Raw genomic sequence first — 80,893 nt, forward strand, 5'->3', positions numbered from 1 at the left:
GACCGGTGGCCGTCTGCGTCGGGTTGCGGACTATGTGCGCAACGATGAGGCTTTTTGCTTCACCTACGGCGATGGCGTTGGAAGCATGGACATCAGCGCTGCTGTCGCTTTCCACAAGAGCCACGGCAAAGCGGCCACGCTCACCGCTACCTTCCCGCCAGGCCGCTTTGGCGCACTGGACATCGCCGAAGGCCGGGTCCTGAACTTCAAGGAAAAGCCTAAAGGCGACGGCGCCATGATCAATGGCGGCTTCTTCGTGCTTTCTCCGCAAGTGCTGGATTACCTGGAAGACGACAGTACGGTCTGGGAACAGGGCCCGTTGATGAGCCTCGCCGAGGAGGGCCAGCTGATGGCCTTCGAACATCCGGGCTTCTGGCAGCCGATGGATACCCTGCACGATAAAAATCTGCTTGAGAAGTTGTGGCAGAGCGGCGACGCGCCTTGGAAATTCTGGGACTGAGAACAACTATGAAAGCTTCTGTCTCCGCTAACTTCTGGAAAGGCAAAAAGGTCTTCCTCACGGGCCACACCGGCTTCAAGGGTAGCTGGCTTGCACTTTGGTTGCAGGGCATGGGCGCCCAAGTGAAAGGCCTTGCCTTGGCGCCACCCACTACGCCTTCACTGTTCGACCAAGCGCAGGTTGAGCGGGGCATGGAGTCGCAGATCGGCGACATCCGCGACCTGCAGACTGTGACTGAGAGCATGGTTGCCTTCAATCCGGACATCCTGATTCACATGGCGGCGCAACCGCTGGTCAGGCTGTCGTACCGGGAACCGGTCGAAACCTACGCCACCAACGTGATGGGCACCGTTCATGTGTTGGAGGCCGCGCGCAAGTGCCCCGGCCTGCGTGCCATCGTCAATGTCACCACCGACAAATGTTACGAGAACCAGGAATGGGAATGGGGCTATCGCGAGAACGAGCCCATGGGTGGCCACGATCCGTACAGCAACAGTAAAGGCTGTGTGGAACTGGTAACCAGCGCTTACCGCAACTCGTTCTTTAACACTGAACACTCCGCTGCACTGGCCTCGGCGCGCGCCGGCAATGTCATTGGCGGTGGCGATTGGGCTGACGACCGGTTGATTCCGGACATTTTGCGCGCTGTCGAACAGGGCAAGCCTGTGATAGTCCGCAATCCCAAGGCCACCCGCCCTTGGCAGCACGTACTTGAACCGCTCAGCGGTTACCTTGTTCTGGCCCAGCACCTATGGGAGCATGGCCAGTCATTCGCTCAGGGCTGGAACTTCGGTCCTCGCGACGAGGACGCCCAACCTGTCGAATGGATACTCGATCACATGGTGCAGGCGTGGGGAGCTGGCGCTAGCTGGCAGCTTGACAGTGACCCGCAGCCGCATGAAGCACGCTATTTGAAGCTGGACATATCCAAGGCCCGCGCTCACCTGAAGTGGGAACCAACCTGGGGCCTGGAGACAACGCTGACTCGCATCGTCAACTGGCACAGAGCCTGGATGGAGAGTGCCGACATGCATGTCCGTTGCGTAGAAGAAATCAATAGCTACATGGCAGCCATGCCACTGGCGCCTAACCGATAATTAGCTTGAGCAGGAAATACTATGACCCCCGATATGCTCCGTCAGGAAATCAGCCAGCTCGTTGAGCGCTACGCCCAGACTGCCTTGGCGGCCAAACCTTTTGTCGGGGGCGAAACCGTCATCCCTCCGTCGGGCAAGGTAATCGGCGCGCGTGAACTGCAGCTGATGGTTGAGGCTTCGCTGGACGGCTGGCTGACCACTGGTCGCTTCAACGCTGAATTCGAGAAGAAACTCGCTGCGTTCCTGGGCGTGAACTACCTGCTGACCGTGAACTCCGGTTCTTCGGCCAACCTGGTTGCGTTCAGCACCCTCACTTCACCGAAACTGGGTGATCGTGCAATCAAGAAGGGCGACGAAGTCATCGGCGTTGCGGCGGGTTTCCCGACTACCGTGAACCCGATTGTTCAGTTCGGCGCGATCCCTGTGTTCGTCGACGTGGAAATGAACACCCACAACATCAATGCAGACTTGATCGAAGCGGCCATCACGCCTAAGACCAAGGCCATCATGCTCGCTCACACCTTGGGCAACCCGTTCAATCTGGGCAAGGTGAAGGCGCTGTGCGAAAAGTACAACCTGTGGTTGGTCGAAGATTGCTGTGACGCGCTGGGCGCGACTTACGACGGCAAGATGGTCGGCACCTTTGGCGACATCGCAACGCTCAGCTTCTACCCGGCTCACCACATCACCATGGGTGAAGGCGGCGCGGTATTCACCAACGACGCCCAACTGCGAATGATCGCTGAATCGTTCCGTGACTGGGGCCGCGATTGCTACTGCGCGCCAGGCTGCGACGACACGTGCGGCAACCGTTTCGGGCAGCAATTCGGCAGCCTGCCTCAAGGTTACGATCACAAGTACGTGTATGCCCACTTGGGCTACAACCTGAAGATCACCGACATGCAAGCTGCCTGCGGCCTGGCCCAGCTCGACCGCGCCCCGGAGTTCATCGCGACCCGCAAGCGCAACTTCCAGCTGTTGAAAGAGCGTTTGTCCAGCCTGAGCGACTTCCTGGAAATCGCCGAGCCTACGCCTAACAGCGATCCTTCCTGGTTCGGCTTCCCGGTAACGCTGAAAGAGACTGCCGGCGTCAAGCGTGTGGACCTGTTGAAGTTCCTCGATCAGAACAAGATCGGCACTCGTTTGCTGTTCGCAGGCAACTTGACCCGTCAGCCGTACTTCCATGGCGTTGAGCACCGCGTCGTGGGCGAACTGACCAACACCGACCGCACCATGAACCAGACCTTCTGGCTGGGCGTGCAACCGTCGCTGGGTCAGGAGCAGTTCGACTACGTTGGTGAAAAACTGGAAGAGTTCTTCGGGATCGGTTTCTAACTTATGAAAGCATCGGATGCAGTAGCCAAGGTTATGGCGGACACTCAAGTCCTCTACGGTTTCGAGCTCATCGGTGGAATGATTGCCCACTTGGTGGACAGTATTAACTTGCTCGGCAAGACCAAGTTGGTCTCCATGCACCATGAGCAAGGCGCCGCCTTCGCTGCATCTGCCGTCGCACGCGCGACGAATCACAAAGTGATGGGCGTGGCACTGGGCACAAGCGGCCCGGGTGCCACTAACCTGATCACAGGAATTGCAGACTGCTGGTTGGACAGCCATCCGTGCCTGTTCCTGACCGGCCAGGTCAATACCCATGAGCTGAAGGGCGAACGGGCTATCCGCCAACAGGGTTTTCAGGAACTCGACAGCGTTGCCTTGGTGAGCAGCATCACCAAGTACGCTCATCAGGTTACCCATGTCGACGAACTGATTCCTTGCCTGCTCAAGGCGATCACCATCGCCCGCGAAGGCCGGCCAGGGCCCGTGCTTCTGGACATCCCTATGGACGTTCAGCGGGCCGAAGTCGACGACGCCGTGCTTGATGAATTGCTGAGCGCATGGGCCCGCGAGTCGGACCGGGCGCCTGCGCAGAACGACTCGCATGCGGACGTCTGGGCGTTGTTGGAAAAAGCTCGGAAGCCGCTATTCCTGATTGGTGGCGGTGCCGTGAATTCGCCTGAGTTCAGCCAATGGTTGAACGAGGTCCGTAGACTGGGCATCCCTCACGTTGCGAGCCTGAAGGGCGCCGAGAAGGTGCCCGCCAGCGAGCACTACATCGGGATGCTCGGTGCCTACGGGACGAGGGCCGCCAACTACGCCGTGCAGAATTGCGACCTCCTGATTGTCTTCGGGAGTCGCATGGACGTCCGTCAAACCGGCGCCAAGCCCGAAACCTTCGCGCAAAACGCCCACATCGTTCAGTTCGACCTGGACGCCGCTCAACTGGACAACAGGGTGAAAGCGCAGCAGTCGATCCACGCCGACCTGGAAGGGGTTTTCGCCTCTTTCATTGCACGCGCTCCGATGCTGCCGTCCGCGCCCCCGTCTTGGCATGCAAGTTTGGCGCAGGTGTTCGAGCAATCGTTCAAGGACGAGTACACCGACTTGGGTTTCAGCCCTTTCGCTCTGTTCGGTGCCCTCAACGAATTGACCGAAGGCCGGGCGCTCGATTACGTGGCCGATGTAGGCAATAACCAGATGTGGGCCGCGCACACGTTGCGCCTGAACGCCGATCAAGCCATGCACCACTCCGGCGGTCTGGGCACGATGGGCTTTGCCATTCCGGCGGCCGTGGGTGCCTGCATCGCTGGGCAAAAGCCAGTTGTGGTGATTACCGGTGACGGCGGGGCCCAGCTGAATATTCAGGAGCTGGACATCATCGCCCGGGAGCGTCTGCCTATTCTGACGGTGGTACTGAACAACCACTCATTGGGCATGGTGCGCGGCTTTCAGGAAATGTATTTCGAGGGTCGTAACTCCTCGACGTACTGGGATGGTTATACCTCGCAATTCAAAGCCCTGGGCGAAGCGTACGGCATTGATTCGCGAAGCGTGATCGACTTGGACACGTTCAAATCTGCGGTCGTGGAGTTCCTGGCAAACGGCAAGCCGATGCTTATCGAAGTATTAATGCCAGACGCCCGCGAATGCCGACCGCGCCTTGAGTTCGGCCGTCCGATCCACGAGCAGTCGCCGTTGCTGGACTTGGGTCAATGAAGGTTGCCATCCTTGGAGCCAGCAGCCATATCGCCAAGGACCTGATAGCCAGTCTCGCTCAAGCCACAGCGTACAAATGCAGCCTGTTTGTGCGTACGCCGGCGACACTGAACGCAGAACTTCAAGCGATCGCGGCACGTGAGGGCTTTCCGGTTCTCGACTACGCCGCTTTCGGTGACCGCTGCGAATTTGATGCGATCATCAACTTCGTTGGCGTAGGCGATCCGGCCCGTGCCGTAGAGATGGGCCAGGCGATTTTCAGCATCACGGAGCAGTACGACCATCTGGCCTTGTCCTACTTGCGTAGCCACCCTGCATGCAAATACATCTACTTGAGCAGCGGCGCCGCCTATGGCACCAACTTCTCAGCGCCAATCACTGACGAATCGGCGGCCGTTTTCCCCATCAACGCGCTGCAACCACAGCACTGGTATGGCGCGGCCAAGTTTCAGGCTGAATGTCGCCACCGAGCGCTGCCAGAAGCGGCCATCACCGATGTGCGAGTCTTCAGCTATTTCAGCCATCGCCAGTCGTGCGAGGCGCGGTTCTTCCTGAGTGACATCCTGAGGTCCTTGCATACGGGCACCGTGCTGGAAGTTGCTCCCGATGACATGCTTCGCGATTACCTCACACCTGCCGACTTCATGCAGTTGATCGACCGGGTATTGCAGGCGCCTCCCGGTAACGCTGCAGTGGACTGTTACAGCCTTGCTCCCGTGGGGAAATTTGAATTGCTGGCAGCGGTCAGCGATGAGTTTGGCCTCAAGTTCACGGTTGCCGGTGAACAGGCTCGGGTGAATGCTACCGGGCCCAAGGCCCATTACTATTCGCACAATCGCAGGGCTGAGCAATTGTTCGGCTATGTGCCCGGCGACTCATCGCTAAGCGGTGTATTGCGTGAGATCAGGCAGGCGTTGCATGCAAGAGACTGAAAAAACGTGGCCACGGGTTCGCGCCCTTCTTCAAATTAAACTGGTCCGGTTTGCGTTGGTAGGGATGTTGAACGCGGCGTTCGGCTATGGCTGTTTTGCCGGCTTTCTCTATCTTGGCCTTCATTACAGCCTAGCGCTGCTGCTCGCCACCATTCTGGGCGTATTGTTCAACTTCAAGAGCACTGGCGCCCTGGTGTTTGGTTCGAACAACAACAAACTCATCTTTCGTTTCGTGGCCGGCTATGCCGTTGTCTACGCTGCCAACGTGGCCGGGATTGCAGGGCTGAAGTTGCTGGGCGTAAACCCCTATTTAGCCGGCATCGCGCTAATCGTGCCCATGGCTTTACTCTCATTCGTCATTAATAACAGGTATGTTTTCAATTATGCGTAAGCTCATCAGCATAGTGACCCCTTGCTACAACGAAGAAGCCAATATTGATGAGCTGTACCAGCGCATCGTTGAGGTGATGTCCCGCCTTGACTACGATTACGAACATATCTTCATTGATAACTGCTCGACCGACAGCAGCATCGTCAAGTTGCGCGCACTGGCTGCGCAGGACAACCGGGTCAAGTTGATCCTTAACGCCCGAAACTTCGGTCATATCCGCTCGCCCTACTACGCCCTGCTACAGGCTCGGGGCGACGCGGCCGTGCTGATCGCCTCCGACCTGCAAGACCCGCCAGAGATGATCGAAGAGTTCGTCAAGAAGTGGGAGGAGGGCTTCAAGACCGTGATGGCGGTGAAGCCAGAAAGCGAAGAGTCGCGATTGATGTTCATCGCACGCCGCGCCTATTACCGCTTCGTGACCCGCATCTCCGAAGTCCCGCTGGTGCAGAACGCAACAGGCGCAGGCCTGTTTGATCGTGCGGTCCTGGACATTCTCAAGAAGATCGACGATCCGTATCCGTACTTCCGTGGGCTGCTGTGCGAAATCGGCTTTCCGATTGCAACCGTGCCGTTCAAGCAACCACGGCGCCTGCGCGGCATCACCAGCAACAACTTCTATACCTTGTATGACATTGCCATGCTGGGTATCACCAACCATTCCAAAGTGCCTTTGCGTCTGATGGTGATGGGGGGCGCGTTGCTGGCTGGACTTAGCCTGCTAGCCGCATTCGGATTCCTGATCGCCAAGCTCGTGTTCTGGAACTCCTTTCAGGTGGGTATCGCTCCACTGCTTATTTCACTGTTCTTTTTCAGCTCGGTTCAGATTTTGTTCCTGGGGATGCTTGGTGAGTATCTGGGTTCGGTTCATACCAAAATTCGCAATATGCCGCTCGTGGTTGAAAGCGAACGCGTAAATTTTGACTAAATAACCCGAGCGAAAGACTTTGAATTCAGAAATCAGTACACGTCCGCACCGCCTTGGCGACTTAGGCGGTTTCCCTACGTGGCGGACAACGCTTGCTTGCGAGTGGAAGCTTCTGCTCGTTGGTGCCATTGCAACATTCTTCCTCGCCAGCTTCTTCATGAGCGGCTTGCACGGGCTGATCCCGGACCTGTCCCGGCCATATGGGTACGAAGCGGATGGGATGTTTCATGCCTGGATGGCTCAGCGGGTTACGGAAGGCTGGCTGTTTGATAATGCGCGCAGTGGCTATCCGTTCGGTTCGAGCTTCCTTGATTTTCCGGGCTCGGATTCTGCTGACCACTTATTGATCAAAGTGCTCGCGCTTATCGCGGGTGGTTGGCCAGCAGGCGTAAAGTTGTTTTATCTGTTCAGCTTTTCCTCCTGCTTTGTCGGTACCTACATAACCGCACGGGCGTTCGGCCTGAACCGAAAGTTTGCGGTCACCATGAGCGTGCTTTACACGTTTATCCCGTTCCATTTCTTTCGATTGAATCACCTTTTTTATACCTGGTACTTCGTCGCCCCGGTTTTTTTCTATCTGGCGCTCGATATCTACCACACGCACGCGGCCCCGGCCAAAGCTCCCACCAAGTCGACGTTACGCAAACTCTCTCTTACGGCATTGTGCATGGTGGTGCTGGCCTCCTTTGGCGTGTACTACGCACTGTTCGGCATGATCATTCTGGCATCGGCTGGGGTATTGAGTGCCGTCAGATGGAAGAACGTTCACGGCGCAAAAAAAGCAGTGCTGCTGAGTATTGCCATTGTGTTCGGTGTGTTTATCAATATCGCACCCAATATGCTTGGAACGTATAGAAACGGGCCTAACCTGGAAGTCGCTCAGCGCTCGTTCGGCCAGTCCGAGGTTCTAGGTCTGAAGATGATGCAACTCCTCATGCCGCGCCCGGACCATCGCGTTGGTCGCTTGGGGCAGGTGGGTTTGCAATATAACCAAGGGTCGCCGCTAATTAACGAAAACTCGTTCGCGCCCCTGGGTATCATCGGTGCAGCGGGCTTCATGCTGGCCTTGTTGTATTTGATATTTGCCCCCGCTCGATCGGAGGCTGACGGTAGGCTGCGCCTGCTGGCTGCCGTTACCCTGGTGTTGTTTCTATTCGCGACGATTGGCGGGTTAGGCTCGCTGTTCGCGATGCTAGTTTCCCCGTCAATCAGGGGATGGAACAGGATCAGTATTTTTATAGCGTGCGGCGCGTTGCTGTTCTTTTTCATCTCGCTGCAACTCATATTGGAGAAGAAAGCTCCTCAGTTCGCTAAGTATTCAATGGCTATCTCGGCAGTGCTGCTGTTTGTGGGTCTATACGACCAGACCGCACCGGTCTGTAAGCATTGCAATGCAGCCGTTGAGGAGTCATTCGACAGCGATAAACGCTTTGTTGCGGCAATCGAAAATACGCTTCCTGCGGGCGGTGCCGTGTACCAACTGCCCTATATTGGCTTTCCCGAAGAGCCAATCATGAACCGCCTTTCCAACTATCAGCTTCTGGCAGGCGTGCTGCAATCGAAGGCATTGCACTGGAGCTTTGGCGGTATGAAAGGCAGGCCGGGTGATCTGTTCTATCGCGGACTTGCGCAAGAACCGATGACGCGTCAGCTTGAAGTCATTCGCAAGCTAGGCTTCGACGGCATTTATATCGACCGCCGAGGTTATGCAGATAACGGCCAGGCATTGGTGCAGGAGCTTTCTGGCCTGCTGCAGCAACAGCCACTGCTTCAGAGTGACAACAAAGAACTGGTGTTCTTCAGGCTCGATGGCAGCGAGCACCCCGATTTAAGCGGTCTCTCCACAAAACAGATTCAGCGGCAGGCAGGCTTTTTGGTCGACGCTATGGGGGGGCGTTACAGCGGTAACCTGGCGACCGGGATTGACTTCACCCGCAGCGGGATGCCTGAGTTTATAAGCGCCGCTGAGGGCTTTTACGATGTAGAGCCGTGGGGGCGTTGGTCTTCTGCAAAAGCGGTGTTCGATTTTACCGATCCACTTCCTCAAAAATTTACTCTTGTGCTGAAGGCTATGCCCTATGGGCCAAACGCGACCGACCCGACTCGCGTCGAAATAGGCAGTCGTGTCTATAGCGTTCAGATTCCTCAAGGGACATCGGAAGTGCGGGTGCAGGTGGACCTGGAGGGCTCAAGCGCTGACCGCATAACTTTCATCCCGCCTAAGCCGATCTCGCCCAAGAAGCTGACCGGGAGTACGGACGATCGGATCCTTGGCATCGGGTTTGTATCAATGCGGATCCTGAGTGACAAGTGATCTTGCCCTTTAGCTCTTGGCGCTGCCTTCAGCGCCAAGGGCTACTGCAGTTTTTCCATCTATAAGCCGGGTTGCGGCTTTTGCACAGGTCCAAGAACAGAATCCTCCCCCTGCCTGTAATCAAGCCAGGGGGAGGGTATTCCGGTGCTTACTCAGCGAGCGCCTGCGATGATTGAAACAGCTGTTCAGCGCTCTGCTCCCACGTCATCCACGGCATTCCATCAGACTTCGGCTGCGCTGCACTGCGATGCAGTTCGATCCACGCCTTAACGCTCTTCGCGAGTGACTGCGCATCCTGTCCCTCGAAGTAGAATGCATGCTCACCGGCCACTTCCCGAAACACAGGGATGTCTCGTGCTATCAACGGCAACCCATATTGCGCAGCCTCGATAAGCGGCAGGCCAAAACCCTCACCAAGTGATGCCGCAATCAACGCATCGGACTGTGCATAAAGGCTGCACAGATAATCATCGTCGATGCCCTCAAACCAGAACAGTCGCTTCCCGGATTCCGGGTGGTCTCTTAGCCTCTCGACAAGCGCCTCAACCATCCAGCCTTGCTTCCCGACGATCAGCAAATTGGCGTCCTGCTGGCTTGCCCAAAGCAGCTCGAAAGCATCCAGCACCTGCGCATGTCCCTTTCTTGGCTCCACAGTGCCCACCATCAGAAATGACGGACGGGCCTGAAGGCTGGAGAGGACATTCTTGGGAATGGCCGTCGTACCTTCAGCGCTGGTCGGCTTGGTGATATCTGCCCCCAAGTGGAACCACGAGATATTAAAAGGCCGTTTGGACGGTTTGCGATGTTCTGCAACCCACTCAGCCATTTCATCCGCAACCGCTTGGGAGATGCAAATCACACCATCCGACTCGACAACGACTTTCAACCATTCATCCAGGATGTCAGCCGCGCCGGCAGGGAAACATTGCGCCAGCTTTTTAAGCAGCAAGTCATAAACCACGAACTGCACGGTGACGCCACGGCGCCTCATGTCTGCAAGTGCCTGCCGCTGTCTTGGAACAACGACGGGCTGCAGGTCCAGACCGACGAAATGATCGCCGGAGTGGAAAACCACCGGCTCGTCCTGAAGAAGATGAGTCGGGCAGTTCAGGAAACCCAGGGTGAACTGTCGTGCGTACCGGTAGCCGTCCTCGTCCTCGGTGGCATAAACAGGCTCGACACGATAATTACCCGGAGGCGTCGTCAGCCATGTTTCGAGGATGCTCCGAACAACGCGCTGGATTCCGCTCTTGGCATCGCGATTAACCAGTTCGGAAATGTCCACGAGCAGCTGAGGTTTGAAGATCGTAGGCTTCAGGCTTTGGTCAATGGACTCTGCAACAGCCATCGAGCTTTCGTAGCTGAAGCCTTGTTTTTCGAGGCCTGCAATCGAGGTCACAACCTCCGACACGGAGTGGTAGGAATCTTCGTGAAACCTCTCAATGGCTTGCCTGTAGAGGAATGCGCAGGCCCGAGGAGAGTGTCGAGTGTGAATCAATTGCTGGCCTTGCGCGCCGATACGTTCACGCGCGGCAGTGTCATGGCGCAGAAGATTCAGCGAGTCAGACAGTTCGGCGTCGTCGAAATCATCAGGCAGTTTGACCAGGCTGGAGGTCGGTATGTCCGACATGCTGCCGTTGGCATTCACGATCGTGGCAATGCCGTAATTCAGGCAGTCGAGTACGGCGGCAGAGGTTTCGCCGCGCGATAGCGTCCGCAACTGGACCGCCGCATCGGCGACTTCCAGATAGGCCTTGAACATGTCAGCGTCTGCCCAGCCCGTGATCTTGATACGGTCGCGGCAGGGGCTGGCGTTGATCTTCTTCAGCAGGTTTTCGCCAAACTCACCTTCGCTGTTCTGGCCAACGTAGACCAGATGACAGTGCTCGTCCTGCGCGAGTTCGGATTCCAGCCAGGCGTCCAGCAGGCGATTGTTGAGCTTGGACGGGCCCAGCAAACCAAAACTGCAGACCACGAAGTCGCTTTCAGAGAAACCCAGTTTCGCTTTCGTCTCTGCGTGGGTGCGCGCGTTGGGGAAGCGAGGTGTGCGCAGCAAGGGGATCTCGGCCCACTTCAGGCCGGAGTTTTCTCCATACCACTGTTGTGCCAGTCGGATCGAGTAATGGGAATGAACAATGATCCCCTCGGCTTGCTGAAGGACTCGCAGGTTGCACGAGTATTTCCACACCGCATCGGCCGTGTCAGCACCATTGACACGCTGGCTGACTGCCTTGTAGCCGTGTCCAAGGTAAAGCGCACGCGTCCAGAAACCCTGATGCCCTAAATGAACCTCCATGTGTGCCGCAATGCCCGACAGAAAAAAATCGTGTAGGACGACGGTCCCCGGGATCTTTTCGATCAGGTGGAACATGTGTTCATGAAAGCTGGAGTTGCCGAAGTGATAGATAACGCGATCAAACACGTGTGCGTTTTCTTCAAACCACGCGACCGAGCGCAGCTTGTAATTGATTCCTGCGTCTGCGGGCGAGACCGACTCCTGAGCCACGATCACATCAATCTGGTAGTGGGCGGCGAGTTCAGGCAGCAGTTCGGCGCTGTAGTCGCTGATCCCGCTACGGGCAGGCGGGAGCGGGGACACATAAGCCAGGCGAGGTCGCTTCGGCGCACGCACCGGATTCGGGATCGAACAGCGGCTTGCGATCAGTTCCTTGATCGCCTGCACGGCGCGAATGGCAGTCTCGTCCCAACTGAATCTGCGCGCCTGCTCGATGGCCAACTCTGCCAGCCCAGCCCTGAGCGCATCATCGACCAGTACCTGTTCCATCTTCGCCGTGATGGAGTCGATCTGGTACGGGTCGAACAGCGCCTCCGGGTTGCCGAGCACTTCCGGCAGGCTGGATGTATTGGACGCAATGACGGGTTTGCCGCAGGACATGGCTTCCAGCGCAGGCAACCCAAACCCTTCGTGCAGCGACGGGAAGATAAACAACTTGCACGCGTTGTAGAGCGCAATCAGGTCGTCTTCGCTGACGTACCCGGTGAAACATACATCCGCTTTCTTCAGGCCACTGCTGACAACCAGGTCCTGAAGACGGGTGCGTTCATCGGGCTGAATGTTGCAGACGATGACCAACTGATGAGCACGACGCACCGGTTTCGACAGTTTGCCGAATGCGCTGATCAGGCCCTCGATATTTTTGCGCGGGTCGATGCCGCCCGTGTACATGACGAATGGCCGGTCAATTCCCAGCCGCGTCTTGAGAACGGCATCCCGTTGATCGTCAGGGAGGGGGCGGTAATGATCTGTGTCGATGGCGGTGGAAATATTGACGACTTCCTCGGGTGCGAACCCAAGGTGGTCAATGACTTCCGATCGTGACGAGCTTGAAATCGCCAGCACCAGATCGGCACGGCGCAAGTGCTGAAGCTTGGTCTCGTACCAGCTGCGAACCGGCGGTGAGCCCAGGTAGGCGTCAGGATTGATGTAAGGGATAAGGTCGTAGACGATCGTGGCTGTAGGAATCGAAGAATTCAGCATCTTGATGCTGGTCACGGCGTCGTCTACCAAGCCTTCAAACAGGCTTGAAACCAAGACAAGATCCGGGTCCAGGTTGGCGATGAACGCCTCCCGCACCAATTCGGAGGCATGCCGATTCCATGTGTTATCCGGGTTGAGTGCGCTGACCTTGCTGTTCGGCACCCACGTCTGGATATGACTGGCAGGCAGAAGGCCGTAAAGCTCGTCCCTGATGTGATCGACAGCATCGCCGAACAGCCCATTCAGGACGACGAAGACTTCAACGTCGCTACGGTTTTTGATGAAGGCCTTGGTGAACGACAGCGCGTACCGCCCGATGCCCCGATTCCTGTTTTCCGCTTGGGCGCCCTGAAGGTCAATAACGACGCGCATCAATTCGAATCCTTACGTTGTTCGTTGCTGTTGAGGCGGGTGTAGATAGCTTTCGCATTTTCCGTGAGGTGAGCCGGAGCAATAGGGACATCACTCGGATCAGGCGTAAAGGTCGGCGTAGGCTCTGGGTACTGGACCGTCTGCGGCGTCACCACTGTTTCCGCCCGGAGACGAGCGGCGAGGGCTTGCAATCTGGTTTGCAGGCCGGGGATGCGAAACAGCACGCGCTTGACGTTCTTGCGCAGGCCGGGTCGGTTCAGGACGCCTTTCAGGACTTTCTTGATTGCCCGCTTGAGTGTCCGCGACGGCGATGAAGTCACCGATCTGCCGAGCATTGCGCCACCACGCAACGGCCCGGTGACGCGCCACGATGTGCTGTTTTTCAGCTGGCTGACGTACTCGTTTAGCTGGTGATGCTCGGCGGTCAACGCTCTGATTCTTTCATCCTTGTGAGCGACATCGTCTCTCAACGCATTGATCTGGCTGAGGCGGTTTTCCGCCTCGGTGTACCACATGTGCGCGTTTCGGGAGGACTCATCGAGCATTTTCACCATTGAGGCGTTCGCGAACTCGAGCGAAGTATTAGCACTTTCCAAGGAGGCATTGGCAGCCTTAAGCTTGTCCACCTTGAAATCGAGGACCGCAGCTTTGACGTCTTGCACCTGGTTAGTCATCGCCGAGTACTCTAGCTCAACGTGATCGACACGATGATTCAGCAGCGCGGCTGTACTGCTGACGATCTCCCGCTGCTCCTCCAGCTTCGCTACCTGATTGGCTTCGAGGCGGGATTGCAGCTCACCAAGCGTCACCGTTTGGTTTGTTGCCAGCCGCTGTTCCATTTCACCGAGCTTTGCCGCTTGGCCTTCTTCAAAACGACGTGCCAGCTCATCAAGGCTCAATCCGTAAGCCGCGTCAAACGCTGGATCGAATGTCGAAATATCCAGGGTCCCTGCCGCTTTTTGAGCAATGATCGCGTAATCCGGACTCGTCCCGCCGATCACGTCCATCAGCCCGACGGCAGGACTGTCCACCAGCGCTGGGTTTTCCTGCAGGCGCAGCAGCTTCGAACGAGTAAAGCCACTGAAGGACACGAGGAATTCCAGCAGCATGTGTGGAATCGGCTTTTCGTGAGTGGGGTCGAGATAGAAATTCTGCGTCCCCACAATCAGGTTTTCTGCGTTGGGCGTTTCGAGAATCAGCAGGCCACCAGGCTTAAGGACTCGGTTCGCTTCGGCGACCAGTTGTTTCAGGTCGTCGAAGGGGATGTGCTCGACGATGTGAAAACCGGTTAACACACAGAGTGAGTCGCTTGGCATCGCCTTCAGATAGAGCAGGGCGTCGGCTTTCTCAGCAGGCAAGTGGCGGGCCTGGCAGGCTTCCAGCATGCCTTCGTCCAGATCCACACCCGTGGCGTTAAAGCCGTTTTCTACCAACGTTTCCAGCCACTCGCCGCGCCCGCAGCCTACGTCGAGCGCGCGGCAGTCGTCATACAGACCTTGCAGCGGAAGGATGAACGGAAGGTAAACCTGCAATCGCTGCTTGATGGTTTCGTGAGAACCGCGATGCTTGTCTTCAAAGGCGCGATAGAACTGCTGGGTCACTGAATGCACTCCACAGTGGGTTGTATCCAGGCTGAGCCCACGAAAGGAATTTTGTCCGCGTTGATCACGTTAAACACCAGTGCCAGATCTCGCCATTCGTAATTTGCGTTGAGGTGAGTGTCCGCCGTATGCAGGGCGACAGCGATGGAGTATGAGCCAACGCCAATATTGGCGTCGAACCTGAAGACATACTCCAACTGGGTACCCCCTTCGAGCGCGCCCATCTTCTTGTCCAGATGATGGGTGTTGGTGCCGTAAATAGGCTGGCCCAGGCGGTCCTTGATCATGTAGCCCACGACCAGCTCGGGAATGGGGCTGTTGACGCTGACTTTTATCTTCAGGCTGAGCGATTGCCCGACGGATACGAATTCGATTGGGGCGTCCTGCTCGTTGTAGAGCGCAAGACTCTCAATGGTCGCTTCGCCGGAGCCTGAACGCGTTTGCACGCTCCCGTCGGCAAGCTTGTGCACTTGAACGGTGGCGTTCTCTTTCTCGGAAATAATGGCGTTGTAAAAATCCATCACTTCTTCCGGTGCACCGTCCTTGATAACCGTGCCCCCTTCAATCAGGAGCACACGGTCGCACAGCGCCTGGATCGAGCTTCGATCATGGGAAACGATCAGCAACGTGGTGCCTTGATCCTGAAACTCACGGATCCTGTCGAAACTTTTGTGCTGGAAGTAACTGTCCCCCACCGACAGCGCCTCATCCACGATCAGGATTTCCGGGCGCTTGGCAGTCGCGACAGCGAACGCGACCCTCATCTGCATGCCGCTGGAATAGGTGCGAACTGCCTGATCAAAGTATTCGCCAACTTCGGCGAACGCCTCGATCTCATCCATCACTTCATCAATCTGCTGAGTGGTAAAACCCATCAGGCCTGCCGCGTGATAAACATTCTGGCGACCCGTCAGCTCCGGGTTGAAGCCCATACCGAGTTCCAGAATCGCCGCAATACGGCCGTGCACCTCAACGGAACCCGTTGTCGGCTGCAGGGTGCCGGTGAGCATCTTCAGCAGCGTCGACTTGCCGGCACCATTCTGGCCGACGATGCCAATGGCTTCGCCTGCATTAATCTCGAAATTGATGTGCTGAAGCACCCAATGCTCTTCGCGGGGAGCGCTCTTGATGCCCAGCCAGCGGCCAATACGTTGCCACTCGCTGCGGTAGGTCCGGTAGGCTTTGCCGAGGTCTTTCGCGCGCAACAGGCTCATAGGGCGTCCACCATTTCAGGCGCTGCTCGGCGGAAGATGTAAAGGCCGAAGCCCAGCAGCACGCATGTGATCAGAACAGTGATACCTATCTGCGAGAAGTCAGGCGCCACGTTGTAAACGAAGACATCGTGGTAAGCCGTCACGATCGGGTACATCGGGTTCCAGGCGATCAGCGACTTGAGGTCTTCGGGGATGATGTTGATCGGGTAGACGATCGGCGTGAACCAGAAAAGGATCTGCAGCACGATAGGGATGACCTGACCGATATCACGCACAAATACGTTGAGTACACCGAGGATCAAGCCCAGCCCGACAGCCAGCGCCGCGACGATGAGAATCAAGGGGATGGCCCACAGCATCTCCCAGGTCGGCCACTGGCCGAGGCAAATGAAGACAGCAAGCACGGAGAGCAGCAGCAGCAGATTATTCAGCAACGCCGAGCCCAAAACGATGAAGGGCAGGGTGATCCGCGGGAATCTCATCTTCTTCATGAGATTGCCGTTCTCGATGAAGAGCGTCAGGCATCGGTTGATGATCTCCGAGAAGAGGCTCCACGCAAGCGTCCCTGCCATCAAGTACAGCGCGTAGGCGTATTTGTTTTCGATGCCGGGCAGTTTCGCGGCAAGAACGTTGGACAAGATCAGCGCGTAGATCAGCACGTTCGCCAGCGGGTTGATGATCATCCACAACCCACCCAGGCTGCTGCGGGAGAACCGAGATACGAATTCGTTGCGGATAGAGGTGCCGATAAAGCTCCTGTAGCTGTACAGGCCTCTCAACAATCCAAACATGTGTTCACCTTTAAATCCTGAAGCTTCAAATGGGGCTCTCTCTTCTGGCCATGGCTTCCCTGCGGCGGGCGTCGAATGCTAACGCTCCTGACCAATCAGAGGGAAGGCAGTGGCCGGGCAATGTGGGAATACTAGTAATCCCGTCTTGAGGGATCGCCCCTGGCAGAAGGGCAGGTGTCGCGGAGGTCGAGCGCATGCCAGAGCGCCCGGCAATCGCCAGGCGCCTTGTTCATCACGTTCGCGGAGGGTGATGATTTACTGACCAGCGCGGCCGTAGACATCCTCGAAACGCACGATATCGTCTTCGCCCAGATAATCCCCGCTCTGCACTTCGATCAGCACGAGGTCAATCACGCCCGGGTTGGTTAGGCGATGCTGATGCCCTGCACGAATAAATGTCGATTCATTGGTATTCAGCATCAACTCCTGATCGTCATTCACGACAATCGCCATGCCGCTGACCACGATCCAGTGCTCGCTGCGGTGGTGGTGCATCTGCAGGGACAGCGACGCTTTAGGCTTGACCACGATGCGCTTGATCTTGAAGCGCTCGCCGTTTTCCAGGGTCGTGTAAGTGCCCCATGGGCGATGCACCGTCTGATGCAGCTGATGCAGGGTGTGGCCGGACTTCTTCAGCTGGGTGACGATGTGTTTGACGTCCTGGGCATGATCCTTGTGCGCGATCATCAGGGCATCGGCGGTGTCGATGACCAGCAGGTCTTCCACGCCGACCAGTGCGGTCAGGCGTTCTTCGCTGTTGACGTAGTTGTTGCGCGCGCCGTGGGACAGCACTTCGCCTTCAAAGCGGTTGCCATTGGCATCGGCATTGGTGAGTTCGCTCACTGCGTTCCACGAGCCGATGTCGCTCCAGCCAATGTCGCAAGGGACGGTGGCGACCTTGTCAGAGCGCTCCATCAATGCGTAATCAACCGAGATGTCCGGGACTTTGGCGAAGGACTCTGCGTGCAGGTTCAGGCAGCGGTAGGCGTCGCCTTTGGTTTCACGAGAGAGGCTGATGGATTCGGCAGCAGCAGACAGAACGTCAGGCGCATGCTTTGCGAGTTCTTCGAGAACAGCGCCCACCTGGAAGCAGAACATGCCCGAGTTCCAGAAGTAGTTACCCGCTGCCACGTAGGACTGGGCGGTCGCCAGGTCTGGTTTCTCGACAAAACGTGCGACTTTCAGGCCGCTTTCGCTCGGGATAGGCTCACCGGCTTCGATGTAGCCGAAGCCTGTCTCCGGGTACTGCGGCTTGATACCGAACGTGACGAGCCAACCGTTTGCGGCGAGTCGTACAGCTTTGGCAACAGCCTCGGAAAAGGCGACTTCATTTTGGATGAGGTGATCGGCTGCAAGCACAAGCATGAACGCTTCCGGGCCGTGCGCTTCCTTGAGTTGCAACGCGGCCATGGCCACTGCAGCAGCAGTGTTGCGACCAAAGGGCTCCAGGATGAACGCCTGCGCCGGGCCGGATTTAGCGACATGCCGGTATTCGTCTTCGGTCTTGAACAGCAGCTCTTTATTGGTGACCGTCAGAATCTCCGTCACCCCTTCAAGCGCAGCGGCGCGCAGGAAGGTTTTTTGAATGAGGTTCTGTCCGTCGGGCAGCGTCATGAACGGCTTTGGGTGGGCCTCGCGCGAGACGGGCCACAACCGGCTACCTACACCGCCGGACAAAATTACCGGTATCAATTCCATATTTCTAAATCCTTGCGCGTAGCCAGGCAGTGATGTTTGAAGTGAGGTCGGACCAGGCGCGAGGCCTCATCCGACAAATGCGGTTAGCAGGGGGCGGTTGTCGTTTTCGTGTAGCGTCCCGTGCGAAGGGCGCAAGAATATCAGAGTGGCGTCGACATGCGTGTGCCCCGAGTAGGTTTGCATGCTGTAGGACATATCAGTCGTCGGCAGGCGCCGCTGTGGCGATCCGACAGGATCCAACTTCTTGGCCTGTTATCCGGACAACACAGCCGCTGAGCCAGCAGCGCCGGAGCGCCGATAACATGAGGCCACTCAGGGGAGCAGGTCGTTTTAAGCGAGCAACGGTAGTGGCACGCCATCCCCAATCGCTGCAATATCGAGCCGGCATCAGTACTTGATCAGGTCAGATCTCGGGGTCAGCAGCTCGTCGGATGGAACGCTGGCCAACGAATAAGACTGTCAGTCCAGTGTCGAGATAGCAGGAAAAGAATCTGAACGCGGAACGCTACGTCGGATGACGGCTCTTATGCTGCCGGCCTTAGTCGTTGCCGCACTTTCCTCGGCTTCGCAGCCCTCTATCCTCAATCATGGATTCTATGAATCGCTCACACGAAAACAACCTGCAAGCGGCGCTCAAGGCTTGTCGCGGGAGCTTCCTCTCGGTCGGGTTCTTCAGTCTTTTCGTCAACACGCTGATGCTGGTTCCGACCTTCTACATGATTCAGGTCTCGGGGAGAGTTGTGCCCAGCAGCAGCACGTCCACGCTGATCATGCTCACTCTCATTCTCACCATCCTGATGCTGACCCTCGGGTCGCTGGAATGGGTGCGGTCGCGCATCATGGTGCGCATCAGCAATCGGCTGGATGTGTTGCTGAGTCGCGACGTGTACCGCGCCAGTTTCCGGAAAGCGCTGAACAGCGGCGGTATGGACGCGTCGGCGCAATCCCTCAATGACCTGACCTCCCTGCGGCAATTTCTCACTGGCAACGGGCTGTTTGCGTTCTTCGATGCGCCGTGGCTTCCGGTGTACACCGCCGTGATGTTTCTGTTTCACCCCTGGTTTGGCTGGATGACGGTTATCTCGGCGGTGGTGCTGGTGGCACTCGCTTACGTCAATCATCGCTACACCGGCGGCGCGCTGGCCGAGGCCAACAAGCAAAGCCTTACCGCCAATCTGCACACCACCAAAAGCCTGCGCAACGCGGAAGTCATCGAGTCGATGGGCATGCTCGACACCCTGATGGGCCGCTGGGCGGTTCGGCAGCGGCGCGTGCTGGTGTTGCAGTCCGGGGCCAGTGACAAGAGCGGCGTGATCACTTCCATTTCAAAGACGTTCCGGGCCTGGGCGCAGTCCATGATGCTGGCGGCGGGGGCGTACCTGGTGATCACCCACGAGATCAATCCCGGCTTGATGATGGCGGGTTCTATCCTGCTGGGACGTGCACTCGCGCCTATCGATCAGATGATTGGCAGCTGGAAAGGCTTCGTCGCTGCGCGCGTGCAGTATCAGCGCTTGAATGAAACACTGGACAAGCTCAACGCCGAGCCCGAGCGCATGTCATTGCCCGACCCGGAAGGGCACGTGCAGGTCGAAAGCCTGTTCGTGGCGCCACCGGGTGCGAAAGCGGCGGTGATCAAAAACATCAGTTTTGTCACGCCCGCCGGCAGCATCGTCGGCATTGTCGGGCCAAGCGCGGCAGGCAAGTCGACGCTGGCCCGTGCGTTGCTCGGCATCTGGCCGCCACAACATGGCGTGGTGAGGCTCGACGGCGCCGACATCAGCGCGTGGGACAAGCAGAAGCTCGGTCCGCACCTGGGTTACCTCCCTCAGGACATCGAGCTGTTCGAAGGCAGCATCAGCGATAACATCGCCCGCTTCGGCAAGGTCGAACCTGAGAAAGTCGTGCTGGCGGCGCGCATTGCCGGCGTTCACGAAATGATCCTGCAACTGCCCGACGGCTACGACACGGTGATCGGCAGCGAAGGCGTCAACTTGTCGGGCGGTCAGCGCCAGCGGATCGGTCTGGCGCGTGCGGTGTACGGCAGCCCGCGATTGATCGTGCTGGATGAGCCGAACTCCAATCTCGATGAGGTCGGCGAGCGCGCGCTCGGTGTGGCGCTGCAAAAGATGAAAGAAACCGGCGCGACCGTGTTCATCATTTCCCACCGTCCTAACGTGCTGTCACGCCTCGACCGGATCATGGTCTTGACCAGCGGCACCCTGACGATGTACGGCCCGCGTGACCAAGTGATCGCCGAACTGGCTCAGCAACAGGCCAAAGCCCAAGCCCAAGCCCAAGCCCAAGCCCAAGCTCAGGCCCAGGCACAAGGTCAGACCCCGCCCCGGGTCGCTCCGGCATCGACCGGCGCCATTCAGCCCAGCGCCTGACAGGAATTCTTGAATGACCAGTAACGCGATAACCGTGCTCGACGAGCATTCTGAAGACATGCCGACGTCCGACCGTGGCATCCGCCGGGTCGGCATGACGATTGTCCTGGTGACCTTCGGCTTGTTCGGCACGTGGGCAGCGTTCGCCCCGCTGGGCAACGCCGTTTACGGTTCCGGTGTCGTCACCGTGCAGAGCTACCGCAAAACCGTCCAGCACCTTGAGGGCGGCATCGTAAAAGAACTGCTCGCCCGCGACGGCGACACGGTGCACAAGGGCGATCCGTTGATCATTCTTGACGATGGCCAGCTCAGCTCCGAGTACGAATCCACCCGCAACCAGCTCATCACCGCCCGCGCCAAGGAGGCGCGTCTGCGTGCCGAACGTGACGATCAGCCGGCCATTCCGGCGTTGAAGATCGACGGCGTCGAAAGTGATCGTGCCCGCGAGGCCATTGACGGTGAGGCCCAGGTGTTCCGGTCTCGGCATGACGCGCGGCTGGGCGAAATCTCGGTGCAGAAAGAGCGCATCGGCCAGTTGAAGCAGCAAATCATTGGCCTCAACGACATGATCGCCACCAAGGTCAGCCTCGAAAAATCCTACACCGGTGAAATCACCGAGCTGAAGGACCTGCTGCGTCAGGGCTTCGTCGACAAGCAGCGCCTGCTGGAACAGGAACGCAAGCTGGACATGCTCAAGTCTGAGGTCGCCGACCACCAGTCGACGATCACCAAAACGCGTCTGCAGATCAACGAAACCGAGATGCAGATTGTTCAGACGAATCAGAAATTCAGCTCCGATGTGGCCAAGGACCTGAGCGACGTGCAGGCGCAGGTCTTCGACTTGCAGGAGAAGGCCAGTGCGCTCAAGGACAGGCTGTCGCGCATCGTCATCCGCGCCCCGGAAGACGGCATGGTGCTGGACATGAAAGTGCATACCGTCGGCGGGGTGGTCAGCGCCGGCACGCCGCTGCTGGATATCGTGCCGGAGTCTTCCGAACTGGTGGTCGAGGCGCATGTGTCGACGAACGACATCGACCGCATCACCCTCGGCAAACTCACCGATATCCGCTTCAGCGCGTTCAACGCTGCGACCACGCCGGTGATTCAGGGGCAGGTCACGCGCATTTCGGCTGACCGTCTAACCGACGAGAAAACCGGTGAGGGTTATTACCTGGTGCGCGTGAAGGTCACCGACGAGGGCATGCAGCGGTTGGGCAACCGCAAACTGCAACCGGGCATGCCGGCGGAGGTGCTGATCAACGCGGGCGAACGCACCATGCTGCAGTACCTGCTCAAGCCTGCGCGCAACATGTTCGCCAAATCGATGATCGAGGAATGACTGTGGTTCGTATCCTTCCCGGTCTGCTTTTTGGTTTGTTTGCGCTCAACGCCAATGCAGCGCAGCCCGCCGCCCCGCAACAGGTCAGCGCTTCGACCTATTCGCTGGACCTGATGACGCTGTACAAGGAATCGCGCCTGGAAGATCCGCGCATTCTTTCGGCCTATGCCCATGCACGGTCGGCCAAGCAGCAGGAGCGTGAAGCGTTTGGCGGATTGCTGCCTCAGGTCTCGGCGAGCAGCAACATCAACCGGATTCTGCGCAAGGACGAGCAATCGCGGGATATTTATGACAACAAAAGCTATTCGCTGAACCTGAGTCAGTTCATCTACAACAAGGAGGCGTGGGAGCGGTATCAGAAGGCCAAAAGCGTCACGCTGCAGAAGAGCTCGCAATCCGAGGACTCCCAGGCGGAAGCGACGGTTGATCTGGCCAAGCGTTATTTTGCTGCCCTGGCCGCCGACGATGCGCTGGAGCTGGTATCGGCCGAGCGGCGCGCCACTCAGGGCAGCCTCGATCGCGTCAACGCTTTGTACGCCAGGCAGATGGCCAAGATCACCGACATGCTGGACCTCAAAGCCCGGGTCGACTTGCTGATTGCCCAGGAAATCGAAGCGCGCAATCAGGTGCGGCTGTCACGGGAAGGGCTGTCGGAGATTGTCGGTCGCCCGATCAATGATCGCTTGAGCCGGATACGTAACGACATCGCGCTTGAAGCGCCAACGCTGCCGCTGGATGCCTGGATCGCGCAAGCGCTCGACAGCAACCCCCGACTCAAAGCCTATGAAAGCAATCTGGCGGCGGCCGATGCGGCGGTACGTGAAGGAAAGGGCGGGCATTACCCCTCATTGAGTTTTAACCTCGGCGCCTCGCAGAGTGACGTCGGTTACGACAACACCCTGACCCCGCGTAGTGACAGCTATGTCGCAACCATCGGTTTGAAAGTGCCGATCTACAGCGGTGGCTCGACCTCGGCGCGGGTCAGTGGGCTGTACGACGAGCAGTACGCGGCCGAGCAGGACCTTGAAGGCGTTCGCCGGCAAGTGGTGAAGGAAACCACCAACGCGTATCTCACTGCTCAGTCTGCCGTGGACAAGATCCGCGCGGGGCAGAATGCGTTGTCATCAGCCAAGCAATCGAGCATCGCCGCGCAGAAGGCGTTCACCTATGGCGTGGTTAACGCCGTCGATGTGCTGACCGCCGTGCAAAATGAATTCAAGGCCCGTGGGGATTTGCTGAAATCGCAGTACGACTTCATCACCAACCTGTTCATCCTGAATCGATGGGCCGGCAAGCTTTCGCAAGAGAGCGTTGCCAGCGTGAACGTGTGGCTTGGTGGTGATGACTCTGAAGCGCTGAAGGACTTGAATAATTCAGCCCCCAGTAGCACCAAAGTTACCCCTAAGTAGCCTGCAGCGACTTACGCCTTGGGGTGTGCCGCCAACACTTTGCGGTACACCGCCAGGGTCTGCCGCGCGCATTCCTCCCAAGTAAACTGACGGGCGCGTTCCAGCCCTATTTCAACTCGCTCGGTTCTGAGCGCATCGTTGCTCAAGACGTCGAGCATGGCCGCCGAAATGCTTGCAGCATCCAGCGGGTCGACCGCCCAGGCGGCATTGCCGGTGACTTCCGGCAGGGACGTGGTGTTCGACGCAATGACCGGGCACTGCGCCGCGAATGCTTCGATCACCGGCAAGCCAAACCCTTCGTACAAAGACGCAAACACCAATGCGCTGGCGCTCTGGAGCAGTGCGAACACGTCGGATTGCGGCAGGTAACTGAGCCAGCGCCCTTCGCCCTTTGCTTCCAGCGCCTTGAGCTGCGGAATCAGATCTTCGTTGGCCCAGCCGTCACGTCCCACCACGATGAGCGGATGCTGTTTGCGCACCGATTCCGGAAGGGCGTTGAACGCCTCCAGCACCTTCGGCAGATTCTTGCGCGGCTGCAGCGTGCCGATGAACAGGAAGAAGCCGGGTTTGATCTGATGCTTGTCCAGCACAGCGTCACGGGTTTCGAGGGGAATGCGCTCGAAGTAGACCGGGTCCACGCCAAGGGGCGTCACGCTGATTTTCTCGGGGGCAATCCCCATGTGCGCGACCAGATCCTGCTTGCTGTGTTCGGAGATGGTGATCAGGTGATCGGCGCTGTGCACGCTTCGCGCGAACAGCCAACCCTTGAGGGTTTTGAGGTTCTGTCTGATCCACTCGGGATGGATCAGCGGAATAGCGTCCATGACCGTGGCAATGACGGGCACGCCGCTGATGCGCGGGATCTGGTGATCGGAGGCGTGGACGATGTCGACATCGCGAGCGATGGCGGAGGAGTTGGGCAGCGGCAGGCTGAGCAAGCCGCTCGCCAGCACCTGAATCCGGAAGTCTGCCGAGAGCGTCTTGGGTACGCCGCACGCGAGTTGGGGCAGATTGCGGCCAAACGCATAAGGCTTGATGGCGATGCCTGACTCTTCGCTTTGTTTGAGCGCTTCCATCGCCTGCCACAGAGAGCGGGTGTACACGCCAATCCCATCCAGATGACCGGCACGTTCACACATCGCCCAGACGGTGCAGCTCAAACCAATATCCATACGCGCTTCCAAACCATCCCAGCCAGTCATGAAATCAAGGGGCGCGAGCCTACCATGAGTCGCGTTTGCGGGCATTTGCTTCTGCGCATGATCTCACCGCGCCATTGCGTTTCCTCCCTCAACCCCTCACCATCGCTTTCCGTTATCCATGGCCTGATGGACTAGACAAATTGGCAACACGCCCGGCTCAAAAGCGCCCTGGATTATGGATGCTTCTGGCGCTTGCACTGACGTGCACGGCGTGTGTCGGCTATCTGAGCGCGGATTGGGATTTTTCCCTGATCAGCCGCCGTGCCGAAGCACTGTACGGACCGTTGGGAGCGGGTAAGCAGCGCATTGATGCCTGGCAGAACTTGCTGGCGACCGAGAAGCAGGTCAGCGAAATGGACAAGCTCAAGGTCGTGAACCTGTTCTTCAACAAGCAGATGCGCTACGCCGAAGACATTGACCTGTGGCATGAGGTCGATTACTGGGCGACGCCGATCGAGTCGCTGATCAAGGGCGCGGGGGATTGTGAGGATTATGCGATCGCCAAGTATTTCAGCCTGCGCCGCCTGGGCGTGCCCAGCGAGAAGCTGCTGATCACGTACGTCAAGGCACTGCGCCTGAACCGCGCGCACATGGTGCTGACCTATTACTCGAGCCCGAACGCCATGCCGCTGGTGCTCGACAGCCTGATCGACGACATCAAACCCGCCAGCGAACGCACGGACCTGTTGCCGGTGTATGCCTTCAACGCTGAAGGACTGTGGCTGCCGGGTGCGCAGGGCAACAAGAAAGTGAGCGACACCAAACGTCTGTCCCGGTGGCAGGACGTGCTGAAAAAAATGACCGCAGAAGGCTTCCCCACCGAGCCCGAGAATTAGGAGTACTGATGTCTCTGTTCAAACAGCTGTTGATCGCGATCTGTCTGTTCATGGTGGTTGCCTTTGCGGGAAGTTTTGTCGTCAGCCTGGAAAGCTCCCGGGCGCAGTACGTCAATCAGTTGCGCTCCCACGCCCAGGACGCCGCGACCTCGCTGGCGCTGTCGCTGACGTCCAACATCGACGACCCGGCGATGGTCGAGCTGATGGTGGCGTCGATCTTCGACAGCGGTTACTACGCGAGCATCCGGGTGGTGGATCTGGCGAGTGGCGCCGCGATCGTCGAGCGCAGTGCGACGCCGGACAACCAGGGCGTGCCGCAGTGGTTCATCAACGCCATCGGGCTTGAACCGGCGGGCGGCGAGGCGATTGTCAGCCGTGGCTGGCAGCAGACGGCGCGGGTCGAGGTGGTCAGCCATCCGATGTTCGCGCTGGCCAAATTGTGGCAGAGCGCGCTGGGTAGCCTCGGCTGGTTGCTGGTGTGCGGTGTGGTCAGTGCGATTCTGGGCGCGATGTTGTTGCGCCGGCAGCTGAAACCGCTGGATTACATGGTCGCGCAGTCCCAGGCGATTGGTCGTCGCGAGTTCCTCGTCCTCCCCGAACTGCCGCGCACGCCTGAGTTGCGCCGGGTGGTGCAGGCGATGAACCAGATGGTCGAGAAGCTCAAGGCGCTGTTTCAGGAAAGCACCGAACGCAGCGAGAAACTGCGCATCGAGTCGTATCAAGACAGCCTGACCGGGCTGTCCAACCGCCGTTATTTCGACATGCAGCTCAACGCCCACGTCAGCCATCTGGAAGACGGCCGCGCGGGGTATCTGATGATGTTGCGCGTCAACGACCTGGCCGGCTTGAACCAGCGTCTGGGCGGTAAGCGGACCGATGCCTTGCTGGTGGCGGTGGCGGAGCAGTTGGTGCGTCACTGTGAGAAGTACCCTGAAACCCGCAACCTCATCTGCCGCAGCCGTGGAGGGGAGTTCGCCGTGCTGGCGCCGGGCATGGTTCACGATGAAGCCGTGCAGTGGGTACAGAATCTTGAGGCGGCGCTGCAAAGTCTGGAAGCCACCGGCGCCTCCGATGTCTCGCCTGTCGCGTACATGGGGCTCGCGCCGTACAGCCCGGGCGATGCGTCGCTGACCTTGCTGGCGCTGGCGGATCAGGCGCTGTCCCAGGCCGAAAGCGGCGGCGAGCAGTCGTGGTATTGCATCGAGCGTGGGGCGATTGGCGATCTGGGTGAAGATCAACACGCGTGGCACAGGACGCTGGACCATGCACTTGAGCACGGGCGTTTTCAGCTGTTCTTTCAGCCGGTGGTCGAGTCTCGTGATGGGGCGAAAGTGCTGCATTACAAAGTGCTGTCACGGCTGGTCGATGCTGACGGCGAGACGATTCCGGCGGGGCGCTTTCTGCCGTGGCTGGAGCGCTTCGGCTGGTCGAGCCGGCTGGATTTGCTGATGTTGCAGCAGGTGCTGGCGCATCTGGGCACGCACAATGAGCGACTGGCGCTGAACTTGTCGGCGGCCACGCTTAACGATCCGTCAGCGCTGAATGAGGTGTTTAGCGCGCTGCGCCAGCACCCGAAACTCGGCGCACGCCTGACCTTCGAGATCGGCGAGGAGCAGGTGCCCGAGCAGGCGGTGCTGGAGAAGTTGACCCGCCGTCTGCAGGAAGCCGGCTATTCCCTGGCGCTGCAGCGGTTTGGTGGGCGTTTCAGCATGATCGGCAACCTGGCGCATCTGGGGCTGGCCTATTTGAAGATCGATGGCAGCTACATCCGCACCATTGACCAGGAAAGCCACAAGCGCTTGTTCATCGAAGCGGTCCAGCGCGCGGCACACAGTATCGACCTGCCGCTGATTGCCGAGCGCGTTGAGACCGAAGGCGAACACCGGGTGATCCTGGAAATGGGCATCGAAGGGGTGCAAGGGCGGCTGTTCGGCGACCCTGCGCCGTGGAAGTAACGAACGAAGGAACGCGCCCGCTGTTTTAACTCGTTATCGATGGCTGACGCGCTAGTATGGGAGCGCGCTTGCCCGCGAAATCGGTGTGCCAGATGGCATTGATGTCACCGACCCGCCGCTTCGCGACCGTCGTAACCTCCGATTGGTCCTACAGGGGATTTGCGTTCGACGTTGATGTTGAATGCGGGCGTGCAAGTGTAGGACTGAGCTTGCTCGCGAATGCGTCGGTTCATCCGCTCATTTTTCTGGGACTGAAAGGCCTACCGGGCTGTTATTCACATCAAACAATGGAAGCACTTTTATGAAGCTATGGACTGCAGTAGTAATGATGGCAACCCTCTCAGGGTGCGGCACCATCAAGACCCTCAACGACGAAAAAGGGGCCGCGGATACACTGGCGCGCCACAGCTCCAATTGCCAGTCCATCCCCCGTGCCTACAGCGGTGCGGTTTACCAGTTCTGCACCTTGAACGCCCCGCCGGTTTCCGGCCCACACTGGTCTGCGCCCACCATTGCACTGGACATGGCCCTTTCTGCGGTCGCCGATACCGTGCTGCTGCCCTACACCGGGTACCAGCAATACCAGCAGGGCGATATCAAGGTCCGACGGAAACAGTACTGATCAGTCGGCGCCCACAGGCAGATGCGCGCCTGCCCGCGAAAGCGGCGTGCCAGACGGCATTGATGTCACAGACCCGCCGCTTCGCGACCGTCGTAACCTCCGATTGCTCCTACAGGGGATTTGCGTTCGACGTTGATGTTGAATGCGGGCGTGAACGTGTAGGAGCGAGCTTGCTCGCGAAGAGGTCAATACATCCGCCACATCTTCAGCGACTGACACACCGTCTTCGTGAGCAAGGTGGAGCGCCACCCCGGTCACTCCCACAAGTGCATCGTTTGCCGAGCGAAAGCGCTGTGTCAGAACGAGGGGGCTGTGACCAATCATGACCACACCGAAGATGCCTCTGCCGACGCAGATCCTGTGGGAGCGAGCTTGCTCGCGAAGAGGTCGGTACATCCGCCACATCTTCAGCGGCTGAAATGCCGTCATCGTGAGCAAGCTCACTCCCACAAGTGCACCGTCTGCTGGGGGATACCACTGTCTCAGAACGAGTGCTCTCACCAAGCATGACGACGCCGCAGATTTATCGGCCGATGCAGATTCTGTGGGAGCGAGCTTGCTCGCGAAGAGGTCAATACATCCGCCAAATCTTCAGCGGCTGAAATGCCGTCTTCGTGAGCAAGGTGGAGCGCCACCCCGGTCACTCCCACACGTGCACCATTTGCTGGGGGATAGCAGGCTGTCAGAAACAAGCATCGGGGTTTGCCGCGCGACAGCGCGCCGTTGCCAAACGGTGCGTGCGAGAAAGAGAGGCCTTTAGATCAGCCGTTGTTCATCATCATTGATCAGGTCGCTCAGGCCGCCCAGTGTTTCCCGGGCCTGGGTTCGATCCATCAGTTTCGCCTGTGCGGCGGCGGGGAGGTCGGTGATGTTGAGGATGCCTTTGCTGGTCAGGACCTGAATCAAGTCGTCCAGTACCCGGATCATGTCCATGTCGCTGGACTTGAGCTGGATCAGGCTTTTCTCGACCACTTCGTTGGCAAACCAGGCTTGCACCTGATGGTCATCGGGCGGCAGTTGCTCGCTCGCTTCGGCGAACGCCGTTGCTTCCACGCGAACTAGCGTTCCATCGGCATCGCGCTGAACGTAAAACATGGCTCATTCCTCAGGGAGTAACGGTGCTGGCAACCGTCAGGGACGGCCGCCAGCACAGTACAACAGCTCTCGCGACTCAGCTATCAGTGGTGATCGACTTTGATGGTCGGATCCGCACCGCTCACCAGCGAGTTGACCATGGCATTGCTCCAGGTCACGCCTTCCACCTTGATGTGCACATCGGCCGTGGTCGCCGCGGCAGCCGCAGTGACATTCGACGCGAACTGCCCGGTGGTGCTGACTTGCAGAATGGTGTCATGACCATCGTTGGTGATTTGCAGGTACTTGCTGAGGGTGTCGGTGTCTTCACCTTGCAGCAGGTCACGCAAGTCGATCCGGTCGCCTTCGCCCTTGTTGAAGTCCTTGATCACGTCAAAGCCACCGCTGTTGGTGTCGCCTGCTTTCCAGGCGAATGTATCGGCACCTGCGCCACCGGTAAGGATGTCGTTGCCTTTACCACCGATCAGAATGTCGTTGCCGTTGCCACCGTTGAGAATGTCGTCGCCACCCTGGCCGAACAGAATGTCGTTGCCATTGCCGCCCAGCAGGGTGTCGTTGCCGTCCTGGGACGTCGACGACGAATTGGTCAGGTGAGCCACCGCGTCAAGGTTGTTGGTCACGAACGAGTGCAGCGTCTTGTCATCGATGGTCGACACATTCACGTGCAAGGTATCTGCCGCGAACGCCTTCAGCGCCGTAATGCCGCCCTGCGTGTTGTAGGTGATCAGATCGCCGAACAGGATGTCATTGCCGTCGCCACCGTTGAGGGTGTCGCTGCCCGGAGCGATATCTTTCTGGTCGCCCAGTACCGCTTTCGCCAGGTCATCGGCGTTGACGTTGGTCTGCGCGTGACCGTCGCTGTCGTAGTGGTTGAGCGTGCTGGTCTTGACCGCCGAGTTCAGGCCGATCGCTTCGATGGTCGGCGACTGCTTCAGCAACAGCGCGTAACCGGTGTCCGCTTCAGCCAGCACAACGCTGCTGCCGTTGGTTTCAGGTGAGTTCAGGCTGTATTCCTGACCGCCCTTGCCGTCGGCGTGGCTGGCGAGGGTGCCCACCAGTTTGCCGGTCGTGCTGCTGGCGTAGCTGTAGACATGGCCCACGGTGTCGATGGCGACTTTGCCGTTCACCGAATACGTGCTGCCCAGATGCCAGCTTTCCAGGCCCATCGCCAGTGTGACAGCCGTGCCGTTCACCGTACCGAGCACCGTGCTGGTGTTCTGGTAAACGTTAGGCTCGCCGTCGGTGATGAAGTACGTGCGGTTCTCGCCCGTCGGGTTGGTGCTGTTCAAGCCGGCAAACCAGTTCGCCGTGGTCTTGAAGGCATCTTCGTAGTTGGTGGTACCGCCCGATGTCATGGTCGCCAGAGCAGCGGCCAAGGTTTTCAGCGCAGCGGCCTTGTCAGACATGTCCACCGAAACGGTCGACCGCACGTTGGTGTCGAAATCCACCAGCAGCACGTTGATCTTGCCGGCGTTGGCCGTCTGAGCACCGTTCGCCAGTTTCTCGAAGACCGACTGCAGCTGCGTCTTCGCCGTATCGAGGGATTTGCCCATGCTGCCCGAGCTGTCGACGATGAAGGCGATGTTGTAGCTCTTGCCCTGCACGATGGTCGTGCCGCTGACGTCGCCAACGATGATGTCGCCGCCGGTGGTGCCGTTGATTGGCGTCGGGTCGGTGCCGGCCAGGCCTTCACTCGAAGTGTAGGTCTGAGGCTCAACGGTAACAGTGATCGCCTTGCTGTCGCTGGCGCTGGCCACGGCGCTTGGGACGCCTGGCACAGTCGCTTCGGTCGCCGTCGCCGTGACGTTCAGCGTGAACTTGCCGCTGAAGTAGTCAGGCGTGGTGATGCTCAGCGTCGACAGGTCGAATTGGCTGACGTCGATCGTGTCCATCACGGTTTTGCCGTTTTCGACGTGGGTCGTCACGGTGGCCGTGTGGCCTGCGGCGTCGGTCAGGATCGAGCCGGCCGGTGCACCGCCGCTCAGGGTGGTGACATGAGTCTCCGAACCGTCGAGGCTGTCGCCGAATACCGCCTGGACCGGGCTCAGCTTGATCGCGGCGCCTTCGGTGCCGTGGTTCAGCTCGTAGCCGGTGTAATAACCCTCACCGCTGCCAACCGTGCCTTCGTGCAACGGCGAGACGTTCAGGCCGGAAGCCTTGAGGTCATCGACCGTTGCGAACAGCAGCACGTTGCTGCCGTTCAGGGCCACGGTCTGAGTCGCGCCGGTGCTGATGGTCTTGTCGACCAGATTGATGCTGTAGCTGCCCGGGCCCGCCTGGTTGTAGTGGTAGATGTCCAGGGTGTAGTAGCCAGACTCCGTCGGCGTGAAGCCCGCGCTCTGGATCTTGCCGCCCGCACCCCATGTGGCGTTGGCCGCAGTCTGGTCCGCCACGGTGATCAACAGGCTGTCGTCTGCCGTACCGGAGAAGGTGTAGGTGTGGCCGGCTTCCATGTAGATCAGGCCGGACAGCTTGGTGCCGGTGCCGACTGCGACGGAAGAGTCCTGTGCAGCGGTGGCGACGGTGTGCGAGGTCGATGCAACGGTGGTGTTGAAGCCGGCCTTGATGGTCGCTTCGTTGGCGCCGTTGCCGTCGGTTCCCATGTTCTTCAGCGTGCCGACATAAACGTCTTTCACCAGGCCGGTCGACTGAACGACGCCGGAGCCCAGCGTCACCACTGGTTGGTCGGCGACAGGCGCCACATTGATGGTGCCGGTGGCTTTGACCGAACTCGCCAGACCCTGATCGTCGACGGCCTTGTAGGTGAACGACGTGCTGCCCGCCCAATCGGCGGCTGGCTTGAAGTACACCGTTGCAGCGTTGCCGACGGCGACGATGTTGCTCAGGCTGGTCAACGCGACCTTGCCCGCCGCATCGGCGTAGAACGTGCCGTGCGCAGCCATGTCGACCAGGTTGAAGTGGTCGATTTTGCTGTCCACGTCGGTCGCGCTCAGCGTCACGGCGATGGCCGGGCTGTCTTCGTTGCCGCTGCCGGTCGTGGCGTTGGCCACCGGAACATCGTTGACCGTCGTGATGTGAATCGTCGAGGTGGTGTTGGCGATGTTGTTGGTGGCACTGCCGTCGTTGACGCTGATGTTGATGATGCGATCGTCTTTGACAGGGTCGTGAGACGTGCTGTCGAAGGTAATCGACGAGATCGCCGTCTGATACTGAGCCGCCGTGCCGGCACCGAACGTGATGACCTTGCCGGTCACCACGTTGTTGGTGACGATGTCAGTGGTGGTGTAGCTCAGGCCTGCGGTGTTGCCGATCGCCAGCAGATCACCCGCCTTGTAGTTGGTCAGCGTGACAGTGGCGCTTTGCAGCGTCGGGCTGTCGGCGTCTTTCAGGGTGAAGTCTGCAGCAATCAGGCCTGGACCTTTGCCCGGCGCGGTGACATCGCCGCCGACCAGGGTTTCGTTCCAGGTGTTGCCGAAGTCCTTGCCATCGCCGGTGTGGCCGATGACGGGCGCGTCGTTCACGGCGGTGACCGAGATCTTGCTGCCGGCAACCAGCGAATCCTGCGTACCGGTACCGTCGCCTTTCGCGCCGGAGTCGGTCACTTGAACCGTCACGGCACGGTCACCCGCCTGAGGGTTGTCGCCCGGGCTGTTGAAGGTGATCGACTGGATCAGCGCCTTGTACTGGTCAATGGTCGCGATGCCGTTGATCTTGAAGCCGTTCACCAGGCCTGCATCGTTGTGGGTTTCCACCACGCTGACGCCTTTCGGCGCAGTGCCGGTGAAGGTCAGTACGTCGCCTGCCTTCACATCGACCGACACCGCGGCCTTGCTCAGGGTAGTGTTGTCGACATCGGCCAGGTTCAGGTTCTTGACGATCGAGACCGCCGCGTCGTTTTCAGTAAAGGCAACCGACGCAGTGCTCACGGTTGGTACATCGTTGACCGTGGTGATGTGGATCGTCGAGGTCGTGGACGCGATGTTGTTGACCGCGCTGCCGTCATCGACAGTGATGTTGATGATGCGGTTGTCTTTCGACGGATCATGGGACGTGCTGTCGAAGGTGATCGACTGAATCGCCGTCTGGTACTGGGCGGCTGTGCCTGCGCCGAACGTGATGGTTTTGCCGGTCACTGCGCCGGAAGCGTCTTTTACATCACTCAGGGTGTAGGTCAGGGCGCCCGGTTTGCCGACATTCAGGACGTCGCCGTCTTTGAAGTTGGTCAGCGTGACGGTCGCGCTTTTCAGCGTGGTGCTGTCGGCGTCGTTCAGGGTGAAATCGCGAGCGATCTGACCTGGGCCTTTGCCCGGCGCGGTGACATCGCCACCCACGGCGGTTTCGTTCCAGGTGTTGCCGAACTCTTTGCCCGTCCCGGTGTGGCCGATGACCGGCGCGTCGTTCACGGCGATCACGTTGATCTGACTGTTGTGGACCACCGTCAGGTTGTCAGTGCCGTTGGCATCGGCGTCAGTCACAGCGATGGTCACGCCGCGTGGCGCGGTGTTCGGGTTATCGCTGTTGTCGGCGTAGGTGATCGACTTGATCAGGGTTTCGTAGTTCGCAACCGAAGCCTTGCCGGTCAAATCGATGACGATGTTGCCGTTGGCGTCGTTGCTCAGCGTGTACTTGATGCCCAGGCCCGTATCGCCCGAGGTACCGTCTTTGTAGTACTTGGAAGCGATCAAGTCTTCAGCCTGAATACCGGTCAGCGTGATCTTCGCGCTGCTCAGCTGGGTGCTGTCGATGTCGGTGATGCTGAAGTCTTTGACGATCGCGGTCGGGGCGTCATTTTCGGTGTAGGTGATGCTGCCGAAATTCACGACCGGTGCGTCGTTCACTGGCGTCACGTTGACGGTCAGCGGCTGTTGGGTCGTCGCGGACGGGCCGTTCAGTTCGGTGGACGTCGCGTTGACGGTCAGGTTGATCTGGCCGTTGAAGTTTTCCGGTGGCGTGATGGTCACCTTGGTCAGGTCCCAGCCGTCGAGCGCCGCAGTGCCGTTGCCGCCGGCAGTCGACGTGTAGCTGTGAGTGCCATCGGTGACAACGGCACCGACCGGAACGCCGGAAACGGTCAGGTGGGTCAGGCTCTCGGAACCGTCGGTATCGACCAGCGTGGTGCCAATGTTCAGGTGGATGGCCGTGTCTTCCGGGCCGGTGACGGCAGGCGCGATCACGGTCGGGGCGTCTGCCACCGGTGCCACATGGACGTTGAACGTCAGGTCTTTGCTGACCGGAGCCGCTGCGCCGTCTTGGGCGGTAGCGGTGACGGTCAGAGCGATGTCGCCGCTGAAGTTGGCCGGCGGGGTCAGCTTGAGTTTGCTCAGGTCCCAATCGGTCACGTCAGTGGCGGTTGCACCGGCGGTGGCGTTGAAGGTGTGCGTGCCGTCGCTCAGGGAAGCGCCAACCGGAATGCCCTTCATGCTGACCGTCAGGGTTTCGGAACCGTCGACGTCGGTGGTCGCTGCCTTGATGGTCGACAGCAGAATCGCGTTGTCTTCCAGGCCGCTGTTCAGGTGCTCGGTGACGCTGATGTTGTTGATCACGCCGCCGAGGGAGTTCGCGTCGCCAGCCTTGAATTCCAGCTTCGCGCTGCCGTCGGTGGTGACCGGCACGTCGAAGGTGTAGGTCTTCAGACCGACCACGGTGTTGGTCAGCGTGCCGACCAGCTTGCCGCCCCAGAAGACGTTGATCAGCGAGTTGTCGACCGCGCCTGCACGGACCGAATAATCGAGCGAAACGGTGTAGGTCGCGCCGGCTTTGGCGTCGATGTTGGTGTACAGGTTGCTCGGGTCACCGCTGTTGCGCTCCAGCTCCAGCACTTGGCTGTTGTTGCTGTTGCCGGCAACGCCGTAGGTACCTGGGGTGTGGATCTCAACGGTGCCGCCGCTGTTGTCGGTGTGCCATGCGCCACTGCCGATGTTGCCGATCACAGTCGTGGTCGCGCCGTTCACGTTCAGCGAAGCCACGGTCTGGTCGTCCACGAGGGACAGGGCAGGGGCGTCGGTGACCGGATTGACCTTGATGGTGCCGGTTGCCGGAGTGGTGTCTACCTGACCCTGGTTGTCGACCGCGGTGTAGGTGAAGTTGGTGCTGCCGCTCCAGTCGCCGACCGGCTTGAAGTAGACGGTTGCGCTATTGCCGGTCGCCTTGATGACGCTGTTGCCGTCCAGTGCCTGAGTGCCTGCGGCATCGGCGTAGAAAGTACCGTGCTGACCCAGGTTGACCAGGTTGAAGTGGTCAATGGTGCCGTCGACGTCGGTGCCGGTCAGCTTGACCGCCACGGTGTTGTCTTCGTCGCCCGTCGCCGTCGCTGGCTTGGTCACCGGCGCATCGTTGACGGAAATCACGTTGATCTGGCTGTCGTGAACGACGGTCAGGTTGTTGGTGCCATTGGCATCCACGTCGGTCACAGCAATGGTCACGCCGCGCGGCGTGGTGCTCGGGTTGTTGCTGTTGTCGGCGTAGGTGATCGACTTGATCAGGGTTTCGTAGTTGGCGACCGAAGCGTTGCCAACCAGATCGATAACGATGTTGCCGTTGGCGTCGTTGCTCAGGGTGTACTTGATGCCCAGACCGGTATCGCCGCTGTTATCGCCTTTGTAGTACTGAGACACGATCAGGTCTTCGGCCTGAATACCGGTCAGCGTGATTTTCGCGCTGCTCAGCTGAGTGCTGTCGACGTCAGTGATGCTGAAGTCTTTGACGATCGGCGTCGCTGCACCGTTCTCGGTGTAGGTGATGCTGCCGAAGTTGACCACAGGCGCGTCGTTGACAGGCGTAACCGTGATGGTGCCGGTCGCCGGGGTGGTGGAAGCCAGACCCTGGTTGTCAACGGCGGTATAGGTGAACGGCGTGCTGCCGTTCCAGTTCGCATCTGGCTTGAAGTAGATCGTCGCGCCGTTGTTGGTGGCGGTGATGTCGTTCAGGTTGGTCAGCGGCTGGGTGCCAGCGGCGTCGGAGTAGAAAGTGCCATTGGCAGGCGTGTTGACCAGGTTGAAGTGGTCAATGGTGCCGTCGACGTCGGAGCCGGTCAGCTTGACCGCAACGAGGGTGTCTTCGCTGCCATTGCCTGTGGCGGTGTTGACTACCGGCGCATCGTTTACGGATGCGACGTTAACGGTCAGCGACTTAACCGTGGTGGCCGAGTCGTTGTTGGCGCTTTCGGTCGACGTCGAGCTCACTTGCAGGTTGAACGAGCCGTTGAAGTCTTTCGGCGGCGTGATGGTCAGGGTGCTCAGGTTCCAGCCGGTGAGGTACGCCTCGCCATCGCCGCCTTCAGAAACAGGGATGGAGGTGTAGCTGTGGCCGTTGCCATCGCTCAGCACCGCGCCCACTGGGATGCCGCCCACAATGACCGGTCCGAGGGACTCGGAACCATCGGTGTCCACCAGTGCAGCGCTCAGGTCCAGCTTGATGGCGGTGTCTTCATCGCCCTGAGCGTTGGTGACGGTAACGATCGGGGCATCCGCCACAGGCGTGACGTTGATCGTGCCAGTTGCCGTGTTGCCGGCTGGCAGGTTCTGGTTGTCGACCGCGGTGTAGGTGAAGGTGGTGTCGCCCGCCCAGTTCGCGTCTGGCTTGAAGTAGATCGTCGCGCCGTTGTTGCTGGCGGCGATGTTGGTCAAGTTGGTCAGCGGCTGGGTGCCGGCGGCGTCCGAGTAGAACGTACCGTGTGCAGGCGCAGTGACCAGGTTGAAGTGGCCGATGGTGCCATCAACATCTGAGCCAGACAGCTTGACGGCGATGGTGGTGTCTTCGTTGCCTGCACCCGAAGCGGCGTTGACTACCGGCGCATCGTTCACGGAAATGACATTGATCTGGCTATCGTGAACAACGGTCAGGTTGTTGGTGCCGTTGGCATCAGCGTCGGTCACAGCGATGGTCACACCGCGTGGGGCAGTGCTCGGGTTCTCGCTGTTGTCGGCGTAGGTGATCGACTTGATCAGGGTTTCGTAGTTGGCAACCGAAGCCTTGCCAGTCAAGTCGATGACGATGTTGCCGTTGGCGTCGTTGCTCAGGGTGTACTTGATGCCCAGACCGGTATCGCCGCTGTTATCGCCTTTGTAGTACTGAGACACGATCAGGTCTTCAGCCTGAATACCGGTCAGCGTGATTTTCGCGCTGCTCAGCTCTGTGCTGTCGACGTCGGTGATGCTGAAGTCTTTGACGATCGCAACCGGTGCACCGTTTTCGGTGTACGAGGTGCTGTCGAAGTTCACAACCGGCGCGTCATTGACGGCCGTGACGTTGATCGTGCCAGTGCCTGGAGTGGCGGCGGGCAAACCTTGATTGTCGACAGCGGTGTAGGTGAACGGCGTGCTGCCGTTCCAGTTCGCATCCGGCTTGAAGTAGATCGTCGCGCCGTTGTTGGTCGCGGTGATGTCGTTCAAGTTGGTCAGCGGCTGAGTGCCAGCGGCGTCGGAGTAGAACGTGCCGTTGGCAGGCGTGTTGACCAGATTGAAATGGTCGATCGCGCCATCTACGTCAGAGCCGGTCAGCTTGACCGCAACGATAGTGTCTTCGTTGCCATTGCCGGTGGCGGCGTTGACAACTGGAGCGTCGTTCACGGCAATAACGTTGATCTGGCTGTCGTGAACAACGGTCAGGTTGTTGGTGCCGTTGGCATCCACGTCGGTGACAGCGATGGTCACGCCACGTGGGGCAGTGCTCGGGTTCTCGCTGTTGTCGGCGTAAGTAATCGACTTGATCAGGGTTTCGTAGTTCGCAACCGAAGCCTTGCCGGTCAAGTCGATGACGATGTTGCCGTTGGCGTCGTTGCTCAGCTTGTAGCTGATACCCAGACTGGTGGTACCGGTGGTGCCATCGGTGCCGCCTTTGTAGTACTGGGAAACGATCAGGTCTTCAGTCTGAATACCGGTCAGCGTGATTTTCGCGCTGCTCAGTTCGGTGCTGTCGACATCAGCGATGCTGAAGTCTTTGACGATCGCGATCGGCGCACCGTTTTCGGTGTAGGTGATGCTGCCGAAGTTGACCACCGGCGCGTCGTTGACGGCCGTGACGTTGATCGTGCCAGTGCCTGGAGTGGCGGCGGGCAGACCTTGATTGTCGACAGCGGTGTAGGTGAACGGCGTGCTGCCGTTCCAGTTCGCATCTGGCTTGAAGTAGATCGTCGCGCCGTTGTTGGTCGCGGTGATGTCGTTCAGGTTGGTCAGCGGCTGGGTGCCCGCAGCGTCGGAGTAGAAGGTGCCGTTGGCAGGCGTGTTGACCAGGTTGAAGTGGTCAATGGTGCCGTCGACGTCCGAACCGGTCAGCTTGACCGCAACGATAGTGTCTTCGTTGCCATTGCCGGTGGCGGTGTTGACCACAGGCGCATCGTTTACCGACGCGACGTTCACAGTCAGGGACTGGGTCGTGGTTGCCGATTGGCCGGTGATCTCAGTCGACGTCGAGCTCACTTGCAGCGTGATCGAACCGTTGAAGTCAGCCGGCGGCGTCAGGGTCAGCTTGGTCAAATCCCAGCCATCGATGATGACTTTGCCGTCGCCGGTCGGGATCGAGGTGTAGCTGTTTTTGCCGTCGGTCAGCACGGCGCCAACCGGAATGCCGCCCACGGTCAGGCCGCTCAGGCTTTCCGAACCGTCGGTGTCGACCAGTGCAGTGCCGACGCTGATCTTGATTGCGGTGTCTTCATCGCCCTGGGCGGTGGTGACGGTAACGATCGGAGCATCAGCCACTGGCGTGACATTGATCGTGCCAGTTGCCGGGGTGCCGGCTGGCAGGTTCTGGTTGTCGACAGCGGTGTAAGTGAAGCTGGTATCACCTGCCCAGTTTGCGTCTGGCTTGAAGTAGATCGTCGCGCCATTGTTGCTGGCGGCGATGTTGGTCAAGTTGGTCAGCGGCTGAGTACCGGCGGCGTCCGAGTAGAACGTGCCGTGTGCAGGCGCACTGACCAGGTTGAAGTGGCCAATGGTGCCGTCGACATCGGAGCCAGACAGCTTGACCGCGATGGTGGTGTCTTCCTTGCCTGCACCCGAAGCGGCGTTGACTACCGGCGCATCGTTCATGGAAATGACATTGATCTGGCTGTCGTGAACGACGGTCAGGTTGTTGGTGCCGTTGGCATCAGCGTCAGTAACGGCGATGGTCACGCCGCGTGGGGCAGTGCTCGGGTTCTCGCTGTTGTCAGCGTAGGTGATCGACTTGATCAGGGTTTCGTAGTTGGCAACCGAAGCCTTGCCAGTCAAGTCGATGACGATGTTGCCGTTGGCGTCGTTGCTGAGCGTGTACTTGATGCCCAGGCTCGTGTCGCCAGAGGTACCACCTTTGTAGTACTGCGAAACGATCAGGTCTTCAGCCTGAATACCGGTCAGCGTGATCTTCGCGCTGCTCAGTTGAGTGCTGTCGACGTCGCTGATGCTGAGGTTATTGACTATCGCGATCGGTGCACCGTTTTCGGTGTACGAGGTGCTGTCGAAGTTGACCACTGGCGCATCGTTGACCGGCCCGACGGTGACAGTCAGGGGCACAGTCGTGGTTGCCGATTGACCGGTGATCTCAGTCGAGGTCGAGCTCACTTGCAGGTTGATCGAACCGTTGAAGTCTTTCGGCGGCGTGATCGTCAGGTTGGTCAGGTCCCAGCCATTGATGTAGACCGCGCCATCGCCTGTCGGAATCGAGGTGTAGCTGTGGGTGCCGTCCGTCAGCACGGCGCCGACCGGAATGCCGGACACCACGAATGGGCCCAGGGATTCGGAGCCATCGGTGTCGACCAGCGCGGTGCTTACGTTCAGCTTGATCGCCGAATCTTCGGCGCCTTGGGCGTTGCTGACGGTAACGATCGGCGCATCAGCCACCGGCGTGACATTGATCGTGCCCGTTGCCGTGTTGCCGGCTGGCAGGTTCTGGTTATCGACAGCGGTGTAAGTGAAGTTGGTATCACCGGCCCAGTTTGCGTCTGGCTTGAAGTAGATCGTCGCGCCGTTGTTGCTGGCGGCGATGTTGGTCAAGTTGGTGAGCGGCTGAGTACCTGCGGCGTCCGAGTAGAACGTGCCGTGTGCAGGCGCAGTGACCAGGTTGAAGTGGCCAATGGTGCCGTCGACGTCAGAGCCAGTCAGCTTGACGGCGATGGTGGTGTCTTCGTCGCCAGCACCCGACGCTGTGTTAACGGTCGGTGCATCGTTGACTGCGGTCACGTCAATTTGACCGGTGGCGCTGCCCGACAGGTTGTTGGTGCCATTGGCATCAACGTCGGTCACTTCAATGGTCACGCCACGTGGAGCAGTGCTTGGGTTATCGCTGCTGTTGGCGTAGGTGATCGAGTTGATCAGCGTGGTGTAGTCGGCGATCGACGCCTTGCCGGTCAGGTCGATGACGATGTTGCCGTTGGCGTCGTTGCTCAGGTTGTAGCTGATGCCCAGGTCGGTGGTGCCGCTGTTGCCGCCCTTGTAGTACTGGGAAACGATCAGGTCTTCAGCCTGAATGCCGGTCAGCGTGATCTTCGCGCTGCTCAATTGTGCGCTGTCGACGTCGCCGATCTGCAGATTGCTGACCAATGCCTGAGGTGCGCCGTTTTCGACGTAGTCAGGGTTGGTAAAGGTGACGGTCGGTGCGTCGTTGACCGGCCCGACGGTGACAGTCAGGGGCACAGTCGTGGTGGCCGATTGGCCGGTCAGCTCGGTGGAGGTCGAGCTCACTTGCAGGTTGATCGAGCCGTTGAAGTCTTTAGGCGGCGTGATCGTCAGGTTGGTCAGATCCCAACCGTTGATGTAGACCGCGCCGTCGCCTGTCGGAATCGAGGTGTAGCTGTGGGTGCCGTCAGTCAGCACGGCGCCCACCGGAATACCGGACACCACGAACGGGCCCAGGGATTCCGAACCATCGGTGTCGACCAGCGCGGTGCTCACGTTCAGCTTGATCGCGGAGTCTTCATTACCTTGTGCGTCAGCAACGGTGACGATCGGAGCATCGGCTACCGGCGTGACGTTGATGATGCCGTTCGTCGGCGCGCCCGCAGGCAGGTTTTGGTTGTCGACAGCGGTATAGGTGAAGCTGGTGTCACCGGCCCAGTTGGCATCCGGTTTGAAGTAGATGGTCGCGCTGTTGTTGCTGGCGGCGATGTTGCTGAGGTTGGTCAGCTCCTGGGTACCGGCTGCGTCGGCGTAGAACTTGCCATGCTCGGCCATGGTGACTAGGTTGAAGTGGTCGATGGTGCCGTCGACATCAGCGCCGGTTAGCTTGACCGCGATCGCAGTGTCTTCGTCGCCCTGGCCCCGTGCCGCGTTGACGGTCGGGGCGTCGTTGACGGCAATCACGTTGATCTGGCCGTCGTGCACGGCGGTCAGGTTAGTGGTGCCGTTGGCGTCCAGGTCAGTGACGGAAATGCTCACGCCGCGCGGGACGGTGCTCGGGTTTTCGCTGTTGTCGGCGTAAGTCAGCGACTTGATCAGGGTTTCATAGTTGGCGACCGAGGCATTGCCCGTCAGGTCGATGACGATGTTGCCGTTGGCGTCGTTGCTCAGGGTGTAGGTGATGCCCAGGTCTGTAACACCGGTGGTGCCACCTTTGTAGTACTGGGACACAACCAGGTCTTCAGCCTGGATACCGGTTAGCGTGATTTTCGCGCTGCTCAGCTGAGTGCTGTCGATGTCGGTGATGCTGAAGTTGTTGACCAGCGCGACCGGCGCACCGTTTTCGGTGTAGGTCGTGCTGTCGAAGTTGACCGCCGGGCCGTCGTTCACGGGCGTCACGTTGACGATCAGAGACTGCGTCGTGGTGGCCGCATCCTTGTTGGCGGCTTCGGTCGAGGTCGAGCTCACCTGCAAGGTGATCGGGCCGTTGAAGTCTTTCGGCGGCGTGATCGTCAGGTTGTTCAGGTCCCAGCCGTCGATGTAGACGGCGCCGTCGCCTGTCGGAATCGAGGTGTAGCTGTGGGTGCCGTCAGTCAGCACGGCGCCGACCGGAATGCCGGACACAACCAACGGGCCCAGGGATTCGGAGCCATCGGTGTCGACCAGTGCAGTGCTCAGGGTCAGCTTGATCGCCGTGTCTTCAGCGCCTTGGGCGTTGGCAACGGTGACGATCGGGGCATCGGCCACTGGCGTGACGTTGATGATGCCGTTGGCTGGCGTGCCGGCTGGCTGGCCCTGATTGTCGACAGCGGTGTAGGTGAAGCTGGTGTCGCCCGCCCAGTTGGCGTTCGGCTTGAAGTAGATGGTCGCGCCGTTGGCGGTGGCGGCGATGTTGCTGAGGTTGGTCAGCGCCTGGGTCCCGGCGGCATCGGCGTAGAACGTGCCGTTGGCTGCCAGGCTGACCAGGTTGAAGTGATCGATGGTGCCGTCGACGTCAGCGCCGGTCAGCTTGACCGCGATGGTGGTGTCTTCGTCGCCTTTGCCCGATGCGTCGGTGACGGTCGGTGCATCGTTGACCGGCGTGATATCGACTTCGCCGGTGGCAATGCCCGTCAGGTTGTTGGTGCCGTGGGTGTCCACGTCAGTCACTTCGATCGTCACGCCGCGCGGGGTGGTGATCGGGGCGTCACTCCTGTTGGCGTAAGTGATCGAGTTGATCAGCGTGGTGTAGTCGGCGATCGAGGCGTTGCCGCTCAACTGAATGACAACGTTGCCGTTGGCGTCGTTGCCCAGCGTGTAGCTGATGCCCGACGCCGTGGTGCCGGTGTTGCCGCCCTGGAAGGACGGCGAAGCGATCAGGTCTTCGGCCTGAACGCCAGTCACGGTGATCTTCGCGCCGCTCAACTGGCCGCCGTCGACGTCGCCGATCTGCAGGTTGTTGACCAGTGCCTGAGGCGCGCCGTTTTCGACGTAATCGGTGCTGGTGAATGAGACGGTCGGGGCGTCATTGACGGCGACGACGTGCACGATGCTGGTGGCCGGCACGGAATCGTTCTGGCCATCGTTGACGGTCACAGTAATGGTGCGGTCCGCGACGCTCGGGTCCTGGCTGCTGTTCTGGAAGGTGATCGACTTGATCACGGCTTCGTATTCGGCAGCGGTGGCGGCACCGGTCAGGGTCAGTACGATCTGGCCGTTGACGGTGGCGGTAGTGACCGCGATGTTCGCGTTCGGGCTGCCCACTACTAATGTGTCGGCGTCCTGAGCGTTGGTCAGGGTGACTTTCGCGCCTTGCAGGGTCGGGCTGTCGGCGTCAGTGACGGTCAACTGGTCGGCGATCGAAACGCCAGCCTGGCCTTCGGTGAACGTGGTTTCGCTGTTGGTGCCGTTACCGCCGCCATTCGGATCGACAACCGGCAGAGCGTCGTTGTCGATGATGGTGGTGGTGACGCTGCCATTGGTCGCGTTGGCAACGATGTTCTCGAAGTTGCCGCCGGTGATGGCGCCGATCGCCACGGTGACGTTTTCAACGCCTTCCGGGATCGTGTCATTAAGGGTGTTCAGGTCGAAGGTGACGCTGCTGCTGTTGGCAGGGATCTTCACGCTGACCACTTGCGTGTAGTCAGTGCCGTTGGATGCGGTGCCACTGTAGGTCAGATTGATCGTGACTTCGGTCTGCGCCGGGTTGCTCAACGTAATGGTGTACGTGGCGGCCTGGCCTTCAACCACAGACTGGGTGCCGGTGATGCTGGCAACGGTGGTGTCGATGCTGTCGACGATCTGCACCACAGCCGGCGCCGTGTTGGGCACCAGGTTCTCAAAGTTGCCGCCGGTTGCGCCGGTAATCGTGGTGCTGATAACGGTGTTGGTGTTGTAGACGTCATTCGCTGGGGCCGCGACGACAACCGTACCGGTGGACTCGCCCGCACGGATGGTGATGGTCGAACCGTCGGACAAGGTGACGTTGACCGGGGTCTGTGCCGGGTTGGTCAGCGTAGCGGTGTAGGTGATCGAGGTGCCTTCGACAGACGTCGGCGCAGCGCTGAGGCTGACCGTGGTGGTGTCGATGGTGTCGGTGATGGTGGTCACCGCCGGGGTCGGATCGGTTGTCACGACCAGACCGCCACCGCCCGTTGTGCCGGTGATGGTGGTGCTGATAACGGAAGGGTCGATGTACGGCGTGTTGTTGTCAGCCAGTTGAACAGTGGTTGAGCCGGACGTGTCGCCGCCACGAATGACAATGGTCGAACCGTTGGACAGGGTGACCGTCAGGTCCGACGTCGGTGCCTGGGTGATGTTCGCCGTGTAAACCAGCGCGCCGCCGGCTTCTGTCAGCGTCTGAGTGGCGGTCAGTGTCAGGGTGCCGGTCGGCTGCGGCGCGACGGGGGCACCGCCGTTGTCGTTGCCGTTGTCGATCGCCAGGCCGTTGCTCAGCGTAGGCGGCGGCGTGGTCGTCGTCCCCAGCCCGTTGGTCGGGAAGCCGATGGTCGGATTCACTTCGCCCGCTGTCTCGGTGAGCATCACCACGCTGTGGCCGCCGCCTGCGTTGCCGCCGTCGCCTGGCGCCGCTTGCGGACCTGCTGCAGTGGCTTCGAGGTCTTTGGTCGGGTCGGCGCCGGCCGCGATGGCCTGCTGCAGTTCGGCAACTGACGGTGCCGCTTGCGCGCTGGCTTCGGCAAGGTTGGTCGTGGACGCCGGTGCGTCGGCACTCCACTGGCTGTCACGGCCAATGTCCAGCTGACGGCCATCGGCAAGCTGCAGCGTGACTGCGCCTCCCGGGCCTGTCTCAAGCTGCTCGCCGGTGAACAACCGGTCACCCTCGATGAGCACACGACGAATCCCTTCCGGGGAAACTGCTACTACCTGGCCAACAATGCTTTTGACGATGGCAACAACACTGCTCATGGGGGTGACTCTCCGAAATTACCGTTCAGTTGGTATCCATCATGCCGACCGGCCTTAACTAACGCCGCTTCATTACTGGATGACGTAAAAATTCGCATTTGTTTCATTGCCAGATAACAAGTTAGGGAACTTATTAAGTTGCTCGTAATCTGGCGTCAATTTATTAACAGCAGGTCGGCACTGGAATTAACTTTCTGCCAAAGTATTGACCTATTCGGCGACATCCTAAACAATCGCTTCCGTAATGTCACATTGATATTTGATGAGATCGCGGATTTCTGCAGTGTGATCGCAAGCGCCCTTCAGAACACTCTCGAGACGATCACTTCAATGGCCATTTTTACGATGCGGCAGTGCGTATTGCTGCATTTTGAACAAGTACGTTCTCGGGAAATCACCAAAATGCGTAAGCACCTCTTCACTGCTGTACCCCTCATCCTTTGTGCCGGTTTCGTTCAGGCCCAGACGCTACAGTCCGCCATGCAGAAAGCCATGGACGAGCATCCCGAGGTGCAGGCCGGCATCAATGCCCGTATCGCCCAGGACTACGCACTCCGTGCTGCAAAGGGCGGCTACCTGCCGCGTGTCGATGTCACGGCGGGCTACGGCCGGGCCGGTTCCGATACGCCAAGCACCCGTGCCTCGACCGGTCGTCACGATTACCAGACGCTGGACCGTGGCGAGTCGCAAATCCGTCTTCAGCAAATGCTCTTTGATGGCTTCGCAACAAGTAACGAAGTTGCGCGTCAACAAGCCACCGCCAATTCCCGGGCATACTCGCTGTTAAATACAACCGAACGTACCGCGTTGACAGTTGCGCAGGTCTATCTCGATGTTCTTACTCAACGTGAAATGGTTCGGCTGGCCGAAGAAAACCTGAAGAGTCACGAACGTATTTACGACCAAATCAAACTGCGCACTTCCCGCGGTGTAGGTCGTATGGCCGATATGGACCAGGCCGATGCCCGTCTGGCACAGGCCCGTAACAACCTGATCACCGAACAAACCAACCTGGCCGACGCCCAGACCAACTACTTGAGTGCCGTTGGTCTGGAAGCTGACCAGCTGGAAGCGCCGTCGCCGTTCGCCATGATGCCTGCCGATCTGAACGAAGCCCGCCGCCAGATGCTCGAGAACAGCCCGGTGCTGCGCTCGGCCGAAGCCGACATCGTTGCCGCTGAAAAGCAGTACACCTCGGCGCAGTCCAATTACTACCCGCGTTTCGATGCAGAACTGGGCCGCAATGCCGATAACAACATTGGCGGCGACGAAGGCCACAACAATGGCTGGGAAGCCATGGTCCGCATGCGCTTCAACCTGTACGCCGGTGGCAGCAGCAAGGCTGACCTGCAATCCAAGTCGTACCTGTCGAGTCAGGCCCTGGATATCCGCAACAACGCGCTGCGTCAGTTGAACGAAGAACTGGGCCTGGCCTGGAACGCCTACAACAACGCCAACGCCCAGGTGCCGATCGCTCAGCAGTACGTCGAGCGGGCCAACAGCGTGCGTACTTCCTACCAGCAGCAATTCAGTCTGGGAGAGCGTACCCTGCTCGACCTTCTCGACAGCGAGAACGAGTTGTTCACCGCGCAACAGCGTCTGGTGCAGCTGAAAAACCTGCAGACGTACACCCAGTACCGCATCAAGGCGGACATGGGCACATTGCTGAAAAGCCAGGGTGTCGTGGCGCCGATGGCATCGGTTGTGCAGAACGATGTGAAACCGACAGTTCAGCTGCCGGGCATGAACTGATTCTTGACGGAGTCAGCTTCTTTTAACCGTTAAGAAAGAGAGTGTCAGCGTGGACTTGGAATTACCTTCGGCTCAATTAGGTCATGATCCACGCAGCCAGCACGACGATCCGCTACTCGACGGGCTGTTGACACTCTGTGCCCTGCATCACAAACCGGCGAGCCGGGCCATGCTGACCACCGGTCTGCCATTGCCCGACCAGCGCCTGAGCCCGGATTTGCTGCCCCGCGCCGCAGCCCGGGCGGGTTTGCAGGGGCGTTTGCTGCAACGCAAACTCATCCAGATTCCCGAGATCGCATTGCCCGCCTTGCTGCTCCTGAAAGACGGGCGTTCTGCCGTTTTGCTCGGTTGGGAGGGCCAATCGGCCCGCCTGCTGATCAGCGAAAGTAACGGCGGCGAAGTGCTGATCGAGACCGAAGCGCTGGCGCAGGATTACAGCGGTCGGGTGTTTTTCGCACAGCCGCAACATAAATTTGACGTGACCAAGGGCTCGCTCATCCCGCGCGCTCGTTCCTGGTTCAAGGACACCCTCAAGCTGTCTCGCTGGCTTTACGTCGACGCGATCGCTGCCAGCTTCGTGATCAACCTGATCGCGCTGGCTACCCCTCTTTTCGTGATGAACGTCTACGACCGAGTCGTGCCCAACCAGGCCACCGCCACACTGTGGGTGCTGGCGACCGGTATCTGTGGCGCGTTTCTGTTTGATCTTTTGCTCAAGGGCCTGCGCAGTCTGTGCCTGGACCTGGCCGGCAAGAAAACTGACCTGATCATTTCCGCCACGTTGTTCGAACGCATCGTCGGCATGGCGATGAAGTTTCGCCCGGCGCGGGTCGGCAGCTACGCCCAGAACATTCATGAGTTCCAGGGCATGCGTGACTTCTTGACGTCGCTGACCCTGACCAGCCTCATCGACCTGCCGTTCACGCTGATCATCCTGTTGGTGATTGCGCTGCTGGGCGGGCATCTGGTGTGGATTCCGATCATCGCCTTCCCGCTGGCGCTGGGCATCGGCCACTTTCTGCAAAAGCCGCTGACCTCCACCCTTGAGCGCACCATGGCGCTGGGGGCCGAGCGTCAGTCGAGTCTGATCGAAACCCTCGCCGGCCTCGATGCGGTGAAGGTCAACAACGCCGAAAGCGAGCGTCAATACCAGTGGGAACACACCATCGGTACGCTTAGCCGCCTGGAATTGCGCGTCAAAGTGCTTTCCGGTCTTGCCATGAACATCACCCTGCTGATCCAGCAACTGGCGGGCGTGGCGATGATCTGTTTCGGCGTTTACATGATCATGGACGGCGTCCTCAGCATGGGCGGCCTCGTGGCGTGCTACATGCTCAGCGGCCGCGCCCTTGGCCCACTGGCGCAACTGTCCGGCCTGCTGACCCGTTACCAGCAAGCCAAAGTGACCATGGTGTCGGTCGATCAAATGATGGAACTGCCTCAGGAACGCAACTTCGACGAGCGTCCCCTCAGCCGTCAGGTGCTGCAGGGCGCCATGGAATTCCGCAACCTTGAGTTCACTTACCCGAACCAGCAAAACTTGGCGCTGCGCAACATCAATCTGGTGATCCGCCCGGGCGAGAAGGTCGGCATCATCGGCCGTAGCGGGTCGGGGAAAAGCTCCCTGGCCAAACTGCTGGTCGGTTTGTATCGGCCGGACGAAGGCTCGCTGCTGGTGGATGGCGTCGACATTCGTCAGATCGACGTCAGCGAAGTGCGCCACAACATTGGTTACGTCGCCCAGGACATACAGCTGTTGTCGGGCACGCTGCGCGACAACCTGATTTCCGGCGCGCGTTACGTGGACGACGAAATGGTGCTGCAGGCCGCTGAACTGGCCGGCGTGCATGAATTCGCCAGCCTGCATCCCCAGGGCTACGAGCTGCAAGTGGGTGAGCGCGGGCAGAATCTGTCCGGTGGTCAGCGGCAGAACGTTGCCCTGGCGCGGGCTTTGTTGCTTGATCCACCGATCCTGTTGCTCGACGAACCCACCAGCGCCATGGACAACACCGGCGAAGAACGTTTGAAGCAGCGCCTGCATGGCGTCATCGAGAAAAAGACCGTGATTCTTGTGACACACCGAGCTTCGTTGCTCAGCCTGGTTGATCGCCTGGTGGTCATCGACCGCGGCCAGATCGTGGCCGACGGTCCGAAAGCCGCCGTTATGGAAGCGTTGAAGAAGGGGCAGATCAGTGTTGCTTAAGTCAGGTCAAAACTCCGGTGGCGGCATCTTCGGCTACTTCAAGGGCTCACCTTCGCTGGAAGGCCAGGCGCTGCCGGAAGTCAAAAAGGCATTGGTCGACGACGCCCCGCGCATCGTGCGGCTGACCATCTGGGCCGTGATTCTGTTCTTCGTCTTCTTGCTGGTCTGGGCCAACTACGCCGTGATCGATGAAGTGACGAAGGGCGAGGGCAAGGCCATTCCGTCGACCAAGATCCAGAAAATTCAGAACCTGGAAGGCGGCATCGTCGCGCAGATCTACGCCCACGACGGCCAGATCGTCGACGCCGGCGCCCCGCTGATTCGTCTCGACGACACGCGCTTTGCGTCCAACGTTGGCGAAACCGAGGCTGATCGGCTGGCCATGCAACTGCGCGTCGAGCGTCTGAGCGCCGAGGTCGATGACCGTCCGCTGAATATCAGCGCCGAAGCGCGCAAGCTGGTGCCGAATCAGGCAGCGAACGAAGAGTCGCTGTACAAAAGCCGCCGTCAGCAACTGGTGGATGAGATTGGTGGTTTGCAGCAGCAATTGATTCAGCGTCAGCAGGAATTGCGTGAGTTCGGCTCCAAGCAAGAGCAGTACCGCAGCAGCCTGGCCCTGTTGCGCCAGGAGATCGGCATGTCCGAGCCGTTGGTGTCCCAAGGCGCGGTGTCGCCGGTGGACATCCTGCGGCTGAAACGCTCCGAGGTGGAAACCCGTGGTCAGCTCGATGGCACCACGCTGGCGATCCCTCGCGCACAGGCGGCGATTGCCGAAGTGCAGCGCAAGATCGATGAAACCCGTGGCAAATTTCGCAGCGACGCGCTGACCCAACTGAACGAAGCGCGCACCAATCTTTCGAAAGCGCAGTCGACGGCCAAGGGCCTCGAAGACCGCGTTAACCGCACGATGGTGACATCGCCGGTGCGCGGCGTGGTCAAACAGATGCTGGTCAACACCGTCGGCGGCGTTATTCAGCCGGGCAGCGACATCGCCGAAGTGGTGCCGCTGGATGACACGCTGTTGGTAGAAGCGCGCATTCGCCCGCAAGACATCGCCTTCCTGCACCCGGGGCAGGAAGCGATGATCAAGTTCACGGCCTATGACTACACGATCTATGGCGGGCTGAAAGGCAAGCTGGAGCAGATCGGCGCCGACACCATTCAGGACGAAGAGAAGAAGAACACCTTCTACGTGATCAAACTGCGCACCGACCGCAGCCACCTCGGCACTGATGAGCACCCGCTGCTGATCATCCCCGGCATGGTCGCCTCGGTGGACATCATCACCGGCAAGAAAACCATCCTGAGCTACCTGCTCAAACCCGTCCTCAAAGCCCGCGCCGAGGCACTGCACGAGCGTTGATGGCCGCTGGTTGATGGCCGGTAGACTGGCCTCTTTCTTTGTAGGACCGGCCTCAGCCGGGAAAGCGTCGGGAATTACACCAAAAATGCATGGTGTTCACCCGGGCCTCTTCCCGGCTAAAGCCTGTCCCACAGACTGACCCCGTGCTTTTTGTGGGACCGGCTATAGCCGGGAAAGCCTCAGGGCAGGCGCCATCACCTCCCGCGTTTGCTATCAATCCTCACCAGCCGCCCGCCTTCGAACCTCAAATACTGGTACATCCCGTTGCTCGGGCCGTAGATCCATTCCTGGACCTGCACCTGATCCACCTGGCGGTAGTGATTGACGGTTTCCTTGTAGCCGATGATGTCCTGGCTGACCGGTTGGCCGCATTTCTGCTGCACTTCAAACATCCGGTCGCCCACGCTGATCAACTGGCTGCCGCAGCGCAAGGTATCCGCATGGGCAAGGCCAGCCAGCGCTGTCACACCGAGAACCAACGCCATCCTCGTTATCGCATTTCTCAAAATCATTACTCGCTGTCGAGGTGCAGGGGGCTGATGACGCGGCCGTCCTTTTCCGGTTTGCCGAGGGTGGTGTCGATGAAATACACCCGCTCGTCTGCCAGTTGGCCCTTGTCCACCAAGTAGTCCTTGATGCTTCCGGCCCGCGCCTGACCGAGCTGACGCAGCAGCAGCGCGCTCGAACTCCAGGATTTGAGCACCGCCTCGCGCAGCTTGTTCTGACGCTCTTCCTTGCCCAGATTCACCCACTCGGCCGGCGGCTGCTGTTTCAGGCGCGTGCGATAAATCCCCTCGAGCATCGGCGCCTTCTCGTCAGCAGGCACGGTCAGATCGCTCGCCTGCGCCGGCACCTTGTCGCCACGGCGCTGGAGAATCTTGTAGTACGTGCTCTGGTATTCGCGCTCCAGGCGCTGTTGGGCAATCAGTGGCCCATCGCTCGCTTCAGCGCTGGTGCCTTCAATCTCCAGGCGCAACGCCGGACGCGCTTTCAATCCCGCCGCCAGCTTGTCCAGCGATGCCATGGCTTCAGGGCTCAACTCATCAACCCCTGGCGCGAAGGACACCGTGCCTAAATCCTCTGATCCGCCACCGCCGCTGATCAATCCGCCGATGAATTTGAACGGCGCCGCCGCAGCCTTCACCACCAGATTGCGCAGGGTCTGCCAGACAATCGGCATCACGCTGAACTGCGGATTGTTGAGATCGCCCGTTACGGGCAGCTCGATGGAAATCTTGCCATCGGTATCCTTGAGCAGGGCGATCGCCAGTTTCAACGGCAGGTTCACCGCGTCCGGGCTGTCGACCTTTTCACCCAGCTGCAGTTGCTCGACCACCACCTTGTTTTCTGCCTTGAGCTGGCCTTTGGTGATCAGGTAATGCAGATCAAGATTCAAACGGCCTTTACGAATGCGATAACCGGCGAACTTGCCCGAGTAGGGCGTCAACGTGGTCAGTTCCACGCGCTTGAAGCTGGTCGCGATGTCCAGACTTGCCATCGGGTTGAACGGATTCAGCGCGCCCTTGATGGTCACCGGCGCATAGCGATCCACCTTGCCGTTGATATTCACCGTCGCCGGTTTGTCCTGGCGGTTATCCAGCGTGCCGATCTTACCGTTGAGCTGCTGCACGGCCGTGGCAAAGTTCGGCGTAAGGCTGAAGTCGGCAAAGTTGGCCGAGCCGTTGGTGATGTTGACCTCACCAATGCGAATGCCCATCGGCTTTTCGCTGCTGGCGGCAGCCTTGGCTTTCGGCGCGGCAGGGGGTTGATCAGCAGGCTGAGGAATCAGCAGGTCATCGATATTGGTCGAGCGATCGTCGGCAATCATGAATCGGGCATAGGGCTGATCAATGTTGATCGTGGCGATGGTCAGGCTGTCGCCGAGCTGGAAATTCAGGCCCTCGACATTCAGCCGTTGCCACTTCACGAAGTCCCGCGACTTGAGGGTGTCGAGGGTGTGCAACTGGTCGACCTGCGCCTTGCCGGTAATGCCCAGTGCCAAGGGCTCGGTGCTTTTCAGGTCGACCGCCAGGTCGCTGTTGAGCATGCCGCTCCGCACTTCCAGACGAATGAACGGCGTGACGTAGGACTGCGCGACACGCAGGTCGATATCGCGGGTGGTGACGTTGAGATTGGCGCGAACCGGCGCCAGATTCACCTCGCCCTCGGCGGTCAGCTTGCCTTGCTTGCCCACGTCGGTGTCGAGCTTGAGCTTGAAGGGTGATTTGTTGAGGCTGTCGAAGCCGGTCAGGTCGAGGTTCAGCGGACCGACATCAATCGCAACAGGCTCTTTCGGCACCTTGTCGGCGAGGTGAATGCGGTAGTCGCGCAGCTGCGTATCGCGCAGCAACACCTGCCACGGCTTGCTCGGCGCCGCTGGTTTTGCGCTGGCGGTGGTTTCAGCGTTGCTCGCGGTGGCGGGCTGCTGTTTTTCAGCCTCAACCTTTTTCGCCTGCGCCTTAGAAGGCTGGCTGGCGAACAGCTTCTGCCAGTCCAGCTCACCGTCTGACTCACGCGTTGCCCAGGTTTCCAGGCCTTCGCTGCGAATCTTGCCAACGGTCACCAACTGCTTGGCCAGATCAATCGACGTCTCGCTCACGCTCAGTTTTTTCAGGCGAGCCAGCGGTCTGCCGTCCGGGGCATCGATGGCGAAGGGCGCGACGCTCAAGGACGTGTTGTCCAGCAGCAGCTCGGTCTCCTTGGCCAGGCTGAGTGTGTAGTGGGTGTTGAAACTGAGTACGCCGTCTTTAAGCACCAGCGGCAGGGCATCGCGAACGTAGGGCCACCAGACTTTCATCTTGCCGTCGGTGACTTTGAGCGTGCCTTCCGACGCGATCGGCACCAGGCTGATGCGCCCGACCCAGTCGATCTGACCGCCTTCAGGCCCGGCGGCGACGAGGGTCATGTCGGCGTTGTCTTCCGGCAGCGTGCTGAGGTTTTTCAGCTCGAAATTCAGCGCGTCGTAGAGAAACTCGATGGGCTCGCTGGGGCGCATGTCCTGGAAATGCACGTAACCGTCGGCCAGCTTGATCTCGCCGATACGCAGCGGAAATGGCTTGCCTGGAGGTTCGTCTGGTGTTGCGGGTTCGCTGGCGGGCAGCTTGAACAGCCCGGCCAGGTTGAGCGTGCCGTCCTTGGCGAACAGCAGCTCGGTCTTGGGTTTGTCGAGTTCGACGGCCTTGAGGTGCAGGGCCTTGGTCCACAGGCTGTCGATTTGCAGGTTGGCGTAAAGCCGTGCGAAACCGATTTGCTCCTTGCCCGGGGCCCCGATGTTCAGGCCCCAGAGGGTGACTTCCAGGCTGTAGGGATTGAGTTCGAGGCGGTCGAGCCTGGCCGGCACCGTGCTGTAATTGGCCAGCTGTTGATTGATGATTCGCAATGCAACGCCTGGCAGGATCAGAAACCCCAGCACGCTGTAAATGGCGAAGACGGCCAGCAGGGCGCCGATGGCGCGTTTCAATCCTTTGGGCATGTAGGTCGCCGACTCTCTCGATGGGAGGTCCTTGGAGTATGGCACGCCAATCTGGTTCCGAATCCAGTCGCTTCAATCCGTGTGGGAAATTTCCTCAGGCTCGTTTGAGCATCACAGCTGCAAGATCAATGTCTTGAGCGGGGGCTGTTGATCCTGTGACGGAAAGTCGGCGCCCGGGGTCAGCACCTGGCAGTCGCGCACGGGTCGGCCGATCTTGCTCGCGCAACGCAACACTTGCTCGCGCCAGTCGTCCAGGCTGACCTTCGCCAGATTGTTGCAGCAGATCAGCACGCCGTCTTCGGCGGTGGTCAGCAGCGCGGGTTTCAGCAGGCTTTGGTAATCGCGCAGCAGATCCACCGTGCCGAACGCGCTCTTGGCCCAGGCAGGAGGGTCCAGAAGGATCAGATCGTATTGGCGTTGCTCAAGGCGTACGTAACTCGGCAGCTTGTGGCCGCGACGGGAAGCGATGGGCAGCCCGGCCAATTGGCGAATGGCCGGGAAGTAATCGGACTGGACGAACTGCATGGTCGGCAGCTGCGGATTGAGCAGGCCGTTCTCGCGCCCGACCGCCAGGTTGCCCTCGGCGAAATCCAGGTTGCACACCTCGCGCGCGCCACCCGCCGCTGCGCTCAGGCCGACGCCGCAGGTGTAGGCGAACAGATTGAGCACGCTCTTGCCGGCGGCATGTTGCTTGACCCAGCCGCGGGCGTTGCGCAGGTCGAGGAACAGCAATGGATCCTGCCCGGCATGACGACCGCGCACCCGGTAATTCAGGCCCCACTCGTGGCCGACCAGATCGGCCAGCGCAGCGTCGTCGGCTTTATAGATCGGGTCAGTCCGGTCAACCCGGGAATTGCCCTGGGAGCGGTCGTTGTAGACCAGCATCAATTCCAGGCCCAGCCGCCCATTGACGGTGGCATGCAGCGCCAGCAGCGAATCGAGATCCAGGCTGTTGTGGAAACTCTGCACCAGCAGTTGCGGGCCGTAGCGGTCGACCGTCAGCCCGCTCGCGCCTTCCTGGCTGCCGTGGAACAGGCGATAGCAGTCGGTGCCTTGGGCGTGCAGTTCCGCCAGCAGGGTTTGACGATTATCGAGGGCGACGCTGAGCGCCTGATTCAACGAAGACATGCTCGGCCTTGGGGCAGGAATGAGGCGCGGCAGTTTAGCAGTTCGATTTCATACGGTCTGCCGTGGCCGAACTTGACAGCACTGCAGACACAAATTGTGGGAGCGAGCTTGCTCGCGAAAAGGCCGGGACATCCGCCACCTCTTTAGCGCCTGAAATGCCGTCTTCGTGAGCAAGCTCACTCCCACAGGGGCTGTGTTTCCTATGCGACAGCGCGGCGGCTGGATGACGGTGGATTTCCCACCCAAGGCCGCGATCCATTTCCCCCGTTTAACCCTGCATCGACGCCTTCCTGAACCTCCCCTGAAGACATCCGCATTAACCCCCACACCCTTCGTGCTGGCGATTTACTCTCATAAAACCCGGGCGTATTCTTCGCCCGTTTTCAACCAATGCGGAGACCCACAGTGGGTACTTGTTCGAGTGACAGACGTCAGCCGGTGATGACGACCGGCCAATCCTCGGCACGATAACGCGCAGTCTTTTTCACTGCCGCTATCTCGCCGACAACGTGAGATGCGGCAGTGCCAGCGGTCTCTGATCAGAGCCCGCTTTCCTGTCCTTTCCCTGACGCCCAATCCTGCGTGATGACCGACGCGTCTGTCGTTCGTCTGCGCATCGGACGCGCGCGGCTTTTGCTGCGCGGGCCAGCCTGCGGCGCCTGCTCATGAACGAGCGCGGCGCCTGAGGTCGGCCGTACCCGCTCAAGGTTCCTGTGCTTTCAGCTCCAGCAGCCTTCAGTCCAGGGGACATAACCATGAAGTACACCCTCCTGAAAGAATTCCTCGCAGACTTCGTCCGCACCCGCAAACTCGGCCGGCACTTTCGTCGGCTGGCGACGCTCGACAGCGTGACCGACGCCACCGTCAGCCGCGAAGTGCCGCCCACCCTGGCGCAAACCCTGACCCGGGGCGCCAGCAGCGATGTGCCTGAATTGCTCGCACGCCTGAGCAGCCACGCCGACGGTCTCACCGAAACCGACGCGCAAAGCCTGCGCGAGCAACACGGTTTCAACGAAGTCGAGCACGAACAGCCCCTGCCATGGTGGGTGCACCTGTGGCACTGCTACAAAAACCCGTTCAACCTGCTGCTGACCCTGCTGGCGTTCATCTCGTGGCTGACCGAAGACATGAAAGCCGCCACGGTGATTTTCTCCATGGTCGTGCTCTCCACACTGCTGCGTTTCTGGCAGGAGGCGCGCTCCAATCAGGCCGCCGACGCGCTGAAAGCGATGGTCAGCAACACCGCGACTGTCATACGCCGCGCCGACAGCACGTTCGACGCTGCCGATAACGCAACGCAAAAACGAATCGAACTGCCGATCAAGCAACTGGTACCGGGCGACCTCATCGTGCTGTCTGCCGGCGACATGATCCCTGCGGACTGCCGCGTGCTGAGCGCCAAGGACCTGTTCGTCAGCCAGGCCGCGATGACCGGCGAATCCATGCCGGTGGAGAAATTCGCGCGGCGTCAGGACGTCGACACGGGTAACCCGCTGGACCTGGAAAACATTCTGTTCATGGGCACCAACGTGGTGTCCGGCGCGGCGACCGGCGTCATTCTTGCCACCGGCAACAACACTTATTTCGGCGCACTGGCGCAGCGGGTCAGCGCCACCGATCGTGCGCCGACCTCGTTTCAGGCCGGGGTCAACAAAGTCAGCTGGCTGCTGATCCGCTTCATGTTCGTGATGGCGCCGCTGGTGCTGTTCATCAACGGCTTCACCAAGGGCGACTGGATGGAAGCGCTGCTGTTCGCGCTGTCCATCGCCGTCGGGCTGACCCCGGAAATGCTGCCGATGATCGTCACCTCGACGCTGGCCAAGGGCGCGGTGTTCCTGTCGCGCAAGAAAGTCATCGTCAAGCGCCTCGACGCCATCCAGAATTTCGGCGCCATGGACGTGCTGTGCACCGACAAGACCGGCACGCTGACCCAGGACAAGATTTTTCTCGCGCGCCATGTCGACATATGGGGCGATGAGTCCGACGACGTTCTGGAAATGGCCTACCTCAACAGCTACTACCAGACCGGGCTGAAAAACCTGCTGGACGTCGCGGTGCTGGAGCACGTCGAGATTCACCGCGAGCTGCAAGTCGGCACCGCGTTCAGCAAGGTCGATGAGGTCCCGTTCGACTTCAATCGCCGGCGCATGTCGGTGGTGGTGCAACAGCAGCGCGAACCGCATCTGTTGATCTGCAAAGGCGCGCTGGAAGAGGTGCTGAGCGTGTGCAACCGCGTGCGCCATGGCAATGCCGAAGAAGCGCTGACGCCTGAATTGCTCGAGCGCATTCTGAGCGTCACCGCTGCGTTCAACGAAGAAGGTCTGCGCGTGGTGGCTGTGGCCGCGCGTCCTATGGAGGCGGGCCGCGACACCTACGGCCTGGCTGACGAAAGCGACCTGACCCTGATCGGCTATGTCGCGTTTCTCGATCCACCGAAGGAAAGCACGGCGCCGGCGCTTAAAGCGCTGGCCGAGCATGGCGTGGCGGTGAAAGTGCTGACCGGCGACAACGAGCGCGTCACCGCGAAGATCTGCCGCGAAGTCGGTCTGGAGCGTCAGGGCCTGCTGCTGGGTGGTGATATCGAGCGCATGAGCGACGCTGAGCTGGCGGTCGCGGTCGAAACGACCAATGTGTTCGCCAAGCTGACGCCTTCCCACAAGGAGCGCATCGTACGGCTGCTCAAGGCCAACGGGCACGTGGTGGGTTTCATGGGCGACGGCATCAACGACGCGCCTGCGCTGCGCACGGCCGACATCGGTATTTCCGTGGACACAGCGGTGGACATCGCCAAGGAAGCCGCCGACATTATTTTGCTGGAGAAGAGCCTGATGGTGCTGGAGGAGGGTGTGCTGGAAGGGCGCCGGACCTTCGCCAACATGCTCAAGTACATCAAGATGACGGCCAGTTCCAACTTCGGCAACGTGTTCTCGGTGCTGGTCGCCAGTGCGTTCATCCCGTTTCTGCCGATGCTGCCAATGCACCTGCTGGTGCAGAACCTGCTGTACGACATTTCCCAGATTGCCATTCCGTTCGATAACGTCGATGAGGAACTGCTGAAAAAACCTCAGCGCTGGCAGCCTGCGGATGTAGGACGCTTCATGCTGTTTTTCGGGCCGATCAGTTCGATCTTCGACATCACCACGTTTGCGGTGATGTGGTACGTGTTCGGCGCCAACACGCCTGAGCATCAGACCCTGTTCCAGTCCGGCTGGTTTGTCGTGGGCCTGCTGACGCAGACGCTGATCGTGCACATGATCCGCACGCCGAAAATCCCGTTCCTGCAAAGCCGCGCGGCGATGCCGTTGATGGTGATGACCGGGGTGATCATGGCCGTGGGCATCTTCCTCCCGATGGGCCCGTTGGCGCACTACTTCAAACTGCAGGCACTGCCCCCGCTGTACTTCGCCATCCTGCCGCTGATCCTGATCGGGTACGTGGTGCTGACCCAGGCGGTGAAGGGGTTTTATGTCCGCAGGTTTGGCTGGCAGTGATTTCCATGTGACGCAGGCCCCATTGACTGACCGCGTGCTTTTGTGGGACCGGCTTTAGCCGGGAATGCGTCAGGCGTCACACCGCGAAAGTGAGGGTGTTCGAACTGGCCTCTTCCCGGCTGAAGCCGGTCCTACACTTGCGTCTCGGCCAGGCTGTTATGGCCGGGCCAGCGCCAGCGCCACGCCTTGTCCGCCGCCAATGCACAGCGTCGCCAGGCCTTTCTTCGCGTCGCGCTTGATCATTTCGTGCAGCAGGGTCACCAGCACGCGGCAGCCCGATGCGCCGATCGGGTGGCCGATGGCGATGGCGCCGCCGTTGACGTTGACCTTGTCCATGTCCCAGCCCAGTTCCTTGCCAACCGACAATGACTGGGCGGCGAAGGCTTCGTTGGCTTCGATCAGATCGAGCTCCTCCAGCGACCAACCCGCCTTGTCCAGGCAGCGGCGGGTTGCGCTCACCGGGCCGATGCCCATGATCGCCGGGTCAACACCCGCGTTCGCGTAAGCCGCAATCCGCGCCAGCGCCGGCAAGCCCAGTTCTTCCGCTTTGCGGGCGCTCATCAGAATGACCGCCGCCGCACCGTCGTTCAGCGATGACGCATTGCCTGCCGTGACCGAGCCGTCCTTTTTGAACGCCGGCTTGAGCTTGCCCAGTGATTCAGGAGTGGTCCCCGCACGTGGCTGCTCGTCGATGCTGAAAGAGAGCGGATCGCCTTTGCGCTGGGGAATCAGGACCGGGGTGATTTCATCCACGAAGCGCCCGGCCTCGATGGCCGCCGCAGCTTTCTGTTGCGACGCAGCAGCAAACGCATCCTGCGCCTCACGGCTGATATCGTATTTCTCGGCCAGGTTCTCGGCAGTGATGCCCATGTGGTAATCGTTGAAAGCGTCCCACAGACCGTCGCTGATCATCGTGTCGACCATCGTCGCGTGGCCCATGCGCAGACCGGTCCGCGCGCCCGGCATCACATAGTTGGACAGGCTCATGTTTTCCTGGCCACCAGCGATGATCACCTCCGCGTCACCGCAACGAATCGCCTGGGCCCCCAGATGCAGCGCCTTGAGGCCCGAGCCACAGACCTTGTTCAGCGTCATGGCGGGCACTGTGAACGGCAAGCCCGCCTTGATCGCAGCCTGACGTGCAGGATTCTGCCCGGCACCCGCCGTCAGCACCTGGCCCATGATCACCTCATCGACTTGCGCACCGTCCAGACCGGTCTGCGCCAGCAGTTGACGGATAACGGTAGCGCCGAGATCCACTGCAGGAATATGCGCCAGCGAACCCTGGAAACTGCCCACCGCAGTGCGGGTAGCGGCAACGATTACAACGTCTTGCATGGTGCGAATCCTCAGTGGTGTGCGACGCGGCGCCGGCCCGGGCTTGAAAAGGTGAAGAAAACAGCGCGGGCAGCCGGATCAAGGGAGAGCATGGTTGCATGAATTACGATGATAATTTAAGCCCTTTGTCGCCCGGATGCTCCTGCGATGGCGATCAAACGCCCCCCATCCCTGGACCGGTCTGCGGATGGCTCCTACGGAAACATATGACAGAAAGTGTCTCAGGTTCCGACGCAAACCCGGGAAGCGGCTGATTTTTGTCGAGTGTGAAGGCAGGGACAATCGCCGGCCATTTCAGCGTCCATTTCCCAGGAGCCCCCCTTTTGCCAAACGACAATCATGGCACTCAAAGCGGCGACCACAGCCTGAACGTCGGCGTCGGCGACTTTCGTGGCGCCAACGTGAACATCAGTCACAACGAGCGCCCTACCTTCACACCCGAGCAATTGCACATTGAGCGCCATCCGGCGTTTGGCGGGCGCAGTCTCGACAGCCGCAACGTCTCTGTCTTTGGGTATATCACGGGAATCGCCAGCCTGATCGGGCTGTACTTCACCCTGTTCCAGCCGCCATTGGGCGGTCAGAGCTCGTGGTCAACGTTGTTCATGTTTTCATTCATCGTTGCGGTGATGGCCGTCGCACTGTCAGCCTTGCTCCGTCGACGCAAGTTCGAGCGTTTCTTCGGCTCCCGGCACTATCTTGAAATCAGCCAGACCGGACGGCTGCGGGTGAATCGTCTGACTGCGCAATGTCCTTGGTGCGGATCGTTGATGCACCTGCGCCGCGTCGGTCCCAAGGAAGGGCCGCGTGACGATCAGTTCCTCTGCGTGCGCAATCCGGCGCAGCACACCGTTCAACTCGACCCGACGGTGCTCCCCGACATAGAAGACTGAGAAACCCAGAAGCACGAAACCCGCTGCCTCTTGCGAGAGAGCGGGTTTCGAGGGTGTTACAGGACGGCAGATCAGCCGCGGTGACGACCGCGGAAGTAGTTGATCAGGCCCTGGGTCGAAGCGTCTTCAGCGACAGTTTCGTCGGTGCCGACAAGGCGGCTGTAAACGCCTTTGCCCAGCTCCTTGCCCAGTTCAACGCCCCATTGGTCGAAGGCATTCGTGCCCCAGACCACGCTTTGCACGAACACTTTATGCTCGTACATCGCGACCAGCGCGCCAAGGCGGCGAGGGCTGATGCGCTCGACGACAATGGTGTTGCTCGGGCGATTGCCCGGAATGACCTTATGCGGCGCGACGCGCTGCACTTCGTCTTCCGGTACGCCCTTGGCCCGCAGTTCTGCTTCGGCTTCGGGGCGGGTTTTACCCTGCATCAAGGCCTGGCTCTGGGACAGGCAGTTGGCGTACAGCCACTGATGGTGGTCGGACACCGGGTTGAAGCTGACGATCGGCACAATGAAGTCGGCCGGGATCATTTGCGTGCCCTGGTGCAGCAACTGGTGGTATGCATGCTGGCCGTTCGCGCCAACGCCGCCCCAGATGACCGGGCCCGTGTCAGTTTTGACCGGCACGCCGTCCTGGCGAACGCTCTTGCCGTTGGATTCCATGTCCAGCTGTTGCAGGTGCTTGGTGATGTTGCGCAGGTAATGGTCGTACGGCAGGATCGCGTGGCTTTGCGCGCCCCAGAAATTGCCATACCAGATACCCAGCAAGCCCAGCAGAACCGGCATGTTCTCTTCGAACTCGGCGTTCTGGAAATGCTGATCCATGGTGTAGGCGCCGGACAACAGCTCCTTGAAGTTGGACATGCCGATCGCCAGCGCAATAGGCAGGCCAATGGCCGACCACAGCGAGTAACGGCCGCCGACCCAGTCCCACATCGGGAAGATGTTTTCTTCACGAATCCCGAACGCAACCGCCGCGGCGTTGTTGCTCGACACCGCGATGAAGTGGCGATACAACTCGGCTTCGGACCCACCCTGGGCGAGGTACCAGGCGCGGGCAGCGGTGGCGTTCTTCAGGGTTTCGAGGGTAGTGAAGGTCTTGGACGAAACGATGAACAACGTGGTTTCGGCGCGCAGTTTCTGAGTCAGCTCGTGCAGCTCGGTGCCGTCGATGTTTGCCAGATAATGGCAGCGAACGCCTTTCTGCGCGTACGACAACAGCGCTTCGGACACCAGCTCAGGGCCCAGGAACGAACCGCCGATGCCGATATTGACCACGTCGGTGATCGGCTTTTCGGTGTAGCCGCGCCACAGGCCGTCGTGGATGCGCCCGACCAGATCCGTGATCTGGTTCAGCACCTTGTGCACTTCCGGCATCACGTTGACGCCGTTGACCAGCAGCTTGTCGCCCACCGGGCGACGCAGCGCGGTGTGCAGCGCAGGGCGACCTTCAGAAGCGTTGACCAGCTCGCCGTCGTACTGCGCCTTGATGGCGTCTTTCAGGCCGACTTCATTGGCCAGATTGACCAGCAACTGACGGGTCTCGGCAGTGATCAGGTTCTTCGAATAGTCGAGGAACAGACCGGCACTGCTGAGCGTGAATTCGTCGAAACGCTTGGGGTCTGCGTTGAATGCTTCGCGCATGCTGAAATTTTGCATCGCTTGGCGGTGATCTTTGAGCGCCTGCCAGGCGGGCAGGGTAGTGACGTCATGAGGAGTGCGGTAGTACGCCATCGCTGCGGGTTTCCTTGTACTTGAACTGCCTTTTGGACACTGAAAAGCAGGATTGGACATGAATTCGTGGACGCATCAGAGACTAGTCCCCGGCAACGCCGATGTCTGCGCCTTGCTTTACCTTTGCTCGGTACTTTTTCTCACGGAGTAGAGTTGCTGGTCTGACACGAACTGTATCGGTATGGCATTGCGGGTGTGGCTAAGTTCATCGCCAGGGCCCTGCAAAGGCCGAGGCCTGCGCTTCACACTCGGTTTCGCGCAGTGAGCATAGGCGTAGATGCTCATCCGATCACGTGACTTTTGCTTTACACGTGACCGGATGCGTTCTTCAGCCGGGCGGGCAGGTTATTCCCTGACCAGATGCAGGTTGTCGATCAGGCGCGTCTTGCCCATGAACGCCGCGCCCAGCACCACCAGATCATGATCATCCGGGGTCGCAGGACGCAGGCTGACTGCGTTGCGAATCTCCAGGTAATCAGGACGGAAGCCCGCGGCTTCCAGGGCTTTGACGCCATCGCCGATCAACTGCTGATGATCCTGTTCGCCATTCTGCAATGCCGTGCCGATCTGTTTGATCACGCGGTACAACGCAGGCGCTGCAGCGCGCTGGTCTTCAGTCAGGTAGCCATTGCGCGACGACAGGGCCAGGCCATCGGCGGCACGCACGGTGGGTTCGCCGATGATTTGAATGGGCATGTTCAGGTCACGCACCAGCGCATTGACGACAGCCAGTTGCTGGAAATCCTTCTGACCGAAAATCGCGATGTCCGGCTGCACCATGTTGAACAGCTTGCTGACCACCGTCGAAACGCCGTCGAAGTGACCGGGACGGCTGCCGCCACACAGTCCTTCGGACACCACCGGCACACGCACGATGGTCTGATCAGCCATGCCATGGGGGTACATTTCTTCGACCGTCGGCGTGAACAGCAGGTGGCAACCGGCCTGGAGCAACTGCTCCTGATCGGCGGCGAGAGTGCGCGGGTACGACGCAAGGTCTTCGGTGGGACCAAATTGAAGCGGGTTGACGAAGATGCTGGCGATCACGAAATCAGCCCGTTGAACGGCTTTAGTGACCAGGGCGATATGGCCGCTGTGCAGGTTGCCCATGGTGGGCACCAGGGCGATGCGCTTGCCTTCGCTGCGTGCGCGGGCAACGACGGCGCGCAACTCGCGAACGGTTTTAACTGTGTTCATGCCGAGAATCCGTGTTCTGGAGCGGGGAAGCTGACGTCCTTGACCGCGCTGACATACGCGCCAATCGCTGACTGAATGTCCGGCTGACCGGCCATGAAATTCTTCACGAACTTGGGCACGCGGCCGGTGATCGACAGCCCGAGCATGTCATGAAGCACCAGCACCTGACCGTCTGTGGCGCTGCCGGCGCCAATACCGATCACCGGAATCTTCACGGCGTGGGTGATTTCCTGAGCCAGTTCGCTCGGCACGCACTCCAGCAGAATCATCGCGGCGCCGGCCTGCTCAAGGGTAATCGCGTCGGCCCGCATTTGCCGCGCCTGCGACTCCAGGCGACCCTGCACTTTATAGCCGCCCAGCACGTTGACCGCCTGAGGCGTAAGGCCCATGTGCGCACACACCGGAACGCCGCGCTCGGCAAGCAGCCGGATCGAGTCGGCAAGCCACGCCGCGCCTTCGATCTTGACCATGTGCGCACCCGCTTGCATCAGCGTGGCGCTGTTGGCAAAGGTCTGCTCGGGGGTGGCGTAGGACATGAACGGCAGATCCACCAGAATCAGCGCGCCCTGGTTGCCGCGTTTGACGCCGGCCACGTGGTACGCCATTTCAGCGGTGGTGACGGGCAGCGTGCTGTCGTGGCCCTGAAGGACCATGCCCAGCGAGTCGCCGACCAGCAGCACTTCAACGCCGGCCTGGCTGGCGGTGTGGGCAAAAGTCGCGTCGTAGCAGGTGAGCATGGTGATTTTTTCACCTTTTTGCTTCAGAGCCAGCAGGGACGTAACGGTGATATCGGGCATGGAAAGTCCTCATTCAGGCGCTGTGAATACTGCGGCGAGCAACGCGTGATTCATCTTGGGAGGCAGGCACATCGTCGTTTCGCGATGTTTGCAACGGCCTGATCCGCGCCTTGTGGCCGGTCGCCCGGCTTTGGGACGCTTATCTTCGTGAGGAGGGGGCGGGAAGTCAATTCCGGGTGTTACCGGTTTGAACGTACCTGCAGAAAGGCGTTAGCTCGGCAATCGCTCCAGGCCTTCGAACGGGCACTGGGCAAGCAAATCATTCAGCGCGCGGCCATCGGCGAAGGTGATCCCCGGCGCCAGCTCGGCCAGTGGGTACAGCACAAACGCGCGCACCTGCATCTGATAGTGAGGCACCTTCAGGCGCGGCTCATCGATGAGGCGATCGCCGAACAGCAAGATGTCGAGGTCCAGCGTGCGCGGCCCCCAGCGTTCGAGGCGTTCGCGGCCCTGATCGTTTTCGATGCCCTGCAAGGCATCAAGCAGCGTGAGAGGGGGGAGCGACGTGTCGAGCGCCGCGACCGCATTGGTGTAACGCGGCTGACCCGGCAACAGCGAGTCGCTGACATAAAAGGAGGAAACGCCTGACAGACTGCTCTGCGGTAACAGGCCCATAGCCTTGATCGCTTCTCGCAACTGTTCGGCAGGGTCGGCCAGGTTGCTACCCAGGCCGATGTAAACGCGCTCGATCATCGGGTGTTATTCCGCCCCGTCGACGCCGGCGCGTTTGCGCTTGCCGCTGCTGCTGCGACGGCGTTTGCGCGGAGCCTGGCCGGTAGCGTCTGGCTTGCTGCCCAGGTCACGAATCATGTCGCGGCGTTCGGAGTCGTTGGCGTCTTGATAATCCGTCCACCATTCACCCAGCCCGTCGGTTTCTTCGCCGGCCAGTTCACGCAGCAACAGAAAATCGTAGCCGGCACGGAACCGCGGGTTTTCCAGCAGCAGGTCGGCGCGTTTGCCCGAGCGGCGCGGCAGACGTTCCTGCATGTCCCAGATCTCGCGGATCGGCATGGTGAAGCGTTTCGGAATCGCGATCCGCTGGCACTGTTCGGTGATCAGTTCGTGGGCCGCTTCCTGCATGGCCGGGATCGGCGGCATGCCGCGCTCTTGCAGACGCAGCACGCGGGCGGGCAGGGCAGGCCACAGTAATGCGGCAAACAGGAACGCTGGCGTAACCGGTTTGTTCTGCTTGATGCGCAGATCGGTGTTGGCCAGCGCTTCGCTGATCAGCGTGTGGGTATAGGTTGGATTGTATTCCAGCGCTTTGGAGCTGGCCGGAAACAGGGGCTCGAACAATTCGAGATCGACGAGCATCTCGAACGTCGCTTCGGCGTAACCCGAGAGGAACAGCTTCAGGACTTCTTCAAACAGACGCGCCGAAGGGATGTCGCGCAGCATGGGCGCCAGCGGGCGGATAGGCGTGGCGCTGTGCTTCTCGATACCGAAATCCAGCTTGGCGGCGAAACGCACGGCCCGCAGCATGCGCACCGGGTCTTCCTTGTAACGCTGCTGCGGATCACCGATCAGACGAATCAGGCGATTGCGGATGTCGTGCACACCATTGGCGTAATCGAGGACGCGCTCGGTGACCGGATCGTAATACAGGGCGTTGATCGTGAAGTCGCGACGCTGGGCGTCGTCTTCGAGGGTGCCGTAGACGTTGTCACGCAGAATGCGCCCGCTCTCGTTGCGTGAAGACTGGTTACTGTCTTCATCTTCGTCGTCGATCGGGTGATTGGCGCGGAACGTCGCGACTTCAATGATTTCACGGCCGAAATGGATATGAACCAATTTGAAGCGGCGGCCGATGATACGGGCGTTGCGAAACTCGGCGCGGATCTGCTCGGGCGTGGCACTGGTGGCGACGTCGAAATCCTTGGGAGTGATGCCGAGCATCATGTCGCGGACGCAGCCGCCCACCAGATAGGCCTGGTAGCCGGCGGTCTGCAGGCGCTCGACGATGTTCACCGCATAGCGGCTGAATTGATTGCGTTGCAACGAATGCTGGCTGCTGCTGAGCACTTCAGGCGTTGTGCGCACATGTTGCTGCGGCTTGCGCAGTGGGGAACGGAATGACTGGAACAGCTTCTTCAGCATGGGAGGCACTGTTTGAAGGAATATTCGGCCAATTTCGAAGAGTGACCGCACGATGGGCGGGGATTCTAGCATTTAGTCGGGGGATGGTGTAGGAGGCAGCGCGATGGGTGCGTGCGGGTACTGAATGCGCTGCGTGGCGCGGGGTGTCGAGCGGGGAGAGTGTTTAGTGCAGATGCTACTGGGGGAGCCGAAGCTCCCCCAAAGTGCGTGCTCTTATTTTTATTGTCTGATGGGCTTTTTATTTTTGTTGACCGCCCAATTCACGGCTTTCGCCTGTGAAACCTCCCAATCGGGAGTCAAGAGCAAACGGATTGCTTTGGTCGCTGTGCGGCAGTGATCTATCGATCCAACCAGTTCAGGCTCTACCTAAGGGTAGTTTTTGTTGTTCTCGGCCTGGTTGCGGGACAAGTCCCAAATGCAACGCCTCTCCAAAAGAATCAGTTAGCTGCGCCTCCGCCGTGTTGTTCTTGTTATGCGTGAGTCGATTCGTCTTGTTTTTATTATGTTGGTGTTTCAGGTGACTGATTTTTGTTGTTCTTGTACGAATACCTATAGCAGTACCTGTGCCAACTTTTGCAAATCGAGCTGCAGGCCTTTGAATCCAGGGGTGTGGCAAATTGACGCTATTTTGCTCAGGCGAAAAAAAACCGGGGGTTCGTTACCGTACGCCCCGGTTTTGTTACGCCACCGTTTTTGAGGTAACAGTTTTTTCACATTCCCCGTAACCCGCGTGCCAGAGCCCGCGCAGGGACGGACTCACGTTTCGCTGGCCACTCCGGTCTTGCGCCGCGGGATGCCCAGGCGTTGGCGACGCTCCCACAAGCATTTGCGGCTGACGCCCAGCTTGCGGGCCAGCTCGGTTTCAGTCATGTGGTCCTGATGCTCCAGAACGAAGTGCTGGAAATAGTCCTCCAGCGACAAGTCCTCGGTCGGCTCGCCAGCGGTGGAGCTTGACGAGCCTGACGTTTGCGGGGCAAGGCCGATGAACTCGTTGACGTCGAGATCGCTCAGCTCGATATCGATGCCCAACAGCTCCGCGGAGATGTCCGGGCTTTCGCACAGGATCACTGCGCGCTCGACCGCATTCTCCAGCTCCCGCACGTTGCCTGGCCACGAATAGTGCCGAATAGCCTGCTCGGCGTCCGGTGCAAAACGCAGGTCGTTGCGGCCGGCCTTGAGGCTTTGCCGCGCCAGAAACGCATTGGCGATCTCGTTGACGTCCGCACCGCGTTCACGCAATGCGGGCAGCTTCAGCGCGATCACGTGAAGGCGGTAGTACAAGTCCTCGCGGAACTGGCCGACTTTGGCCAGGCTCTTGAGGTCTCGGTGAGTCGCTGCAATCAGGCGCACGTCGACTTTCTGCGACTGCACCGAGCCCACGCGGCGAATTTCGCCTTCCTGCAGGACGCGCAGGAGTCTCGCCTGAGCCTCCAAGGGCAGCTCGCCGATCTCATCGAGGAAGAGAGTGCCGCCGTCCGCCGCTTCGACCAGACCGGCACGCCCGGCGCTGGCACCGGTGAAGGCGCCTTTTTCGTGGCCGAACAGTTCGGATTCGATAAGGGATTCAGGGATCGCCGCACAGTTGACCGAAATCATCGGGGCCTTGGCGCGACGGGAAAGGTTATGCAGCGCGCGGGCCACCAGTTCCTTGCCCGTACCGGACTCTCCCTGAATCAGCACGTTGGAGTCGGTTGGCGCGACTTTGCGGATCTTGCTGTACATGTCCTGCATCGGCGGGCAGGAGCCGATGATGCCGATCTCACCATTGCTGTTGTCCGGACCGGACTTGTCGCCCGTCGCCGTTTTTGCGGTGGCGGCGCGTTCGGCCTGCATGCTTTGCAGCGTCTGGCGATCACGAAGAATGCGTGAGACGGCCTGAAGCATTTCGTCGTGGTCGAAAGGTTTGGCGATGTAATCCACCGCGCCCATTTTCATCGAATCCACGGCCGAGCGCAGGCTGGCGTAACTGGTCATGATCAGCACCGGCTTGCCCTGGCCGAGCTTGATCAGCTCTGTGCCAGGCGCGCCGGGCAGGCGTAAGTCGCTGACGATCAGGTCAAACGAAGGGATGCTGAAACGTTCCTGAGCTTCCTGCACGGATCCGGCTTCGCTGACCTGGTACTGATTACGTTCCAACAGTCGACGCAGGGCGGAGCGGATGATGGTTTCGTCTTCCACGATCAAAATGTGAGGCATTGATTCGGTTCTCTCGACGGTCTCAGTTCACGGCGGACGTCGCTTCGACATGTCGCGGTAAGGTCACCCGAATTCGGGTTCCGCGTTGGTGCTCGGGGTCAGCCGGGCTGTCGATGGTGATTTGTCCATAATGCTCTTCAACGATGGAATAGACCAGCGCGAGCCCCAGTCCTGTTCCTTCGCCCGGATCCTTGGTGGTGAAGAAAGGTTCGAACAAGCGGTCCATGATGGCTTTCGGAATGCCGCTGCCTTCGTCTTCCACGATCAGGTCGACCGTGTGTTCGGAAGCCTCGCTTTTCACCCGTACCGCACTGCCGGCGGGCGATGCGTCGCGGGCGTTTGACAGCAGGTTGATCAACACCTGTGCGAGCCGCTGTGGATCACCGTCCACCCAGTGGTTCGGCTTGCACAGGTTATAGAACTGCACTTCGAAATTGCGCCGGTTCAACGCCAGCAGACCAATGGCATCCTGCGCCACCTCTGCCAGGCACACCGGTTCGTCAGCATGTTGATGCCCGCCGGCGTGGGCGAAGCTCATCAGCGACTGCACGATGCGGGAAACGCGTTTGGTCTGCTCGATGATCTGGCTGCTGATTTCCGTCAACTCGGCGTCTTCTTCGCGTTCTTCGCGCAGGTTCTGCGCCAGGCAGGCGATGCCGGTGATCGGGTTGCCGATTTCGTGGGCAACGCCGGCAGCCAGTCGACCAATGCTCGCAAGACGCTCGGAGTGCACCAGTTTGTCTTCCAGCATCTGCGTATCAGTCAGGTCTTCGACCAGAATCACCAGCCCGCTGTTACCCGGCGCAAGCGGCTCATCAATGGCCGCCTTGTGCAGGTTGAGCCAGCGAGTCTGACCGTCGAGGCCCAGGCGCTGCTTGTGCAAGTGCTCGTCCGGGACATTGATGAACCCCAGCAGCAGCTGCTTCCAGGGATCAACGATGGTTTCGAGCCGTGACCCGACAACGCGCTGAGCGCCGATACCGGTCAGCTCCTCCATAGCCTTGTTCCACATCAGGATCTCCTGATCCTTGGCCAGGGAGCACACGCCCATCGGCAACTCTTGCAGGGTCTGGCGGTGATAACGGCGCAGGGCGTCGAGCTCGGCAGCCAGGCCGGTGAGGCGGGAGTGGTAATCCTCAAGGCGGCTTTCGATGAAGTGAATATCCTCGGTGACATAGTTCTCACTGCCGGACTTGTAAGGCAGAAACGTCTCAACCATGTCCTGCGCCACACTTGGCCCCATCAGCCCTGAAAGGTTGGCTTCGATACGGTCGCGCAAACGCCGCAGGGCGTAAGGCCGGCGCTCGTCGAACGGCAGATAAAGGTCCCGCAGCGCTTGTTCGACTTCCTTCTGCGCAGCTTTCGCGCCCAGGGGTTTGGCCAGTTGAGTGGCGAACTCCTGGGGTGAAGCAGCGTGAAGTTCGCGACGCTGTGGGCGGCGAACGTTGTCCACTGCGCAGGCCTCGGCCGCACTTGCCTCTTCTGGACTGGGATTGCTGAACAGCGAAATCAGGGTGAACACCAGCACGTTGGCCGCCAACGAGGCAATTGCAGCCATGTGCCAGCTGGTGTCATCCAGCACGTAAATCATGTTCAGCAGCGGGATGTAGAACCCCTGGAAGTCGCCGATCAGCGGCAGCAACATGCTGATGGTCCAGACCGCAATGCCGGCAATGAGGCCAGCCATGAAGCCGCGTCGGTTGGCGGCCGGCCAGTACAGCACCGATAGCACGCCGGGAAGGAACTGCAATGTCGCAACGAACGCGACGATGCCCAGATTCGCCAGATTCTGCTTGGCGCCGAGCAACAGATAAAAGCCAAAGCCGGCCATGATGATCGCGACAATCAGCCCGCGCCGGGTCCATTTCAGCCAGCGATAGATATTGCCTTCGGCAGGCGGCTGGTAAAGCGGCAGCACCAGGTGGTTCAGCGCCATGCCGGACAGCGCCAGGGTGGTGACGATGATCAGCCCGCTCGCCGCAGAAAGCCCGCCGATATAGCCGAGCAAGGCCAGGGTCTTGCTGTGGGCGGCGATGCCAATACCCAAAGTGAAATATTCAGGGCTGGTGGTGGCGCCCAGCTTCAATCCGGCCCACAGCACCAAGGGTACCGCCAGACTCATCAGCAGCAGAAACAGCGGCAGGCCCCAGCTGGCGCTGACCAGCGAGCGCGGATTGAGGTTTTCGGTAAAGGTCATGTGATACATGTGCGGCATCACGATGGCCGAGGCGAAGAACACCAGCAGGAGCGTACGCCACGGGCCTTCCTGCAGTGGCGTGTGCAACGCCGCCAGTGCGCTCTGGTTTTGCAGCAGCCATTGCTCAAGGCTCTGCGGCCCATCGAACACGCCATACAGCGCGTACAGACCGATGCCGCCGATGGCGACCAGCTTGATGACCGACTCGAAGGCGATGGCGAATACCAGCCCTTCGTGTTTTTCCCGCGTGGCGATGTGGCGCGAGCCGAAGAAGATGGTGAACAGCGTGATCAGCACACAGAACGCAAAAGCCACGTAGTTGCGCACCGGCTCCCGGGTCAGAATGCCGATGGAGTCGGCAACGGCCTGGATCTGCAGTGCCAGCAACGGCAAGACGCCGATCAGCATGAAGATCGTGGTCAGTGCGCCCGCCCAGGTGCTGCGAAAGCGAAAGGCGAACAGATCGGCCAGTGACGAGAGCTGGTAGGTGCGGGTGATCTTGAGAATGGGGTAGAGCAGGACGGGGGCGAGCAGGAAAGCGCCGGACACGCCCAGGTAACTCGACAGAAAACCGTAGCCGTATTCGTAAGCCAGCCCCACCGTGCCGTAAAACGCCCACGCACTGGCGTAGACGCCAAGCGACAGCGTGTAGGTCAGGGGGTGACGAATGATCCAGCGCGGGATCAGGCCACGTTCGCTGATCCAGGCAACGCCGAACAGCACCGTCAGGTAGGCGGCACTGACCAGAATCATCTGGGTCAGGCTAAAGCTCATCGGCATCTCGTTGGCTCTGCAGAATGAAGGTCACTACGATCAGGATCAGCCACAGCATGTACGGCCTGTACCAGGCGCCCGTGGCATCGATCCACCAGTCCATGATGGCCGGGGAAAACAGGTAGATACCCACCACCAGCAGCAGGACCAATCGATAGATATACATTTGGCCTCCCAGGTTGACTGACCAGAAGATGACGGAGCGGCATGGTAACGGATGGCGATGGGGCTGCAAGCGACGTTTCCGCCAGCTTTGTGCTGCCTCCCTGTGAATCGGCTGCGCGAGCTCAGTCTATTCGAGCTTCTTCGATATAGCCCAGGCGGGGTATCGAATCGGCATTCCAGTGGGCAATGGCCCAATCCAGTACCTCTCGGGGCGTAGCGTGTTTCAGTTCATCCGGCGTCTTTTGCCCCAGTGCGCGCAGCCCTCGAAGCAGCAACGGCGTGGCCTGATCGGGTGGCAGGGGTGGCGAACGGTAGGATTTACCCAGTTTATGGCCGTCGGGTTGGGTGATCAGAGGCACATGAAGGTAGCGGGGTTGCGGCAGGCCCAGCAGTTCCTGCAGGTACAGCTGACGTGGCGTGGAGTCGAGCAGATCAGCGCCCCGTACGATGTCGGTTACGCCCTGCCAGCCGTCGTCGAGGACCACCGCCAGTTGGTAGGCGTAAAAGCCGTCGCGGCGACGAATGATGAAATCGCCCGCGTCGTGCCCCAGATGCTGCCGAAACTCGCCCTGCGCGCGGTCTTCGAAGCGGTATTCCAGCTCAGGCACCCGAATGCGGATGGCCGCGTCTTCGGGTGAGTGCCCGGCGTTCCGGCAAAAACCCGGGTAAATGCCGTTGTAGCCTTCCAGTTGCTTGCGCGAACAGGTGCAGGCGTAAGCGAGCCCATGGCTGAACCACTGATGGATGATCGCCTGATAAGCCTCATGCCGGTCGCTTTGCCTCACCAGTTCGCCGTCCCATTCGAACCCGTAGGCTTCGAGGGTCTGGAGTATCCCCGCCTGGGCACCCGGAACCTCGCGGGGAGGGTCGAGATCTTCCATGCGCATCAGCCATTTTCCGCCGACCGAACGGGCGTCGAGATAGGAGGCCAGCGCTGCGACCAGAGAGCCGAAGTGCAGATAACCGCTGGGGGTCGGCGCAAAGCGCCCTATATAAGAAGGGGTTTTCATGGGCGCTGATGGTACTGGAAATAAAACGTACGAAATACCGGACGACCTGTCGTGCAGTGTGGGAAAACGCGACGCTCCCGTAGGGCGCTTTCCAGCCCACACCGTCGGGTGCTCGTCCGGTCAATGCGGGGAAACAAAAAAGGACGCCGAGGCGTCCTTTTTACTGGATCAACAGGATCACTTACCGACCTGTTTTTCCTTGATTTCAGCGAGGCTTTTGCAGTCAACGCACATGTCGGCCGTTGGACGGGCCTCAAGGCGCTTGATACCGATCTCGACGCCGCACGATTCGCACCAGCCGTATTCCTTGTCCTGAATCAGCTGCAGCGTCTTGTCGATCTTCTTGATCAACTTGCGCTCACGATCGCGGGCGCGCAGTTCCAGCGCGAATTCTTCTTCCTGGCTTGCACGGTCTGCAGGGTCAGGGAAGTTAGCCGCCTCGTCCTTCATGTGAACAACCGTGCGGTCAACTTCTACCATCAACTCCTGTTTCCACTTGGACAGGATCTTGGTGAAGTGCTTGCGCATGGGGTCGCCCATGTATTCCTCACCCTTTGTCGCGACGTAGGGTTCGAAACCACTGATTGCCGGGGTGCTCTTTTGCTTTTCTTCGGTGGGCATGAACGGACCGCCTCTCACTCTTCTAAGCCATTACACAGGTTAAGATCCATCGCCGACACCTGCCGGCCCTGCGGCTGCAAGCGGGCGAACTTACCAGATCGAATCGGAGCGCGCTACTCCCGGTTGTCGAGGATGGCCCGCAGCACGCACGTGGACTATGACCACAGCCTGAGCGCCCGGTTTTATCTATTTTCCACTGCGCTGAGTTTAGTGCCTGCGGCGCGAGCGCCCGGTTTTCTGGACTGTCGGCGGCAAGTCGCTGCTGCTCCGGCCGATAAACGCTGTAGCCCGCCCGGGCGGATGAGTAGAATCGGCGACTTATCTCGCCACCCCTCACCAAAGGAAGGCCCATGCCACAGCCCTACAGTGCGCGCAGCCGCGCCATCGAACCCTTTCATGTCATGGCGCTGCTGGCGCGGGCCAATGAACTGCAAGCGGCGGGGCATGACGTTATCCACCTGGAGATCGGCGAGCCGGATTTCACCACGGCCGAGCCGATCATCAAGGCCGGTCAGGCGGCGTTGGCCGCTGGCAAGACCCGTTACACGGCGGCCCGTGGTCTGCCGGAACTGCGCGAGGCCATCTCGGGCTTTTACGCTCAGCGTTACGGCGTGAACGTCGATCCGGGCAGGATTTTGATTACGCCAGGCGGTTCGGGTGCACTGCTACTGGCGGCAAGTCTGCTGGTCGATCCCGGCAAACACTGGCTGCTGGCCGATCCGGGTTACCCGTGCAACCGGCATTTTCTGCGCCTTGTGGAGGGGGCTGCGCAGTTGGTGCCCGTGGGGCCGGACGTGCGTTATCAACTGACGGCCGATCTGGTCGCTCAATACTGGAACGAGGACAGCGCCGGTGCGCTGGTGGCTTCTCCAGCCAATCCGACCGGGACTTTGCTGCACCGCGACGAGCTTGCCGCGCTTTCGGCGTCGCTCAAGGCACGGGATGGGCACCTGGTGGTGGACGAGATTTATCACGGTCTGACCTACGGCACCGACGCGAGCAGCGTGCTGGAAGTCGATAACGACGCCTTCGTGCTGAATAGTTTTTCCAAGTATTTCGGCATGACCGGTTGGCGACTCGGTTGGCTGGTTGCCCCTGAGGCGGCGGTCGGTGATCTGGAAAAGCTGGCGCAGAATCTTTACATCAGCGCGCCGAGCATGGCGCAAAGTGCGGCACTCGCCTGTTTCGAGCCGCAGACCCTGGAGATCCTCGAACAACGTCGTGCCGAGTTTGCCCGCCGTCGCGACTTCTTGCTTCCGGCGCTGCGCGAACTGGGCTTTAACATTGCTGTGGAGCCAGAAGGCGCCTTCTATCTATACGCAGACATCAGCGCGTTCGGTGGTGACGCGTTCGCGTTCTGTCATCACTTTCTGGAAACCGAGCACGTCGCATTTACTCCCGGGCTGGATTTCGGTCGGTACCGCGCCGGCCATCATGTGCGCTTCGCCTACACCCAAAGCCTGCCTCGGCTTCAGGAGGCGGTCGAGCGAATAGGTCGGGGTCTGCGGAGCTGGCAAGGCTGATGCGTTTCTCACCTCCACTTGAAGAAGGCCGGCTGATTCAGCGCTACAAGCGCTTCCTTGCCGACATCGAGACCGCCAGCGGCGAGCGGCTGACGATTCACTGTCCCAACACGGGTTCGATGTTCAATTGCATGATGCCGGGTGGCCGGGTCTGGTTCAGCCGCTCCAATGACCCCAAGCGCAAGCTGCCGGGCACTTGGGAAATTACCGAAACACCACAGGGGCGGCTCGCCTGCGTCAACACCGCGCGCGCCAACAGGCTGGTGGAAGAAGCACTTCTGGCCGGCGTGATCACGGAATTGGAAGGGTTTACGGCGCTCAAGCGCGAGGTCGCCTATGGCCAGGAAAACAGCCGCATCGACTTCCGTCTGGATTACCCCGATGGCCCGCTGTACCTGGAAGTCAAAAGCGTGACCCTGGGTTTTAATGACAGCCGGGTCGCTGCGTTTCCCGATGCGGTCACTCAGCGCGGCGCGAAGCACCTGCGTGAATTGGCGGCCCTGGCCAGGGAGGGCGTGCGCGCCGTGTTGCTGTATTGCGTGAACCTCACAGACATCGATGCCGTGCGGCCCGCCGCCGAAATCGACGCGGCCTACGCCGCTGCCTTGCTTGAGGCGGCAGCAGCAGGGGTTGAAGTCCTGGCGTACGGCGTGGAGCTCACCCCTGACGAAGTGCGTATTGATCGGCGCCTTGAGATTCACCTCACGGAAACGCGCCCTCTCAGTCCAGTGCCACTGGATTGATCCAGATGCCCTGAGCGTCTTCGCCGCAGTCGATAGCCCTCAGGGATTTGCCCTCGCAAGGGCCGGCGACGCACTCGCCGTTCTCGATCAGGAACAGCGCACCGTGAGTGGTGCACTGGATCAGACTGGCGCTGGCATCGAGAAACTCATCGGGCTGCCATTCCAGCGCCACCCCACGATGGGGACACCGATTGGCGTACACATAAACCTGCCCCCCTCGCCGGACGGCCAAAATCTTGAGCTCATCAACCTCGAACCCGAGGCTTTTGCCTTCAATCAGCGCAGCGCTGTCGCACAGGTATTTCAGCGTGGTCTCCTTGGCGCTTGACGCTCAAATGCAAATAATTATCAAATGCCTGGCCGTAGCAGGCTGTGCATTCTGCCAGCAGTCAAACCCGTCAGTCGATGAACGAAATCCAGCCAGTCGCGCCTTGAGGTGATCGACTGCGCCTTCCTTTATAGAGGACGCACCTTTTATGCGCTTCACCGCCCAGCTGATCGCGATCGTGACAGGGCTGTTTATTGCCCATCTGGCAACGGCCGCGTCACCCGAGCCGCAACGCTGGGTCAGTGCCGGCGGCGCCTTGACGGAATGGATCGTCGCGCTGGGCGGGGAATCGCATCTGGTGGGCGTGGACAGCACGAGCCAGCACCCGCCATCGGTCAAATCGCTGCCGGGCATTGGCTACCAGCGGCAGTTGTCGGCGGAAGGCATTCTCACGTTGCGTCCGAAGATTCTGATAGGCACCGAAGAAATGGGGCCTCCGCCGGTCATCCAGCAATTGCGCACGGCCGGCGTGCAAGTGGAGGTGCTGTCGGCGAGTGCAGAGTTGCCTGCGCTGCGGGCCAATCTTGAAAGGCTAGGCGCGTTATTGGGCAAGGAAGGCGAGGCGCGGCAGTTGAGCGACCAATACATCCAGCGGCTCGCGGCGGAGCATGAGCGAGTGATGCAACTGAAGCGTTCCGCGCCCGGTGTTCTGTTGCTGGTCAGTCATGCAGGCAGCGCGCCGATGGTGGCTGGCGCAGGCACTGTCGGCGACTGGCTGATCGCCCAGGCGGGTGGCCGCAACCTGGCTACCCACACTGGCTATAAAGTGTTTTCCAATGAGGCACTGAGCGGGCTGAATCCTGAAGTGCTCGTTGTCAGCGATCGGGCTCAAAACGGTGTCCAGCCTCGCGAGGCATTGCTGCGTGAAAACCCACTCCTCGGGGCAACCAGGGCCGTCCGGGATAACCGCGTAATCGAGATTGACCCGACGTTACTGGTGGGCGGTCTTGGGCCTCGATTGCCGGACGCCGTGAAGTCGTTGGCAGACGCCTTCTATCCTCACGCCGCAGCGCTCAACGCCAGGGTCTCGAACGCTCAATGAAGCTTGATCTTGCCCCCAAAACGCTGTTCATCGCACTGGGCCTGGCCTGTTTGCTGGCGATATGGCTGTCCCTTGCGCTCGGGCCTGTCAGTCTGCCAATGATGGACACCTTGCGCGCGTTTCTTCATCTGGTGGGCGTGCCCGTGGCGGAGGACAACCTGCAACAGGCGGAACTGATCGTGGGCCAGATCCGCCTGCCTCGCACGTTGCTCGGGTTGGCAGTAGGTTCAGTGCTCGCCTTGTCCGGCGTGGCGATGCAGGGTCTGTTCCGCAACCCCTTGGCGGATCCCGGTCTGGTCGGGGTTTCCAGTGGCGCGGCATTGGGGGCGGCGGTAGCCATCGTCGCCGGAGCATCCCTGGGAGGTTTGCCTGAGGTGTTCCAGCCGTATCTGCTGTCCATCTGCGCCTTCGCCGGTGGGCTTGGTGTTACCGCAATCGTCTATCGGCTCGGACGCCGCGATGGCCGAACCAGCGTCAGCACCATGCTGCTGGCGGGGGTGGCGATGACCGCGCTGGCCGGTTCGATCATCGGCCTGTTCACGTATCTGGCCGATGACGCCAGCCTCCGGACGCTGACGTTCTGGAATCTGGGCACGCTCAACGGCGCCAGTTATGCCCGGCTCTGGCCTCTTTTGCTGGTTTGCGTGGCGGTTACCCTCTGGCTGCCGCGTCGAGCCAAGGCGCTCAATGCGTTGCTGCTGGGAGAGTCGGAGGCGCGTCACCTGGGCATCGAGGTCGAACGCCTCAAGCGTGAGCTGATTTTGTGCATCGCCCTCGGCGTGGGGGCCGCCGTTGCGGCGGCGGGGCTAATCGGTTTCATCGGTCTCATCGTGCCGCACCTGGTGCGACTGCTGACCGGGCCGGACCACCGCGTTGTTCTTCCCGCCTCGGCGCTGGCAGGCGCCACGCTGCTGCTCTTCGCAGACATCTTCGCCCGACTGGTGATGGCCCCTGCGGAGCTGCCGATCGGGATTGTCACCGTGTTCATTGGCGCGCCGTTTTTTCTATTCCTGCTGGTTCGAGGGCGTAGCTGATGTTGATCGCCAATGACTTGGGCATCATGCGTGATGGCAAACAGGTGGTCGCCAACATCGACTTGGCATTGGCGCCCGGTCAGATGCTTGGCGTGCTGGGCCCCAATGGTGCCGGGAAAAGTACGCTGATGGCTGCCCTGTGCGGCGAGCTTGCCCCGACCCACGGCCAGGTGTTGCTGGACGACATTCCCCTCAATCAGTGGCGTGGCCCCGAGCGGGCGCGGCGGCTGGCTGTACTGCCGCAGAGTTCGACGTTGAGCTTCGCGTTCAAGGTCGAGGAAGTGGTTGCGATGGGCCGCTTGCCCCATGACAGCGGCCAGCAGCGTGACGGGGAAATTATCCAGTACGCTCTTGCGGCCGCCGATGGGCTTCACCTACTGGGTCGCAGCTATTTGACGCTGTCGGGGGGCGAGCGTCAGCGCGTCCATCTGGCGCGAGTGCTGGCTCAGGTGTGGCCCGGCGAGGAGGGCCAGATCCTTCTGCTGGACGAGCCGACCTCGGCGCTCGACCCGCTGCATCAGCACACCACGCTGCTAGCGGTTCGCGCGTTCGCCGACCGTGGCGGCGCGGTAATGGTGATCCTGCATGACTTGAATCTGGCCGCCCGTTATTGCGATCACCTGTTGTTGCTGAATCTGGGGCGGGCACATCTATCCGGCACACCCCAGCAAGTGCTGAAGCCTGAAGCGCTGAAGTCGGTATTCGGCCTGGATGTTCTGGTACAGCCCCATCCAGAGCGTGGGCATCCGCTGGTGATCGCTCGCTGAAATGGGGCTCGGATCGACCGGCATAAGTTGCCCATATCAACGCAGCAGCCCCATTTTCGATGCCCGTGCGGGCAACGTCCTTCGGACAATTCTTGTAATCACGTAGGGCTGCTCTTTTGCGTCTTTGTGACCGTTCAGGCACAGCCGTTCTCGATTATCGTCGCCCCAGGCAAAGACATTGAGGGTGTGTGATGAACGACCTAAACGAAGCAATTGACGTGTATGAGGTCGAAGCGTCGCTGGCGCAACTGGCTGTTGGACTGATGGAATTGGCGTCGTTAAATGCCGACGACACGCCTGAAAAGATTATTGCGTTGTGTCATCGAGCTCTGACACCTGTGGGGCATGTTGCCGCGGTTTGCGTAATGCCCAGATTCGCAGGACTGGCGCGGCGCACGCTCGACAGGCTTCATGCGCGGGAGATCAAGGTCGTGGCCGCGGTCAATTTCCCCAGCGGTTCGCCTTCTGTCAGCTCCGCCGAGTCGGAAACCCAGGCGGCAATCCTTGCGGGCGCCGACGAAATCGATCTGGTTTATCCCTTCCATGCGCTACTGGGCGGGGACAGGCAGATCGGCGCAGACATCATCAGTGCCTGCAAAGCCAGGTGTGCTCGGGCAGCATTGACCGTCACGCTGGAAACCGGCGTGCTGCGTGATCCGCAGGTCATTCACGGTGCAAGCTGTGTGGCGATTGAGGAGGGCGCCAATTTTCTGAAAACCAGCACGGGCAAACACATCATCAACGCAACGCCCCAGGCCAGCCGAATTTTGATTGCGGCCATCGCCGAGTCAGGCGCCCATGTGGGCATCAACGTTTCCGGAAATGTGCGGACCCTCGATGAAGCGCGGGTGCACATGGATCTGGTCAGGGCACGATTCGGCCCCCGCTGGCTTGAGCAGGGGAGACTGCGGCTCGGGGCGACCAGCCTGCTGGATGATCTGATGGTCCGTCTGGGTGTGGGCCATTAAATCGCAGGCAAAAAAAGACCCGGCAAAGAGCCGGGTCAAAAACCGTGATTAGCCTGATGAGGAGATAATCTGAGAGTCCGAACCAAGGAGCCTTTCAGGTTATCGGCCAGTCTCGCGACCGGATGTGATAATCATAGTGATTCTCATTTGTAAGTCAACGGTGTTCTGCAGACTATTTTGCTGTGCGAGCTCAGCGTTCCCCGATTGCCCCAGGGCTCACGTTCCTCAATTCGGTGTCCAGGGAATCTTTGTATGCTTGAGGCAGCTCGCTCCAAAGGCGATTTGACAACGCGCCCTCGAGTGAATACAGCAGCGCTTTGGATGCTCGGAAACCCCTGACCTTGACGGCCCGGTAGGCCTGGATTGCGCCAAGACGGCGCAGGTCGGCGACAGTGTGAATGCCCGCAGCGTGAAGCCATTGAACCGAGGTCTTGCCAAGATTCTTCATCCCCAGTAACTCATCGTCCATGATTGCAGCCCTTTCCAGTCATTCCGTGTAATAACTTCTCCGTAGGCTCGACACAAACTGAAAAGGCGAACCATGCCCTTGAGCGTAGACGACCTCGAGTCAGGCTGCGGGAGAATGTCAGCGGAACGCGGGCCACGCCGCCGAACGGTAGGGGTCAGGTGAGGAGGAAAGGCGAGCACGGGCCCGGCACGGCGGCGCATGCGGGGCGAGGCATAGAGCGAGGTTTGGCGGCTGTGATGAGGTCAGCGGGTGCGATAGCGCAGGCGCGTACCGAAATTGACCGACATGAGGATTTCGTCAGCACTGAGCTCTGGCGGAAAGTACGCCCCGGATATCTGCGCATGGGCGATGCTTGCACCCTCGAGCCTGGTTGTCCGGAAGTCAACGCCACGCAGGTCCGCAGATCTGAAGTAGGCGTCGCTGAAATCGACCTCTTCAGCGTTGAGTTCACGCAGGTCTAGACCACGGAAATCCCCAGCCGAAAGATCAACAGGGCCCTGCTTGGGCCGTTCAAGGTTGAAGGCGGTCACGTCGTCTTTTCGCAGCAATGCGAACAGGGGCGAGTCGAGCTGCTTGGGCTGGTTCATCTGACGTCTCCTTTGTTGGAATTCTGACGCCACTATAATGCCACTAGTGTCGAGCCGTGAAGCGATATCCTTCACGACTCGACCACTGGTTTGGCCGGCGTGTTACAGGCCCGGCAGATGCTGACGGATGTC

50 protein-coding genes (1 of these 50 only partly in view) are annotated in these 80,893 nt (G+C 59.9%); 25 read left to right on the plus strand and 25 right to left on the minus strand.

Going from position 1 to position 80,893, the window contains the following annotated elements:
* The 8 genes in view from rfbF to QMX88_RS06035 are tightly spaced (at most 33 nt apart) and all read left to right on the plus strand, a layout consistent with a single transcriptional unit that may run on beyond the window.
* Window positions 1–460 carry the 3' portion of a glucose-1-phosphate cytidylyltransferase gene (rfbF, locus tag QMX88_RS06000; RefSeq protein WP_282367265.1) on the plus strand. It extends 314 nt beyond the left edge of the window, so the window shows 460 of its 774 coding nt (coding positions 315–774); the start codon falls outside the window, past its left edge; it ends in the stop codon at window positions 458–460.
* 8 nt (window positions 461–468) lie between these two features.
* On the plus strand, window positions 469–1,557 hold the full coding sequence (rfbG, locus tag QMX88_RS06005; RefSeq protein WP_282367343.1) for a CDP-glucose 4,6-dehydratase: 1,089 nt from the start codon (window positions 469–471) through the stop codon (window positions 1,555–1,557).
* A 21-nt stretch (window positions 1,558–1,578) separates the two neighbouring features.
* On the plus strand, window positions 1,579–2,892 hold the full coding sequence (rfbH, locus tag QMX88_RS06010; RefSeq protein ID WP_282367267.1) for a lipopolysaccharide biosynthesis protein RfbH: 1,314 nt from the start codon (window positions 1,579–1,581) through the stop codon (window positions 2,890–2,892).
* Window positions 2,893–2,925: 33 nt separating this feature from the next.
* Complete coding sequence (locus QMX88_RS06015) at window positions 2,926–4,611, plus strand: thiamine pyrophosphate-binding protein (protein WP_442969435.1); 1,686 nt, start codon at window positions 2,926–2,928, stop codon at window positions 4,609–4,611.
* Complete coding sequence (locus QMX88_RS06020) at window positions 4,608–5,543, plus strand: NAD-dependent epimerase/dehydratase family protein (RefSeq protein WP_282367271.1); 936 nt, start codon at window positions 4,608–4,610, stop codon at window positions 5,541–5,543. The genes QMX88_RS06015 and QMX88_RS06020 overlap by 4 nt, the downstream gene beginning before the upstream one ends.
* The gene (locus QMX88_RS06025) at window positions 5,530–5,934 is read left to right on the plus strand and encodes a GtrA family protein (protein ID WP_282367273.1); all 405 of its coding nucleotides are present in this window, start codon (window positions 5,530–5,532) and stop codon (window positions 5,932–5,934) included. Before QMX88_RS06020 ends, QMX88_RS06025 begins: the two co-directional genes overlap by 14 nt.
* Window positions 5,927–6,859, plus strand: coding sequence for a glycosyltransferase family 2 protein (locus QMX88_RS06030; RefSeq protein ID WP_037018086.1), 933 nt, complete (start codon window positions 5,927–5,929; stop codon window positions 6,857–6,859). Before QMX88_RS06025 ends, QMX88_RS06030 begins: the two co-directional genes overlap by 8 nt.
* A gap of 19 nt (window positions 6,860–6,878) precedes the next feature.
* Window positions 6,879–9,173, plus strand: a complete 2,295-nt coding sequence (locus QMX88_RS06035; protein WP_282367277.1) for a DUF7024 domain-containing protein — start codon at window positions 6,879–6,881, stop codon at window positions 9,171–9,173.
* 148 nt (window positions 9,174–9,321) lie between these two features.
* Here QMX88_RS06035 and QMX88_RS06040 read toward each other — a convergent pair whose 3' ends face one another.
* The 5 genes from QMX88_RS06040 to QMX88_RS06060 form a co-directional block, all read right to left on the minus strand.
* Entirely contained in the window at window positions 9,322–13,044 is a 3,723-nt protein-coding gene (locus QMX88_RS06040) for a glycosyltransferase (protein ID WP_282367279.1), read from the minus strand.
* Complete coding sequence (locus QMX88_RS06045) at window positions 13,044–14,645, minus strand: class I SAM-dependent methyltransferase (RefSeq protein WP_282367282.1); 1,602 nt, start codon at window positions 14,643–14,645, stop codon at window positions 13,044–13,046. Before QMX88_RS06045 ends, QMX88_RS06040 begins: the two co-directional genes overlap by 1 nt.
* On the minus strand, window positions 14,642–15,859 hold the full coding sequence (locus QMX88_RS06050) for an ABC transporter ATP-binding protein (protein ID WP_282367284.1): 1,218 nt from the start codon (window positions 15,857–15,859) through the stop codon (window positions 14,642–14,644). The genes QMX88_RS06045 and QMX88_RS06050 overlap by 4 nt, the downstream gene beginning before the upstream one ends.
* On the minus strand, window positions 15,856–16,650 hold the full coding sequence (locus tag QMX88_RS06055; RefSeq protein ID WP_282367286.1) for an ABC transporter permease: 795 nt from the start codon (window positions 16,648–16,650) through the stop codon (window positions 15,856–15,858). The genes QMX88_RS06050 and QMX88_RS06055 overlap by 4 nt, the downstream gene beginning before the upstream one ends.
* A gap of 255 nt (window positions 16,651–16,905) precedes the next feature.
* Window positions 16,906–18,348, minus strand: a complete 1,443-nt coding sequence (locus tag QMX88_RS06060) for a mannose-1-phosphate guanylyltransferase/mannose-6-phosphate isomerase (RefSeq protein WP_282367288.1) — start codon at window positions 18,346–18,348, stop codon at window positions 16,906–16,908.
* 596 nt (window positions 18,349–18,944) lie between these two features.
* On the opposite strand from QMX88_RS06060, the gene QMX88_RS06065 reads away from it, so the two are divergent.
* From QMX88_RS06065 to QMX88_RS06075, 3 genes are read left to right on the plus strand one after another with little or no spacing between them, the layout of a single operon-like run.
* Complete coding sequence (locus QMX88_RS06065) at window positions 18,945–20,738, plus strand: type I secretion system permease/ATPase (RefSeq protein WP_282367290.1); 1,794 nt, start codon at window positions 18,945–18,947, stop codon at window positions 20,736–20,738.
* Window positions 20,739–20,751: 13 nt separating this feature from the next.
* Window positions 20,752–22,077: an HlyD family type I secretion periplasmic adaptor subunit gene (locus tag QMX88_RS06070; RefSeq protein WP_282367292.1), complete on the plus strand. Its 1,326-nt coding sequence runs from the start codon at window positions 20,752–20,754 to the stop codon at window positions 22,075–22,077.
* Window positions 22,074–23,486: a TolC family outer membrane protein gene (locus QMX88_RS06075; protein ID WP_282367294.1), complete on the plus strand. Its 1,413-nt coding sequence runs from the start codon at window positions 22,074–22,076 to the stop codon at window positions 23,484–23,486. Before QMX88_RS06070 ends, QMX88_RS06075 begins: the two co-directional genes overlap by 4 nt.
* 11 nt (window positions 23,487–23,497) lie before the next feature.
* On the opposite strand, the gene QMX88_RS06080 is transcribed toward QMX88_RS06075, so the two are convergent.
* The gene (locus QMX88_RS06080; protein ID WP_282367296.1) at window positions 23,498–24,658 is read right to left on the minus strand and encodes a glycosyltransferase family 4 protein; all 1,161 of its coding nucleotides are present in this window, start codon (window positions 24,656–24,658) and stop codon (window positions 23,498–23,500) included.
* Between the two features lie 170 nt (window positions 24,659–24,828).
* Here QMX88_RS06080 and lapG point away from each other — a divergent pair, with 170 nt between their 5' ends.
* The 3 genes from lapG to QMX88_RS06095 all read left to right on the plus strand — a co-directional run bounded on the left by lapG (window position 24,829) and on the right by QMX88_RS06095 (window position 28,101).
* On the plus strand, window positions 24,829–25,524 hold the full coding sequence (lapG, locus tag QMX88_RS06085; RefSeq protein WP_423574116.1) for a cysteine protease LapG: 696 nt from the start codon (window positions 24,829–24,831) through the stop codon (window positions 25,522–25,524).
* Between the two features lie 8 nt (window positions 25,525–25,532).
* Window positions 25,533–27,479 (plus strand): cyclic di-GMP receptor LapD, encoded by a 1,947-nt coding sequence (gene lapD, locus QMX88_RS06090; protein WP_282367298.1) that lies wholly within the window; start codon window positions 25,533–25,535, stop codon window positions 27,477–27,479.
* A gap of 301 nt (window positions 27,480–27,780) precedes the next feature.
* Window positions 27,781–28,101: a YceK/YidQ family lipoprotein gene (locus QMX88_RS06095; RefSeq protein ID WP_282367300.1), complete on the plus strand. Its 321-nt coding sequence runs from the start codon at window positions 27,781–27,783 to the stop codon at window positions 28,099–28,101.
* 756 nt (window positions 28,102–28,857) lie between these two features.
* On the opposite strand, the gene QMX88_RS06100 is transcribed toward QMX88_RS06095, so the two are convergent.
* Window positions 28,858–29,196 (minus strand): hypothetical protein, encoded by a 339-nt coding sequence (locus QMX88_RS06100; RefSeq protein WP_037018113.1) that lies wholly within the window; start codon window positions 29,194–29,196, stop codon window positions 28,858–28,860.
* An 83-nt stretch (window positions 29,197–29,279) separates the two neighbouring features.
* The gene (locus QMX88_RS06105; RefSeq protein ID WP_282367302.1) at window positions 29,280–44,870 is read right to left on the minus strand and encodes a retention module-containing protein; all 15,591 of its coding nucleotides are present in this window, start codon (window positions 44,868–44,870) and stop codon (window positions 29,280–29,282) included.
* A 402-nt stretch (window positions 44,871–45,272) separates the two neighbouring features.
* Here QMX88_RS06105 and QMX88_RS06110 point away from each other — a divergent pair, with 402 nt between their 5' ends.
* Genes QMX88_RS06110 through QMX88_RS06120 form a run of 3 tightly spaced genes read left to right on the plus strand, consistent with a single transcriptional unit; the run spans window position 45,273 to window position 50,188 of the window.
* Window positions 45,273–46,622, plus strand: a complete 1,350-nt coding sequence (locus QMX88_RS06110) for a TolC family outer membrane protein (RefSeq protein ID WP_282367303.1) — start codon at window positions 45,273–45,275, stop codon at window positions 46,620–46,622.
* A 49-nt stretch (window positions 46,623–46,671) separates the two neighbouring features.
* Entirely contained in the window at window positions 46,672–48,825 is a 2,154-nt protein-coding gene (locus QMX88_RS06115; RefSeq protein ID WP_282367304.1) for a type I secretion system permease/ATPase, read from the plus strand.
* Entirely contained in the window at window positions 48,815–50,188 is a 1,374-nt protein-coding gene (locus QMX88_RS06120) for an HlyD family type I secretion periplasmic adaptor subunit (protein WP_192174600.1), read from the plus strand. The genes QMX88_RS06115 and QMX88_RS06120 overlap by 11 nt, the downstream gene beginning before the upstream one ends.
* A 194-nt stretch (window positions 50,189–50,382) precedes the next feature.
* Here QMX88_RS06120 and QMX88_RS06125 read toward each other — a convergent pair whose 3' ends face one another.
* The 3 genes from QMX88_RS06125 to QMX88_RS06135 form a co-directional block, all read right to left on the minus strand.
* The gene (locus QMX88_RS06125) at window positions 50,383–50,673 is read right to left on the minus strand and encodes a DUF2845 domain-containing protein (RefSeq protein WP_282367307.1); all 291 of its coding nucleotides are present in this window, start codon (window positions 50,671–50,673) and stop codon (window positions 50,383–50,385) included.
* A gap of 26 nt (window positions 50,674–50,699) precedes the next feature.
* On the minus strand, window positions 50,700–53,660 hold the full coding sequence (locus QMX88_RS06130; protein WP_282367309.1) for a DUF748 domain-containing protein: 2,961 nt from the start codon (window positions 53,658–53,660) through the stop codon (window positions 50,700–50,702).
* Between the two features lie 111 nt (window positions 53,661–53,771).
* Window positions 53,772–54,788 carry a class I SAM-dependent rRNA methyltransferase gene (locus tag QMX88_RS06135; protein WP_282367311.1) on the minus strand — a complete coding sequence of 339 codons (1,017 nt, stop codon included), beginning with the start codon at window positions 54,786–54,788 and terminating at the stop codon, window positions 53,772–53,774.
* Between the two features lie 755 nt (window positions 54,789–55,543).
* Here QMX88_RS06135 and mgtA point away from each other — a divergent pair.
* Window positions 55,544–58,279, plus strand: a complete 2,736-nt coding sequence (mgtA, locus tag QMX88_RS06140) for a magnesium-translocating P-type ATPase (RefSeq protein ID WP_282367313.1) — start codon at window positions 55,544–55,546, stop codon at window positions 58,277–58,279.
* A gap of 156 nt (window positions 58,280–58,435) precedes the next feature.
* On the opposite strand, the gene QMX88_RS06145 is transcribed toward mgtA, so the two are convergent.
* Window positions 58,436–59,617 (minus strand): acetyl-CoA C-acetyltransferase, encoded by a 1,182-nt coding sequence (locus QMX88_RS06145; protein ID WP_282367314.1) that lies wholly within the window; start codon window positions 59,615–59,617, stop codon window positions 58,436–58,438.
* 323 nt (window positions 59,618–59,940) lie between these two features.
* Here QMX88_RS06145 and QMX88_RS06150 point away from each other — a divergent pair, with 323 nt between their 5' ends.
* Entirely contained in the window at window positions 59,941–60,510 is a 570-nt protein-coding gene (locus tag QMX88_RS06150) for a hypothetical protein (protein ID WP_282367316.1), read from the plus strand.
* A 71-nt stretch (window positions 60,511–60,581) separates the two neighbouring features.
* Here QMX88_RS06150 and pgi read toward each other — a convergent pair whose 3' ends face one another.
* The 10 genes from pgi to dksA all read right to left on the minus strand — a co-directional run bounded on the left by pgi (window position 60,582) and on the right by dksA (window position 73,300).
* Window positions 60,582–62,246, minus strand: coding sequence for a glucose-6-phosphate isomerase (pgi, locus tag QMX88_RS06155; RefSeq protein ID WP_192174607.1), 1,665 nt, complete (start codon window positions 62,244–62,246; stop codon window positions 60,582–60,584).
* Between the two features lie 345 nt (window positions 62,247–62,591).
* Window positions 62,592–63,443: a pantoate--beta-alanine ligase gene (panC, locus tag QMX88_RS06160; RefSeq protein WP_282367319.1), complete on the minus strand. Its 852-nt coding sequence runs from the start codon at window positions 63,441–63,443 to the stop codon at window positions 62,592–62,594.
* Window positions 63,440–64,240 carry a 3-methyl-2-oxobutanoate hydroxymethyltransferase gene (gene panB / locus QMX88_RS06165; protein ID WP_192174609.1) on the minus strand — a complete coding sequence of 267 codons (801 nt, stop codon included), beginning with the start codon at window positions 64,238–64,240 and terminating at the stop codon, window positions 63,440–63,442. Before panB ends, panC begins: the two co-directional genes overlap by 4 nt.
* Window positions 64,241–64,450: 210 nt before the next feature.
* The gene (folK, locus tag QMX88_RS06170) at window positions 64,451–64,933 is read right to left on the minus strand and encodes a 2-amino-4-hydroxy-6-hydroxymethyldihydropteridine diphosphokinase (RefSeq protein WP_192174610.1); all 483 of its coding nucleotides are present in this window, start codon (window positions 64,931–64,933) and stop codon (window positions 64,451–64,453) included.
* A 6-nt stretch (window positions 64,934–64,939) separates the two neighbouring features.
* Window positions 64,940–66,337 carry a polynucleotide adenylyltransferase PcnB gene (locus QMX88_RS06175; protein ID WP_192174611.1) on the minus strand — a complete coding sequence of 466 codons (1,398 nt, stop codon included), beginning with the start codon at window positions 66,335–66,337 and terminating at the stop codon, window positions 64,940–64,942.
* 756 nt (window positions 66,338–67,093) lie between these two features.
* On the minus strand, window positions 67,094–68,533 hold the full coding sequence (locus tag QMX88_RS06180; protein WP_133776134.1) for a sigma-54-dependent transcriptional regulator: 1,440 nt from the start codon (window positions 68,531–68,533) through the stop codon (window positions 67,094–67,096).
* A gap of 22 nt (window positions 68,534–68,555) precedes the next feature.
* Window positions 68,556–71,510, minus strand: coding sequence for a sensor histidine kinase (locus QMX88_RS06185; RefSeq protein WP_282367324.1), 2,955 nt, complete (start codon window positions 71,508–71,510; stop codon window positions 68,556–68,558).
* Complete coding sequence (locus tag QMX88_RS06190; protein WP_002552060.1) at window positions 71,494–71,670, minus strand: hypothetical protein; 177 nt, start codon at window positions 71,668–71,670, stop codon at window positions 71,494–71,496. The genes QMX88_RS06185 and QMX88_RS06190 overlap by 17 nt, the downstream gene beginning before the upstream one ends.
* A gap of 121 nt (window positions 71,671–71,791) precedes the next feature.
* Window positions 71,792–72,679 (minus strand): tRNA glutamyl-Q(34) synthetase GluQRS, encoded by an 888-nt coding sequence (gluQRS, locus tag QMX88_RS06195; RefSeq protein ID WP_282367325.1) that lies wholly within the window; start codon window positions 72,677–72,679, stop codon window positions 71,792–71,794.
* A gap of 177 nt (window positions 72,680–72,856) precedes the next feature.
* Window positions 72,857–73,300 (minus strand): RNA polymerase-binding protein DksA, encoded by a 444-nt coding sequence (gene dksA / locus QMX88_RS06200; protein WP_065988293.1) that lies wholly within the window; start codon window positions 73,298–73,300, stop codon window positions 72,857–72,859.
* Between the two features lie 350 nt (window positions 73,301–73,650).
* Between dksA and QMX88_RS06205 the strand changes: the two genes are divergently transcribed.
* Window positions 73,651–74,823 carry a pyridoxal phosphate-dependent aminotransferase gene (locus QMX88_RS06205; protein WP_282367326.1) on the plus strand — a complete coding sequence of 391 codons (1,173 nt, stop codon included), beginning with the start codon at window positions 73,651–73,653 and terminating at the stop codon, window positions 74,821–74,823.
* On the plus strand, window positions 74,823–75,566 hold the full coding sequence (sfsA, locus tag QMX88_RS06210) for a DNA/RNA nuclease SfsA (RefSeq protein ID WP_282367327.1): 744 nt from the start codon (window positions 74,823–74,825) through the stop codon (window positions 75,564–75,566). Before QMX88_RS06205 ends, sfsA begins: the two co-directional genes overlap by 1 nt.
* On the opposite strand, the gene QMX88_RS06215 is transcribed toward sfsA, so the two are convergent.
* Window positions 75,544–75,873 (minus strand): Rieske (2Fe-2S) protein, encoded by a 330-nt coding sequence (locus QMX88_RS06215; protein ID WP_282367345.1) that lies wholly within the window; start codon window positions 75,871–75,873, stop codon window positions 75,544–75,546. The two genes, sfsA and QMX88_RS06215, sit on opposite strands and share 23 nt — an antisense overlap.
* A gap of 169 nt (window positions 75,874–76,042) precedes the next feature.
* On the opposite strand from QMX88_RS06215, the gene QMX88_RS06220 reads away from it, so the two are divergent.
* From QMX88_RS06220 to deoC, 4 genes are all read left to right on the plus strand, one after another.
* Entirely contained in the window at window positions 76,043–76,936 is an 894-nt protein-coding gene (locus QMX88_RS06220; protein WP_192174616.1) for a heme/hemin ABC transporter substrate-binding protein, read from the plus strand.
* 50 nt (window positions 76,937–76,986) lie between these two features.
* Window positions 76,987–77,970: a FecCD family ABC transporter permease gene (locus QMX88_RS06225; protein ID WP_282367347.1), complete on the plus strand. Its 984-nt coding sequence runs from the start codon at window positions 76,987–76,989 to the stop codon at window positions 77,968–77,970.
* Window positions 77,970–78,737, plus strand: coding sequence for a heme ABC transporter ATP-binding protein (locus tag QMX88_RS06230; protein ID WP_192174617.1), 768 nt, complete (start codon window positions 77,970–77,972; stop codon window positions 78,735–78,737). The genes QMX88_RS06225 and QMX88_RS06230 overlap by 1 nt, the downstream gene beginning before the upstream one ends.
* A 191-nt stretch (window positions 78,738–78,928) precedes the next feature.
* Window positions 78,929–79,705: a deoxyribose-phosphate aldolase gene (gene deoC / locus QMX88_RS06235; RefSeq protein WP_192174618.1), complete on the plus strand. Its 777-nt coding sequence runs from the start codon at window positions 78,929–78,931 to the stop codon at window positions 79,703–79,705.
* Between the two features lie 190 nt (window positions 79,706–79,895).
* Here the strand turns inward: deoC and QMX88_RS06240 are convergent, their stop codons facing one another.
* Together QMX88_RS06240 and QMX88_RS06245 are read right to left on the minus strand one after the other, a co-directional pair.
* Complete coding sequence (locus tag QMX88_RS06240) at window positions 79,896–80,174, minus strand: TfoX/Sxy family protein (protein WP_282367328.1); 279 nt, start codon at window positions 80,172–80,174, stop codon at window positions 79,896–79,898.
* Window positions 80,175–80,416: 242 nt separating this feature from the next.
* Window positions 80,417–80,761, minus strand: a complete 345-nt coding sequence (locus QMX88_RS06245; RefSeq protein ID WP_192174620.1) for a pentapeptide repeat-containing protein — start codon at window positions 80,759–80,761, stop codon at window positions 80,417–80,419.
* Between the last annotated feature and the right edge of the window lie 132 nt (window positions 80,762–80,893).

This window comes from Pseudomonas sp. PS02290, assembly GCF_029960075.1.
Classification (GTDB): domain Bacteria; phylum Pseudomonadota; class Gammaproteobacteria; order Pseudomonadales; family Pseudomonadaceae; genus Aquipseudomonas.

What these genes read in the sequence shown, in the direction of transcription:
- rfbG (WP_282367343.1), top strand. Translation starts at nt 469, where the DNA reads ATGAAAGCTTCTGTCTCCGCTAACTTCTGGAAAGGCAAAAAGGTCTTC.
- rfbH (WP_282367267.1), top strand. Translation starts at nt 1,579, where the DNA reads ATGACCCCCGATATGCTCCGTCAGGAAATCAGCCAGCTCGTTGAGCGC.
- QMX88_RS06015 (WP_442969435.1), top strand. Translation starts at nt 2,926, where the DNA reads ATGGCGGACACTCAAGTCCTCTACGGTTTCGAGCTCATCGGTGGAATG.
- QMX88_RS06020 (WP_282367271.1), top strand. Translation starts at nt 4,608, where the DNA reads ATGAAGGTTGCCATCCTTGGAGCCAGCAGCCATATCGCCAAGGACCTG.
- QMX88_RS06025 (WP_282367273.1), top strand. Translation starts at nt 5,530, where the DNA reads ATGCAAGAGACTGAAAAAACGTGGCCACGGGTTCGCGCCCTTCTTCAA.
- QMX88_RS06030 (WP_037018086.1), top strand. Translation starts at nt 5,927, where the DNA reads ATGCGTAAGCTCATCAGCATAGTGACCCCTTGCTACAACGAAGAAGCC.
- QMX88_RS06040 (WP_282367279.1), bottom strand. Translation starts at nt 13,044, where the DNA reads ATGCGCGTCGTTATTGACCTTCAGGGCGCCCAAGCGGAAAACAGGAAT.
- QMX88_RS06050 (WP_282367284.1), bottom strand. Translation starts at nt 15,859, where the DNA reads ATGAGCCTGTTGCGCGCGAAAGACCTCGGCAAAGCCTACCGGACCTAC.
- QMX88_RS06055 (WP_282367286.1), bottom strand. Translation starts at nt 16,650, where the DNA reads ATGTTTGGATTGTTGAGAGGCCTGTACAGCTACAGGAGCTTTATCGGC.
- QMX88_RS06060 (WP_282367288.1), bottom strand. Translation starts at nt 18,348, where the DNA reads ATGGAATTGATACCGGTAATTTTGTCCGGCGGTGTAGGTAGCCGGTTG.
- QMX88_RS06065 (WP_282367290.1), top strand. Translation starts at nt 18,945, where the DNA reads ATGAATCGCTCACACGAAAACAACCTGCAAGCGGCGCTCAAGGCTTGT.
- QMX88_RS06070 (WP_282367292.1), top strand. Translation starts at nt 20,752, where the DNA reads ATGACCAGTAACGCGATAACCGTGCTCGACGAGCATTCTGAAGACATG.
- QMX88_RS06075 (WP_282367294.1), top strand. Translation starts at nt 22,074, where the DNA reads ATGACTGTGGTTCGTATCCTTCCCGGTCTGCTTTTTGGTTTGTTTGCG.
- QMX88_RS06080 (WP_282367296.1), bottom strand. Translation starts at nt 24,658, where the DNA reads ATGGATATTGGTTTGAGCTGCACCGTCTGGGCGATGTGTGAACGTGCC.
- lapD (WP_282367298.1), top strand. Translation starts at nt 25,533, where the DNA reads ATGTCTCTGTTCAAACAGCTGTTGATCGCGATCTGTCTGTTCATGGTG.
- QMX88_RS06095 (WP_282367300.1), top strand. Translation starts at nt 27,781, where the DNA reads ATGAAGCTATGGACTGCAGTAGTAATGATGGCAACCCTCTCAGGGTGC.
- QMX88_RS06100 (WP_037018113.1), bottom strand. Translation starts at nt 29,196, where the DNA reads ATGTTTTACGTTCAGCGCGATGCCGATGGAACGCTAGTTCGCGTGGAA.
- QMX88_RS06105 (WP_282367302.1), bottom strand. Translation starts at nt 44,870, where the DNA reads ATGAGCAGTGTTGTTGCCATCGTCAAAAGCATTGTTGGCCAGGTAGTA.
- QMX88_RS06110 (WP_282367303.1), top strand. Translation starts at nt 45,273, where the DNA reads ATGCGTAAGCACCTCTTCACTGCTGTACCCCTCATCCTTTGTGCCGGT.
- QMX88_RS06125 (WP_282367307.1), bottom strand. Translation starts at nt 50,673, where the DNA reads ATGGCGTTGGTTCTCGGTGTGACAGCGCTGGCTGGCCTTGCCCATGCG.
- QMX88_RS06130 (WP_282367309.1), bottom strand. Translation starts at nt 53,660, where the DNA reads ATGCCCAAAGGATTGAAACGCGCCATCGGCGCCCTGCTGGCCGTCTTC.
- QMX88_RS06135 (WP_282367311.1), bottom strand. Translation starts at nt 54,788, where the DNA reads ATGTCTTCGTTGAATCAGGCGCTCAGCGTCGCCCTCGATAATCGTCAA.
- mgtA (WP_282367313.1), top strand. Translation starts at nt 55,544, where the DNA reads ATGAAGTACACCCTCCTGAAAGAATTCCTCGCAGACTTCGTCCGCACC.
- QMX88_RS06145 (WP_282367314.1), bottom strand. Translation starts at nt 59,617, where the DNA reads ATGCAAGACGTTGTAATCGTTGCCGCTACCCGCACTGCGGTGGGCAGT.
- pgi (WP_192174607.1), bottom strand. Translation starts at nt 62,246, where the DNA reads ATGGCGTACTACCGCACTCCTCATGACGTCACTACCCTGCCCGCCTGG.
- panC (WP_282367319.1), bottom strand. Translation starts at nt 63,443, where the DNA reads ATGAACACAGTTAAAACCGTTCGCGAGTTGCGCGCCGTCGTTGCCCGC.
- panB (WP_192174609.1), bottom strand. Translation starts at nt 64,240, where the DNA reads ATGCCCGATATCACCGTTACGTCCCTGCTGGCTCTGAAGCAAAAAGGT.
- folK (WP_192174610.1), bottom strand. Translation starts at nt 64,933, where the DNA reads ATGATCGAGCGCGTTTACATCGGCCTGGGTAGCAACCTGGCCGACCCT.
- QMX88_RS06175 (WP_192174611.1), bottom strand. Translation starts at nt 66,337, where the DNA reads ATGCTGAAGAAGCTGTTCCAGTCATTCCGTTCCCCACTGCGCAAGCCG.
- QMX88_RS06180 (WP_133776134.1), bottom strand. Translation starts at nt 68,533, where the DNA reads ATGCCTCACATTTTGATCGTGGAAGACGAAACCATCATCCGCTCCGCC.
- QMX88_RS06185 (WP_282367324.1), bottom strand. Translation starts at nt 71,510, where the DNA reads ATGCCGATGAGCTTTAGCCTGACCCAGATGATTCTGGTCAGTGCCGCC.
- QMX88_RS06190 (WP_002552060.1), bottom strand. Translation starts at nt 71,670, where the DNA reads ATGTATATCTATCGATTGGTCCTGCTGCTGGTGGTGGGTATCTACCTG.
- gluQRS (WP_282367325.1), bottom strand. Translation starts at nt 72,679, where the DNA reads ATGAAAACCCCTTCTTATATAGGGCGCTTTGCGCCGACCCCCAGCGGT.
- dksA (WP_065988293.1), bottom strand. Translation starts at nt 73,300, where the DNA reads ATGCCCACCGAAGAAAAGCAAAAGAGCACCCCGGCAATCAGTGGTTTC.
- QMX88_RS06205 (WP_282367326.1), top strand. Translation starts at nt 73,651, where the DNA reads ATGCCACAGCCCTACAGTGCGCGCAGCCGCGCCATCGAACCCTTTCAT.
- sfsA (WP_282367327.1), top strand. Translation starts at nt 74,823, where the DNA reads ATGCGTTTCTCACCTCCACTTGAAGAAGGCCGGCTGATTCAGCGCTAC.
- QMX88_RS06220 (WP_192174616.1), top strand. Translation starts at nt 76,043, where the DNA reads ATGCGCTTCACCGCCCAGCTGATCGCGATCGTGACAGGGCTGTTTATT.
- QMX88_RS06230 (WP_192174617.1), top strand. Translation starts at nt 77,970, where the DNA reads ATGTTGATCGCCAATGACTTGGGCATCATGCGTGATGGCAAACAGGTG.
- deoC (WP_192174618.1), top strand. Translation starts at nt 78,929, where the DNA reads ATGAACGACCTAAACGAAGCAATTGACGTGTATGAGGTCGAAGCGTCG.
- QMX88_RS06240 (WP_282367328.1), bottom strand. Translation starts at nt 80,174, where the DNA reads ATGGACGATGAGTTACTGGGGATGAAGAATCTTGGCAAGACCTCGGTT.
- QMX88_RS06245 (WP_192174620.1), bottom strand. Translation starts at nt 80,761, where the DNA reads ATGAACCAGCCCAAGCAGCTCGACTCGCCCCTGTTCGCATTGCTGCGA.